This window comes from Streptomyces olivochromogenes (assembly GCF_001514115.1).
In the GTDB taxonomy this organism is placed as follows: Bacteria; Actinomycetota; Actinomycetes; order Streptomycetales; family Streptomycetaceae; genus Streptomyces; species Streptomyces olivochromogenes.
Genome location: NZ_KQ948456.1, coordinates 221,516 through 336,858, shown reverse-complemented (window position 1 = coordinate 336,858; position 115,343 = coordinate 221,516). Strand labels below are relative to the sequence as shown.

91 protein-coding genes and 2 tRNA genes are annotated in these 115,343 nt (G+C 70.2%); 76 read left to right on the top strand and 17 right to left on the bottom strand.

Annotated elements, in window-relative coordinates; translation table 11 throughout:
• The first annotated feature begins 335 nt into the window (after positions 1 to 335).
• The 14 genes from AQJ27_RS52230 (at position 336) to AQJ27_RS19110 (ending at position 20,311) form a co-directional block, all read left to right on the top strand.
• Positions 336 to 896, top strand: coding sequence for a transposase (locus tag AQJ27_RS52230; RefSeq protein ID WP_235613494.1), 561 nt, complete (start codon positions 336 to 338; stop codon positions 894 to 896).
• On the top strand, positions 893 to 3,523 hold the full coding sequence (locus AQJ27_RS19170; RefSeq protein WP_067370108.1) for a valine--tRNA ligase: 2,631 nt from the start codon (positions 893 to 895) through the stop codon (positions 3,521 to 3,523). The genes AQJ27_RS52230 and AQJ27_RS19170 overlap by 4 nt, the downstream gene beginning before the upstream one ends.
• A 298-nt stretch (positions 3,524 to 3,821) precedes the next feature.
• The gene (gene folC, locus AQJ27_RS19165; protein WP_067370106.1) at positions 3,822 to 5,363 is read left to right on the top strand and encodes a bifunctional tetrahydrofolate synthase/dihydrofolate synthase; all 1,542 of its coding nucleotides are present in this window, start codon (positions 3,822 to 3,824) and stop codon (positions 5,361 to 5,363) included.
• Positions 5,364 to 5,368: 5 nt separating this feature from the next.
• Positions 5,369 to 5,722 carry a DUF4233 domain-containing protein gene (locus AQJ27_RS19160; protein ID WP_054231900.1) on the top strand — a complete coding sequence of 118 codons (354 nt, stop codon included), beginning with the start codon at positions 5,369 to 5,371 and terminating at the stop codon, positions 5,720 to 5,722.
• Between the two features lie 272 nt (positions 5,723 to 5,994).
• Complete coding sequence (ndk, locus tag AQJ27_RS19155; RefSeq protein WP_054231901.1) at positions 5,995 to 6,408, top strand: nucleoside-diphosphate kinase; 414 nt, start codon at positions 5,995 to 5,997, stop codon at positions 6,406 to 6,408.
• A 461-nt stretch (positions 6,409 to 6,869) separates the two neighbouring features.
• Positions 6,870 to 7,889 carry a rod shape-determining protein gene (locus AQJ27_RS19150; RefSeq protein ID WP_037747701.1) on the top strand — a complete coding sequence of 340 codons (1,020 nt, stop codon included), beginning with the start codon at positions 6,870 to 6,872 and terminating at the stop codon, positions 7,887 to 7,889.
• A 154-nt stretch (positions 7,890 to 8,043) separates the two neighbouring features.
• On the top strand, positions 8,044 to 8,982 hold the full coding sequence (gene mreC, locus AQJ27_RS19145) for a rod shape-determining protein MreC (protein ID WP_067370104.1): 939 nt from the start codon (positions 8,044 to 8,046) through the stop codon (positions 8,980 to 8,982).
• Between the two features lie 13 nt (positions 8,983 to 8,995).
• The gene (gene mreD, locus AQJ27_RS19140; RefSeq protein ID WP_067370102.1) at positions 8,996 to 9,661 is read left to right on the top strand and encodes a rod shape-determining protein MreD; all 666 of its coding nucleotides are present in this window, start codon (positions 8,996 to 8,998) and stop codon (positions 9,659 to 9,661) included.
• A gap of 152 nt (positions 9,662 to 9,813) precedes the next feature.
• A complete protein-coding gene (gene mrdA, locus AQJ27_RS19135) occupies positions 9,814 to 12,075 on the top strand; it encodes a penicillin-binding protein 2 (RefSeq protein ID WP_067370100.1) in 2,262 nt (753 codons plus the stop codon).
• Positions 12,072 to 13,268, top strand: coding sequence for a rod shape-determining protein RodA (rodA, locus tag AQJ27_RS19130; protein ID WP_067370098.1), 1,197 nt, complete (start codon positions 12,072 to 12,074; stop codon positions 13,266 to 13,268). Before mrdA ends, rodA begins: the two co-directional genes overlap by 4 nt.
• Positions 13,269 to 14,450: 1,182 nt before the next feature.
• Positions 14,451 to 16,097: a CYTH and CHAD domain-containing protein gene (locus tag AQJ27_RS19125; protein ID WP_067370097.1), complete on the top strand. Its 1,647-nt coding sequence runs from the start codon at positions 14,451 to 14,453 to the stop codon at positions 16,095 to 16,097.
• Positions 16,098 to 16,178: 81 nt separating this feature from the next.
• Complete coding sequence (locus AQJ27_RS19120; protein ID WP_067370093.1) at positions 16,179 to 18,149, top strand: TIGR03960 family B12-binding radical SAM protein; 1,971 nt, start codon at positions 16,179 to 16,181, stop codon at positions 18,147 to 18,149.
• Between the two features lie 390 nt (positions 18,150 to 18,539).
• Positions 18,540 to 19,280 carry a hypothetical protein gene (locus AQJ27_RS19115; RefSeq protein ID WP_159064368.1) on the top strand — a complete coding sequence of 247 codons (741 nt, stop codon included), beginning with the start codon at positions 18,540 to 18,542 and terminating at the stop codon, positions 19,278 to 19,280.
• 488 nt (positions 19,281 to 19,768) lie between these two features.
• On the top strand, positions 19,769 to 20,311 hold the full coding sequence (locus AQJ27_RS19110; RefSeq protein WP_067370089.1) for a DUF1707 SHOCT-like domain-containing protein: 543 nt from the start codon (positions 19,769 to 19,771) through the stop codon (positions 20,309 to 20,311).
• A 390-nt stretch (positions 20,312 to 20,701) separates the two neighbouring features.
• Here the strand turns inward: AQJ27_RS19110 and AQJ27_RS19105 are convergent, their stop codons facing one another.
• A complete protein-coding gene (locus AQJ27_RS19105) occupies positions 20,702 to 21,172 on the bottom strand; it encodes a VOC family protein (protein ID WP_201264273.1) in 471 nt (156 codons plus the stop codon).
• Between the two features lie 342 nt (positions 21,173 to 21,514).
• Here AQJ27_RS19105 and AQJ27_RS19100 point away from each other — a divergent pair, with 342 nt between their 5' ends.
• Positions 21,515 to 22,156, top strand: coding sequence for an SIMPL domain-containing protein (locus AQJ27_RS19100; RefSeq protein WP_067370088.1), 642 nt, complete (start codon positions 21,515 to 21,517; stop codon positions 22,154 to 22,156).
• Between the two features lie 248 nt (positions 22,157 to 22,404).
• Here AQJ27_RS19100 and arsM read toward each other — a convergent pair whose 3' ends face one another.
• On the bottom strand, positions 22,405 to 23,223 hold the full coding sequence (gene arsM / locus AQJ27_RS19095; RefSeq protein WP_079065077.1) for an arsenite methyltransferase: 819 nt from the start codon (positions 23,221 to 23,223) through the stop codon (positions 22,405 to 22,407).
• Between the two features lie 104 nt (positions 23,224 to 23,327).
• On the opposite strand from arsM, the gene AQJ27_RS19090 reads away from it, so the two are divergent.
• The 5 genes from AQJ27_RS19090 to AQJ27_RS19070 all read left to right on the top strand — a co-directional run bounded on the left by AQJ27_RS19090 (position 23,328) and on the right by AQJ27_RS19070 (position 29,133).
• A complete protein-coding gene (locus AQJ27_RS19090; protein WP_067370084.1) occupies positions 23,328 to 23,705 on the top strand; it encodes an ArsR/SmtB family transcription factor in 378 nt (125 codons plus the stop codon).
• Positions 23,702 to 24,442, top strand: coding sequence for an aquaporin (locus AQJ27_RS57905; RefSeq protein WP_067370081.1), 741 nt, complete (start codon positions 23,702 to 23,704; stop codon positions 24,440 to 24,442). The genes AQJ27_RS19090 and AQJ27_RS57905 overlap by 4 nt, the downstream gene beginning before the upstream one ends.
• A 57-nt stretch (positions 24,443 to 24,499) precedes the next feature.
• A complete protein-coding gene (locus tag AQJ27_RS57900) occupies positions 24,500 to 24,910 on the top strand; it encodes an arsenate reductase ArsC (protein WP_067370079.1) in 411 nt (136 codons plus the stop codon).
• 442 nt (positions 24,911 to 25,352) lie between these two features.
• Positions 25,353 to 27,899, top strand: a complete 2,547-nt coding sequence (locus tag AQJ27_RS58700; protein WP_067370077.1) for an amino acid permease — start codon at positions 25,353 to 25,355, stop codon at positions 27,897 to 27,899.
• Positions 27,900 to 28,029: 130 nt separating this feature from the next.
• Positions 28,030 to 29,133, top strand: coding sequence for a hypothetical protein (locus AQJ27_RS19070; RefSeq protein ID WP_067370608.1), 1,104 nt, complete (start codon positions 28,030 to 28,032; stop codon positions 29,131 to 29,133).
• Positions 29,134 to 29,205: 72 nt separating this feature from the next.
• Here AQJ27_RS19070 and AQJ27_RS19065 read toward each other — a convergent pair whose 3' ends face one another.
• The gene (locus tag AQJ27_RS19065; protein WP_067370074.1) at positions 29,206 to 29,790 is read right to left on the bottom strand and encodes a TerD family protein; all 585 of its coding nucleotides are present in this window, start codon (positions 29,788 to 29,790) and stop codon (positions 29,206 to 29,208) included.
• Between the two features lie 437 nt (positions 29,791 to 30,227).
• Between AQJ27_RS19065 and AQJ27_RS19060 the strand changes: the two genes are divergently transcribed.
• The 11 genes from AQJ27_RS19060 (at position 30,228) to AQJ27_RS19010 (ending at position 47,540) form a co-directional block, all read left to right on the top strand.
• On the top strand, positions 30,228 to 31,424 hold the full coding sequence (locus AQJ27_RS19060; protein WP_067370067.1) for a hypothetical protein: 1,197 nt from the start codon (positions 30,228 to 30,230) through the stop codon (positions 31,422 to 31,424).
• A gap of 48 nt (positions 31,425 to 31,472) precedes the next feature.
• Positions 31,473 to 32,249 carry a TIGR03936 family radical SAM-associated protein gene (locus AQJ27_RS19055; protein WP_067370057.1) on the top strand — a complete coding sequence of 259 codons (777 nt, stop codon included), beginning with the start codon at positions 31,473 to 31,475 and terminating at the stop codon, positions 32,247 to 32,249.
• Positions 32,250 to 32,510: 261 nt separating this feature from the next.
• A complete protein-coding gene (locus AQJ27_RS19050) occupies positions 32,511 to 36,614 on the top strand; it encodes an Rne/Rng family ribonuclease (RefSeq protein ID WP_067370053.1) in 4,104 nt (1,367 codons plus the stop codon).
• 260 nt (positions 36,615 to 36,874) lie between these two features.
• Positions 36,875 to 37,195, top strand: coding sequence for a 50S ribosomal protein L21 (rplU, locus tag AQJ27_RS19045; RefSeq protein ID WP_006374708.1), 321 nt, complete (start codon positions 36,875 to 36,877; stop codon positions 37,193 to 37,195).
• Between the two features lie 14 nt (positions 37,196 to 37,209).
• Positions 37,210 to 37,464: a 50S ribosomal protein L27 gene (gene rpmA / locus AQJ27_RS19040; RefSeq protein ID WP_028802588.1), complete on the top strand. Its 255-nt coding sequence runs from the start codon at positions 37,210 to 37,212 to the stop codon at positions 37,462 to 37,464.
• A gap of 132 nt (positions 37,465 to 37,596) precedes the next feature.
• Positions 37,597 to 39,033, top strand: a complete 1,437-nt coding sequence (gene obgE / locus AQJ27_RS19035) for a GTPase ObgE (protein ID WP_067370051.1) — start codon at positions 37,597 to 37,599, stop codon at positions 39,031 to 39,033.
• A gap of 263 nt (positions 39,034 to 39,296) precedes the next feature.
• Positions 39,297 to 40,847, top strand: a complete 1,551-nt coding sequence (locus AQJ27_RS19030) for an alkaline phosphatase D family protein (protein ID WP_067370048.1) — start codon at positions 39,297 to 39,299, stop codon at positions 40,845 to 40,847.
• Between the two features lie 80 nt (positions 40,848 to 40,927).
• On the top strand, positions 40,928 to 42,163 hold the full coding sequence (locus tag AQJ27_RS19025; RefSeq protein ID WP_067370045.1) for a hypothetical protein: 1,236 nt from the start codon (positions 40,928 to 40,930) through the stop codon (positions 42,161 to 42,163).
• 193 nt (positions 42,164 to 42,356) lie between these two features.
• Positions 42,357 to 43,856 carry a bifunctional cytidylyltransferase/SDR family oxidoreductase gene (locus tag AQJ27_RS19020; protein ID WP_067370042.1) on the top strand — a complete coding sequence of 500 codons (1,500 nt, stop codon included), beginning with the start codon at positions 42,357 to 42,359 and terminating at the stop codon, positions 43,854 to 43,856.
• Between the two features lie 172 nt (positions 43,857 to 44,028).
• Positions 44,029 to 46,131, top strand: coding sequence for a CDP-glycerol glycerophosphotransferase family protein (locus tag AQJ27_RS19015; protein ID WP_235613476.1), 2,103 nt, complete (start codon positions 44,029 to 44,031; stop codon positions 46,129 to 46,131).
• A 203-nt stretch (positions 46,132 to 46,334) separates the two neighbouring features.
• Positions 46,335 to 47,540, top strand: coding sequence for a glycosyltransferase family 2 protein (locus AQJ27_RS19010; protein WP_067370036.1), 1,206 nt, complete (start codon positions 46,335 to 46,337; stop codon positions 47,538 to 47,540).
• A 116-nt stretch (positions 47,541 to 47,656) separates the two neighbouring features.
• Here the strand turns inward: AQJ27_RS19010 and AQJ27_RS19005 are convergent, their stop codons facing one another.
• Complete coding sequence (locus AQJ27_RS19005; protein WP_067370033.1) at positions 47,657 to 49,054, bottom strand: polysaccharide pyruvyl transferase family protein; 1,398 nt, start codon at positions 49,052 to 49,054, stop codon at positions 47,657 to 47,659.
• Between the two features lie 247 nt (positions 49,055 to 49,301).
• Between AQJ27_RS19005 and proB the strand changes: the two genes are divergently transcribed.
• From proB to AQJ27_RS18980, 5 genes are all read left to right on the top strand, one after another.
• A complete protein-coding gene (proB, locus tag AQJ27_RS19000) occupies positions 49,302 to 50,441 on the top strand; it encodes a glutamate 5-kinase (protein ID WP_067370030.1) in 1,140 nt (379 codons plus the stop codon).
• 214 nt (positions 50,442 to 50,655) lie between these two features.
• Complete coding sequence (locus tag AQJ27_RS18995; RefSeq protein WP_067370027.1) at positions 50,656 to 51,135, top strand: hypothetical protein; 480 nt, start codon at positions 50,656 to 50,658, stop codon at positions 51,133 to 51,135.
• Positions 51,136 to 51,196: 61 nt separating this feature from the next.
• Complete coding sequence (locus AQJ27_RS18990) at positions 51,197 to 52,483, top strand: glutamate-5-semialdehyde dehydrogenase (protein ID WP_067370024.1); 1,287 nt, start codon at positions 51,197 to 51,199, stop codon at positions 52,481 to 52,483.
• A gap of 89 nt (positions 52,484 to 52,572) precedes the next feature.
• A complete protein-coding gene (locus AQJ27_RS18985; protein ID WP_439959848.1) occupies positions 52,573 to 53,196 on the top strand; it encodes an SCO2584 family spore wall biosynthesis protein in 624 nt (207 codons plus the stop codon).
• A 144-nt stretch (positions 53,197 to 53,340) separates the two neighbouring features.
• Positions 53,341 to 54,408, top strand: coding sequence for an SCO2583 family membrane protein (locus AQJ27_RS18980; protein WP_067370018.1), 1,068 nt, complete (start codon positions 53,341 to 53,343; stop codon positions 54,406 to 54,408).
• A 71-nt stretch (positions 54,409 to 54,479) separates the two neighbouring features.
• Here AQJ27_RS18980 and AQJ27_RS18975 read toward each other — a convergent pair whose 3' ends face one another.
• Positions 54,480 to 55,649 (bottom strand): M48 family metallopeptidase, encoded by a 1,170-nt coding sequence (locus AQJ27_RS18975; RefSeq protein WP_235613475.1) that lies wholly within the window; start codon positions 55,647 to 55,649, stop codon positions 54,480 to 54,482.
• Positions 55,650 to 55,752: 103 nt separating this feature from the next.
• Between AQJ27_RS18975 and AQJ27_RS57350 the strand changes: the two genes are divergently transcribed.
• The 7 genes from AQJ27_RS57350 (at position 55,753) to AQJ27_RS18950 (ending at position 60,470) form a co-directional block, all read left to right on the top strand.
• Entirely contained in the window at positions 55,753 to 55,911 is a 159-nt protein-coding gene (locus tag AQJ27_RS57350) for a hypothetical protein (RefSeq protein ID WP_095854716.1), read from the top strand.
• A gap of 192 nt (positions 55,912 to 56,103) precedes the next feature.
• Entirely contained in the window at positions 56,104 to 56,265 is a 162-nt protein-coding gene (locus AQJ27_RS57345; RefSeq protein WP_095854717.1) for a hypothetical protein, read from the top strand.
• A gap of 247 nt (positions 56,266 to 56,512) precedes the next feature.
• Positions 56,513 to 57,079 carry a nicotinate-nucleotide adenylyltransferase gene (gene nadD / locus AQJ27_RS18970; RefSeq protein WP_248297702.1) on the top strand — a complete coding sequence of 189 codons (567 nt, stop codon included), beginning with the start codon at positions 56,513 to 56,515 and terminating at the stop codon, positions 57,077 to 57,079.
• 25 nt (positions 57,080 to 57,104) lie between these two features.
• Positions 57,105 to 58,928, top strand: a complete 1,824-nt coding sequence (locus tag AQJ27_RS18965; protein WP_067370013.1) for an LCP family protein — start codon at positions 57,105 to 57,107, stop codon at positions 58,926 to 58,928.
• Positions 58,929 to 59,100: 172 nt separating this feature from the next.
• Positions 59,101 to 59,544, top strand: coding sequence for a ribosome silencing factor (rsfS, locus tag AQJ27_RS18960; RefSeq protein ID WP_054231941.1), 444 nt, complete (start codon positions 59,101 to 59,103; stop codon positions 59,542 to 59,544).
• A gap of 62 nt (positions 59,545 to 59,606) precedes the next feature.
• A complete protein-coding gene (locus tag AQJ27_RS18955; RefSeq protein WP_067370605.1) occupies positions 59,607 to 60,290 on the top strand; it encodes a histidine phosphatase family protein in 684 nt (227 codons plus the stop codon).
• Between the two features lie 107 nt (positions 60,291 to 60,397).
• Positions 60,398 to 60,470: transfer RNA gene (locus AQJ27_RS18950), tRNA-Ala, on the top strand.
• Positions 60,471 to 60,551: 81 nt separating this feature from the next.
• Here the strand turns inward: AQJ27_RS18950 and AQJ27_RS18945 are convergent.
• Entirely contained in the window at positions 60,552 to 61,469 is a 918-nt protein-coding gene (locus AQJ27_RS18945) for a helix-turn-helix transcriptional regulator (RefSeq protein ID WP_079065103.1), read from the bottom strand.
• 119 nt (positions 61,470 to 61,588) lie between these two features.
• Here AQJ27_RS18945 and AQJ27_RS18940 point away from each other — a divergent pair, with 119 nt between their 5' ends.
• The 3 genes from AQJ27_RS18940 to AQJ27_RS18935 all read left to right on the top strand — a co-directional run bounded on the left by AQJ27_RS18940 (position 61,589) and on the right by AQJ27_RS18935 (position 63,538).
• The gene (locus AQJ27_RS18940) at positions 61,589 to 63,058 is read left to right on the top strand and encodes an MFS transporter (protein WP_201264272.1); all 1,470 of its coding nucleotides are present in this window, start codon (positions 61,589 to 61,591) and stop codon (positions 63,056 to 63,058) included.
• A 69-nt stretch (positions 63,059 to 63,127) separates the two neighbouring features.
• On the top strand, positions 63,128 to 63,301 hold the full coding sequence (locus tag AQJ27_RS55630) for a hypothetical protein (RefSeq protein WP_101405208.1): 174 nt from the start codon (positions 63,128 to 63,130) through the stop codon (positions 63,299 to 63,301).
• Between the two features lie 3 nt (positions 63,302 to 63,304).
• Positions 63,305 to 63,538, top strand: a complete 234-nt coding sequence (locus AQJ27_RS18935; protein ID WP_054231942.1) for a hypothetical protein — start codon at positions 63,305 to 63,307, stop codon at positions 63,536 to 63,538.
• Here the strand turns inward: AQJ27_RS18935 and AQJ27_RS18930 are convergent.
• Positions 63,507 to 64,763 (bottom strand): glycosyltransferase 87 family protein, encoded by a 1,257-nt coding sequence (locus tag AQJ27_RS18930; RefSeq protein ID WP_067370600.1) that lies wholly within the window; start codon positions 64,761 to 64,763, stop codon positions 63,507 to 63,509. The genes AQJ27_RS18935 and AQJ27_RS18930 overlap by 32 nt on opposite strands.
• Positions 64,764 to 64,910: 147 nt before the next feature.
• On the opposite strand from AQJ27_RS18930, the gene AQJ27_RS18925 reads away from it, so the two are divergent.
• Positions 64,911 to 64,983: transfer RNA gene (locus tag AQJ27_RS18925), tRNA-Ala, on the top strand.
• A gap of 50 nt (positions 64,984 to 65,033) precedes the next feature.
• Here the strand turns inward: AQJ27_RS18925 and AQJ27_RS18920 are convergent.
• Entirely contained in the window at positions 65,034 to 66,653 is a 1,620-nt protein-coding gene (locus AQJ27_RS18920; protein ID WP_067370006.1) for an NADH-quinone oxidoreductase subunit NuoF family protein, read from the bottom strand.
• Complete coding sequence (locus AQJ27_RS18915; RefSeq protein WP_235613473.1) at positions 66,650 to 67,969, bottom strand: ferric reductase-like transmembrane domain-containing protein; 1,320 nt, start codon at positions 67,967 to 67,969, stop codon at positions 66,650 to 66,652. The genes AQJ27_RS18920 and AQJ27_RS18915 overlap by 4 nt, the downstream gene beginning before the upstream one ends.
• A gap of 417 nt (positions 67,970 to 68,386) precedes the next feature.
• On the opposite strand from AQJ27_RS18915, the gene leuS reads away from it, so the two are divergent.
• Positions 68,387 to 71,275, top strand: a complete 2,889-nt coding sequence (gene leuS, locus AQJ27_RS18910) for a leucine--tRNA ligase (RefSeq protein ID WP_067370000.1) — start codon at positions 68,387 to 68,389, stop codon at positions 71,273 to 71,275.
• Positions 71,276 to 71,311: 36 nt separating this feature from the next.
• Here leuS and AQJ27_RS60825 read toward each other — a convergent pair whose 3' ends face one another.
• Positions 71,312 to 71,539 carry a hypothetical protein gene (locus tag AQJ27_RS60825; RefSeq protein ID WP_425275213.1) on the bottom strand — a complete coding sequence of 76 codons (228 nt, stop codon included), beginning with the start codon at positions 71,537 to 71,539 and terminating at the stop codon, positions 71,312 to 71,314.
• On the opposite strand from AQJ27_RS60825, the gene AQJ27_RS18905 reads away from it, so the two are divergent.
• The 7 genes from AQJ27_RS18905 (at position 71,430) to holA (ending at position 79,668) form a co-directional block, all read left to right on the top strand.
• Complete coding sequence (locus AQJ27_RS18905) at positions 71,430 to 72,161, top strand: hypothetical protein (protein ID WP_201264281.1); 732 nt, start codon at positions 71,430 to 71,432, stop codon at positions 72,159 to 72,161. The genes AQJ27_RS60825 and AQJ27_RS18905 overlap by 110 nt on opposite strands.
• Before the next feature lie 69 nt (positions 72,162 to 72,230).
• Positions 72,231 to 73,076 (top strand): DegV family protein, encoded by an 846-nt coding sequence (locus AQJ27_RS18900; RefSeq protein ID WP_067369997.1) that lies wholly within the window; start codon positions 72,231 to 72,233, stop codon positions 73,074 to 73,076.
• Positions 73,077 to 73,813: 737 nt separating this feature from the next.
• Complete coding sequence (locus AQJ27_RS60820; RefSeq protein ID WP_425275212.1) at positions 73,814 to 74,491, top strand: ComEA family DNA-binding protein; 678 nt, start codon at positions 73,814 to 73,816, stop codon at positions 74,489 to 74,491.
• Positions 74,492 to 74,727: 236 nt separating this feature from the next.
• Entirely contained in the window at positions 74,728 to 77,241 is a 2,514-nt protein-coding gene (locus AQJ27_RS18885) for a ComEC/Rec2 family competence protein (RefSeq protein ID WP_067369988.1), read from the top strand.
• Positions 77,242 to 77,245: 4 nt separating this feature from the next.
• Positions 77,246 to 78,073 (top strand): arylamine N-acetyltransferase family protein, encoded by an 828-nt coding sequence (locus tag AQJ27_RS18880; RefSeq protein ID WP_067369985.1) that lies wholly within the window; start codon positions 77,246 to 77,248, stop codon positions 78,071 to 78,073.
• A gap of 289 nt (positions 78,074 to 78,362) precedes the next feature.
• On the top strand, positions 78,363 to 78,608 hold the full coding sequence (locus tag AQJ27_RS18875; RefSeq protein ID WP_067369977.1) for a hypothetical protein: 246 nt from the start codon (positions 78,363 to 78,365) through the stop codon (positions 78,606 to 78,608).
• A 73-nt stretch (positions 78,609 to 78,681) separates the two neighbouring features.
• Entirely contained in the window at positions 78,682 to 79,668 is a 987-nt protein-coding gene (gene holA, locus AQJ27_RS18870; RefSeq protein WP_201264271.1) for a DNA polymerase III subunit delta, read from the top strand.
• 445 nt (positions 79,669 to 80,113) lie between these two features.
• Here the strand turns inward: holA and rpsT are convergent, their stop codons facing one another.
• Complete coding sequence (gene rpsT, locus AQJ27_RS18865) at positions 80,114 to 80,380, bottom strand: 30S ribosomal protein S20 (protein WP_054231951.1); 267 nt, start codon at positions 80,378 to 80,380, stop codon at positions 80,114 to 80,116.
• Between the two features lie 224 nt (positions 80,381 to 80,604).
• Between rpsT and lepA the strand changes: the two genes are divergently transcribed.
• Together lepA and AQJ27_RS18855 are read left to right on the top strand one after the other, a co-directional pair.
• Positions 80,605 to 82,473: a translation elongation factor 4 gene (lepA, locus tag AQJ27_RS18860; RefSeq protein ID WP_067369974.1), complete on the top strand. Its 1,869-nt coding sequence runs from the start codon at positions 80,605 to 80,607 to the stop codon at positions 82,471 to 82,473.
• Positions 82,474 to 82,734: 261 nt separating this feature from the next.
• Complete coding sequence (locus AQJ27_RS18855) at positions 82,735 to 84,609, top strand: AMP-dependent synthetase/ligase (RefSeq protein ID WP_067369971.1); 1,875 nt, start codon at positions 82,735 to 82,737, stop codon at positions 84,607 to 84,609.
• Between the two features lie 79 nt (positions 84,610 to 84,688).
• Here AQJ27_RS18855 and AQJ27_RS18850 read toward each other — a convergent pair whose 3' ends face one another.
• Both AQJ27_RS18850 and AQJ27_RS18845 read right to left on the bottom strand, forming a co-directional pair.
• On the bottom strand, positions 84,689 to 85,273 hold the full coding sequence (locus AQJ27_RS18850; RefSeq protein ID WP_067369969.1) for a response regulator: 585 nt from the start codon (positions 85,271 to 85,273) through the stop codon (positions 84,689 to 84,691).
• Positions 85,274 to 85,284: 11 nt separating this feature from the next.
• Positions 85,285 to 89,361, bottom strand: coding sequence for a HAMP domain-containing protein (locus AQJ27_RS18845; protein WP_067370591.1), 4,077 nt, complete (start codon positions 89,359 to 89,361; stop codon positions 85,285 to 85,287).
• A 247-nt stretch (positions 89,362 to 89,608) separates the two neighbouring features.
• Here AQJ27_RS18845 and AQJ27_RS18840 point away from each other — a divergent pair, with 247 nt between their 5' ends.
• On the top strand, positions 89,609 to 91,864 hold the full coding sequence (locus tag AQJ27_RS18840; RefSeq protein WP_235613472.1) for an ATP-binding SpoIIE family protein phosphatase: 2,256 nt from the start codon (positions 89,609 to 89,611) through the stop codon (positions 91,862 to 91,864).
• A 133-nt stretch (positions 91,865 to 91,997) separates the two neighbouring features.
• The gene (gene hemW, locus AQJ27_RS18835) at positions 91,998 to 93,230 is read left to right on the top strand and encodes a radical SAM family heme chaperone HemW (RefSeq protein WP_067370588.1); all 1,233 of its coding nucleotides are present in this window, start codon (positions 91,998 to 92,000) and stop codon (positions 93,228 to 93,230) included.
• A 174-nt stretch (positions 93,231 to 93,404) separates the two neighbouring features.
• Here hemW and AQJ27_RS18830 read toward each other — a convergent pair whose 3' ends face one another.
• Entirely contained in the window at positions 93,405 to 94,214 is an 810-nt protein-coding gene (locus AQJ27_RS18830) for a DUF3097 domain-containing protein (RefSeq protein ID WP_067369963.1), read from the bottom strand.
• Positions 94,215 to 94,245: 31 nt separating this feature from the next.
• Positions 94,246 to 95,031 carry an MBL fold metallo-hydrolase gene (locus tag AQJ27_RS18825; protein ID WP_067369960.1) on the bottom strand — a complete coding sequence of 262 codons (786 nt, stop codon included), beginning with the start codon at positions 95,029 to 95,031 and terminating at the stop codon, positions 94,246 to 94,248.
• Between the two features lie 226 nt (positions 95,032 to 95,257).
• Here AQJ27_RS18825 and hrcA point away from each other — a divergent pair, with 226 nt between their 5' ends.
• The 10 genes from hrcA (at position 95,258) to AQJ27_RS18775 (ending at position 106,239) form a co-directional block, all read left to right on the top strand.
• Positions 95,258 to 96,280 (top strand): heat-inducible transcriptional repressor HrcA, encoded by a 1,023-nt coding sequence (gene hrcA, locus AQJ27_RS18820; RefSeq protein ID WP_067369957.1) that lies wholly within the window; start codon positions 95,258 to 95,260, stop codon positions 96,278 to 96,280.
• Position 96,281: 1 nt separating this feature from the next.
• Positions 96,282 to 97,418 (top strand): molecular chaperone DnaJ, encoded by a 1,137-nt coding sequence (dnaJ, locus tag AQJ27_RS18815; protein ID WP_067369954.1) that lies wholly within the window; start codon positions 96,282 to 96,284, stop codon positions 97,416 to 97,418.
• A gap of 178 nt (positions 97,419 to 97,596) precedes the next feature.
• A complete protein-coding gene (locus tag AQJ27_RS18810; protein ID WP_067369950.1) occupies positions 97,597 to 98,685 on the top strand; it encodes a nitronate monooxygenase in 1,089 nt (362 codons plus the stop codon).
• Entirely contained in the window at positions 98,682 to 99,431 is a 750-nt protein-coding gene (locus AQJ27_RS18805) for a 16S rRNA (uracil(1498)-N(3))-methyltransferase (RefSeq protein ID WP_067369947.1), read from the top strand. Before AQJ27_RS18810 ends, AQJ27_RS18805 begins: the two co-directional genes overlap by 4 nt.
• Positions 99,432 to 99,456: 25 nt before the next feature.
• Positions 99,457 to 99,849, top strand: a complete 393-nt coding sequence (locus tag AQJ27_RS18800; RefSeq protein WP_067369943.1) for a VOC family protein — start codon at positions 99,457 to 99,459, stop codon at positions 99,847 to 99,849.
• A gap of 111 nt (positions 99,850 to 99,960) precedes the next feature.
• Positions 99,961 to 100,542: a hypothetical protein gene (locus AQJ27_RS18795; protein ID WP_235613471.1), complete on the top strand. Its 582-nt coding sequence runs from the start codon at positions 99,961 to 99,963 to the stop codon at positions 100,540 to 100,542.
• Between the two features lie 45 nt (positions 100,543 to 100,587).
• On the top strand, positions 100,588 to 103,854 hold the full coding sequence (locus tag AQJ27_RS18790) for a S41 family peptidase (RefSeq protein WP_067369937.1): 3,267 nt from the start codon (positions 100,588 to 100,590) through the stop codon (positions 103,852 to 103,854).
• 77 nt (positions 103,855 to 103,931) lie between these two features.
• A complete protein-coding gene (locus AQJ27_RS18785; protein WP_067369934.1) occupies positions 103,932 to 104,285 on the top strand; it encodes a histidine triad nucleotide-binding protein in 354 nt (117 codons plus the stop codon).
• 6 nt (positions 104,286 to 104,291) lie between these two features.
• Positions 104,292 to 105,200, top strand: a complete 909-nt coding sequence (locus tag AQJ27_RS18780; RefSeq protein WP_067369931.1) for a ribonuclease Z — start codon at positions 104,292 to 104,294, stop codon at positions 105,198 to 105,200.
• 46 nt (positions 105,201 to 105,246) lie between these two features.
• A complete protein-coding gene (locus AQJ27_RS18775) occupies positions 105,247 to 106,239 on the top strand; it encodes an adenosine deaminase (RefSeq protein WP_067369928.1) in 993 nt (330 codons plus the stop codon).
• 12 nt (positions 106,240 to 106,251) lie between these two features.
• On the opposite strand, the gene AQJ27_RS18770 is transcribed toward AQJ27_RS18775, so the two are convergent.
• A complete protein-coding gene (locus AQJ27_RS18770) occupies positions 106,252 to 107,568 on the bottom strand; it encodes an MFS transporter (protein ID WP_067369926.1) in 1,317 nt (438 codons plus the stop codon).
• Between the two features lie 277 nt (positions 107,569 to 107,845).
• Between AQJ27_RS18770 and AQJ27_RS18765 the strand changes: the two genes are divergently transcribed.
• The 5 genes from AQJ27_RS18765 (at position 107,846) to AQJ27_RS18745 (ending at position 112,442) form a co-directional block, all read left to right on the top strand.
• On the top strand, positions 107,846 to 108,955 hold the full coding sequence (locus tag AQJ27_RS18765) for a carbohydrate kinase family protein (RefSeq protein ID WP_201264269.1): 1,110 nt from the start codon (positions 107,846 to 107,848) through the stop codon (positions 108,953 to 108,955).
• A 183-nt stretch (positions 108,956 to 109,138) separates the two neighbouring features.
• The gene (locus AQJ27_RS18760; protein ID WP_067369923.1) at positions 109,139 to 110,206 is read left to right on the top strand and encodes a PhoH family protein; all 1,068 of its coding nucleotides are present in this window, start codon (positions 109,139 to 109,141) and stop codon (positions 110,204 to 110,206) included.
• A gap of 13 nt (positions 110,207 to 110,219) precedes the next feature.
• Positions 110,220 to 110,717 carry an rRNA maturation RNase YbeY gene (gene ybeY, locus AQJ27_RS18755; RefSeq protein WP_067369920.1) on the top strand — a complete coding sequence of 166 codons (498 nt, stop codon included), beginning with the start codon at positions 110,220 to 110,222 and terminating at the stop codon, positions 110,715 to 110,717.
• Positions 110,714 to 112,027, top strand: coding sequence for a hemolysin family protein (locus AQJ27_RS18750; RefSeq protein WP_067369917.1), 1,314 nt, complete (start codon positions 110,714 to 110,716; stop codon positions 112,025 to 112,027). The genes ybeY and AQJ27_RS18750 overlap by 4 nt, the downstream gene beginning before the upstream one ends.
• A 55-nt stretch (positions 112,028 to 112,082) precedes the next feature.
• Positions 112,083 to 112,442, top strand: a complete 360-nt coding sequence (locus tag AQJ27_RS18745; RefSeq protein WP_067369914.1) for an MmcQ/YjbR family DNA-binding protein — start codon at positions 112,083 to 112,085, stop codon at positions 112,440 to 112,442.
• Here AQJ27_RS18745 and AQJ27_RS18740 read toward each other — a convergent pair.
• Positions 112,404 to 113,888 (bottom strand): MFS transporter, encoded by a 1,485-nt coding sequence (locus AQJ27_RS18740; RefSeq protein ID WP_067369911.1) that lies wholly within the window; start codon positions 113,886 to 113,888, stop codon positions 112,404 to 112,406. The genes AQJ27_RS18745 and AQJ27_RS18740 overlap by 39 nt on opposite strands.
• Before the next feature lie 144 nt (positions 113,889 to 114,032).
• Here AQJ27_RS18740 and AQJ27_RS18735 point away from each other — a divergent pair, with 144 nt between their 5' ends.
• On the top strand, positions 114,033 to 114,854 hold the full coding sequence (locus AQJ27_RS18735; RefSeq protein WP_096239776.1) for a helix-turn-helix transcriptional regulator: 822 nt from the start codon (positions 114,033 to 114,035) through the stop codon (positions 114,852 to 114,854).
• Positions 114,855 to 114,927: 73 nt separating this feature from the next.
• The gene (locus AQJ27_RS18730) at positions 114,928 to 115,281 is read left to right on the top strand and encodes a cytidine deaminase (protein ID WP_067369905.1); all 354 of its coding nucleotides are present in this window, start codon (positions 114,928 to 114,930) and stop codon (positions 115,279 to 115,281) included.
• The last annotated feature ends 62 nt before the right edge of the window (positions 115,282 to 115,343 follow it).

The window sequence follows — 115,343 nt, the reverse complement described above, 5'->3', positions numbered from 1 at the left end:
GGCCGTGCGCGTGACGAGGCTGAACCGCAAGTGGGCCTGCGTTCGCATCCCCAAGCTCGGGGACGTCAAGTTCCGGTTGACGCGCCCGCTCGGTGGTCGGATCAAGAACGCATCGATCCGTACAGACAGCTCGGGCCGGTGGTACGTCAGCTTCGGCGTGCACATCGGAAGGACGGCAACGCCACCGAATGGGCATCCGCCGGTTGGAGTGGACTTCGGGGTGAAGCAAGCGGCGTGTCGGACGAGACGGAGCCACGGCTCATGCCCCAGACGCTGACCGAGGGCGAGAAGCAGAGCACGGCCTGGTCGCCATCGAAGATCTTCGTGTGAAGCAGATGACGCGGAGTGCGAGTGGTACGCGCGCCGCACCCGGCGTGCACGTTTCTCAGAAAGCCGCTCTGAACCGGGCCGTCCTCGACAATCTGCCGGGGGAGCGGCGCCGCCAGCTCGTCTACAAATGCCCGGCCTACGGATCCGACCTCTCTCTGGTGCACCCTGCGAGGACCTCGCAGACATGCGGTGTCTGCCACCTTTGGGACCCTGCGTCGCGCGTCAGCCGCGACAGGTTCATCTGCACTGGGTGCGGGCACACCGACGACGCGGATCACAATGCCTCGGTCGTCATTCTCCGTCGTGCCCTTCGTGGTCCGGCGGGCACCACCAGTGCCGCAGGACATTGCGGTGAACAGCACGCACCCGCAGGCCATGCCCGGCCTGCGATGCCCCGCACCCGTGCCGGGCGCACGCGTGAACCCCTGAACCCCTCATCCGGGACGGCCCGCCTTCCAGTGGATATCGAGGGCTACAAGGAATCCCAGCAGGTCACTGCAGGGAGGATGTCAAGAAAGAATCGCGTTTCGGGACACGGGCGCGGCACCTCTAAACTGACCCCGTGACCGAGAACTCTCAGCAGCCGCAATCAGAGCCCACTCCCGAACTGCCGACCCAGTACGCGCCGGCCGAGGTAGAGGGGAAGCTGTACGAGCGCTGGGTAGAACGGGGTTACTTCGCGGCCGACGCGAAGAGCGACAAGCCCGCGTACACCATTGTCATCCCGCCGCCGAACGTCACCGGGTCGCTGCACCTGGGTCATGCCTTCCAGCACACGCTCATGGACGCCCTGACGCGCCGCAAGCGCATGCAGGGGTACGAGTCGCTGTGGCTGCCGGGCATGGACCACGCCGGTATCGCGACCCAAAACGTCGTCGAGCGCGAGCTCGGCAAGGAGGGCAAGTCCCGCCACGATTTGGGCCGTGAGGCGTTCGTCGAGCGCGTGTGGCAGTGGAAGGAAGAGTACGGCGGCAAGATCCTCGGCCAGATGCGCCGGCTCGGGGACGGCGTGGACTGGTCCCGCGAGCGGTTCACCATGGACGAAGGGCTCTCGCAGGCCGTCCAGACCATCTTCAAGAAGCTCTACGACGACGAGCTGATCTACCGCGCCGAGCGCATCATTAACTGGTGCCCGCGCTGCCTCACGGCCATCTCGGACATCGAGGTCGAGTACCAGGACGACGACGGCGAGCTGGTCTCCATGAAGTACGGGGAGGGGGATGACACGATCGTCGTCGCCACCACCCGTGCCGAGACGATGCTCGGTGACACGGCCGTCGCCGTCCACCCCGACGACGACCGCTACCGGCACCTGGTCGGCCGACGGATCAAGCTGCCGCTGACCGACCGCACCATCCCCGTTGTCGCGGACACCCACGTCGACCCCGAGTTCGGCACCGGCGCCGTCAAGGTGACCCCGGCCCACGACCCGAACGACTTCGCCATCGGGCAGCGCCACGACCTGGAGTCGCTGACCGTCATGGACGAGCGCGGCGTCATCACGGTGCACGGCCCGTTCCAGGGCCTCGACCGCTTCGAGGCCCGCTCCGCGATCGTCGCCGCGCTGCGCGCGGAGGGCCGCATCGTCGCCGAGAAGCGCCCGTACGTCCACTCGGTGGGCCACTGCTCGCGCTGCAAGACGACGCTGGAGCCGCGTCTGTCCATGCAGTGGTGGGTCAAGGTCGGCCCGCTGGCCCAGGCCGCCGGTGACGCCGTCCGGGACGGCCGGGTCACCATCCACCCCGCCGACATGTCGAAGCGCTACTTCGACTGGGTCGACAACATGCACGACTGGTGCATTTCGCGCCAGCTGTGGTGGGGCCACCGGATCCCCGTCTGGTACGGCCCCGAGGGCGAGGTCGTCTGCGTCGGCCCCGACGAGGAGCCCCCGGGCACCGAAGCCGAGGGCTGGAAGCAGGACCCCGACGTCCTGGACACCTGGTTCTCCTCGGGCCTGTGGCCCTTCTCGACCCTCGGCTGGCCCGAACGGACCCCGGACCTCGAGAAGTTCTACTCGACCGACGTCCTCCTCACGGGCCACGACATCATCTTCTTCTGGGTCGCCCGGATGATGATGTTCGGCCTGTATGCGATGGACGGCGAGGTGCCCTTCAAGACCATCGCCCTCACCGGCCTCGTCCGTGACCAGTTCGGCAAGAAGATGTCGAAGTCTTCGGGCACGGCCGTCGACCCGCTCGACTGGATGAACGCCTACGGCTCCGACGCCGTCCGCTTCACCCTCGCCCGCGGCGCCAACCCCGGTACGGACGTGCCGATCGGTGAGGACTGGGTCCAGGCGTCCCGGAACTTCGCCAACAAGATCTGGAACGCCACCCGCTTCGCGCTGATGAACGGCGCGACGGTCGAGGGCCCGCTGCCGGACCCGTCCGAGATGACGGCGACGGACCGCTGGATCCTCTCCCGCCTGAACAAGACGGTGGCCGAAGTCGACGCGTTCTACGACGACTTCCAGTTCGCCAAGCTGTCCGACGCCCTTTACCACTTCGCGTGGGACGAGGTCTTCGACTGGTACGTCGAGCTGTCCAAGACGACGTTCATGGCGGGCGGCGAGCCGGCGAAGGTCTCCGGGCGTGTCCTGGGCGAGGTCCTCGACGTCACCCTGCGCCTCCTCCACCCGATCGTCCCCTTCGTCACCGAGACGCTGTGGACGACGCTGACCGGCGGCGAGTCGGTCGTCATCGCCGAGTGGCCGACCGACTCCGGTTTCCGTGACGCGGGCGCCGAACGTGAGATCGAGACGCTTCAGCAGGTCATCACCGAGGTCCGCCGTTTCCGCGCCGACCAGGGCCTCCAGCCCGGCCAGCGTGTCCCGGCCCGCCTCACGCTGGACGGCACCGCCCTCGCCCCGCACGAGGCGGCCATCCGCCAGCTGCTGCGGCTGCAGCCGGAGGGCGAGGCCTTCGCGGCCACGGCGACGCTTCCCGTCGCCGGGGCCACGGTGGCGCTCGACCTCTCCGGCACGATCGATGTCGCGGCCGAGCGCAAGCGGCTCGCCAAGGACCTCGCCGCCGCGGAGAAGGAGAAGGCCCAGGCGAACGCCAAGCTCGGCAACGAGGCGTTCCTCGCCAAGGCGCCGGACCAGGTCGTGGACAAGATCCGTACGCGGCTCGCCAAGGCGGACGAGGACATCGCCCGCATCCAGGCCCAACTGGAACGCCTCCCAGAGGCGTAAGGGCTCTGCCGTAGCTGAACGAAGGCCCCCGGGACCTCACTGGTCCCGGGGGCCTTCGACGTCTGTGGTCTGCGGGTGGGTGGGGGCTGGTCGCGCAGTTCCCCGCGCCCCTGGGGCACGGGGCTGCGCCTCCAGCGCCCCAGCTTTTAGGGGCGCGGGGAACTGCGCGCCAAGCCCCCACCCGCCCGCAGCCGAAGAACCCACCCGGGGGTCTGGGGGCGGAGCCCCCGGGGATGGGACGGGTAGGGGCGGCGGGGGCGAGAGACCCGGGGCGGGTTCGGCTCCGTAGACTGGCAGCGTGAGTGAGCTCCCCCCGCACGACAGCAGCGAGCCGGACGAGCCGGACCCCAGCGACCCGCACGGTCTCTTCGACGAGATCATCGCGGCCGAGACCGACCGCGACCCCGACCTCGCGGTGATCGAGGCCGGCAGCCGCACCCTGCGCGCCCAGGGCGCCGACGCGGGCCGGCAGGCCGACGTGCCCGCGCGCCCGGCCGACCCCGAGGTCGACAAGGCGCTGCGCGAGGTGGAGGCCGAGCTCGCCGGCCGCTGGGGCGAGACCAAGCTGGAGCCCTCCGTCAGCCGGATCGCCGCGCTGATGGACGTCCTGGGCGAGCCCCAGCGCGCGTACCCCTCGATCCACATCACGGGCACGAACGGCAAGACCTCCACCGCGCGCATGATCGAGGCCCTCCTCGGCGCCTTCGACCTGCGCACCGGCCGCTACACCAGCCCCCACGTCCAGTCGATCACCGAGCGGATCAGCCTCGACGGTGCCCCGATCTCCGCCGAGCGGTTCATCGAGACGTACAACGACATCAAGCCGTACATCGAGATGGTCGACGGCCGGCAGGAGTACCGGCTGTCGTTCTTCGAGGTGCTCACCGGCATGGCGTACGCCGCCTTCGCGGACAGCCCCGTCGACGTCGCCGTCGTCGAGGTCGGCATGGGCGGCAGCTGGGACGCTACCAACGTGATCGACGGGGACGTCGCCGTCGTCACCCCCATCGACCTCGACCACACCGACCGGCTCGGTGAGACGCCCGGCGAGATCGCCACCGAGAAGGCCGGCATCATCAAGCAGGACGCGACGGTGATCCTGGCGCAGCAGCCGGTGGACGCCGCCCAGGTGCTGCTGAAGAAGGCCGTGGACGTCGACGCGACCGTGGCCCGGGAGGGCCTGGAGTTCGGGGTCGTCGCCCGGCAGGTCGCCGTCGGCGGGCAGCTCGTCACACTGCGCGGGCTCGGCGGGGAGTACGAGGAGATCTTCCTGCCGCTGCACGGCCCCTACCAGGCGCACAACGCCGTCGTGGCGCTCGCCGCGGTCGAGGCGTTCTTCGGGGTCGGCGCGGCGCACACCCAGCGCCTCGACATCGACACCGTGCGGAAGGCCTTCGCCTCCGTCACCTCACCGGGCCGCCTCGAGGTCGTACGGCGCTCGCCGACCGTCGTCCTGGACGCCGCGCACAACCCGGCGGGCGCCCGTGCCACCGCCGAGGCCGTGGGCGAGGCCTTCGACTTCAGCCGGCTGATCGGGGTCGTCGGCGCGAGCGGCGACAAGAACGTACAGGGGCTGCTCGAGGCCTTCGAGCCGATCTTCGCCGAGGTCGTGATCACCCAGAACTCCAGCCATCGCGCGATGGACGCCGATGAGCTCGCCGGGATCGCCGTCGAGATCTTCGGCGACGAGCGGGTGCAGGTGGAGCCGCGGCTCGACGACGCGATCGAGGCGGCGATCACGCTGGCCGAGGAGGAGGGCGAGTACGCGGGCGGCGGCGTTCTCGTGACCGGCTCCGTCATCACCGTCGGCGAGGCCCGACTGCTCCTGAGGAGGGGCTGACCGCTGTGCGTACGCTCTGTGCTTCCACCCTGATCGGCGAGTTCTTCGTCATCGGCTTCGCCGGGCTCGTCGCCATGAAGGATCCCGATCTGTCCATGGCCACGGTGTGGACGGTCAGCGGGATCTTCATGGCGGTGAGTGTGCTGCTCTGCGGGATGATCACCCGGCCCGGGGGTGTCCAGCTCGGCTGGGCCCTGCAGATCGCGCTGATCGCGAGCGGGTTCGTCGTGGGGTCGATGTTCTTCCTGGGGGCGATCTTCGCCGCACTGTGGTGGGCCTCGGTGCACTACGGGCGGAAGATCGACGAGGCCAAGGCGAGGTTCGCCGCACAGGCGGAGGCGGGCGGGAACCCGGCATAGGGTTCTCCGCCCCTGAAAAGGGGCCCGCGGATCTGCTGAAAAGGGGCCCGTCTACTGAAAAGGGGCCCGCGGATCTGCGCGCGGCCGGCCCCACCCGCCCGCAGTCGAACAGCCCTGGACAGCCCTGGACAGCCCTGGACGGCCCTGGACGGCCTTGGACAGCCCCGAACAGCCCCGAACGCCCCCGCCCACCTGACTCTGCGTAACACCCACCCAGACACGCCCTGTAGCCTCGGTCACCCGCACACTTGTGACCTGAAGGAGCCACCACCGTGAGCCAGCGCACCCTCGTCCTCCTCAAGCCCGACGCCGTCCGTCGCGGCCTGACCGGCGAGATCATCAGCCGTATCGAGCGCAAGGCCGGCTGGCAGATCACCGCGCTGGAGCTGCGCACGCTGGACCAGGACACGCTGGAACAGCACTACGGCGAGCACAAGGGCAAGCCGTTCTACGAGCCGCTGGTGGAGTTCATGGCGTCCGGCCCCGTCGTGGCGCTGGTCGTCGAGGGCGAGCGGGTCATCGAGGGCGTGCGCGCGCTCGCCGGCCCCACCGACCCCATCGCCGCCGCCCCCGGTTCCATCCGCGGCGACTACGGTGTGATCGTCCGCGAGAACCTGATCCACGCCTCCGACTCCGAGGAGTCCGCCGAGCGCGAGCTGAAGATCTTCTTCCCCGGCCGCGTCTGACCCCTCCTCGTGGTCGCGTCCGAGCTGCGCCCGAGTCGCGGCCGAGTCGCTTTCGAGTCGCCTCCGATCCAGGTCCCAGTCAGTTCCAGGTCAGGTCGAAGTCGCGTCCAAGTCGCGGCAGACCCGCACAGACATCACGATTCCAAGATGTTCTGGTAACGGCTTGCAAAGGCTTGTAAAGGACTTGCGTCCCCAGCCTGATGTCCGACCGGGGACGGCCGTGGAAATTCCGGCCGTCCCGCGGCATATGCGTGCCGATCGAGGGAACGCGTGCCCCCGTTGGGTCGTCTCCACAAGCGGGGCGGCGCCACGCATGCTGACAATGGCGAAGACCCTCGCGCAGTGTTCGTGCGGGCGCGTCTACGATGGAGACGTTCACGTCACTGCACCCACCTCGCCGTTCCTAAAAAGCCGTCAAAGCTCCACTTGGGAAGGCCAGACGAATCCTGATGGGGAACTCAATGTCGTTCATCGGCCGTGACATGGCTGTCGACCTCGGGACCGCCAACACGCTGGTGTACGTCAGGGGTCGCGGGATCGTACTCAACGAGCCGTCCGTCGTCGCGATCAACACCAACACCGGTGGCATCCTCGCGGTCGGCGCGGAGGCGAAGAAGATGATCGGGCGGACTCCCGGCAACATCGTTGCCGTGCGCCCGCTGAAGGACGGTGTCATCGCCGACTTCGAGATCACCGAGCGCATGCTCCGCTACTTCATCCTGAAGATCCACAAGCGGCGCTACCTCGCCCGTCCCCGTGTCGTCGTCTGCGTGCCCTCGGGCATCACGGGTGTCGAGCGCCGTGCCGTCATCGAGGCGTCGTCCCAGGCCGGCGCCCGCCAGGTGCACATCATCGAGGAGCCCATGGCCGCGGCCATCGGCTCCGGCCTGCCGGTCCACGAGGCCACGGGCAACATGGTCGTGGACATCGGCGGCGGCACCACGGAGGTCGCGGTCATCTCGCTCGGCGGCATCGTCACCGCCCAGTCCATCCGCGTCGCGGGCGACGAGTTGGACAACGCGATCATCCAGCACATCAAGAAGGAGTACAGCCTCCTCCTCGGTGAGCGCACCGCCGAGCAGATCAAGATCACGATCGGTTCGGCGTACGACCTGGACAACGACGAGCACACCGAAATCCGCGGCCGGGATCTCGTCTCCGGGCTGCCCAAGACCGTTGTCATCTCCGCGGCCGAGGTCCGCAAGGCGATCGAGGAACCGGTCAACGCGATCGTCGACGCAGTGAAGACGACACTCGACAAGTGCCCGCCGGAGCTGTCGGGTGACGTGATGGACCGTGGAATCGTTCTGACCGGTGGCGGGGCGCTGCTGCGCGGGCTCGACGAGCGCCTGCGCCGCGAGACCGGTATGCCGATTCACATCGCCGAGGATCCGCTGGACAGCGTGGCGCTCGGCTCCGGCAAGTGCGTCGAGGAATTCGAGGCGCTCCAGCAGGTTCTGGACGCCCAGCCGCGCAGATGAGGTAACTCTTCGATTCCGCCGTACGGGATGATCGCCTCTCGTACGGCGGATCGTTGATATCGAGGCATAAGCTCCCCCATAACACCCTTGGGCGTCAGCACTCGCTCGGGGTGCATTCCTGTTGACACCGACGAGGAAGGCACGGCCGCCGCACGTGAGGGACACACGAGAGAGCCGGCTGCTCCTGGTGCTGCTGATCGCCATCGCGTTCGCTTTGATCACGGTGGACATCCGTGGTGGACAGGATTCACCGGTCCAAGGTGCCCGCCAAGCCGCCGCGACGGTCTTCGGCCCGATCGAGAACGGGGTGTCCTCCGCGGTCGACCCCGTCGGCAACGCGATCGCCGCGGTCCGTGACTCGGACAGCCGACACGATCGCATCGCCCAACTCGAGCACGACAACACGGCGCTGAAGGCCAAGCTCGGCAGTGACGACCGCAATCGCAGCCGTCTGAACCAGCTCGACAAGATGCTGAAGACGGCCGGCGCCGGGCAGTACGGCATCAAGGGCGCCGAGGTCATCGCCATAGGAGCCGCCCAGGGCTTCTCCTGGACCGTGACCATCGACGTCGGCAGCAACGACGGCATCCAGCGCGACATGACGGTCCTGAACGGCGACGGGCTCGTCGGCCGCGTGACCACCGTCGGTCCGGACACCGCCACGGTGCTGCTCGCCAACGACCCCGATTTCACCGTCGGTACGCGGATGGAGGCCAGCGACGAGCTCGGCTTCGCCTCCGGTCAGGGCGACCGTCCGCTGCGGGTGGAGATGCTCAACGGCAAGGCGAAGATCAAGAAGGGGGACCGGCTGGTCACCTTCGGTTCGCAGGCCGACAAGCCCTTCGTGCCCGGCGTCCCGGTCGGCGTGGTCTCCCGTGTCGACCCGTCAGGCGGCGACCTGACCCGCACGATCTACGTCACGCCGTACGTCGCGTTCTCGAAGCTCGACATCGTCGGCGTCGTCGTAGAGGCCCCCCGCAAGGACCCACGTGACACGGTGCTGCCGGCCAAGCCCAAACCGACGCCCACGCCGACCGTGACCGTGACGGTCACGCCCTCGGCGTCCGAGCCCGTCACCGGCCAGACGCCGTAGGAGCTGAATCCCCATGCGTTTCAATCGGATGCTGCTCTCCGCCACCCTGGTGGTGGTCGCCCTGGTGATCCAGGTGAGCGTCCTCGCCCGTCTGCACCTTCCGGGAGCCGTCCCGGACCTCGTCCTGCTCACCGTGCTTGCCCTCGCCATGGTCTACGGCCACGTCGGCGGCGCCCTCATCGGCTTCGCCGCCGGCCTGCTCGCCGACCTCGCCCCGCCCGCCGACCACGCCGCCGGGCGCTACGCCCTCGTGCTGTGCGTCATCGGCTATCTCGCGGGGCTGGCGAAGCCGGACAACGGTCAGCTCAAGTCGGCGACCGGTCCGATGGCCGTGGTCGTCGCCGCCGCCGTCGGCTCCACCCTGCTGTACGCCGGTGTCGGCGCCCTCGTCGGTGACACCGCCGCCCGCCATGTGGGCCTGGGCAGCCTGCTGTTCACGGCCGCCCTGTACGACCTGCTGCTCGCGCCGTTCGTGGTCCCGGGGCTGATGGCCCTGGCCCGGCGCTCCGAGAACAATCTGCTCGGCGATTCCAACAGCGCCAAGGCCGCCGACGTCTCCTCGGGCTGGCTGGCCTCCGGCACCGGCCTGCGTATCGGCAGCCAGCGCGGCCACCGGGTCAAGGCCGCCCGGGCGCGCGTCGCCCGCGCGGGGCGCATCAAGGGGGTCAAGCGTCTGTGAGCGCACGTCAGTTGACCGACCCCGGGGTCAAGGCCCCCAGGTTCGCCGTGTACTCGTATGACTTGTATGACTCGTACGCATGTGGCGCCCCGTACGCACACGGCTCGCGCGCCCATCTCCCGTACCCACTCTGAGAGGGGGAGGCAGCACCAGTGACCAACATTCCCGAGACCGGCAGGACCCCACGGGTTCAGATCCGACTCGTCGTCATCCAGATCCTCGTCCTCTCCCTCCTCGGCACCCTCGGCGGCCGCCTCTGGTACCTCCAGATCCGCAACGGCCAGGAGTACGCCAAGGAAGCCTCCGGCAACCACGTCCAGCAGGTCGTCCAGCCCGCCGTACGCGGCTCGATCCTCGACGCGCGCGGGGTGCCGATCGCCGACAACGAGACCCGGCTCGTGGTCTCCGCCTCGCGCACCGACCTGCTGAAGATGAAGGACGACGGCAAGGCGGTCCTCACGAAGCTGGCCGACGTGCTGGACATGAAGCCCGAGGACGTCATCCAGAAGGTCCGGCTGTGTGACGCGAAGACGCCGCAGCCCTGCTGGAACGGCTCCCCGTACCAGCCCATCCCCATCACCGACGAGGCCACCGCCAAGCAGGCCCTGCAGATCCGTGAGCGCTCCGAGGACTTCCCCGGCATCAGCGCCGAGCCCGAGGCCGTACGCCGCTACGCCGCCCCCGGCAAGGCCAACACCGCTCAGGTCCTCGGCTATCTCTCGCCCGTCACGGACGCCGAGATCACCCAGGCCAAGGACAGCAGTTCGCCCTACCTCCGCTCCGACCAGGTCGGCCGCTCCGGCCTCGAGCGCCAGTACGACAAGGAGCTGCGCGGCAAGGCCGGCGTCACCCGTTACGAGGTCGACAACCTCGGCCGCGTGATCGGCAAGGCCAAGAGCGACGCGGCCCAGTCCGGCTCCAACCTCGTCACCAGCATCGACTCGCGCGTCCAGCGGGTCGCCGAGTACGAGCTGGACACGGCGATGAAGACCGCCCGCCAGCAGTTCGACAAGATCACCGGCGAGAACTACAAGGCCGACTCGGGCGCCGTCGTGGTGATGGAGGCCAAGACCGGCCGGATCGTCTCCATGGCGTCCGCCCCGACGTACGACCCGAACGCCTGGGTCGGCGGCATCTCCGCCAAGGACTACAAGGCCCTCACCGGAAAGAACTCCGACTACCCGCTGCTGAACAGGGCCATACAGGGTCAGTCCGCGCCCGGTTCGACCTTCAAGGTGGTCTCCACGGCCGCCGCGGTCGAGGCCGGCTACGAGTGGGACGGCGGCTACCCCTGCACCAGCTCGTACTCCGTCGGCGGTCAGGTCTTCAAGAACTTCGAGGGCGAGAACTTCGGCCCCATCTCACTCGGCCGGGCCCTCGAGGTCTCCTGCGACACCGTCTTCTACGGCCTCGCGGACAACGAGTGGAAGAAGGACGGCGGCATCAACCCCAAGAAGGGGGAGCCGAAGGACTACTTCTTCAAGGCCGCCCACCAGTTCGGCCTCGGCAAGGAGACCGGCGTCGACCTGCCCAACGAGGTCACCGGCCGCGTCCCGGACCGCCAGTGGAAGCAGAGCTACTGGAAGGCCAACAAGGACGTCTGGTGCAAGACCGGCAAGAAGGACGGCGACTACGTCCAGAAGATCGCGTACGAGAACTGCCTCGAGGGCAACAAGATGCGCGAGGGTGACGAGATCAACTACTCCATCGGTCAGGGCGACACCCTCGTCACCCCGATTCAGGAGGCCATGATCTACGGGGCCATCGCCAACGGCGGCACCATCCACACGCCGACCATCGGCAAGGCGATCGTCAGCGCCGACGGCAAGACCGTCCAGGAGATCAAGCCCAAGGTCAAGGGCAAGCTGCCGATCAGCAAGGACACGCTCAAGGGCATGAACTCGGCCCTCGAAGGCGTCGTCACCCGCGGTACCGCCGCCTGGAAGTTCGGCGGCTGGCCGCAGGACAAGATCACGCTGCACGCCAAGACCGGTACCGCCGAGGTCTACGGCAAGCAGACCACGTCCTGGTTCGCCACGTACACCAAGGACTACACGGTCGTCATGACCATCGCCCAGGCCGGTACGGGTTCCGGCGCCTCCGGTGAGGCCGTGCGCAACATCTACAACGCGCTGTACGGCGTCCAGGCCGACGGTTCCATCGACAAGTCGAAGGCCCTCCTGCCCACCCCCCAGAAGGGTCTCCCGAAGATCCAGACGGACGGTTCGATCGACACCCCGGAGATCGCCAAGGACCCGGTCAAGGACCTCCAGGCCAGCGAGTCGCCCTCGCCCGGGGCCACCGACCAGCAACTGCCCGCGGGCACCACGCCGTCCCCGACGGCCAGTAACCGCAACACCCGAAGGCGTACGGACCGTCCGAAGAAGCGGCGGGGGACGAGGATCCTGACATGACCGGAGCGAACAACTTCTCCGTCTCCGGCTACGGCCCCGCCCGCGGCGGGATGTCACGGCTCCTCGCCCGTGACTCCCTGGCCCGCCGCCTCGACTGGCCGATACTGCTCTCGGCCCTCGCGCTCTCGCTGATCGGCTCGGCCCTCGTCTACTCGGCGACCCGCAACCGCACCGAGATCAACCAGGGCGACCCGTACTACTTCCTCATCCGCCACCTCATGAACACCGGCATCGGCTTCGGCCTGATGGTCGGCACGATCTGGCTGGGCCACCGCACCCTGCGCACGGCGGTCCCGATCCTCTACGGCCTCTCGGTCTTCATGATCCTGCTGGTGCTGACCCCGCTCGGCGCGACGATCAACGGCCAGCGCAACTGGCTCGTCGCGGGCGGACTGTCGCTCCAGCCCGCCGAGTTCACCAAGATCACGATCATCCTGGGCATGGCGATGCTGCTCGCCACCCGGGTGGACGCGGGCGACAAGCAGTACCCCGACCACCGCACGGTGCTGCAGGCGCTGGGCCTCGCGGCCGTCCCGATGATGATCGTGATGCTCATGCCCGACCTGGGCACGATCATGGTCGCGGTCATCATCGTGCTCGGCGTGCTGCTCGCCTCCGGCGCCTCCAACCGCTGGGTGTTCGGTCTGCTCGGTGCCGGTGCGCTGGGCGCGGTGGCGATCTGGCAGCTCAAGATCCTCGACGAGTACCAGATCAACCGCTTCGCCGCCTTCGCCAACCCCGACCTCGACCCGGCAGGCGTCGGCTACAACACCAACCAGGCCCGTATCGCCATCGGCTCCGGCGGCCTCTTCGGCACGGGCCTGGGCCACGGCTCCCAGACCACGGGCCAGTTCGTCCCGGAACAACAGACGGACTTCGTCTTCACGGTCGCGGGTGAGGAACTGGGCTTCGTGGGCGCCGGCCTGATCCTGCTCCTGCTGGGCGTCGTCCTGTGGCGGGCCTGCCGCATCGCCCGCGAGACCACCGAGCTGTACGGCACGATCGTCGCCGCCGGCATCATCGCCTGGTTCGCCTTCCAGGCCTTCGAGAACATCGGCATGACCCTGGGCATCATGCCGGTCGCGGGCCTACCCCTGCCCTTCGTCTCCTACGGCGGTTCGTCGATGTTCGCGGTGTGGGTGGCGGTGGGGTTGTTGCAGTCGATCAGAGTCCAGCGCCCCATGTCGGCGTAGGCCTCCGGCGGTTGGGCGGGAGGGGGTGCGTTTTCGGGTGCGGTCCGGTGGGGGCCGGCCGCCCAGTTCCTCGTGCCCCTGAGCCGGGGCTTCGCCCCCGGCCCTGGTTGGTTCTTCGGGTGTGGGGTGAGTGGGGGCCGGCCGCGCAGTTCCTCGCGCCCCTGAGCCGGGGCTTTGCCCCCGGCCCTGGTTGGTTGTTCGGGTGTGGGGTGGGTGGGGGTTGGTCGGGCGGTTGGTCGGCCCCTGAGCCGGGGCTTCGCCCCTGGCCCCGGTTGGTTGTTCGGGTGCGGCCGGGTGGGGGCTGGTCGCGCAGTTCCTCGCGCCCCTAAAGGCCTTGGGCGTCCGGTGTTCGTGGTGTGAGCCCGATCCAGCCCCGCCCTCAGCGCACCTCGCGCGTCCGGCGCTTGAGGACGAGGCCGAGCCGACCACGCCACTCACCCCGGCCCGCATCCTTCAGCGCCTCCGGTGCTTGAGGACTAGGCGGCCGTCTCCCCACCCGCAAGGGCGTGCCCCCCACGTCCTGCTCGCTCACCCCGGTGCGCATCTTTCAGCCCGTCCGGCGTTTGAGGACGGGGCCGTTCAGGCCGTGCCATACCCACTCCGCCCCGCCCCGCCCATACCACCCGCCCGGGCAGGGGTCTGGGGCGCAGCCCGGGCGGGGGCGGGGCCGCAGTCCCGCCGGGGGTCCAAGGGCGGAGCCCTGTGGGGGTGCAGGGGGCAGCGGCCCCGATGGAGTGCAGGGGCAGAGCCCTGCGGGGCGGCAACCCCCGGTGGGGCGCGAGGGCAGAGCCCTGCGGGAATTCAGGGGGCAGCAGCCCCCGATGGGGTGCAGGGGCGGAGACCTGTGGGGTCCAGGGGGCGCAGCCCATGGCGGGGTGCAGGGGCGGCAGCCCCGCGGGGGTTCGGGGGCGGAGCCCCAGGTGGGGTTGAAGAGGACAGCGGCTCCCGGTGGGGGTGCAAGGGCGGAGCCCTGCGGGGGTGCAGGGGGCGGTGGCCCCCGATGGGGTGCAGGGGCGGAGCCCCGCAGGGGGGTTCGGGGGCGGAGCCCCCGTTGGGGTTGAAGGGGCGGAGCCCCTGGGGATGGGACGGGTAGGGGCGGCGGGGGCGAGATCCGGTCGTTCCCGGAGGTCCTGGAAGGGGCTGCTACTGCCATCCCGGCGCCACAGCCACTAGATTCAGTTCATGGCGGACACCAAGCGCGAAATCGAGCGAAAGTACGAGGGTCCCCCGGCCGGCGGCGACGCGCCACTCCCGGACCTGACCGACGTCCCAGGAGTCTCGGGCGTCATCGACAAGGGCGTGGCCGAACTGGACGCCACCTACTACGACACGGCCGACCAGCGGCTCGCCACCGCCTCCCTCACCCTCCGCCGCCGCACCGGCGGCGACGACGCGGGCTGGCACCTCAAACTCCCCGTCTCTGAGGGCGTCCGCGACGAAATCCGCGCCCCGCTCTCCGACACCGTCCCCGAAGACCTGACCGCCCTCGTCCGCTCCCGCATCCGCGAGGCCGAACTGGTCCCCGTCGTACGTCTTCTGTCGGCCCGCGACATCCGCCACCTCGTCGACGCCTCCGGCAACCTCCTCGCCGAGGTCAGCGTCGACCGCGTCCGCGCGGAGCGCCTCAGCGGCGGCGCGGGCAGCGCGGAATGGACCGAGATCGAGGTGGAACTCGCCGACGACGGCGATCCGGCCTTCCTCGACAAGGTCGAGAAGAAGCTCCGCAAGGCGGGCATCAAACGCTCCGCCTCCGCGTCCAAACTGGCCAAGGCACTCGAAGACACGGCCCCCCGTAAGCCGGAGAAGGCAGGCAAGCCGGAGAAGGCAGGCAAGGCGGGGACGACCGACAAGGCGGGGACGACCGACAAGGCAGGCAAGGCGGGGAAGGCCGACAAGGTCGCTGCCGCGTCGAAAGCAACGGCGACGGCCGCTAAGCCCGAACCCCCCGATTCGCCCCCGCACACCGCCGGCGCCCACATCCTCACCTACGTCCGCGACCAGCGCGACGCGATCGTCGAGCTGGACCCCGCCGTCCGCCGCGACGTGCCCGACTCCGTGCACCGTATGCGCGTCGCCACCCGCCGCCTCCGCAGCACCTTCCGCTCGTACGGCAAGATCCTCGACCGCACCGTCACCGACCCGATCGGCGTCGAGCTGAAGTGGCTCGCCGCCGAGCTGGGCGTCGACCGCGACCAGGAGGTCCTCACCGAGCACCTGACGGCGGCGCTCGACGACCTCCCGTCCGACCTCGTCACGGGCCCCGTACAGGCCCGTCTGAGCACCTGGTCGGGGGCCCGCCGCTCCGGCTCCCGGCAGCGCCTGATCGCCGTACTGGACGGCAAGCGCTATCTGGACCTGCTGACGACGCTGGACACCCTGGTGGCAGGACCGCCCCTGCGGGAGGCGGCCTCGAAGAAGCCCGAGAAGGTGATCGCCAAGGCCGTACGGAAGGACTTCGAGAAGGTCGCCGACCTGGTCGGCGAGGCCCTGGAACTGCCGCCCGGCTCCGAGCGCGACCTCGCGATGCACGACGCCCGCAAGAAGGCCAAGCGCACGCGCTACGCGGCCGAGGCGGCCACCCCCGCCCTCGGTGAACCCGCCGCCGACCTGGTCAAGTCGATGAAGTCCCTGCAGACGCTGCTGGGCGACCACCAGGACAGCGTGATGGTCCGCGGGGCCCTGCGGGAGCTGGCGACCGAGGCGCACGAGGAGGGCGAGAACGCGTTCACGTACGGGGTGCTGTACGGCCGCGCGGAGCAGCGCGCGGCGGCGGTGGAGGCGGCGCTGCCGGGGGAGTGGGAGGCGATCGAGGGCCAGGGTGCCGTCTGAGGCGTACGGGGGCCGGCCACGGCCGCGTTAGGCTGGATGGTCAACCCTGTCAGTTCCTCCCAGCTCACGAAGGTTCGCGAGATGCCTGCCGAAGCCGCTGTATCGGTGTTTCCACAGCTCGAAGCTCTGCTCCCGCATGTGCAGAAGCCGATCCAGTACGTCGGCGGAGAGCTCAACTCCACGGTCAAGGCCTGGGACGCCTGTGACGTCCGCTGGGCGCTGATGTACCCGGACGCGTACGAGGTCGGGCTGCCCAACCAGGGCGTCATGATCCTTTACGAGGTGCTGAACGAGCGCGAGGGCGTCCTCGCCGAGCGCACGTACAGCGTCTGGCCGGACCTCGAGGAACTGATGCGAGAGCACCAGGTCCCCCAGTTCACGGTGGACAGTCACCGCCCGGTGAAGGCCTTCGACGTCTTCGGTCTGTCCTTCTCCACGGAGCTGGGCTACACGAACATGCTGACGGCGCTGGACCTGGCCGGGATCCCGCTGGAGTCCAAGGACCGCACCCTCGACGACCCGATCGTCCTGGCGGGCGGCCACGCGGCGTTCAACCCCGAGCCGATCGCCGACTTCATCGACGCGGCGATCATCGGTGACGGCGAGCAGGCCGTGCTCGACATGACGGAGATCATCCGGGCCTGGAAGGCGGAGGGCCGCCCGGGCGGCCGCGAGGAGGTCCTCTTCCGCCTGGCGAAGACGGGCAACGTCTACATCCCGGCGTTCTACGACGTCGAGTACCTCTCCGACGGCCGTATCGCCCGCGTCGTGCCCAACAAGTCGGGTGTCCCGTGGCGTGTGTCCAAGCACACGGTCATGGACCTCGACGAGTGGCCGTACCCCAAGCAGCCGCTGGTCCCGCTGGCCGAGACGGTCCACGAGCGGATGTCGGTGGAGATCTTCCGCGGCTGTACGCGCGGCTGCCGCTTCTGCCAGGCGGGCATGATCACCCGCCCGGTGCGCGAGCGCTCGATCACGGGCATCGGCGAGATGGTGGAGAAGGGCCTGAAGGCGACGGGCTTCGAGGAGGTCGGCCTGCTGTCCCTCTCCTCCGCCGACCACTCGGAGATCGGCGACATCGCCAAGGGCCTGGCCGACCGTTACGAGGAAGACAAGATCGGCCTCTCCCTCCCCTCCACTCGCGTGGACGCCTTCAACGTCGACCTGGCGAACGAGCTGACGAGGAACGGCCGCCGCTCGGGCCTGACCTTCGCGCCCGAGGGCGGCTCGGAACGCATGCGCAAGGTCATCAACAAGATGGTCTCGGAAGAGGACCTGATCAGGACCGTCTCGACGGCGTACGGCAACGGCTGGCGGCAGGTGAAGCTGTACTTCATGTGCGGCCTGCCGACGGAGACCGACGAGGACGTCCTGCAGATCGCCGACATGGCGATGAACGTGATCGCCGAGGGCCGCAAGGTCTCCGGCCAGAACGACATCCGCTGCACGGTGTCGATCGGCGGCTTCGTCCCCAAGCCGCACACCCCCTTCCAGTGGGCGCCCCAGCTCTCCGCCGAGGAGACGGACGCCCGCCTGGAGAAGCTCCGCGACAAGATCCGCGGCGACAAGAAGTACGGCCGCTCCATCGGCTTCCGGTACCACGACGGCAAGCCCGGCATCGTCGAGGGCCTGCTCTCCCGCGGTGACCGCCGCATCGGGGCCGTCATCCGCGCGGTCTACGAGGACGGCGGCCGCTTCGACGGCTGGCGCGAGCACTTCTCGTACGACCGCTGGATGGCCTGCGCCGAGAAGACCCTCCCCGCCTTCGGCCTGGACGTCGACTGGTACACGACCCGCGAGAAGACCTACGAGGAGGTCCTTCCCTGGGACCACCTCGACTCCGGCCTCGACAAGGACTGGCTCTGGGAGGACTGGCAGGACGCCCTCGACGAGACGGAGGTCGAGGACTGCCGCTGGACCCCGTGCTTCGACTGCGGCGTCTGCCCGCAGATGGATACGAGCATCCAAATCGGCCCGACGGGCAAGAAGCTGCTGCCGCTGACGGTCAAGAACGCAGGTCCGACGCCCGCCGCGAGTGGTCACGCACACTGACGTGAGCGAGGCACTCGATCGGGTGATTGAGGCGTTGGCGGGGGTGAGCGAGGACGAGGTGGCGGCTGCACTGTCCGCGGCCGGCGCCTCGGCCCCTCGCCCGTCGGCGCCGTCAGTGCCACTTCGGACGCCGCTCCCGGGCCCTGAGGCATCGCTGCACATCGCCTCTGAGGTGGAGTGGGTATGAGGTCCGTATCGGCTTGTGCGTGACTGTGTGTCGTGAGCCCCCTTTCTCACCGGGAAGGGGGCTCGTTGACGTCTGGCGGCACGTGAGTTCGTGGGCCTGACGCTGCGGAGTGCCCCGCCGGGGTGGCTGGCCCGCCGAGACGGCGATCCGATGAGGTGACAGTCGGATGGGTGGGTAAAATCCCAGGGCTTACGCTCCCGGGCATGACCAAGTTCTGCGCCACTGTGTGTCTGCTGCCGACCGCGCCCCGGAAGGTTCCGCAGGCGGTAGCTGCCACCATGGCGCCCTATAACGCCAACCTCACCGAGGAATGGAATCCGGTCGGCCACTGGGACTGGTGGGCCATCCACTCCAGCCCGGGCAATGCCTACCTCGTGTTGCCTCCGCACGACGGCGACCGCAGGCTCGTCACGGCCTCAACCGTGCCGCGCAGGAAGGCCAAGCTCGATCGCCTCGGGCCGCTGGAATGCTACGGCGAGCCTAGGGGTCTGCTGGACTTCGACGGTATGCGGGAACGAGCGGCGCGCACGCATGACGCCCTGCTCACCGCTTGGACGGAGCTGACGGCGATACACCCGCCGGCCCGCCCGCTCGCCGACTTCCTCGCTCGCCACGAGGCCGACTCTGAGAGGTACTCCGCGGCAGACGCCAGGAAGGAGCATCTGGCCCAGCCGCTGGTGCAGGACGTGGCCCAGAGGGCCGTCGCGGGAGACCCGCACTTTGATACGTCGTTCCTGCTCAACGACCCAGTCGCGTACTTCGCGCAGGAACATGAGGAAGCCCGGCTGTGGTCGGTCCGGTGCGCCGTGCCCGGCTTCGCCTTGGTCACCCTTGACGGCTCGTGGATGGACGCGGACACAGACGGCTACTGGGAACAAGCCAACCGTTACCTCGACGGCCTCGACGCCGAGGCCATCGTCCTCGACCTGCTCTGTCACTCTTGAGTCGTCAGACGGGCCACCCCGCGGCTGCGTGGCGAGAGCCCATGATCGCCCGGACAGGATCTAGGTGCGCCGACTCAGGGGGACTCGGCGACAACAAGGCAGCACGAGCGTGCACTTGCTGCGGCGCACCGCTCCGCGGCTCATTCCACCCACCGCCCAACCTCGTTTCCTAAAGCGGTAGTCGGCGGTTCGACACGAGTATGGGTGGCTCCCTGCCCGCAGATGGATACGAGCATCCAGATCGGCCCGACGGGCAAGAAGCTGCTGCCGCTGACGGTCAACAAGTCCGGGACCAGCGGACACGCTCACTGACGTGAGTGAGGCGCTGCGGCGCATCGTGGAGGCCCTGGGCTTGCGGTTTGCGAGGCTCCCTCACCGGGTTGGGCGATCAAGGCTACGGTGATGAGCGGTCTGCCTGCCGATCGGATGCCTTGCCCGCTACGGACCGAGGCGCGTTCGCATCGCCCGCACGGCACTAGAGTGAGAAGGTGACCTCTCTGCCGGAAGACCCGTCACCACCGTTAGGCGAAGACGACCGGGACACGGCCGTGCAGCGCCTGCAGGAGGCGTACACCGTAGGGCACATTTCGCACGAGGAGTTGGACGAACGCCTCCAGCAGGTACTCACCGCCAAGACGCACAGCGAGACCGTGTCGGCTCTGGCCTCGCTCCCGGAGCAGAATGCGGGCACCACGTCCACGATCGCCGCCGCCGGCGGACGGATTCAGCGGCGCGGCGTATGGCGGGTACCTCGGATCCTCAAGGTCGAGTCCGCCTTCGGGAGGGTGCACCTGGACCTGTCCCGGGCGGTCATCGAACATCCGGTAGTCGACATCGAGTTACAACTCGGCACTGGCAGAGCCAAGATCACGGTGCCTCGCGACGCGATCGTCGACGTCGAGGATCTGCGCACCGGGTGGAAGGCCACGCTCTACAAGACCCGGCGGCGCTCCCGCCCCGGCGGGCCGAAGATCCGGATCTCTGGGAACATGGGGTTCGGACGATTGAAGATCCGCCACGCGCGGCGTTGAGGCCCATTCGGCTCAAGACCACCTGTCCCGCACTTCTTCGTCCCCGCTCGACTGCCAGTGGTATGAGCGGCTGCTGACGGTCAAGAACGCGGCGCCGGCCCCCGCAGGGACCGGTCACACGCACTGAGGCGAGCGAGGCACTCGATCGGGTGATGGGTGCGCTTGCGGGGGCGAGTGAGGACGAGGTGGCGGCCGTGCTTGCTGCGGTGGGCGCTTCGCCCCCTCGCCCGTCGGCGTCGCCGGCGTCCTCTCGGGCGCCCCTGCCGGGTCCTGGCAGTGCCTTGCACATGGGAGTGGAGACTGTGGCCTTTGAGCCCCTCCCCGTCTGGGAGGGGCTCTCTGCGTGGTGGTCGGCCGCACGACGACGGCGCATGTGCGGAACGCGATGGGTCAGGCCGGGGTGTCGGCGTCCTGCATGGAGGCCGCGAACGCCTCGGGGCCCTGCTCCGCCGCCGCCGGGTCCATCCACATGACCTGCCAGCCGTGGCCGTCGAGGTCGAAGAAGCTGCGTGAGTACATGAAGCCGTAGTCCTCGGCGTCATCTGCCTTGGAGCCGCCCGCCGCGAGCGCAGCGGCGCTGACCGTATCGACCTCATCGCGGGACGACACGCTGAAGCAGTACAACGCCAGCGTGTGCGTGGTGGGATCGGCCATCGGCAGTTTCGCGAACTCCGCGAACTTCTCGCGGCTGAGCAGCATGACGAAGGCGTGCTCGCCGACCAGCATGCAGGCGGCGGTCTCGTCGGTGAACTTCGGATTGAAGCTGAACCCGAGCTTGGCGAAGAACGCCTTGCTGCGCTCGAGGTCCGCTACGGGGATGTTCACGAACAGCATGCGGCCGGGGTGTGCGGGATTGGCCATGGTGGGTCTCCAGTCGGTGGCTCTATGGCGTACGTCCTGGTAGACCGGCGCAGCCGGCGGAACTCATCGGTGGATCGCGGCCAGGTCGCGGTCGCAGCGTTGATCAAGTCCACACGCCGCAGCTCAGAGACCCGGCCCTTCATTTCTTCGGCTCCCGGCGGAGGTGGCCCGCCCCTCTGCTCGTCCGCGCAACCGACACCGGGCAGTACCCGCTCGCCGTCTGAAGGCTTTGACCAGGGTCTGGGCGTGAGCGTGGGTGACCAGACGCTGACGGTCCCTGACTCGCGCCTCGACGGTTTCAAGCTTATTGCGACGGCGGGACGTTACTGATTCGATCTTCCAATGGCAGAGATCAAGGAGCCCTGGGGGCTCAGCGTGCTCGGTGCGGGGCATGTGTCGGCAGAGCCCCGACTCGTCCAGGCAAAGCTTGCGGTTGACCTCCTGGCACCAACACCCAAGGAAGCCTTTGAACAGGCTGGAGCGGCAGTTGTCAGGCTACGGACTGTGCTGCGAGAGCATGAAATACCCGACTCCGACGTATCCGGGTCACGCCTCGCCCTCCAGTCGGAATTCAAGGGCTACGGCGCGGACCGGACGTTCCTCGGCTATCGCTGCGAGGCGACGTACACCTTGCAGACCGAAGCCCTTGATCGGCTTGAACTTCTGATAGAGGACGCCGTAAGAGCGGGCGCGAACCGAGTCGACGAGGTGCACTTCGACGTGCTCGACAAGCCCGCGCTCCGGGACGAGGCCCGGCGCAGGGCAGTCGGGGCTGCACGACGCAAGGCTGAGGTCTACGCAGACGCCTGCGGTGTGCGGCTCGGCCCTGTGGTGCACATTCAGGACGTCGACCCGGAATCGCTCGGGCTACGCAGTCATGGGAGTCGCATGGGAGGCGATCCCGAATCCGACGGTGTCTTCGCCCCCGGGACGGTGCGCGTCGAGGCTGCCGTGTTGCTGGGCTTCAGTCTGCTGCCTGACTAGGGCCTTCCGAACCGGTGGTCCTGGCCGACGAGAAAAGTCCCGCTCGTCCAAGACCGCGTGTGGCGACTGACATCAGCGGCTCACACCAACAAGCCCGAAGCGGCTCACACCGACAAGCCCGAATAGCAGCAATCGAGGCCGGACCGCAGTTGACGATCGAGTGACGCGCAGGGCTGTTTCGCGGCATCCCCTCGGTGGTCGAGCTCTGAGGCCCCTCTCGATCGGGAGGGGCCTCAATGCCGTCCGGGTCAGTTCTGGCAGTCGCAGTCGCAGTCGCAGTCGCAGTCGCAGTCGCAGCCGCAGCCGGTCTGCGTCTCGGGCTGGGGCTTGGTGGCGCGGATGATGGCGGAGTGCATGCCGTCGGCCACGGGGTGGGTGGGGGTGATCTCGACGTTCACGAACCCTGCCGCCTCAAGGCCTTCGCGGTACTCGGTGAACGACAGGGCGCCCGCGATGCAGCCGACGTAGTCGCCGCGCTCGGCGCGCTGGGCGGGGGAGAGGGCGTCGTCGGCGACCACGTCCGAGACGCCGATGCGGCCGCCCGGGGTCAGGACGCGGAACGTCTCGGCGAAAACCGCCGCCTTGTCGGTCGACAGGTTGATCACACAGTTGGAGATCACCACGTCGACGGTGCCCGCGGGGAGCGGGATCGCCTCGATGGTGCCCTTGAGGAACTCGACGTTCGTCGCACCGGCCTTCTTCGCGTTGGTGAGGGCCAGGGCGAGCATCTCGTCGGTCATGTCGAGGCCGTACGCCCTGCCCGTGGGGCCGACGCGGCGGGCGGAGAGCAGGACGTCGATGCCGCCGCCGGAGCCGAGGTCGAGGACGCGTTCGCCCTCGTGGAGATCGGCCACGGCGGTCGGGTTGCCGCAGCCGAGGGAGGCGGCGACGGCTTCGGCGGGCAGGGCGTCACGCTCGTCGGCGGCGTAGCGGGTGGAGCCGAAGTTCTCGTCGACCTCGACCGGCTGCGGTCCGCAACACGCGGTGCCACCCTCGGTCACCTTCACGGCCGCGGCGGCGTACCGCCGGCGGACGGTCTCGCGCAGTTCGGTGGACTGCTCGCTCATGACTCACTCCTGGATGACGGGGCATGGCAGGCCCCGGAACGGCTTGTATTGACGTTCATTGATGCAACCTTGCGTCTTGTATCGAAGAACGTCAACATAGAGGCATGTCGAAACAAGAGCTCGAGGTGATCGGCCAGGACGCGGACGGCGCCTGCTGTCGGGGACTGGCCTCCGCCCCGCTGGCCGAGGATCAGGCCGTCGAACTGGCGAAGGCGTTCAAGGCGCTGGGCGACCCGGTCCGGCTGCGGCTGCTCTCGATGATCGCTTCGCGGGAGGGCGGCGAGGTGTGCGTGTGCGAGCTGACGCCCGCGTTCGAGCTGTCGCAACCGACGATCTCCCACCATCTCAAGCTGCTCCGGCAGGCCGGACTCATCGACTGCGAGCGTCGGGGGACCTGGGTCTACTACTGGGTGCTACCGGGTGTGCTGGACCGGCTGGGCGCGTTTCTGACCACTCCTGAGCCCGTTGGGGTGACCACGTGAGTGCTTCGCTCGGGCGGCGTGCATGGGCCGAACTGGTCGGTACGGCCGCGCTGGTCGCGGTGGTGGTCGGCTCGGGGATCCAGGCGACGGAGCTGTCACGGGACGTCGGCGTGCAGTTGCTCGCGAATTCGCTCGCCACCGTCTTCGGCCTGGCCGTGCTGATCACGCTGTTCGGGCCGGTGTCGGGGGCCCACTTCAACCCGGCCGTCACCCTGGCCGCCTGGTTCACGGGGCGCAAAACCGGCGACGGAATGACCGCACGCGAAGTAGCCGTGTACGTCCCCGCCCAGACCCTGGGCGCGATCGGCGGCGCGGTGCTGGCCGACGCGATGTTCGCCGAACCGTTGGTGAAGTGGTCCACGCACGACCGCTCCGCCGGCCATCTGTGGCTGGGCGAGATCGTGGCCACGGCCGGGCTCGTCCTGCTGGTCTTCGCCCTGACCCGGACCGATCGCGCCCACCTCGCGTCAGCTGCCGTGGCGTCCTACATCGGGGCCGCGTACTGGTTCACGTCCTCCACGTCGTTCGCGAACCCGGCGGTGACGGTCGGCCGGGCCTTCACCGACACGTTCGCGGGGATCGCCCCGGCTTCCGTCGCCCCGTTCATCGCCGCGCAACTGGTCGGTGCCGCCGTCGGCCTGGGCCTGCTGGCGGCGGTGTTCGGCCGCCCGGCGCCCGCCGACACGCGCATCGTCGTCCCTCACGGCGACACCGAACTCGCCCCGTCCGCTCCCTGAGCCCGACTCCTCCCCCTCGCCCTTCCCCTCCTCCCCGTTCCCGGAAAGACACCTGCCGTGAGCACCGCCACCCCGCGTCCGTCCGTACTGTTCGTCTGCGTCCACAACGCCGGGCGGTCCCAGATGGCCGCCGCCTTCCTCACCCACCTCGCGGGCGACCGCGTCGAAGTCCGCTCGGCGGGCTCCACTCCCGCCGACACGGTCAACCCGGCGGTCGTCGACGCGATGAAGGAAGTCGGCATCGACATCTCCGCCGAGACTCCGAAGGTGCTGACCGTGGAAGCGGTGCAGGCAACCGACGTCGTGATCACCATGGGGTGCGGCGACACCTGCCCGGTCTTCCCCGGCAAGCGGTATCTCGACTGGCAGCTCGACGACCCCGCCGGGCAGGGCGTCGTCGCGGTTCGGCCGATCCGCGACGAGATCGAACAGCGCATCCGTGGCTTGCTGGCGGACCTGGCGGGTTGATCCACTCGCCGCACAGTCCGGTGCGGCCCGTGTCCCCAGACGGACACCAGTCCCATGTCTCCAGACGGACACCAGTAATGGACAGCAGTATCCGAGGGACTCGATCAGCCGATCGAGTCCCTAGCGGCGCCCAGAGGTGCCTGGGACATCCGCCCAGAGGTGCCTGGGACATCCGTTCAGCGGTGCCTGGACATCCGCCCAGTGGTGCCTGGGACATCCGTTCAGCGGTGCCTCGGACATCCGCTCAGCGGTGGACTTCCACTCACTGGTGGAGTGGGTCCGAGTCCGGTTCGGGCCTTTCTGCTGCCCCTGCGCTGTTGCGGAGGGGAGTGGCCCGGCGTTGGAATCAAGTGTGAGGCACTTTGGCGGCGCCGAGTCTGCCGGCCGCCCTGCTCCCGGGACGGGGTCCGGCCGGAAAGGGCTCAAGAACGACGCCCTGGGCATGTTCTCCTCGGTGGCCATGGGCCTGGCCTCGACCGGCCCGGCGTTCAGCCTGGCCGCCACGCTGGGCCTCATCGTGGCCGGGGTCGGACTGCAGGCCCCGATCGTCACCATGCTGGCGTTCATTCCGATGCTGCTGGTCGCGTACGCCTACCGGGAGCTGAACGCGAGCAACGCCGACTGCGGGACCACCTTCACCTGGGCCACCCGCGCCTTCGGACCGCGCACCGGATGGATGGGCGGCTGGGGCCTCATCGTCGCCAACATCATCGTCATGGCGAGCCTCGCCGAGATCGCCGCCGCCTACGGCTTCCGGCTGGTGGGCCTGGACGGACTGGCGGAGAACCGGCTGTGGACCACCGTGGCGGGCATCGCCTGGATCGCCGTGCTCACCGCGATCTGCTACGTCGGCATCGAGCTCTCGGCGGCCGTCCAGCGCTGGCTGCTGTACCTGGAGGTGATGATGCTGATCCTGTTCGCCGTCGCGGCGCTGGTCAGGGTCTACACCGACCCTCCCCCGACGGCGATCCCCGTTTCCGCCTCCTGGTTCAACCCGTTCGCGGTGCCCTCGGCAACGGCGCTGACCTCGGGCATCCTCGCGGGGGTCTTCATCTACTGGGGCTGGGACACCTCGTTCGCGGTCAACGAGGAAACCGTCGACAGCAGGTGCGTCCCCGGGCGCGCCGCGGTCATGTCCACCGTGCTGCTCGTGATCATGTACGGGCTGGTGTCCACTTCGGCGCAGGCGTTCGCGGGAGTCGGCACCTCGGGCATCGGGCTCGGCAACACGCACAACGCGAACGACGTGTTCTCCGGACTGGGCATGGCCGTGTTCGGGAGCGACGACACGGGGCTGCTCCTGTCGAGACTGCTGATCCTGATGGTGCTGACTTCGGCGCTGGCCTCCGCGGAGACCACCATCCTGCCCCTGGCCAGGACCGTCTTCTCCATGGCGGTCCACAAGGCCGTCCCCGCCCGGTTCGCCCGGGTCCACCGCAGGTTCCTCACCCCGACCTGGGGAACCGTCGGCATGGGCGTGGTGTCGATCGCCGTGCTGATCCTGCTGGTGTCGTTCAGCCATAACGTCCTGGCCGACTCGATCGACGCGGTCGGTCTCGCGATCGCGTTCCAGTACGGACTGACCGGCTTCGCCTGCGTCTGGTATCACCGCAAGGTCCTCACCCGCAGCCCCAGAGACCTGGTCTTCAAGGGTGTGTTGCCCGGGCTCGGCGGGCTGATCATGCTCCTGTTGTTCCTCTACGCCGCCTTCGTCGTCTACGCGGACCCCGGATACGGCATGACCAGCGTCGACCTGCCGCTGATCGGGAGGACGGGCGGGGTCACCGTCCTGGGCCTGGGCGCCCTGCTGCTCGGTCTCCTGCTGATGCCGCTGGTCACCCGTGGCCATGCCGTGGCCCTCAAACTCCAGCGGAGCCTGTTGCCGGGCCGCCTGCCGCCGCACGCCGCCGTTGACGCGGCGAGCCGCTACCTGCCGGCCGACAGCGGGTCCGGGGTGGGCGGCGACTGGTACGACGTCATCCCCCTGTCGGGCACCCGGGTCGGCCTGGTCGTCGGGGACGTGCTCGGTCACGGCCTGCGCGCCGCGGCCACCATGGGCCGCTTGCGCACGGGTGTGCGCGTGCTGGCCCGACTGGACCTGAGCCCGGACGAGCTCCTGTCCCGCCTGGACGACCTGGTCGAGCAGACCGCGCACGAGCGCGGAGCCGGCCAAGGCCCGGGCCACCTGAGGCCGAAGGCCGACGAGGCCCTGGGCGTGACCTGCCTGTACGCGGTGTACGACCCCGGCTCGGGGAAGTGCAGTCTGGCGCGGGCCGGGGAGTCGGTACTGGTGGTCGTCGAGCCGCACACGGGTGTCGTCGACCATCCGGAGCTGCCCCCCGGACCGCCGCTGGGCATCGGCGGCCTGCCGTACCAGAGCACGGAACTGGAGCTCCCGCCGGGCAGTCTCGTCGCCCTCTTCACGGGCGGGCTCCTCCAGGCGGCCGACAGCCGTGCCGCCGGACTCGCGCAGCTGTCCCAGATCCTCGCCGACTGCCGAGCGTCCCTGGAAGAGCTGTGCGACCGGGCGGTGGCCACCTTGCTGCCCGGGGCCGTGGACGAGGACGCCACGCTGCTCGTCGTCCGCACCCGCCTGCTCGACCGGAACCAGTTCACCCAGTGGGAGCTGCCCCCGGACCCGGCGGCGGTGGCCACCATCCGCACCGCCGTCGGCAAGCAGCTCCGCGACTGGGGGCTGGACGACCTGACGTTCGCCAGCGAGCTCATCGTCAGCGAACTGGTCACCAACGTCATCCGCTACGTCGGCGGCCCGATCCAGGTACGCCTGATCCGCGACCGGACCCTGATCTGCGAAGTCTCCGACACCGGCCACACCACGCCCAATCTGCGGCACGCCGCGAACGACGACGAGGGAGGCCGGGGTCTGTTCATCATCGCCCAGATGACCCACCACTGGGGCACGCGCTACACACCCACCGGCAAGACGATCTGGACCGAGCAGGACCTGCCGCCGACGGACGGCCAGTAGCACCCTCCGAGGTCCGAACCGGCTGAACCGGTGCCTGTCGGTCCCAGAGGCTGCCACGCCGATCCGAGTCGGCCGTAACGGAAAGGGCAAGATCGCGCGTGGCGTGATCGACTTGCCTACGCTGCCTGGCATGGGCGGGATCGATGTGGCCAACGGAGTCGTGGGCGCCGTACTCGGGATGCTGTGTGCGGTGCTGTTCCAGCAGCCGTTGCAGGACGGCTGGTTCCGGCTGCGTACTCGCTCCACCCGCGCGGTGCGCGGCCTGAGGCAGCGGGAGGAGTCCGGTCCCGCGTGGAGGAGCTTCTCCCTGGGCCCTCTGCATACGTCCGCCCTGATCGTCGAAGGGGACGGCGAGTCGTCCATACCCGCCGAAGCGGTCCACGTCCGCGTGCTCGACGCGGAGATCGAGCTGCCCTCGGACATGGACGGCTGGCGGGCCGAGATCGAGGGGGAGAGCGAGCGTCTGCGGGCGGAGGGGCGGACTCCGTTGTGGAACGGTCCTCGTTACGCGGTCGAGTCGTTCGACGTCTCGCGCACCGCTCTCGAAGAGCGACCCGTGGTCCACCTGAGGCTTCGCCCGACGGACTACTACACCTTTCTCGCCGCTCAGCAGCTCGACCGCCGACTGGCCGACGGGACAACCCCTCGTTCCCGGTATCTCACGCCGGACGATCCGCTGCGGGCACCCGCGTTTCTGCAGTGCAGCTTCGCCGTGAATGTGGCGGTGGTGACCACCGACGACCTGCTGGTCGTCAGTCAGCGCAGTGACCGGGTCCGTATGGCCCCGGGTGTCTGGAACTCCTCCGTCAACGAAGGCATGTCACGGCACATCGACTCGTCCGGCAGGAACGCCCCCGACGTGCATGCGGTGGCCCGGCGCGGCATGCGGGAGGAGCTGTCCCTCGAACCCCACGAGTACGCGATCGAGTTGCTCGCCTTTGTGCTGGACGTCGACAAGCGCCACTGGAGCGCTCACTTCTATGCCAGGTTGAAGGACTTGACCCGAGAAGGCCTGCAAGCGCGTATGAGCCGAGGGGTCGCGGACCGATGGGAGCATCAGACCATCGATTACGTACCTTTCCGCCCTGCGGCAGTGGTCACGTACATGCTGCGCGCTGATCGGATCCACCGCTGGGCCCCTCTTGCGCCCGCCCTGTTCCATCTCGCCCTGGTCCATGTCTACGGCCGCACGCCCGTCGAGAGGGCGGAGGCGCAGGCCGTTCGGCGTATGTAGTTCCCAGGGTCCTACGGGGACCCCGGGAACCTCGTCCCACGTACCGACGGCGGACTACGTGGTGATGGCGGACTACTTGCTGACGGCGAAGCGCATCAGGGCGTGCTCGTCACCCTGCTTGATCTTCCCCGTCACATTGATGACCTCGAGCTTCCAGCTGCCGTCGACCCGAACGGCCTTGGCCACGGCGCACCCGTTGTCCTGCGTGAGCAGGCTCGGCCAGATATCGGCGACCTGCTGAGTGGTGCCGCCGGTCGCGTCGTACACCTTGAAGCTGATGTTGCGGGCCTTCTGGAAGGAGCTGCCCTTCTTGAAGGCGGCGGCGATGAACACGATCGCCGTGATGTTGGGCGGTATGCGGGCGAACTCGACCGTCAACGTCTCGTCGTCGCCCTCCCCACGCCCGGTCTGGTTGTCACCGCTGTGGACCAGGGAGCCGTTGCCCATGGGGTCGAGCGAGTCGAGGCCCGCCAGCCGCACCGGGTCCGTTCCCTGCATGGCGATGGCTATCAGGTCCAGGTCGGTGCCGGTTTTGCGGCGGAGTACGCCCATCACTCCACCGCTGCTGCCCGCGGTGGGATCCCAGGACACTCCGATGGACAGATGGGTGACTCCGTCCAGATCCGCCGGGCCGTCTTCTTTGGTGAGCGTAATCATGCGTGGATCATCCTCTTGGAGGCGGGACTGCGACAGGCAAAGTGTGCATGGAGCTTTCGGTGTTCCCTCGGCAGGGGTCCCTTCATAAGCGGACAAGGAGACACATGAGGCACTGACCGCCGACCGGAGCGCCTTCCAGCGGGAGTTGGGCGCGCGGCCGACGGGAGCAGCGGGCCGCCATGCTCACCCGTTCCCCGCGGGTCGAGCCCTCCGCTCCGGGGCCGCCGGCGCATCCGACGCCCATGCCTGATCCGAACCACCACCAGGCCCAGGGCGGTCGAAGACCGTCGGCCGCATCCGGGAACCGCGCGCGAGCAACGGCGGGGCACACGCACGGTGGACCGGGCGCGACGGCGCGACCGCCAGGAGTTTCGACGGAAGCGCAACCGGCCTCAGGGGCGTGCATCCAGATGGTGTCCTGATGCGTCTACGTCGGTATGGATCTGGAAAAGTCGCCTGCTGAGCGACCCGCAGTACCGGCCGAGGGGTGCCTCACGGTCGCGATCCGCCTGCCCGTGCGGATCGTCGTCCTCGTGCTCGTCGTGCCGGTGCGCATGCTGTGGGACGCCCTGGTGGTCGGCGGAAGGTTTCTGCGGGACACCGTGCTGCGCCCCGTGGGGCGGGTGTTCCAGTGGGTGGCGTGGGCGGTGTTCGTCTGGCCGTGGGTGACGCTGTGGCGGTACGCCGTGGTGCCGGTCGGAAAGGCGCTGGCGTGGCTCGGGTACGTGCTGCTCGTCGTGCCCGCCGTGTGGATGTACGAGACGGTGCTCACGCCGGTCGGGCACGCGATCGCCTGGGTGGCGCGGGGCATCGGCGCCGGGCTCATGTGGGCCCTCCGCGGTCTCGGCGCCGGGTTCGCCTGGGTGCTCCGTGGCATCGGTGCCGGGTTCGCCTGGGTGTACGCCCGGGTGCTGACCCCCGTCGGGCGGGCCGTCGCCTGGCTGCTCAGGGGCCTGGGGATCGGGGTCGGGGCGGTCGCGCTCGGGGTGTACCGGGTCGTGGCCTGGCTGGTCCGCCATCTGATCGTCGTACCGACGCTGTGGTTGTACGAGTGGATCCTCACCCCTGTCGGACACGCGATCGCGTGGGCGGCGCGCGGACTCGGGTGGCTCGTACGGATGATCTTCACCGGGATCGGTGCCGCGCTCTACTGGACCCTGCGCGTCCTGCTCGTGCTGCCCGCGCTCGCCCTGTGGCGCTGGGTGCTCGTGCCGGTCGGACGGGTCCTCGCCGTCGTCGCGCGGGAGGTCGGGGACGCGCTCGGACACGCCTGGCGGGTGGCCGGACACCTGTCGCTCGCCGTCGGCCGGTTCCTCGGACGACTCTTCCGGTGGATCTTCGTGGAGCCCGTGCGCTGGGTGTACCGCAGCGTGCTGACGCCGGTCGGACACGTCGTCCGGGACACGGTCCTGCGGCCCGCCGCCGAGGCCGCGCGCGCCGTGGGCCGTGTGACACGGCAGGCCCTGGCCACCGCCCGCGAGTCGGCACGGCAGACCCGCGCGGACATCCGCCGCATGCTCTTCGGTGCGCCCCCGGAGCCCGAGCGGGTGCCCCTGGCGAAGCACCAACGGGAACCGGGAGCCGTCGGTACACGTACTCTAGGTAGCAGTACGACCGCTCTCACGAAGGACTGAACGACACTGGGCAAGCGACAGCCCGAAGGCCCGCCGCCCGCACCCGCGGTGCAGCGCATCCGACTGCGCTACACCAAGCGCGGCCGCCTCCGGTTCACCAGCCACCGTGACTTCCAGCGCGCCTTCGAGCGTGCGCTGCGCCGTGCCGAGGTGCCGATGGCGTACTCGGCGGGGTTCACACCGCACCCGAAGGTGTCGTACGCCAATGCCGCACCCACCGGCACAGGCAGCGAGGCGGAGTACCTGGAGATCGCGCTCACCCAGACGCGTGACCCTCAGAAGCTGCGTGAGCTCCTCGACGAGTCGATGCCCGTGGGGCTCGACATCATCGAGGCGGTCGAGGCCCGCACCTCGGGTCTCGCCGACCGGCTCACCGCGTCCGTGTGGGAGCTGCGCCTCGACGGCGTGGCGCCCGAGGACGCGGAGCGCGCGGTCGACGCCTTCAAGTCGGCCGACACGGTGGAAGTCCAGCGCAGGACCAAGAACGGGATGCGCACCTTCGACGCCCGCGGTGCCGTGGCGAGCCTCGAGGCGCACAGTCCGCAGGCTGATAGGCCGACCGACCAGCCCTGTGCGATACTGCGCCTGGTTGTTCGGCACGTGACGCCTGCCGTACGACCCGACGACGTCCTGTCCGGTCTTCGCGCCGTGGCCGACCTGGCGCCGCCGGTCGCCGCAGCGGTGACCAGGCTGGCGCAGGGGCTGTTCGATGAAGAGACCGGCACGGTGACCGACCCGCTCGCGCCCGACCGCGAGGCAGTCACGGCCGCCCCAGCCGATCGCACAGGGGCCGCCGAAACTGCCGCCGCGAAGGCGTCGGCGTAAGGAAGGTCCCGCGTAAGGACGGACGTCGTAGCGCCGCCCTCGGATCCGGGAGCCACCTGGGTCGGGCAGCGCACCGACCAGAAGACTTTCGCCAGGCCGTACGCACACATGGCGTACGGAACCGGCGAGACAGGACACAGAGAGCTCCCGTGCGGCGCCCGCGCCCCGGACGGCGGCACCGCGCATCGCGCGAGCCGCGGACGTCACCGGCACTGCCGGACCAGGCGCGGCGCCCGGGAGCCTGACGGGAGATCCACCCGCATGCTCGAGCCGACCGAACCCACTGAGGGTTCCGACAACAACAACACTCCGAGCGACACCCTGCCGCCGCGGCGCCGCCGCCGTGCGGCGTCGCGTCCGGCCGGCCCGCCCACGGGCGCGGCCGAGTCCCAGTCCGTGGCCGAGACCACGGCTCCGGCCATACCGCCGGTGGCATCCGCCGAGGCCCCCGAGGCTCTTGAGACCGAAGAGACGGTGGAGGAGGCGGTGGCTCAGGCCGCTGCCGCCGAGCCGGTCGAGTCGGTCGAACCCGCCGAGGACGCCGCTCCGCGCCGTACGCGTCGCCGCGCCACCCGCCGGGTGTCCGCGCCCGCCGGTGCGCCGGTGACGGCCGAGGCGGCCCGGGCCGCGCAGGCCGTGGTGCCCGCGCCCGCCGAGACCGGGGCCGAGGCCCAGGTCGAAGAGGCCCCCGCTGCCGAAGCGGCCCCCGCCGTCGAGGAAGAGGCGGCGCCCGCCGCCCGTCCGCGTCGTCGTGCGACCCGTCGTGCCTCCGCACCGACCGGTGCGCCCAAGGCGGCCGAGGCCGCTCGGACCACCGAGACGCCTCAGACTCCTGAGGTCTCTGAGGCCCCTGAGGTCACTGAGACCCCCGAGGTCGTCAGGGAGCCCGTCGTGGCGCAGGCCGAAGAGGCCCCCGCCGCCGAGGACGCCGCACCCCGCCGCACCACCCGTCGTCGCGCCACCCGGCGCGTCTCCGCGCCCGCCGGTGCGCCCGAGGGCGACGCCGCCGACGAGCGTGTGGAGGCGCCCGTGACCAGCGAGACCAGCCCCAGCGAGAGCAAGCCCACGGCCGAGGCCGAGATCAAGCCCGCCGCGGAGGCCGAGAGCAAGCCCGCGGCCGAGGCCGAGACCGCCGAGGACGGCGCCCCGCGCCGGACCCGCCGCCGTGCCACGCGCAAGGCCGCTGTCGGTTTCTCCGCCCCCGCGCCGAAGGAGGCCGAGTCCGCGCGACGGCCCGCGCGTCCGGCCGTCGCCGTGTTCCAGGCGCCCGTGTTCACCGAGCCGATGTTCCAGACGCCGGAGCGGGCCGCAGCCGCGGCTGCCGCCGAGGCGGCGGAAGTGGCCGCCGAGACCGCCGAGGCCCCCCGGGCCGAAGAGGTCGTCGAGGCACCCGTGGCTGTCGAGGAGGAGACCGGCGGACGCCGTCGCCGTCGCCGCCGGCCCGTCGAGGAGGCACCCGCGGCCCCGGCCGCGGAGCCCGTCGACGAGGTGGAGGAGCCCGAGGAGTCCGCCGAGGACGTCGAGGACGGCGCCGAGGACGACGAGTCCGAGGAGGAGTCCGCGGGCTCGCGCCGCCGTCGCCGTCGTGGTGGCCGTCGCCGTCGCCGCGGCGAGTCCGCCGAGGCGGACGGTGAGGCCGGTGACGACGAGTACGCCGCCGAGCAGGCCGCGCAGGACGCCGAGGACACCGCCGAGCAGGCCGAGGAGGACGCCGAGGAGGCGGACGAGCGCGACGAGCCGGGCGGTTCCGGCTCCAGCAGCAGCCGTCGCCGCCGTCGGCGTCGTCGTCGCGCCGGTGACTCCGGCCCCGAGGCCGAGCCCGGCGAGAACGACCCCGAGCGCACGGTCGTCAAGGTCCGCGAGCCGCGCGGCAAGAAGGACGAGCACCCGTCCGACGAGGTGCAGTCCATCAAGGGCTCGACCCGCCTGGAGGCGAAGAAGCAGCGCCGTCGTGAAGGGCGTGAGCAGGGCCGTCGTCGTGTTCCGATCATCACCGAGGCCGAGTTCCTGGCCCGCCGTGAGGCCGTCGAGCGCGTGATGGTCGTCCGCCAGAGCGGCGAGCGCACCCAGATCGGCGTCCTCGAGGACAACGTGCTCGTCGAGCACTACGTCAACAAGGAGCAGTCGACCTCGTACGTCGGCAACGTCTACCTGGGCAAGGTCCAGAACGTGCTGCCGTCGATGGAGGCCGCCTTCATCGACATCGGCAAGGGCCGCAACGCCGTGCTCTACGCCGGTGAGGTCAACTTCGAGGCGCTCGGCATGGCCAACGGGCCGCGCCGCATCGAGAGCGCGCTGAAGTCCGGCCAGTCGGTCCTCGTGCAGGTCACCAAGGACCCGATCGGCCACAAGGGCGCCCGCCTCACCAGCCAGGTCTCCCTGCCGGGCCGCTACCTGGTCTACGTGCCCGAGGGCTCGATGACCGGCATCAGCCGCAAGCTGCCCGACACCGAGCGCGCGCGCCTGAAGACCATCCTCAAGAAGATCGTCCCCGAGGACGCGGGCGTCATCGTGCGCACCGCCGCCGAGGGCGCGAGCGAGGACGAGCTGAGCCGCGACGTCGAACGACTGCAGGCGCAGTGGGAGGACATCCAGAAGAAGGCGAAGAGCGGCGGCAGCTCGAACGCGCCGTCCCTGCTGTACGGCGAGCCGGACATGACCGTCCGCGTCGTCCGCGACATCTTCAACGAGGACTTCACCAAGGTCATCGTCAGCGGCGACGAGGCGTGGGAGACCATCCACGGGTACGTGTCCCACGTCGCGCCCGACCTGGCCGACCGCCTCTCGAAGTGGACCTCCGAGGTCGACGTCTTCGCGACATACCGCATCGACGAGCAGCTGATGAAGGCGCTGGACCGCAAGGTCTGGCTGCCCAGCGGTGGTTCGCTGGTGATCGACAAGACCGAGGCCATGGTCGTGGTCGACGTCAACACCGGCAAGTTCACCGGTCAGGGCGGCAACCTCGAAGAGACCGTGACCAGGAACAACCTGGAGGCGGCCGAGGAGATCGTGCGCCAGCTGCGGCTGCGCGACCTGGGCGGCATCGTCGTCATCGACTTCATCGACATGGTCCTGGAGTCCAACCGGGACCTGGTGCTGCGGCGCCTTCTGGAGTGCCTGGGACGCGACCGTACGAAGCACCAGGTCGCCGAGGTGACCTCGCTGGGCCTGGTGCAGATGACGCGCAAGCGTGTCGGCCAGGGTCTGCTGGAGTCCTTCTCGGAGACCTGCGTCCACTGCAACGGCCGTGGCGTGATCGTGCACATGGAGCAGCCGACCTCCGTCGGAGGCGGCGGCAAGCGCAAGAAGCGCGGCCGTGGTGGTGCCGAGCAGGTCCACGAGCACGACCACGAGCTCGAGCACACGCACGAGATCGCGGAGGAGCCGGAGACGGTCGAGAGCGAGGCCGAGGTGGCCGCCGAGGTCGCCGCGCCCGTCGCTCTGGTCGAGCAGGAGTTCCAGCCGGACGAGGAGCTGTACAGCAGCGCCGCCGAGGCGGAGGCCGCGGCTTCCCGTGGCGGCCGTTCGCGGCGCCGGGCGACCCGGCGCGCGTCGGCTCCCGCGGGTGCGCCGAAGGCCGAGGAGCGTGCTCCCCGGGGCCGCCGTGAGGAGCGGGCCGAGCGGACCGAGCGGGCTCTGACGTCCCACGAGGCCGCCCAGGCCGAGCCGGTCGCGGTCGAGGACCCGGTCGTCGAGGCGCCGGTCACCGAGGCGCCCGAGGTCACGCCGGCCGCTGAGGCCGCTCCGGCCCCCGTGGTCGCCGTACCGGAGGACGAGGCCGCTCCCAAGGGCCGTACGCGTCGTCGCGCCACCCGCAAGGTGTCGGCTCCGGCCGGTTCCCCGAAGGCGGCGGAAGAGGCCGCGGTGACGGTCACGGAGCCGGTCGTGGCGCCCGTGCCGGAGGCCGCCGCCGAGGTCGTCGAGGCGCAGCCCGAGCCGGTCGCCGAGGCGCCCGCCGAGAGCGCCGCGCCGGCTCGCCCGCGTCGCCGCGCCGTCCGCAAGGCCACCGCGCCCACCGCGTCCGAGGAGGCGGCCGTCGTGGTCGTCCCGTCGGCCTCGGCGGAGCCGGCCGAGGCGGTCGAGACGGCGGCTGGGACCCCGGTCGAGACGGACGTCGAGACCGCGGTCGAGACGGACGCCGAAGCTCCGGCCCCGGCCAAGAAGACGGCCGCCCGCAAGACGGCCAAGAAGGCGACGGCCAAGAAGGCCGCCACCAAGAAGACCGCCGCCAAGAAGACGGTCGCCAAGAAGACCACGGCCAAGAAGGCGACCGCGAAGAAGACGGCCGCCAAGACCACCGCGAAGAAGACCGCGGCGGCCGAGCAGCAGGACCGTTCGTCCGTCTCGGCGACCACCGAGGACTGACGCGGAACCGGCGGAGGGCTGACGGAAGTCGGTCCCTCCGCTGCTCCGACCGCATGACGGTGGCCCGGTTTGACCCCTCAAGCCGGGCCCCGTAACCTAGACCGTCGGCGTGTCCCCTGACGCGCCGCACCCCCGTAAACCTCTTCCTCCCGGAATTCTGCGTGTCGTGCGTGTTCGCATGCCGTGCGCTTCGGGAGAGGCCGCTCGCGCAGCGCGTGGCTGGACTGCGGGGTTCCGTTCCGAGCGAGAGAGAGATCCGCGTGTACGCCATCGTGCGCAGCGGTGGTCGCCAGCACAAGGTTGCTGTCGGCGACATCGTTGAGGTTGACAAGATTTCCACTGCCAAGGTTGGCGACACGGTCGAGCTCTCGACCCTGCTCGTTGTCGACGGCGACGCCGTGACCAGCGACCCGTGGGTCCTTGCCGGCATCAAGGTCCAGGCCGAGATCGTGGACCACCACAAGGGCGTCAAGATCGACATCCTTCGCTACAAGAACAAGACCGGTTACCGCCGTCGTCAGGGCCACCGCCAGCAGTACACGGCGATCAAGGTCACTGAGATCCCCGCGGCTGCGAAGTAAGGGACTGAGGAGAGATGGCACACAAGAAGGGCGCATCGTCCACTCGGAACGGTCGCGACTCCAATGCTCAGCGGCTCGGCGTGAAGCGCTTCGGCGGTCAGGTCGTCAACGCCGGTGAGATCCTGGTCCGCCAGCGCGGCACGCACTTCCACCCGGGCAACGGCGTCGGCCGTGGCAAGGACGACACGCTGTTCGCCCTTGACGCCGGTGCGGTGGAGTTCGGTACCCACCGTGGCCGCAAGGTCGTGAACATCGTTCCGGTCGCCTGACCGGTTCTTTCGCGAGGCGGACCTCACTTCCCGTACGGGAAGCGGGTCCGCCTTTCGCGTGTTTTGTAGAGAAGCGGCTCTGTGGCATACAGGGCTGTGCAGGACTTTCGTACGTAACTGGAGGCACATCCCATGACCACCTTCGTGGACCGCGTCGAGCTGCACGTCGCCGCGGGTAGCGGAGGCCACGGCTGTGCCTCCGTACACCGGGAGAAGTTCAAGCCGCTCGGCGGCCCGGACGGCGGCAACGGCGGCCGGGGCGGTGACGTGATGCTGGTCGTCGACCAGTCCGTGACCACGCTGCTCGACTACCACCACAAGCCGCACCGCAGCGCCACCAACGGCAAGCCCGGTGAGGGCGGCAACCGCTCCGGCAAGGACGGGCAGGACCTGATCCTGCCGGTGCCGGACGGCACGGTCGTGCTCGACAAGGCGGGCAACGTCCTCGCGGACCTCGTCGGCCACGGCACGTCGTACGTCGCCGCGCAGGGCGGTCGCGGTGGCCTCGGCAACGCGGCGCTGGCCTCGGCCCGCCGCAAGGCGCCCGGCTTCGCGCTGCTCGGTGTCCCCGGTGACTTCCAGGACATCGTCCTGGAGCTCAAGACCGTCGCGGACGTGGCCCTCGTCGGCTACCCGAGCGCCGGCAAGTCGTCCCTCATCTCCGTCCTGTCGGCTGCCAAGCCGAAGATCGCGGACTACCCCTTCACGACCCTCGTCCCCAACCTGGGCGTGGTGACGGCGGGCGAGACGGTCTACACGATCGCGGACGTGCCCGGCCTCATCCCCGGCGCCAGCCAGGGCAAGGGCCTCGGCCTCGAGTTCCTCCGCCACGTCGAGCGCTGCAGCGTGCTGGTCCATGTGCTGGACACGGCGACCCTGGAGTCCGAGCGCGACCCGGTCACCGACCTCGACATCATCGAGGAAGAGCTGAAGCAGTACGGCGGCCTCGGCAACCGTCCGCGCATCGTCGTCCTCAACAAGATCGACGTGCCCGACGGCAAGGACCTCGCCGAGATGGTCCGCCCCGACCTGGAGGCCCGCGGCTACCGCGTCTTCGAGGTGTCGGCCGTGGCGCACATGGGCCTGAAGGAGCTGTCCTTCGCGCTCGCCGAGATCGTCGGCACGGCGCGCGCCGCCAAGCCCAAGGAGGAGGCGACCCGGATCGTCATCCGTCCGAAGGCGGTCGACGACGCCGGCTTCACCGTGGTCCAGGAGGAGGACGGCCTCTACCGCGTGCGCGGCGAGAAGCCCGAACGCTGGGTCCGCCAGACCGACTTCAACAACGACGAGGCCGTCGGCTACCTCGCCGACCGTCTCAACCGCCTCGGCGTCGAGGCGGAGCTGATGAAGGCGGGTGCCCGCTCGGGCGACGGCGTCGCCATCGGCCCCGAGGAGAACGCGGTCGTCTTCGACTGGGAGCCCACCGTCATGGCCGGTGCGGAGATGCTCGGCCGCCGTGGTGAGGACCACCGCCTCGAAGCTCCGCGGCCCGCCGCGCAGCGCCGCCGCGACAAGCAGGCGGAGCGGGACGACGCGGACAAGGAGTACGACGACTTCGAGCCGTTCTAGGCCGACGTTCCCGGTCCTTCTGCCGCCGTTCGTTCGGCTGCGGGTGGGTTGGGGTTGCTCGCGCAGTTCCCCGCGCCTCTGAAAAGGGGCGCGGGGAACTGCGCGATCTTTTTTGGGGGAGCTGCGCGATGTTTTTGGGGGCGCGACGGGTCACCCCTTCACCTTCTTGTCATGCTCTTGATTAAATCCGTTCAGCGAGCGGGCCACTGCGGCGTGTGAGCCTCCCGGTGTCCAAGGGGCCACCGACGCAGGGGAGTTCACCGATGACCGGAACCGTCTCGCGCGATCGACGCCGCTTTCTCACCGCCGGCGCCGCGGCCCTGGGTGCCGCCGCCACCAGCCAGTTGTGGCTGCCGGGTACCGCCCGCGCCGCCGAACCCCCGCTGCCCGACGGGGTGTTCACCCTCGGCATCGCCTCCGGCGACCCGCTGCCCGACGCCGTCGTGCTGTGGACCAGGCTCGCCCCCGACCCGCTGAACGGCGGCGGCATGCCCGACCGCGCGGTACCGGTGGAGTGGGAGATCGCCGAGGACGCCCGTTTCGGAAGGCCGGTGCGGCGGGGCGTCGCACAGGCGCTGCCCGAGTACGGGCACAGCGTCCACGTCGACGTCCGCGGACTGCGCCCCGACCGCGCGTACTGGTACCGCTTCCGCGCCGACGGCCAGCTCTCGCCGACCGGCCGCACCCGCACCGCCCCGCACCCCCACAGCTCCGGCGGCTCGCTGCGCGTCGCGCTCGCCTCCTGCCAGAACTGGCAGAACGGCTACTTCACCCCGTACGCCGACATGCTCGCCCAGGACCCCGACTTCGTGCTCTTCGTCGGCGACTACATCTACGAGTCCGCGCCGTCGGCGACGGCCGTCCGCAGGCACGAGGGCGGCGGGGAGCCGTACACCCTCGTCCAGTACCGCAACCGCTACGCGCAGTACCGCACCGATCCGAACCTCCTGGCGATGCACGCCGCGGCGCCCTGGGTGGTCACCTTCGACGACCACGAGGTCGACAACGACTTCGCCGGGGAGATCCCGCAGGACCCGGCCAAGCAGTCGCACGACGCGTTCGTGGCCCGGCTGACCGCCGCCTACCAGGCGTACTACGAGCACATGCCGGTCCGGGCGACCGCGGTGCCGAACGGTCCGCACATCCGGATGCACCGGCGGCTCGACTTCGGCCGGCTGGTCCGGCTGAACGTCCTGGACACCCGGCAGTTCCGCAGCGACCAGGCGACCACCCGGGCGGGCGCCGAGGACCCCTCGATGACCATGCTCGGCGCCGAGCAGAAGGCCTGGCTGCTGCGCGGGCTGCGCCACTCACCGACGCGCTGGAACCTGATCGCCTCGCAGATCATGATGGCCGAGACCGATCTGCAGATCGGCCCCGGCAAGCTCTGGTTCTACGACGCCTGGGACGGTTACCAGGCCGAACGCAACGCGCTCATGGGGGAGTTGGCCACCGTGCGCAACCCCGTCGTGCTGACCGGGGACCGTCACCTCACCATGATCAGCGACCTCAAGAAGGACTTCGCCGACCCGGAGTCCGACGTCGTCGGCGCCGAGTTCGTCGGGACCTCCATCTCCAGTGGCGGTGACCAGGACCAGGTGGCCTTCCACGACGAGTGGGACCCACGGATGCCGGACAACCCGCACTGGAAGTTCATCGACGCCCACCGCGGCTACCACCTCTTCGACATCCGGCGCGACGGCATCGACGCCACCGTCCGCGCCCCGGAGACCGTGCTGCGGCCGGACGCCGCGTCCAGCACGCTGGCCCGGCTGCGGGTCGAGGCGGGGAAGCCGGGCGTACGTCTGGTCTGAACAGCGTTGTCCTGGGACTCATGTGAGTCCCAGGGCATTCTCAGGTAAGGCTCAGGTGAGAGATTTAACGTCCCTTGACCATGGAGACCGACTGTACGCATCACGACTCGGCGGCCCCTGAGGCGGAGACCGGCGCAACCGCCCCGGAGAGCGCCCCCACGCCACTGCCCCGCGGCACCCGGCTGCTGCACATCGGCCCGCACAAGACCGGGACCACGTCGATCCAGAGCGCCCTGTTCGCGGCGAAGGACGCGATGGCCGGGCACGGTGTCGACTTCCCGGCCCACAGCAGACATCCGATGGAAGCCGTCCTCGCGGTCTGCGCCCGGCCCGGGATGATGGGCGACGCCAGGCCCACCGAGAGGCACTGGCAGCGGCTCGTCGACGCGGTGCACGCCACCGGCAGGCGCACCTCGGTGGTCAGCAGCGAGTTCTTCGCCGACGCGCCCGACGACGAGGCCATCGCCCGGATCGTCGACGACCTCGGCCGGGGCCAGGGGCGGGGCCAGAGCCGGGTTCATGTCCTGGTCACCCTGCGGCCGCTGGCGAGGATCATGCCCTCGCAGTGGCAGCAGTACGTGCAGAACGGTCTGCGCATGGGCTACGAGGACTGGCTCGAGCACATGCTGCGCAAGGCCCCGTACGAGAAGCCCAATCCGAGCTTCTGGCGTCGCCACCGCCACGACCGGCTCGTCGAGCGCTGGGTGCGGGTCGTCGGCGCCGAGAACGTCACCGTCGTGGTGGTCGACGACCGCGACCGCGACGGTCTGATGCGCACCTTCGAATCCCTCCTCGGCCTGCCCGACGGTCTCCTGGTGCCGGTGCCGGACACGGCCAATCGCTCGCTCACACTCGCCGAGACCGAAATGCTGCGGAAACTCAATAGGGAGTTCCGCGGCAATGGGCTGCCGGACGAGGTGTATTCCAGGATGGTGCGTGGCGGCGCCGTCATGCATATGAAGAACGCCTGCCGCCCGGCCCCGGACGACGCGCGGATCATCACGCCCCGCTGGGCGCTGGAGGCGGCCGCGGGTATCGGCGCGGAGATGGCCGGGCGGATCGCCGCCATGGGCGTACGGGTGCTCGGTGACCCGGCGTTGCTGTCCGTCGTACCCAGCGTCGCGAGCGTCGAGGAGACGGGGCCGCCGCGGATCGATCCCGAGGTGGCGGCCCACGCGCTGTACGGGGCGCTCGCGGTGGCGGCCGCGACTCCCGCGTATCCCCCCGTGTCCGTGCGCTCGGTTCACCAGACCCCGTCCAGGGAACTCGTCCGGGTTCTCGGTCACCGGGTCCTCAAGCGTCTGAAGCGGGCGTGAAGAGCGTACGTAAAACGTGTGCAGTTACTCACAGCAAATCCGGACAATACGGTTCGGGGTCTCGGAAGAGACCTGCCTGCAAGGTGAATAGCCGGTTGCGCGCACATAAGCAGCAGAGGGCGCTCACCTTGCATGGCAGTAACGGAAAGTGGGAGCATCCGAAAGTTCCCTGTCGCCCCAAGGTAGGTCACCTGTGTCTGAGCACTTTGCCAAGCCCCGTACCACCGCAGTGATCCTGGCCGGCGGCACCGGTCAGCGCGTGGGTCTGTCGATTCCGAAGCAGCTGCTGAAGATCGCAGGTAAGGCGGTCATCGAACACACGCTGACCACCTTCGAACAGGCCGAGTCGATCGACGACATCATCGTGCTGATGGCTCCCGGCTATGTGCCGGACGTCGAGAAGATCGTCGCGAAGGCGGGGCTGAAGAAGGTCACCAAGGTGATCGAGGGCGGCTCGACGCGGAACGAGACCACCGAGCGCGCGATCGCCGCGCTCGGCGAGGGTCTGGCCGAGGGTGAGGACGCCAACGTCCTCTTCCACGACGCCGTGCGCCCGCTGCTGTCCGAGCGCGTCATAGACGACTGCGTCACGGCCCTGGAGCGTTACCAGGCCGTCGACGTCGCCATCCCCTCCGCGGACACGATCATCGTGACCCGCACCCACGGCGAGGACGGCGAGTTCATCACCGAGATCCCGGACCGCTCCCGGCTGCGCCGCGGCCAGACGCCCCAGGCGTTCAAGCTGTCCACGATCCGCCGCGCCTACGAGGTCGCGGCCGGCGACCCCAACTTCCAGGCCACCGACGACTGCTCGGTCGTGCTCAAGTACCTGCCGGACGTGCCGATCCACGTCGTCGCGGGCGACGAGTACAACATGAAGGTCACCCAGCCCGTCGACGTCTTCATCGCCGACAAGCTCTTCCAGCTGGCCTCCACCGCCGCCCCCGAGCAGGCCGACGAGGCCGCCTACCGCGAGCTGCTCAGCGGCAAGACCGTGGTGGTCTTCGGCGGTTCGTACGGCATCGGCAAGGACATAGCCGAACTCGCCGAGGGCTACGGCGCGAAGACCTACGCGCTCGGCCGCTCGACCACCGGCACCCACGTCGAGAACCCGGAGGAGGTCGACGACGCGCTGTCCACGGCGTACGCCGAGACCGGGCGCATCGACTACGTCATCAACACCGCCGGGGTGCTGCGCATAGGCAAGCTCGCGGAGACGGACAACGCGACGATCGAGGAAGCGCTGAAGGTCAACTACCTGGCCCCGGTGCAGATCGCCCGCTCCGCGTACAAGTACCTCGCCGAGACCAACGGCCAGCTGCTGCTCTACACCTCCAGCAGCTACACCCGCGGTCGCGCCGAGTACAGCCTCTACTCCTCCACCAAGGCCGCCATGGTGAACCTCACCCAGGCGCTGTCCGACGAGTGGGCCGGCGACGGCATCCGCGTCAACTGCATCAACCCCGAGCGCACCGCGACCCCGATGCGCACCAAGGCCTTCGGCCAGGAGCCCGCGGGCTCGCTGCTCTCCTCCGAGGCGGTCGCGCGCACCTCGCTCGACGTCCTCCTGTCCGAAATGACCGGTCACGTCATCGACGTACGCCAGCAGGACCCGACCGCCGGCGCCGGACTGGCCTCCGGATTCGAGGCGGCGCTGGCCAGCGTGCTGGACCGTCAGGACGGCGTGGCATAATTAACACCCATTAGTTTTCTTGAAATTCAGGCCTCTGAGTCTGCGCGTTTGCCGCGTATTCACAGGGGCCTGAGTCAGTAAAATTCCCGGATTGTCCGCGATCGCCCGCAAGGCCCTTTTCGTTAATCAAGCAGTAACAAAACCGGCACACACCCCAAGAGCAGGTTTCTCCGTGATATCCACCGCTATACGCGTTGCCCGGGTGGGCAGTGCGGCCGAGCTGGCCGCGGCGGCCCTCATGATGCTGGGCTTCCCCTGCCTGATGCTGGCCGCGCTCCTCCCGAGCGTCGGTGCCTTCGCCGCCGCGGCCGCTGTGACGTACCTGGCGGACCACTATCTGCACCGGCGCGGCAGCTATCTGGTCAACCGCCTCAGCAAGGTGCGCGCCGGTCTGTCCATCAGATTCCTGATCCGACAGCTGCTGCTGGTCCTGCTGCTCGCGCGCCTGGACCTGTCCGACAGCATGGTCTTCTACGCGGCGATCGCGTGCTTCCTCGCCTTCTACGGCTTCCAGGCCCCGCACAGCGCGCTGATCACCCTGATCCGGCTGCGCCGCAAGATGCCGGTCGCCACCCGCAACGTCGACCTGGCCTCGCGCATCCGCATCCCGGACGCACCGCCGCGCGCCCTGCTCAACCGGGCCGCCGAGAAGATGCTCCACCTCGACCTGGTGGCCGTCGCCGGTGTCCTGCTCGCCGGGGCCACCGACAGCAACGTGTACGGCTTCGTGGGCATCGGGGTCACGCTGGTGCTGGCGTTCGTCTACGTCGTCGCGCTCGTCCCGTACATCCGCGGCAAGAAGACCCCGCCGAACGCGGACACGGTCCTGGCGGCGGTCGATGAATGGCTGCGCGAGTACCGCCCGGAGACGGTGCTGTACTTCTCGGGCTCCAAGGACTCGGCGTACCAGGTCAACATGTGGCTGGAGACGATGGAGCAGCTGGACACCCGGCCGCTGATCATCCTGCGCGAGCGCGCCATCCTGGAGCGCATGGCGCCCACCACGGTGCCGGTCATCTGCGTGCCCGGAGGGGTGCACCTGATGAACATGGACCTGTCCACGGTGCGCGTCGCGCTGTACGCGGCGAACGTCGGCAAGAACATCCACATGCTGCGCGTCCCGACCATGAAGCACGTCTTCATCGGCCACGGCGACAGCGACAAGCTGGCCAGCGTCAACCCGTTCAGCAAGGCGTACGACGAGGTGTGGACCGCAGGCCGCGCGGGCCGCGACCGCTACGCCATCGCCGACGTCGGTGTCCGCGACGACGACATAGCGGAGGTCGGCCGCCCGCAGCTCGCCCCGATCCAGACCTGGCGGGGCCTGCCCGAGGGACGTGTTCCCACGATCCTGTACGCCCCCACCTGGGAGGGCTGGGACGACAACCCGGGCAACACCTCGATCCTGCTGGCGGGCGCCAACATCGTGCGCGCGCTGCTGAAGGCCGAGCAGCCCGTCCGCGTCCTCTACAAGCCGCACCCGTTCACCGGCACCCGCAGCCCGCAGGCCAAGAGCGCGCACGAGAAGATCGTCGCGCTGGTCGAGAAGGCGGCCGCCGAGCGCACCGCCGACCCGCGCTTCACCGTCGACGCGGCGGCCCAGTCCGCGGCCAAGGCGGAGCTGGCCCGCATCGCGGCCCGCATCGAGAAGCTGACCGGTGTCACCGAGAGCGGTGACGAGGCCGAGGCCACCCGCGACGGCATGGTCGACACGGCCGCGCACGCCGAGGTCGCCCGGCTGCGCACCGAGTGGAACGACGCCTACTGGCGCTCGTTCGGCAGCTGGGAGCACCGGGTCATCACGGGCGCCGAGCCGCGCCTGTACGACTGCTTCAACGTCTCCGACGCGATGGTCTCCGACATCTCGTCCGTGGTCTCCGACTTCATCGCGAGCGGCAAGCCGTACGCGGTCACGGACTCCGCGGAGCTGGGCGTCGAGGAGTTCAAGCGGCAGAACACCGCGGTGCGTGCCGCCGTGATCCTGTCGAACTCGGCGAGCGAGCTGGGCGAGTTGCTCGCCGAGGTCACCGACCCGTCCTCGGACGCGCTCGCCGCCGACCGCCGGGAGCTGAAGGAGTACCTGCTCGGCCCCGACGAGCCGGCGTCGATCGACCAGTTCAACGCCGCGGTGCGCGACCTCGCGAAGAAGTCCCGGGCGCGCAACCTCGGCCAGGAGACCGGTGCGTCGGCCGCCGCCGTGGAGCTCGCGAACGGGGTTCCCGGGCAGCGCAAGGCCTCGGCGGACGAGACGGGCGGCGCGGCCGTCAAGGGCTGATCCACTCGCCGAGCAGTCGGTGACAGGGCCCGGCCCCGAGGAGCATCCTCGGGGCCGGGCCCTGTCCCGTTCCCCGTTCCCCATAAACCTGTGAACCGCATCACATTTGGGGTCCTGTGAGGCAACCTCTTCGTCCTTTCAGCCGTCTTTGAGGTAGCCCTTGAGCTGATACGGGGGAAATGTTCGGATGACAATGGAGAAACGTGACCGTGACGCAGCCTGATGTGAGCGTGATCATCGGGGCGTACGAGGCCATGCCCTACCTGGTCAAGTGCCTGGAGTCGGTCGAGGCCCAGACGCTCGACCCCGCTCGTATCGAGGTCATCGCCGTCGACGACGGGTCGAAGGACGGCACCGGCGAGTATCTCGAGGAGTTCGCGGAGCGTGCGGCCATGGCTGTCACGGTGATCCGGCAGGCCAACTCCGGCGGACCCAGCGGCCCGCGCAACGTCGGCCTCGACAAGGCCCGCGGCCGCTTCGTCTTCTTCCTCGACGCCGACGACTACTTCGGCCCCGAGGCCCTGGAGCGCATGGTCGCCATGGCCGACGAGCACGGCACGGACGTCGTGCTCGGCAAGGTCATCGGCGTCAACCGCAACGCCCCCAAGTCGATGTGGGGCAAGAACCAGCCCCGTACGGACGTCTTCTCCTCGCAGATCAAGTTCACGCTCAGCGCGCAGAAGCTCTTCCGGCGCGAGCTGCTCACCCGGCACGACATGCACTTCGACGAGTCGCTGAAGACCGGCGAGGACGCCCTCTTCACCATGGAGGCCTACCTCCGCGCCGACGGCGTCTCCGTGGTCGCCGACTACGACTGCTACTACCTCGTCGGCCGCGACGACGGAAAGCACGTCACCAAGAGCGGCAGCTACACCCTGCGCTTCGACTCCGCCCGGGCCCTGATGGGCCTGATCGCCGAGCACGTGCCCGCGGGCAAGCGCCGCGACGGCCTGATGGTCCGCCCCTTCCTCGTCACGCTGCTGCCGCAGTTCGGCCCCGTCTTCCTCAGAGACGACGAGGAGGTCAGACAGAACAAGCTCGTGCTGGCCAAGCCGCTGATCGACGCGTACTGGACCGAGGGGGTCGCCGACCGCCTCAAGGTCAACGAGCGGCTCCGGGTGAACCTCGCTGGTCAGGGCCGGGGCGACCTGCTGGTGGACGTCCTGGACTTCATCAAGAAGAAGAAGGCGCCCACCCTCCACGTGGACCCGCGCAGCCGCAAGGCCTACCTCGCCTACCCGCACTTCCGGGACAAGGCGGCGCCGCTCCCGGACGGCTGGTTCGTCCCGACCTCCCGCGAGACGGTCACCATCGAGAGCTTCAAGTTCCCCCCCGCCGCCCACTTCCCGGGCATGCGCACCGCCCGCAAGATGGCACGCAAGATCCTCGGACCGCGCCGCGCGGCCTGACGAAGCGGCCTCACGAAGCGGCCTCACGAAGAGGCCCGTTCCGCGGCCCGGAGGGCTACGGAACGGGCGTTCGGTGAAGGCTACGGGCGCCCCGGCTGCGGAGCGCCCGGTGAGGGCTACTGGCGACCCGCCTGCAGAGCCTTCCGCAGCGGGCGCCCCACCGCTCGCCGGGCGATCCGGTAGACGGAGCGCTGCGGCGCCGCAGCGGCCGCCGGCTTCGCGGCGGTCTTGCGGGCCTTGTCGAGTTCGCGCTTGAGCTTCGCGTTGTCCGTGGACAGTTCGCCGATACGGGTCTGGAGCCAGCCGAACCGGCTGGTCAGCGAGGCGACGTCGGCGTCGTTCCAGGGACGGATGCCGGCCGGGAAGGCGAGCGAGCGCAGCCGCTTCTCGTGGGCCGCGCCCCCGTCGCCGTGCGTGAACGTGTTCTCCAGGCCGTTGCGCTCCAGGAAGCCCATGAAGCGGTCGAAGCGCTCCTGGTGGCCGCCCGTGAGCTCGCCGAAGTCCGCCTCCGCGTACAGCTCGGCCGGGTCGAGGTCCTGCGGCAGCGCGTTGATCCTGCGGTGCGGGATGCCGAAGTAGCGGCACAGCTCAAGGGTGCGCGAGTCGCCGCACAGCACGGTGGCGGGCGTACCCGCCAGCAGCGCCGCGATATTGCCGTGGATGCGGGAGCCGAACGAGAAGTCGAAGTCCCGCAGGTCGTCGATCCAGGTCACGGGGTCGACGTACACACGGACCTTGTCCTCGCGGTACATCGGGTGATCGGGGTGCGTGGGCATCGCGGTGACGGAACCGTTCGGATCCGACAGGTCGCGCCAGTGCAGCTGGCGGGCGTCGCTGAGGTTCTGTCCGACGAACCGCAGGTGGGGGTAGCGGGCGTGCGCCCGGCGGATGACCCCGTCCAGGCCCTGCGACTTCACCGCACTGTGCGAGCCGTTGATCGCGACCCGGGACTCGGGACCGAGCGCGGGCGCGTTCTTGCGTACGTCGAGCTCCCTGCCGTACATGAACATCGAAGGGCAGCCGATGACCTCGACGTCACGGAAGCCCATGTCCTTCAGGTACCGCTCGGTGAACTCGCCGCGCACCCCGATGGACGCGCTGCGCTCGAGCACGGCGGTGACGAACTCCCGGACGGCCGGTTCCATGGGCTTCAGCCTGGCCGGGTTGTAGTCCAGACCGGTCTGCGCGCCGATGCCCGGCACGACCAGCGGAATCCTCAACTTGCTGATGAGCTGCGTCAGCCGCCTGAGCTGGGGCTCGAACGAGGGCCGGAACGCGTTGGCCAGCGGAACGACGAAGGCGTCGTACTCCTCGTTGATGCGGCCCGCGGCGGCGACGTTGGTACGGATGCCGTTCGACACGACCTCGGCACGAGGCGTCTCGAGGATCTTGTGCGCGGCGTCGCTGAAGATCAGGTTTCCCGCGTTGGTGGCGATGACGTCCTGGTGGAGGGCCTGCTCCACAGGGACGACGTCGTACGGGCTTTTCCCTGATCTCAGGAGTATGCGCTTCACCGGATGAACATTAGATGCCACATTGGTCAACTTATCTTTGCGCCATCTTTAAGTTCTATGAGGAACCCGCACAACCTTTTTTGCATACGCGGGACGTGAGCGTGTGGCTACGCTTCGGTGATCACGAGGGCCGGGCGCCGTCCGCAGGCTGGACCGACGGGCGCCGCCCCCGCCCTTTCGCGTAGATTGCCGGGCGGGACCGACGCGAGGGGACACACCGCAGGTGGCAGGGCAGGTGACTGGGCACATGGCAGGCCAGGTGGCAGGGGCGAGGCGGGCCGCGGCCGGGGCCCAAAGGATCGTCGTCAAGGTGGGTTCCTCGTCGCTGACCACGGCCGCGGGCGGACTCGACGCCGACCGTGTCGACGCGCTCGTCGACGTCCTCGCCAAGCATCGCAGCGGCGGCGAGAAGGAGATCGTCCTCGTCTCGTCCGGCGCCATCGCGGCCGGCCTCGCCCCGCTCGGGCTGCGCCGCCGCCCCAAGGACCTGGCCCGGCAGCAGGCCGCCGCCAGCGTCGGCCAGGGCCTCCTGGTCGCCCGCTACACCGCCTCCTGCGCCCGCCACGGCGTCCGTGTCGGCCAGGTGCTCCTCACCGCCGACGACACCAGCCGGCGCGCCCACCACCGCAACGCCGCCCGCACCCTCGACAAGCTCCTCGCGATGGGCGCCCTGCCGGTCGTCAACGAGAACGACACCGTCGCCACGGACGAGATCCGCTTCGGCGACAACGACCGGCTCGCCGCGCTCGTCGCCCACCTCGTACGGGCCGACCTGCTGGTCCTGCTCTCCGACGTGGACGGCGTGTACGACGGCGACCCCAGCAAGTCCGGCACCTCGCGGATAGCGGAGGTCCGCGGACCGGGGGACCTCGCGCACGTCGACATCGGCACCGCGGGCAAGGCGGGCGTCGGCACCGGCGGCATGGTCACCAAGGTCGAGGCGGCCCGGATCGCGGCGGCCGCGGGCATCCCCGTGGTGCTCACCTCCGCCGTGCACGCCGCCGAGGCCCTCGCGGGCGGCGACACCGGCACGTACTTCCACCCCACCGGCAAGCGCTCCGCCGACCGGCTGCTGTGGCTGCAGCACGCCTCGACCCCGCAGGGCGCGCTCGTCCTGGACGACGGGGCCGTGCGCGCGGTCGTCGACCGGCGTACCTCGCTGCTGCCGGCGGGTATCGCGGCCGTCGAGGGCGACTTCACCGCGGGCGACCCCGTCGAGCTGCGCGACAGCACGGGGCGGGCGGTCGCACGGGGTCTGGTGAACTTCGACGCCAAGGAGATCCCCCAGCTCATCGGGCGCTCGACCCGCGAACTGGCCCGTGAGCTGGGGCCGGAGTACGAACGCGAGGTCGTACACAGGGACGACCTCGTGCTCCTGCATCCGTAAGACGTCTGTTCCGCGCCACCTCTGAAACAGCTGTCCAGTACACCCGTAAAAGGCCGATTCCGAGGCCCCCGCCGGGGGACGTTGTGTAAAAGCGCCACACGGCGGCTCCCCACCTGCTCAACTTTGTTGCGGGGAGACCCCGATGCAGCCCGATGCAGTACGACCATTGCGGACCATTACGGACCATTGCGAAAAGGAGGCCGTCGTGAGACGAGTGCGCCCTGGGGCGGCGGCGTCCCGCGGCGGTGCCGCCTCCCGGGCGGGTGGTCCGGCGTCCCGCGCGGTGGGCGAGGAACGGGCACTGACGAGCGTCGCGGCCGGTGACACCTATGAGGGCGAGAAGCCGGCCGACCAGCCCCGGCTGTGGCACGTCACGCTGAGCGTCTCGGGCGGCGAGGCCCCGCTGAAGGAGGTCAGGCGTGCCCTCGAACAGCTGGCCCACGACCACCCGTTCCTGCTGACCAGCCGCTACGCCAACGACCACGCGGAGATCCGCTACTGGGAAGAGGCCCGCGACCTGCACGACGCGGCGGCCGTCGCCCTGCGCCTGTGGGGCGAACACCGCCAGACCGCCAAGCTCCCGCCCTGGGAGATCGTCGGCCTGGAGGTCATCGACCGCGAGACGTACCACCAGCGGATCGCCGAGGGGTATGGGCCACTTCCGGCCACTCCGGTCGGAGTCCATCCCTTTTGACCCTGTCTCGGGGTGTGGGACAGCCGCTGGACGGGTCCGTCCGGCGCACTACCCTTCCGATATGACCACGCTCTCGCCGTACGACTCGATGTCCCCGGTCACCCAGGCCGCCTACCGGGCCAAGGCCGCCGCCGCCGATCTCGCCCCCCTGCCGCGGGCCGAGAAGGACGACGCGCTGCTCGCGATCGCGGACGCGCTGGAGGTCCGTACGAGCGAGATCGTCGCGGCCAACGCCAAGGACATCGCGCGCGCCCGCGAGGCCGGCACCAGCGAGACCGTCATCGACCGGCTCACGCTCACGCCCGAGCGCGTGCGCGCCATCGCCTCGGACGTGCGGGACGTCGTCGCACTGCCCGACCCGGTCGGCGAGGTCGTGCGCGGCTCGACCCTCCCGAACGGCATCGACCTGCGCCAGGTCCGCGTCCCGCTCGGTGTCGTCGGCATCATCTACGAGGCCCGCCCGAACGTCACGGTCGACGCCGCCGCCCTCTGCCTGAAGTCCGGCAACGCCGTCCTGCTGCGCGGCTCCTCCTCGGCCTTCGAGTCGAACACCGCCCTCGTCCGCGTGCTGCGCGACGCCGTGGGCGGCGCCGGACTGCCCGCCGACGCCATCCAGCTGGTGCCCGGCGAGGGCCGCGAGTCGGTGCGCGAGCTGATGCGCGCCCGCGGTCTGGTCGACGTGCTGATCCCGCGCGGCGGCGCCTCGCTGATCCGCACGGTCGTCCAGGAATCCACCGTCCCCGTCATCGAGACCGGCACGGGCAACTGCCACGTGTACGTCGACGCCAACGCCGACCTCGACATGGCGATCGACATCCTGATCAACTCCAAGGCGCAGCGGCCCAGCGTCTGCAACTCCGCCGAGACGCTCCTCGTGCACCGGGACATCGCCCCCGAGTTCCTGCCGCGCGCCCTGGACGCCCTCGCGGACGCAGGGGTCACCGTGCACGCCGACGAGCGCGTCCTCGCCTACGCCAAGGACTCCAAGGCCACCGTCGTCGAGGCCACGCCCGAGGACTGGGAGACCGAGTACCTCTCGTACGACATCGCCGCCGCCGTCGTCGACTCGCTCGACCGGGCCGTCGAACACATCCGGCTGTGGACCTCCGGCCACACCGAGGCCATCGTCACCACCTCGCAGCAGGCCGCCCGCCGCTTCACCCAGTTGGTGGACTCCACCACGGTCGCCGTGAACGCCTCGACCCGCTTCACCGACGGCGGCCAGTTCGGGTTCGGCGCCGAGATCGGCATCTCGACGCAGAAGCTGCACGCGCGGGGGCCGATGGGGCTGCCGGAGCTGACGAGCACCAAGTACATCGTCACGGGCGACGGACACATCCGGCGCTGAGCCCGCGCTCCGCGTGAGCCGCGTCTCGTCAGGCGGATGAATTTCCATACCGTCTGCCCAAAATGACCCCCCAGGTCTACTCTGGATCCGTGCCGGAGGACGTGGGGGGCACGCCGTTCCCTGACGGCTGGGAGCCCGACGACGACCGCGACCGCGGGGGTGCGGACGAAGAGTTCGCCTCCGTGGTCTTCGACGAGGACTTCGTACGTGCGGCGGTGATCCATGAGCCGACCGCCGTCGAACGCCTCCTAGCAGCCGCGCAGGCCCGCGCGGAGGCCTCAGAGGCCGAGGCGCGCCGAGCGCACTCCCGGGGTGCCCGCGGCGACGACGAACGCTACGAGGACGGGTTCGGGCCCGACGGCCCTGGCGATTTCGGCCATGACGCGGACCTGGACGACCTCGACGACACCGAGATCCTCGAAGGCCGCTACGGAGCGCCGGGCCCGTACCGCAGATACGGCAGGGCCTACGGAAAGCAGGCCCGCTGGCACCGCCCCGTCGCCTGGGTGCTCGCCCTCGTGATGGGCGTCGGCATGGTCGCCCTGGCCTTCACGGCGGTCTACCGGGGGGCCTCCTCGGGCCGCCAGGACCAGGTCCCGCCGCCTGCCTCCACGGGCCTCGAACAGGGCCAGGACAAGGTCACCGGCACCAGCCCCTCGGCTTCGGCCGAGTACTCCCATTCGGCCGTGTCCGCGGTTCCCCGAACGCCCTGACGCCCATGGCGCCCGCGCCACCCCTGACGGCACTTCGAACATGCTGACGATCGCGACGGTCCTTGGCGATCCTGGTGAGAACCTGTCAGAAGTTGTCGTGTACCACGGCGTTTACCTGAGCTCCCGGAGACCTACCCTGAAGGTATGGGCGGGCCTGGAGACCCACCTGAGGGGACACCCGAGGGCGCTCCCGCTGGTGGAGAGGACGAATACCGATCCGTCGTCTTCGACGAGTCGTTCGTCCGTGCTGCCCGCCTCCAGGAGTTCTCCGCGCAGGAGCGGATGGCCGACCACGCCCCGGCCGTACGCCGCCGCCCCACCCTCCAGCGCGGTCTGCCCCGGCAGGCGCTGATCCTGGTCCTGCTGATCGCCGTCGCCTTCGGCACCGCGATCTACATGGGCGTACGCCACCCGTACCAGACCCCGGCCGCCCAGCCCCCCGAACCGCTGCGGATGACCGTCATACCCCTGGCGCCCCAGACCGCCGTGCCGGGGGCCACGAGCGCCGAGGAGCTGTACGCGCACAGCCCCGCCGCCCAGTTCGCCGTCGGCGCCGACGGCATCGCGCTGCCCGCCTACCGGCGCACCGCGCACTTCTCCGACAGCCAGGTCGTGGCCGCCCTGACCACCGCCAAGGACTACCTCGTGAAGTCCTCGCTCGACCCGGAGGTACTCGCGGGCGTCACCAACCGGCCCGTGCGGATCCTGCTCGCCCCCCAGCAGCTCGACCAGTTCGACCAGAGCTTCGACCACCCGGCCGCCGACGGTCGGCACGCGCCCACCGGCTGGCTGGTCCGCTTCGACCCCACCCGCGCCCGGCTCGCCGACTCCAGGATCAGGGTGCAGGGCACGCTTCAGGCCGCCGAGTTCGACTCCAGCACCCTTGAGGTCGTCGCCGACCACACCTTCGTGTACGCCCTGAAGCCGGCCGGCTCGGGCGCCGACGCGAAGGCCTCGCTGTTCACCGTCCGGCGCGAGCTGCAGTTCCGCTTCGACCGCGACGACCTGCGCATGCACCAGGCCGAGGTGGTCGTCTCCTACGTCCAGGCCGGACCGCTCGCCTGCTCCGAGAACTCGGTGACCCATCTGCACCCGCTGCTCGCGGGCCAGACGGCGAAGGCGGGCGGCCCGGCCGGCACCGACCCGTACGCGACGGGCAGCGCGACGGCATTGTGCGGCTCACTGGCGACGAGCTCGCAGCCGAGGGTCTGACGGCCTTACGGTCGAAGGCGTGGCGCCCAAAGTTCTGACCGTGACCGTCGCGTCCGCGGCTCCCGTGTGTGTCAGTCGTCGTCCTCGGGGGTGCTGTCCCGGGGCGGCTGCTCCTTCGGCGAGGTCCGGTCCTCGGGGGCGGTCTGGTCGTTCTGGGCGGTCTGGTCCTTCGGGACGGTCTGGTCCTTGGGGGTGCCGCCGCCGGCGAAGCCTCCGAACCCGCGCCGCACCCGCCCGCCGAGGTCGCCCGCGCCCCCCGCGATGTCACTGACCAGCTTCATCAGCGGGTCCTTGGAGTTCTTGACGTCCGTGGCGTAGCTCGCCGCCGACTGCCGGAAGGAGTCCGAGACCGAGGTCTCCTTGTCCTCGGAGCGCCGCGGATAGTGACCGTCCATGATCCGCTGGTAGTCGCGGGACTCGGCCCACTTCTTCAGCTCGGCGGCGCGCACGGTGGTGAAGGGGTGCGTGCGGGGGAGCGTGTTGAGGATCTTGAGCACGGAGTCGCGCAGATCGCCCCCGGCCTCGTACTCCTCGGCCTGCTCGAGGAACGCGTCCACGTTCATCTCGTGCAGGTGATTTCCTCCCGCGAGCTTCATCAGGCCACGCATCGAGGCCTTCAGGTCCTGCCCGACGAGGAGCCCCGCCCGGTCGGCCGACAGCTCCGACTTGCGGAACCACTCCCGCAGCGCGGTCACGATCGCCATGATCGCGATGTTGCCCAGCGGGATCCAGGCCACCCGGAGCGCCAGATTGGTCAGGAAGAGCAGGATCGTGCGGTAGACGGCGTGGCCGGAGAGTGCGTGGCCGACCTCGTGCCCGACGACGGCCCGCATCTCCTCCTCGTCCAGCAGCTCGACGAGCCCGGTCGTCACGACGATGATCGGCTCGTCCAGGCCGATGCACATCGCGTTCGGCTGCGGGTCCTGGGCGACGTACATCGGCGGGACCTTCTCCAGGTCCAGGATGTGGCAGGCGTCCCGCAGCATCGTGTTGAGGTGCGCGAACTGGGCGTCCGAGACGCGCACCGAGTCGGACAGGAACAGCAGCCGCAGGCTGCGCTCGGGCAGCAGGCCGCTCAGGGCCTTGAAGACCGTGTCGAAGCCGCTGAGCTTGCGCAGGGCCACCAGGGCCGAGCGGTCCGCCGGGTGTTCGTAGGTGCGCGAGGAGATCCCCTCGAAGCGCCTGCGCTGCCTGCTCGGCACGTTCTCGTGCCCGTTCTGCTGGTGGCCGTTGTCGGACATGTGTTCCCCCATGCGCGTCTGAGTGCCCTATGTGCCCCCAAGGCACGGCCCAGCCTAGGCGGAGATACCGTGGACGGGCAGTACAGAGAAGGAGTCCATCGCCATGGAGCACATCCCCGCAGCCGCCTGGCTCACCGAGGCCGCGAACGCGGCAGACAAGCAAGGCCCGGGCAATCTGCTCCGTGTCGTGCTGATCGTGATGATCGTCGGGGTGGGCCTGACCGCCTGGTTCCTGCTGCGCGGGTACAAGCGGGACGACTGACGCGGGTACGGCGGGTATAGCGGGTACAACGGGTATAAGCGGCTACTTGCGGGACGACCGAGGCGTGTGCCGGCCGGCGAGGCCGGAGCAACCGGCGTCCCCAACGGCGGAGTCGGCGTGATCGCGGCCGAAGCCCCCGCATACGATGGGCCGACGTCTTTATCCCGCCCACACCGGATAGGTCCTGCCGAGATGAGCTTCCACAGCACCGCTGCACAGTTGGTCACCGTTGCCGCCGAGGGCGAGCAGGGGGGCAACCACGAGAGCCTCAACCCGTTCCTGACCGGCGGGGGCGCGCTGTTCGTGCTGCTCCTGCTGCTGTGGATCACGACGCGTTTCAACCGCGACCGCTGAGCCTTTTCGGCCGTTCGGAGCCGTCCCGGGGACCCCTGTCGGGCGGAGCCCGTCGACCGGGCCGGTAGGGTCTGCACGCATGGGAGAGCAGGACATGCCTACCGGTCCGGCGAGTGACACGGAGAGCGGCGCCGTCGGCGGCGCCGCGGGTGACGCGCTCGGCGGCCCGGTGAGAGGCGGGGCGAGTCGGTTGACGACCGGCCCCGGGAACGGCCCCTCGAATCCGGGTAAGCGCCGCCTCGGCGTCATGGGCGGAACGTTCGACCCGATCCACCACGGGCACCTCGTGGCGGCCAGCGAGGTCGCCGCGCAGTTCCACCTCGACGAGGTGGTGTTCGTGCCGACCGGGCAGCCGTGGCAGAAGTCCGACCGGAAGGTCTCACCGGCCGAGGACCGCTACCTGATGACGGTCATCGCCACCGCCGAGAACCCGCAGTTCTCGGTGAGCCGCATCGACATCGACCGCGGCGGCCCGACCTACACCACGGACACCCTGCGCGATCTGCGCGCGCTCAACCCCGACACCGATCTGTTCTTCATCACCGGTGCCGACGCGCTCGGTCAGATCCTCACCTGGCGGTACGCGGAAGAGCTGTTCTCCCTCGCGCACTTCATCGGAGTCACCCGGCCCGGTCACACCCTGACCGACCCGGGCCTTCCGGAGGGCGGCGTCTCGCTGGTCGAGGTTCCCGCGCTGGCCATCTCCTCCACAGACTGCCGTGCGAGAGTCGCCAAGGGCGACCCCGTCTGGTACCTGGTGCCGGACGGTGTGGTGCGCTACATCGACAAGCGTGAGCTGTACCGCGGCGAGTGAGGCGAGTGAGCCGAGAGGGGCACCGGTGAACGACCGATACGACGGATACGCGGGCGGCGACCAGTACGAGCTCGTCGGCTACGACGAGTTCGGGCAGCCTGTGTACCGGCAGGTGCCGCCCCAACAGCCCCAACAGGGCTACGACCCGTACGCGCAGCCGCAGCAGCCCCAGCAGCACCAGGGCTACGGCTACGACCCCTACGCGACCGGCGCGGGGGGCTATGACACCGGTCAGCAGCAGCCCGTGTCCTCGTACGACACCGGTCAGCAGACCGCGGTCCCCGGCTACGACCCCTACGACCCGTACGGAGCCGGCACGTCCGGCGCCGCCGGGACGTCGTCGTCGTACGACCCCTACGGGCAGACGGCACAGACGACACAGTCGGCGCACACGGGTCAGGCCGGGCAGGCTGGTCAGGCCGGGCAGACAGGGCGGGCGGCCCAGTCCCGGAGCGGTACCGGTGCCGCGGGCACGAGCACCGGGCAGCAGCCCCGGGTCGCCGAACAGACCGCCTACATCCCGCAGCAGGCGCGCCCCGCGGAGGAGAACGAGCCCCGGGCCGACCGGGACTACCGCACCGAGCAGTTCGCCTTCGTCGAGGAGCAGGAAGCCGAGCCCGAAGACGTCATCGACTGGCTCAACTTCACCGAGAACCGCACCGAGCGCCGCGAGGAGGCCAAGCGCCGCGCCCGCAGCAGGGTCGTCGCCCTGGTCGTGGTGCTCGCCCTGGTCGTGGTCGGCGGTGTCGGCTACCTCTGGTACGCGGGGAAGCTGCCCGGCACCTCCTCCGGCGGCAAGTCCGCCGCGACGACGGCCACGGGTGCCCAGAACCGTGATGTGATCGTCGTCCACCTGCACAACACGAAGGGCGGCGGCACCTCCACGGCGCTGCTCGTCGACAACACCACCATCAAGCAGGGCACCACCGTCCTGCTGCCCAACTCCCTTGCCCTGACCGACGACAGCGGCTCGACGACCACGCTCGCCAAGTCCGTCGGCGACGACGGCTCCTCCGGGACCCGGGACGCGATCGACACGGTGCTCGGGACCAACATCCAGGGCACCTGGCGCCTCGACACCCCCTACCTCAACAACCTCGTCGACCTCGTCGGCAACATCGACCTCACCACCAACGCCGATGTGCCGGACCCCGATGCGAAGAAGAAGGGCGAGGCGCCCCTCGTGAAGAAGGGCGAGAACCAGACCCTCAGCGGCAAGATGGCCGTCGCCTACGCCACCTACCGAGCCTCCGGCGAAGCCCAGAACGCGCAGTTGGAGCGGTTCGGACAGGTCATGCAGGGCGTGCTGCGCAAGCTGTCCTCGGACAAGCAGGCCGCGACCACCACCGTCCAGACCCTGGCGCAGATCCTCGACCCCTCCCTGACCGACCAGGACCTCGGCGCCTTCCTCGCCAAGCTCGCCGACCTCGCCAAGGGCGGCGACTACAAGACGGCACTGCTGCCCGTGCAGCAGGACGGCACTCTGAGCGAGAGCGCCACCAACAGTGTGGTCAAGGACGTCCTTGGCGGCACCGCCAAGAGTCCCGACGCCGGTGCCGCAGTCCGTGTCGGTATCAAGAACGCCACCGGGAACAAGGACGCCACCGAGAAGGCCCGCGTCGTGCTGGTCAACGGCGGCTACACCTTCCTGGACTCCGGCACCGCCGCCACCGCCCAGAGCGTGTCCCAGATCACGTACACCGATGCCGCCAGGAAGAGCGACGCCATCGAGGTCGCGAAGACCCTCGGCCTGCCCACCAGCACCGTGAAGAAGGGCAGTGGCTCGTCCAACGCGGACGTCTCGGTGGTCCTCGGCCAGGACTACAAGGTGACCACCTCCACCGGGTGATCGCGGTGACCACTCCACTGGGTGATCACCAAGAGTGGTCGCGGGTGACCCTGTGGAGCGGTCGGCGCCACGTTCCGGGGTCCCCGGGACGTGGCCACGGAAACGCGTGGGGTGCCGTCGGCGGTCCGTGAGACCCTTGAGTCATTACTGACCGCCGACGGAAAGCCGCGTAGTGACCGCCACGGACCGCTCCATCGAGCTCATCACCACCGCCGCGCAAGCGGCCGCCGACAAGCTCGCGCACGACATCATCGCCTACGACGTCAGCGACGTTCTCTCGATCACCGACGCCTTCCTGCTGGCGTCCGCCCCCAACGACCGCCAGGTCAAGTCGATCGTCGACGAGATCGAGGAGCGGCTGAACAAGGAGCTCGGCGTCAAGCCGGTGCGCCGTGAGGGCGACCGCGAGGCCCGCTGGGTACTGCTCGACTACGTCGACATCGTGGTGCACGTGCAGCACAGCGAGGAGCGTGTCTTCTACGCTCTGGAGCGGCTGTGGAAGGACTGCCCGGAGCTTGACCTGCCCGCCGACGCCAAGGCCACCCGCGGCAAGGCCGCCGAGCACGCCAAGCTGCAGGCCGAGGAGGACTCCGTCGAATTCGGGGAGCTGCGGTGACCGCGGCGGGTGCCGAGGCGGGTGCCGAGGCGGCCAGGACCTCCGCCACGGGTGACGCCCAGGTGCAGCGACAGCCGACCGTCGCGGGCGTCGAGGCCGGGGAGAAGCCGGGCCGCGGTCGCCGCGTCATCCTGTGGCGGCACGGCCAGACCTCCTGGAACGTGGATCGCCGCTTCCAGGGCACCACGGACGTCGAGCTCACCGAGACGGGCATCGGCCAAGCCCGCCGCGCCGCCCGGCTGCTCGCCTCGCTGAAGCCCGACGTGATCGTCGCCTCGGACCTCCAGCGTGCCGCGAACACGGCCGCCGAACTGTCCACGCTCACCGGTATCGACGTCATCCACGACGAGGGCCTGCGCGAGACCTACGCGGGCGTCTGGCAGGGGCTGACGCACGAGGAGATCATCGCCCAGTACGGCGACGAGTACGCCGCCTGGAAGCGTGGTGAGCCGGTGCGCCGCGGCGGCGGTGAACTGGAGACCGAGGTCGCCGACCGCGCCGCCCCCGTGGTGCTGCGTCACGCCGACAAGCTCCCCGAGGACGGCACCCTCGTGGTCGTCAGCCACGGCGGCACCATCCGCACCACCATCGGGCGCCTGCTCGGCCTGGAGTCCCGGCACTGGGAGAGCCTCGGCGGCCTCTCCAACTGCTGCTGGTCCGTCCTCGGAGAGGGCGCGCGGGGCTGGCGGCTGCTCGAGCACAACGCCGGCACACTGCCGGAGCCGGTGCTCGGCGACGACGACTGAGCGGCCCCCTGTCCGGTCCCGGGGGCCAGGCGGGACCGGATTTCACTTTCTGGCAGGTCGCAGGCTAAAGTTCTTCTTGTTCGCCCCGCCGGGCGGGAAGAACACAAGGGGCTATAGCTCAGTTGGTAGAGCGCCTGCATGGCATGCAGGAGGTCAGGAGTTCAATTCTCCTTAGCTCCACAGATCAACTCTTTTGAGTTGTCAAAGATCAGCACAGATCAGTGATGAGAATCCCGTTCCCTTCAAGGGGCGGGATTTTTTTCATGTCCCCAAGGTTGTCGGTGACATGGGCGACATCGGTCTCAGGGACGCCGTGGCGGCCGCGAGTGACGGTGGCCACAACCGCTCCCGCCGCTCCCGCAGAACCGCCAGACCCTTGCGCGCCTTCTCGTCGTCCGGGGTGTAGGCGACGATCCGGCACTCCGGCATCCCGTCGATGGACAGCGACACCGAGGTCATCCGCAGTTCGCCCACCGCCTCATGGCGGAACGTCTTCACACGCGGGCCCGGCGGGAGGACGTCCCCGCCCGCCCACAACTCGGCGAAGCGAGGGCTGGCGGCCGACAGCCCGCGTATGTAGTCCTCCCAGGCGGGCTCGCCGACATGTCTGCCGTACGCGGAGCGCAGCGTCGCCACCATCAACGGCAGTTCGCTGTCCCGGAACACCACGGGGCAGCCGGGCTCGGGCACGGTGAACAGGGTCCACAGCACGTTGGGAACGCCGATGTCGAGCGTCTGCGGCACGAAGAACAGGTCGCGGTAAGGGGGGTTGGCGGCCAGGATGTCGTACCGCGAGTTGTAGACCGCCGCCGGGTGCGGATCGAGGGCGTCGATGATGCCCTGGATCTCCGCGCTCACGGTCTGCGCGGGGAGCTCCGGCTCGGACTCGTAGGGCACTTCGGCCAAGTGGTACAGGTGCTCCCGCTCGGTCTGGTCCAGGCGCAAGGTGCGCGCCACCGCGTCCAGGACCTGAGGAGAGGCGTTGATGGGGCGGCCCTGCTCCAGCCATGTGTACCAGGTCACACCTACCCCGGAGAGCTGCGCGACCTCTTCGCGGCGCAGCCCCGGCGTGCGGCGTCGGAAGCCCGGGGGCATCCCCACGTCGGCGGGTGTCACCCGCGCCCGCCGGCCGCGTAGAAAGCCGGCCAGCTCCGGCCTACGACGCTGTGTCGTGTTCATCGGCTTCACTTCCCCCGTCTTCCATCGTCCGCGCCGAACCCGTCCGCTGCCAGGTGCTGTCAATACCAGCATCGGCGGGCTCTCGGCACCCGTATCCGGCCGCCGCCAGGCTCGGAGCCATGACGACGACAACCCCCGCGGGCCCAGGTCCCGCAGCGGATTCAAGTCCTGCGACCAGTAAAGCCCCCGGCACTGACAATCGCCCCGGACGGCTGCTCGCGGTCGTGCTCACAGCCCAGTTCATGGCACTGCTCGACGTTTTCATCGTGAACGTCGCCGTACCCACGATCGGTTCCGAACTCCACGCGTCCGGCGCCGGAATGCAGTTGGTGGTCGCCGGATACTCCATCTCGTACGCCGTACTGCTGATCACCGGCGCGCGCCTCGGCGACCTGCTCGGCCACCGCCGCGTCCACCTCGCGGGCCTCGCGCTGTTCACCGCGGCCTCGCTGGCGTGCGGACTCGCCCGGGGAACCGGGGAGTTGATCGCCTTCCGGCTGGTGCAGGGCGCCGGTGCGGCCGTGATGATCCCGCAGGTGCTCAGCCTGATCCAGCGCCACTTCACCGGCGAGGGCCGGGCCCGTGCCCTCGGCGCGTACTCCGCCGTCGTCGCGACGGGAGCAGCGGCCGGACAGGTGCTGGGCGGCGTCCTGGTCAGCGCCGACCTGTTCGGTACCGGCTGGCGGCCGGTGTTCCTGGTCAACGTGCCCGTGGGCCTCGTACTCCTGGCCGTCGGCCACCGCGTCCTGCCGCGGGACGCCCCGGGAGCCGTGGAGCGCTCACGCGGCCTCGACCTGTCGGGCCTCGTCCTGCTCGGCGCCGCCGTGTCGTTGCTCACCGTGCCGCTCGTGCTCGGTCAGGAGGAGGGCTGGCCGCTGTGGTCCTGGCTGTCGCTCGGCGCGGCCGCGATCCTCTTCACCCTTTTCTGTCTGTACGAGTCCCGGCTCGCCCGGCGGGGTGGAGCGCCGCTGATCTCACCCCGGGTGCTGCGCCACCCCGGCATGGGCCTCGCGGTCTTCCGCCTGCTCGCGGTGATGGCGGTCAACGCGGGTTTCCTGTTCACTCTGACCCTGCACGTTCAGGGCGGCCTCGGGTACAGCGCGCTGCGCGCCGGACTCACCTTCGCGCCGACCGCGGTGGTCTTCGGTCTGGTCGGTCTGACCTGGCGTGACTGGCCGGCCGCTCTGCAAGGTGTCCTGATCCCGGCCGGCTTCGCCATCGCCGCCGTTTCCGTGGCCGGCGTCGGAGCCGTGCTGAAGGGCGGGGGCGACGGCGGTTTCTGGCTGTACGTGGCGTTCGCGGGTATGGGGACCGGTCTCGCACTGGGCTTCAGCCCCACGCTGACCAGGGCTCTGGCCACAGTGCGGCCCGAGGACGCGGCGGACGCCAGTGGACTGCTCGCGACGGTCACCCAGCTCGGTCAGCTGATCGGTGTCGCGGCCTTCGGCACACTCTTCTTGAACCGACTTGAGTCACTTGGGGCTCCGGGGGCGTATACCTCTGCGGACGCGCTCCTCATGTGCACGTATGCGCTGGCCGCGACGGCCACGTCGGGTGCCGTGTCCGGACTGGTACGAAGGCGTCGCTGACCGTATTGCTCCGGCCGTGGCAGAATCAAACGGCCGGAAGGGGGCGCGGCCCGACGGGAGGGAGAAGCGATGCCTGCGAGCATCCTCGAGGAGGTCGACGATCTCCTCGATGTGGCACAGACACGTAGAAGAGCCACTCTCCTCGACTGTCCTTCCTGCGGATCGGTCCACGTCGCCCAGGTCCTCGGCGACAACGGCGGGATCTCCTACGTGTGCACGGCCTGCGGCCACAGCTGGAGCTGATCGATGGGTGCACACAGGCGGAAGTGCGATTGGTGCGGCAGTGGTACGCCGATCGTCCGCGACATGGAGCCGGTCAACCACGACTACCAGTACTGGTGCGAGGAGTGCGCGCGGGCGCTGATCATAAAAGGCGACCCGATCGAGACGTACCGCGAGCTGGAGGGCGAGCCGATCTACGGCCGGCTCCTCGACGAGCACTGCACGCTCAAACGGTTCTATACGTTCGCCACAGCCTGACCCCGATCAGGGTCAGGAAGACGAGAGCGGCTCCTTCATAGAGGGCCGACAACGTCAACTGGGCGCCCGTCTGATGCAGTTCGAGCCGTCCCGGGCCGTGTGGCACCCACCACAGCGCGTACGAGCAGAAGACCAACGCCGTACCGACGGCGGTCACCAGTGCCGTACTGACGGTGGTCACCAGTGCCGTACTGACGGTGGTCATCTGTGCCGCGCCGACGGCGGCCGCCCTGCCGCGCGTGCCGAGGATCAGCACCATCGGCACGCACCACACCCAGTGGTGCGACCACGACACCGGACTGATCAGCAGCGCCGTGACCGCGCAGGCGGCCACCGCCCAGGCGCGTCGCCCGCGCAGCTCCGCCGCCACGGCGACCCCGAGGCCCAGGGAGCCCGCCACGGCCGCCGTGGCGACCCACCAGAGGCCCGGCTGAGTGGTGTGCAGCAGCCGGGCCAGTACCCCGCGCAGCGACTGGTTCGCGGTGTCCTCCACGAGCCCGACCCGACCCGTCTCGAAGACCATGCGGCTCCAGAAGCGCCATGAGTCGAAGGGCAGGACGGAGGCCGCCAGCAGGGTTGCCCCGGCGAACGCGACGGCCGCCCCGCGCGCGTGTCGCAGCCAGGGGCCTCCGGGGCCCCGCCGCGCGTATGCCACGACACCGGTGACCAGCAGGAACACCGCGAAGAGCGCCGGCGTCAGCTTGATCGCCGCCGCGAGTCCGATGCCCACGCCGGCCCAGCGGTGCCAGGGCCGCCGCGTCAGGTCCCACAGCACCAGCACGCCGAGCAGCAGGTTGATCTGCCCGTACCGCACGGTCGTCCACACCGGCTCGCACCACACGGCCGCCGCGGACGTCCACCAGACGCCCTCCACACGCGTGTGGTCGACGAGCCGTAGCGAGAGGGCCACGAACACCACAAGAAGGGCCAGATTTCCGGCCGTCGCCACAGTCCGCATGGTCGACGTGTCCAGCAGCGTCAGCGGCGTGAACAGCAGCGCGGCGAACGGCGGGTAGGTGGTCGGCAGATGGGCCTCGGTCGTACGCAGCGCGTAGAGGTCGCCGCCCGCGCGGACGGTCTCGCCCTCCGCCCGGTACACCATCAGGTCGATCATCGACACGTGCGCGGCCCGCTGTGCCCACCAGAAGGCGGCGAAGGACAACAGGCACGCCCCCAGGGCGACGGGCGCACGGCGGCGGACACGGGGGAGCGCGATCACGGTCACGAAGGCCGACACTATCCCTCATGTCCGCATTGTCCGCACGGCGCGGAATCGATTTGGTGGTCCACGGGGAGGACCGTGTAATGTTGGCGTCGCCGCCGGGGAAACCGGGCGACACGGTGGATGTGCGGCTTCGCCGCATGGCTACAAGGGGCTATAGCTCAGTTGGTAGAGCGCCTGCATGGCATGCAGGAGGTCAGGAGTTCAATTCTCCTTAGCTCCACACATATTGAAGGCGGGTCACCCGGTCAGGGTGACCCGCCTTCGTCGTGTTCAGCGGCCGCTGCCGAGCGCCCGACGACCACGGCGCTGGGAGAGGACCGGAAGGTTGTTGCGTGCCGGGGCGGAGGAGCGGGTGTCCTCCTCGATGCGCAGGGCGAGCGCCGGGCAGCGGCGTACGGCCCGCAGCGCCTTCGCCTCCGCGTACCGGGGCACCTGGGCCTGCGCGACGGTGGGGAAGCCGTCGGCGCCCAGTTCGAAGACCTCGGGAAGGATGTCCGCGCACAGGCCGTGACCGCGGCACAGTGTCCAGTCGACGTAGATCTTCTGACGGCTGGGGCCGGCCTCCTCGACCGCCTGACCGCCCGGGATGCCGGTGGGCAGCTGACCGCCCTCGAAGAGCGGCAGAACGCCCTCCACGGGCCTTCCGCAGCCATTGCCGAGGACATGGGCGGCCAGGTCGTCCGTGAACGCCTTGATGGTCGACTCGATGAACATCGCCGAGCCGTCGGGATGCGAGCAGGCGCCGCGTCTCTTCACGGCCTTGGCGACCTGCTTCACGGCCTCCAGGGCGGCCGGTCCGCCGCCGTTGAGGATGTCCTCCAGGCCGCGCGCCGCGGCGGGCAGGCCGAGGTAGCAGGGACCGCACTGTCCCGCACTCTCCTCCGCCAGCCACTGGGCCACCCGGAGAGACTCGCCCAGCGGGCACGTCTCCTGGGTGATCGGGAGGATCGCGCCGGCGCCGAGCGCGCCGCCCACCGCGTCCAGGGAGTTGCGCGAGACGATCGCCTCGTTGACCGTCGCCGCGTCCAGCCACTTGCCGTGGTAGCCGCCGGTCAGCACGCCCTGCGGCATCGGCGGGGCGCCGGCCAGCTGGAGCACGTAGCGCAGCGGCACGCCGGTGGGGACCTCGATCACCATGGGGCGGGCGACCGCCCCGGAGATGGTGAGCATGACGGTGCCGGGCTCGTCGTACAGACCGGTGTTGCGGTAGCGGTCGGGGCCGATACGGGCGGCGATGGCCAGCTGCGCGTACGTCTCGGCGTTCGACAGCAGCGTGGGCGCGCCGCCGACGCCGCTCTGCGACGCGCTGATCTTGCGGCCCGGCGGGATGGCCGGGCCGCCGTCGATGGAGCGGATGAGCGAAGCGGCCGCTCCGGTCACCATCCGCACCGGATTGCGCTGCACGCGCGCGCGGAGCGGCGATCCGCGCCGGTCGCTGAGGCCGCGCTCGGCCAGCGCGGCCTCCATGGACCGCTGGGTCGACTCTCGGGTCACCCCGATGACCAGGGTGCGGGCACCCATGGCCTCCGCGGCGAGCAGGGCGCCGTCCAGGATGAGGTGCGGGGCACGGTTGATGAGCACCGTGTCCTTGCGGCAGGCCGGTTCGTCCTCACTTCCGTTGACGACCACGACGGGTCGGATGCCCTTGCTGATGGCCGACTCGGCGACCGAGCGCAGTTTCTTGGCGAAGGGGAAGCCCGCGCCGCCGCGGCCCTTCAGGCCGATCGCCTCGGCGAGGCCCGCGAGCTGTTCACCGCCCATCGGCTCGAGCGGCCCGTGCACCTTGAGGTGCATGGGCAGATCGAGCCGTTCAACCAGGTCGAAGCCCGACGTGAGCTGCGGAAGCCCGACGACGCGGACCTCCGGGACGTCAGGCAGGGCCTCGTTCACTTAAAGCCTCCGGAAGGGGCGTTCCATGGTTCACCGGAGCCAGGAGCGTCGAAGGCGCCCGGCAGTACGTCAGTCGTGGGACCGCTGTCGTACGTGTCGTTGGTGTTGTACGTACCGAAGGCGGGGTTCGTCTCACCGTTGTTGTACACATCACTCGTGCCGTACCCGCCGGTGGCCGAATTGTCATAGACGGGGATGTTGTATCCCGTGTCGGCGAGCGGGTCGTACGCGGAGCGGGGCGCCTCGCCGACCGGCGGCGGCGAGGGGATGGGCCAGCTGCCCGACGTGCTGCCACCGGCGTCGGCGCGGGGGAACGTCTCCGTCGGCTGCATGTTCATGGGCATCTGGACGCGCTCGGTCGGGGCCGCGCCGGCGGGGTTCGCGCCGGGCGTGCCCGAGACGGCCCGGTAGGCGGCCGCGAAACCGGACGTCGCGTCCGCGGCAGCGGCGGGGTCGGCCGGGGTCTGGTACAGCGACTGCTCGGGGGACGGCGTGCGCTGCGGGGGTACGAAGGGGGCGCCCGAGGACTGCTGCGCGGGGCGCGGGGCGAAGCCCGGCAGGGAGTTCTCCGACAGGGCGGCACGGGATGCCGTCAGGTCCTCGCGGGCCATGCGGCCACCGGCGCCGCCACCCTCGCCGAGGATCGCCAGGATCCGGTCGGCGACCTTGCGCTTGAAGGGGTGGGGAGCCGCACGCAGGGCGAGCGCCGCGCCGACCCCGACCAGGCACAGCTCGTACGACACCATGAAGAACGGCTTCGCCGCCCGTCCCGCGAAGAGACCATGGATCAGCGCCGCGCACAGGGCCGGGTACGCCAGCATGTGCATCGCGCGCCAGCGTGCCGCGACCGGTGCCGGGGCCGCGAACTGGTTGCGCAGCGCGCCGGTGATGCCCACGAAGATCATGAGCAGCCCGGCCAGGGAGCCGAGGCCGATGAGTCCGGCGCTGCCCTTGACACCCAGGCTGAAGGGGATCAGCGCGGCGATCAGGACGGTGTGGTCCAGCGCCAGTTTGATGGTGATGTGCACCAAGAGGAACGCGATCGAGCCGACGGCCGTCACCCGGTGGATGCCCTGTGCCACGATCCGCTGACGCGTGTTGAGGATGAGCCGGTCCTGGGCGATGAGGCCCCAGATGACAGAGCACGTGAGGGAGACGAGCGACAGGACGCCCGCACCGAAGTTGAGGAAGTCCTGGACTTGGTTGCCTCCGGCCAGCACGACCACGGGTATGAGCAGCAGGACGGCAGCGCTCGCCATCCCGTAGGCCGAGCGGCCCGGTCGGGGAAGCGTGCTGCCACTGCGACGAGGGTTCATAGGGGGTTACTCCCAACGGTTCGGGGAAGCGGTCCCGAAGCCGAACTCTAAGTCGAGCCATACCGATGGGTACGAGGTTTGAGTTATTGCGTTGTTACCAAAGCGCGGCCAGGTCCTTGTGTTGTCCCGTAGCGTCCCCTTACGCGAAGTAATATTTGAATATTGTTCAGTTTTTTTGGCGTGATTGTGACGAGCGGCACGGCGTGTCCGGCCCCGTCCAAAGCTCGTCGCCGCGCGCGCGGGGGCTGCGGTACCCTGACGCCATGCGTGCCGTACGCCTTCTGCTTAGCGAGCCGCGCTGATCAGCCCCGACCACTGACGACCCGTGGTCGGCATCGGCGCGGCGTCCCCTCCTGTGCGAGGGGATTTTTCATTTCTAAGCCGCCGGCAGAGACGATCGATGGAGCTTTGAGGATCATGAGCGAGACGAACCCCGCTGCCGCCTCCGAGGTGGCAGCGCCGCACCGCTACACGGCCGCGATGGCCGCTGAGATCGAGGCACGCTGGCAGGACTTCTGGGACGCCGAGGGCACGTACGAGGCGCCGAACCCCAGCGGTGACCTGGCGGGCGACCCGGAGCTGGCCGCCAAGCCCAAGAAGTTCATCATGGACATGTTCCCGTACCCCTCGGGAGCGGGTCTGCACGTCGGCCACCCCCTGGGCTACATCGCGACCGATGTATTCGCCCGGTTCCAGCGCATGACGGGCCACAACGTCCTGCACACCCTGGGCTTCGACGCCTTCGGTCTGCCCGCCGAGCAGTACGCCGTGCAGACGGGCACCCACCCGCGCGTGTCCACCGAGGCCAACATCGAGAACATGAAGGTCCAGCTGCGCGCGCTGGGCCTGGGTCACGACAAGCGCCGGTCGTTCGCCACGATCGACCCGGGGTACTACAAGTGGACCCAGTGGATCTTCCTGCAGATCTTCAACTCTTGGTACGACGAAGAGGCGGACAAGGCCCGTCCGATCTCCGTGCTGATCGCCCAGTTCGAGAGCGGCGAGCGCGCCGTACCGAGCGTCGACGGCGGTGCGCGCGCGTGGAACGAGCTGACCGCCACCGAGCGCGCCGACGTCCTGAGCGAGTACCGGCTGGCGTACGCCTCCGACGCCCCCGTCAACTGGTCCCCCGGGCTGGGCACGGTGCTGGCCAACGAGGAGGTCACCGCCGACGGCCGCTCCGAGCGCGGGAACTTCCCCGTCTTCAAGGCCAAGCTGCGCCAGTGGAACATGCGCATCACGGCGTACGCCGACCGGCTGCTGGACGACCTGGAGGCGCTGGACTGGCCCGAGGCGATCAAGCTGCAGCAGCGCAACTGGATCGGCCGCTCCGAGGGTGCCCGCGTCGACTTCCCGATCGACGGCGAAGCCATCACGGTCTTCACCACGCGCCCGGACACCCTGTTCGGGGCCACCTACATGGTGCTGGCGCCCGAGCACCCGCTGGTCGACAAGTTCGTCCCCGAAGCCTGGCCCGAGGGCAGCCACGAGGCGTGGACCGGCGGTCACGCCACGCCCGCCGAGGCCGTCGCCGCGTACCGCGTGCAGGCCGCCTCGAAGTCCGACGTCGAACGGCAGGCCGAGGCCAAGGACAAGACCGGTGTCTTCACCGGCGCCTACGCGACCAACCCGGTCAACGGCGAGCAGGTCCCGGTCTTCATCGCCGACTACGTCCTGATGGGCTACGGCACCGGCGCGATCATGGCCGTCCCGGCGGGCGACCAGCGCGACTTCGAGTTCGCGCGCGCCTTCGAGCTGCCGATTCGCTGCATCGTCGAGCCGACCGACGACCGTGGCACCGACACGTCGACGTGGGAGAACGCCTTCGGGGCGTACGACGCGAAGATCATCAACTCCTCCAACGACGACATCTCGCTGGACGGCCTGGCGGTGGCCGAGGCGAAGGAGCGCATCACCGAGTGGCTGGCACGCAAGGGCATCGGTGAGGGCACCGTCAACTTCCGGCTGCGCGACTGGCTGTTCAGCCGCCAGCGCTACTGGGGCGAGCCCTTCCCGATCGTCTACGACGAGGACGGCGTCGCGCACGCGCTGCCCGAGTCGATGCTGCCCCTGGAGCTGCCGGAGGTCGAGGACTACTCGCCGCGCACCTTCGACCCGGACGACGCGAACACCTCTCCCGAGACGCCGCTGTCCCGCAACGAGGACTGGGTCAACGTCACCCTGGACCTGGGTGACGGCCGCGGCCCGCAGAAGTACCGCCGCGAGACCAACACCATGCCCAACTGGGCCGGTTCCTGCTGGTACGAGCTGCGCTACCTGGACCCGCACAACGACCAGAAGCTGGTCGACCCGGCCATCGAGCAGTACTGGATGGGCCCGCGCGAGGGCCAGCCGCACGGTGGCGTCGACCTGTACGTCGGCGGCGCCGAGCACGCCGTGCTGCACCTGCTGTACGCGCGTTTCTGGTCGAAGGTGCTGTACGACCTGGGGTATGTCTCCTCGGTCGAGCCGTTCCACAAGCTGTTCAACCAGGGCATGATCCAGGCCTTCGTGTACCGCGACAGCCGTGGCATCGCGGTGCCGGCCGCCGAGGTGGAGGAGCGCGACGGCGCGTACTACTACCAGGGCGAGGCGGTCTCCCGACTGCTGGGCAAGATGGGCAAGTCCCTGAAGAACGCGGTCACTCCGGACGAGATCTGCGCCGAGTACGGCGCGGACACCCTGCGCTTGTACGAGATGGCGATGGGTCCCCTGGACGTGTCGCGGCCGTGGGACACGCGCGCGGTGGTGGGCCAGTACCGGCTGCTGCAGCGGCTGTGGCGCAACGTCGTCGACGAGAACACGGGCGAGGTCACGGTCGTCGACACCCCGGCCGACGAGGACACCCTGCGGGCGCTGCACAAGGCGATCGACGGCGTGCGCCAGGACCTGGAGGGCCTGCGCTTCAACACCGCCATCGCCAAGGTCACCGAGCTGAACAACCACCTGACCAAGGCTGGCGGCCCCGTGTCGCGCACGGTCGCCGAGCCCCTGGTGCTGCTGGTCGCGCCGCTGGCCCCGCACATCGCCGAGGAACTGTGGCGCAAGCTGGGCCACACCGACTCGGTCGTCCACCAGGACTTCCCGGTGGCCGACCCGGCGTACGTCGTGGACGAGGCCGTGACCTGCGTCGTGCAGATCAAGGGCAAGGTCAAGGCCCGCCTGGAGGTCTCCCCGTCGATCTCCGACGCGGAGCTGGAGAAGATCGCGCTGGCCGACGAGAAGGTCGTCGCCGCGCTGGACGGCGCGGGCATCCGCAAGGTGATCGTCCGGGCGCCGAAGCTGGTGAACATCGTCACGGCGTAGCCGCTTGCCCCGGTCCGGCACGGATGGGTGGCTTGGCTAGGGGTAGTCCCCTACGGGCAGGTTCGGGGTTCTTCTGGAACTCCGGACCTGCCCGTTGCGTTTACCGTTGAAGAGCGACGCGGCGGCTGCCGCGACCGTCCGGAGGAGGAGCGTGGTGGAAGCCGTGATCACAGTTATCGCCCTGCTCTTCCTGCTGTTCGTGGTGCTGGGCGCATACGCCACGGTGAAGGTGATCGGCGCCGCCAAGCGCGGTGTGGACCGCACGGTCTCCCAGGCCCGCCGCACGGTCGAGGACACCACCCTGCGTGCCAGGACCTTCACTCAGCCGGGCCCGGCGGGGCAGATCGCCCAGCTGAGGCTGACGCTGCGCACCTCGATGCGGGCCACTCAGGACGCGCTGCACTCGGGCGTGGCCGAGGACGAGTCTCTGAAGGAGTCCCTCGGGCTGTTCGAGCGGCTCAGCGTGCATGGGCGCGAGCTGGACGACGAGCTGAAGCGCCTGGAGAGCGAACCGGACAAGAGGACGCTCTCCACGCGGCTGCCCGAGCTGCGCGAGCGCACCGAACGGATCACGCAGTCCGCGGACTCGCTGCGCTGGGCCGCGCGCGACCGGGCCCGCCGGTTCGCCGCCGACGACCTGGATTCGCTGAGTGAGCAGATCGACGTGGAGGCGGGCGCCCTGCGGCACTGGACGACCGAGCCGGGACCCACCGCCTCCTGGCCCGAGGCACCGGCACCGGACATGGCCACTTCCAGCGGCCAGACCTGGCCGGAGCCCCCGCAGTCCCGCCCGGCCGACGAGCCGCCGCGCTCCGCGATCACCCCGCCGGTACAGCGGCCCACCTACCCCTGGCAGAAGAAACCCCGTCCCGAGAGCACGACTTGACCGGACCTAGACCGCAGGTGAAAGGGGCCGGGCTGCCGTCCGCGCTCCCCGGCAGGTAACCTCCAGCTCATGTCCCGCCATGTCGCGATCGTCACCGATTCCACGGCCTACTTGCCGCCCCGGACGATGGAGCGCCACGGCATCACCGCGGTGCCCCTGACCGTCGTTCTCGGCAATGAGGCGCTCGAAGAGGGCACCGAGATCTCGGCCCGCTCCCTGGCACAGGCACTCCAGAAGCGGCGCCCCGTCACCACGTCCCGGCCCAGCCCCGAGGTCTTCGCCGCGGCCTACCGCAGGGTCGCCGAGTCGGGCGCGACCGACATCGTCTCGCTCCACCTGTCCGCCGAGCTCTCCGGCACCTACGACGCCGCCGTCCTCGCGGCCCGTGAGGCCCCGGTCCCCGTGCGGGTGGTGGACACCGGGATGATCGCGATGGCCCTCGGGTTCTGCGCACTGGCCGCGGCCGAGTCCGCGGAGGCGGGGGGCACCGTCGACGATGCGGTCACGGCCGCGGAGAAGCGGGCCGCGGGTACCTACGCGTACTTCTACGTCGACACACTCGACTATCTGCGCCGTGGCGGCCGGATCGGCGCCGCGCAGGCGCTGTTGGGCTCCGCGCTCGCGGTGAAACCGCTGCTCCAGCTCGACGGAGGGCGGATCGAACTCCTGGAGAAGGTACGGACGGCGTCCAAGGCGATCGCCCGGCTCGAGGAGATCGTGGCCGAACGCGCGGGCAGTGCCCAGGTCGACATCGCCGTCCACCATCTCGCCGCCCCCGAGCGGGCGTCCGCTCTCGCGGACCGGTTGCGGGCGCGGGTGCCGGGCGTGGTCGATCTGCATGTGAGCGAGGTCGGCGCGGTGATCGGGGCGCACACGGGCCCCGGGCTGCTGGGGGCGGTCGTCTCGCCTCGATGAGGCTGAGGAATCCGGTGGTGGCGGGGTGGGGGCGCCTGTGTCGGGTGGGATTGCTGCGTTTGCTGGGCCTGCTGGGCCTGGTGTGGCTCGTGTGGGTGACGGAGTTATCCACAACTGGGTAGTTTTCCCCGGGATTTGAGCAAGATCATCGCGAGGGTCGGGAGTTGCCCGATCCTCGACGCATGGCACTTCGATCACGCTCACGCACCGCCACTCCGACCAGCGGCCCGGGCCGCGGCCCCGTCTCCGACGGCCGCACCCGCCATCGCCGCCATCGCTCGCCAAGCCGCGCAGGCGCAGGCGCAGGTGTAGGTACAGGCGCAGGCGCAGGCGCAGGCGCAGGCACAGGTACAGATACAGGCGCTCGCGCCCGACGCCGCGATGCCTCGGCCGAGGCACTCCGCCTGCGTGCACAGGCACTCTTCCCCGAAAGGTCCGGCACACGGGGGGAGTTGGGGGACGGGCTGGGTGTGGACCGGGATGTGGGAGGCCCAAGGGGGAGCACCTCGGCGGGGCTCGGGGTCGCCGTCGTTCGGGGAAGTGGCGGCTCTTCGCCCACCGGGGTCCTGGACCGTGACGAACCGAGCCCGAGCCCAGGTGCGAGTGCGGGCGACCGTGCCGAGCGAGGCGTTCCCACGCCTGGGGCAACGGCGGCCTGGCGAGAGCGGGCCGGGCTTGCCGTGCGGGAGCGGATGCCGCTGTGGCTGCAGTCGAGGTGCGGTCTGGAGCGCAGGAGTGTGACCGCACTCGGTGTGCTGCTCGTTGTCGCCGTGGTCTTCGCCGTTCAGCAGTTCTGGGGTGGCAGGACGCAGTCGGTGCGGGCGCCCGAGGTGGTGCGGGCAGTGGCGCCGTACGGCGGGCAGAGCGGCGCGGTGGAGCGGAAGTCGGCGGAGCCGGGAGGCTCGGCCGGAGCGCCGCCGAGCCCAGCCGGTTCGGCCGGTTCGACTGGTTCGACCGGGACCGCGATCGTGGTGGACGTCAGCGGCAAGGTCCGCAGTCCCGGGCTGCAACGACTGCCTGCCGGGTCGCGGGTCGAGGACGCGCTGCGGGCCGCGGGTGGGGTGCGACCGGGTGCGAACACCGAGGGGCTCAACCGGGCCCGCCTCCTGGTGGACGGTGAACAGGTCCTGGTGGGCGTCCCCGTCGCTGTGGCTGGACCGGTCATGGGTGGCGGCTCCAGTGCCACGGGGATCGGCGGATCCGTTTCAGGAGCGGCTCCTTCGGCTCCCGTCTCCCTCAACACGGCCACCGTGGACCAGCTCGACACCCTGCCGGGCGTCGGTCCCGTTCTCGCCCAGCACATCATCGACTACCGCACCCAGCACGGCGGCTTCCGTTCGGTCGACGAGCTCCGCGAGGTCAATGGAATCGGCGACCGCCGGTTCTCCGATCTGCAGAAACTCGTACGGCCGTGAGCGGGCCCACCGGGCCCTCGGCGGCTTCCGTGACCTCTGTGCCCTCGCCACCTCCGTCACTCCCTTCACCCCCTTCACCCCCTTCATCCTCATCACTCCCTTCACCCCCTTCATCCTCATCACTCCCTTCACTCCCTTCACTCCCTTCATCACTCCCTTCACTCCCTTCGATCCACGCGGCCCCCGCACCGGCGGATGCCACGCGGAGCACCCGGCACTCCCGGAGCCGCCGAGCCGTGCACGCCGCCTCGGGGAAGCGGCTCGGTAGCGCCCACCCCCGGGAGGAAGGGCCGACGGATCTGCGGCTCGTGCCGCCCGCGCTCGCGGTCTGGGTGACGGCGGCGGTGACGGTGGGCGCACCGCCCGGACGGGTCACGGCCGTGGTGGTGGGCTGCCTGGTCCTGGCCGGCGTGTTGTTGGCGTTGGGGCGGACCAAGGCGCGCAGGGGGACGGAGTACGTCGCACGACCGTCCCGCGCGTGGCCGCGGGTCTCCGTCGCCGCCTCGCTGCTCTGTGTCGCGGCGGCCGCCGCCTCCGCGGGGCTGCACGGGGCGGATGTGCGCCGTGGCCCGATCCCGGCCCTGGCACGGCAGTACGCCCATGTGACCGCCGAGGTGGAGATCACCTCCGACCCACGGCTCACCCGGCCTCGGATCAAGGGGGATCACGCGGCTCCCACGGCTGTGCTGTTCGACGCGGAGGTCCGGCGGGTGACGCGGGCGGCCGAAGACGGGGCTGTGGTGGCGACGCGTACGCCGGTGCTGGTGATCGTCGACGCGAGTTCGCCGAGGGGCTCGCCCCGGCGGCCCGGCGGGCGCTCGCCCTGGCTGTCGCTGCTGCCGTCCACACGGTTGCGGGTGGCCGCGCGGCTCGCCCCCGCGCTGTCGGGCGGAGACCGGATCGCGGCCGTGCTGCGCGTGCGGGGGAGCAGGCCGCCGGAGGTGGTGGGGCAGCCGTCCGGGCCGCAGCGGTTCGCCGGCCGGTTGCGCGAGGGCCTGCGGCTGGCGACCGACGGGCTGGAGGCGGACGCGCGGGCGCTGCTGCCGGGGCTGGTCGTGGGGGACACCTCGCGGGTCACGCCGGAGCTGGACGAGGCGTTCAAGGCGACGGATCTCACACACCTGCTGGCGGTCAGCGGCGGCAACTTCACGATCTTGCTCGCCCTGTTCGTCGGACCACCGGGACTCGCCCAGCGGGCCGAGCGGCGTGGCCTCGCACCGCGGCTCGGTATCCCGCTGCGGGCCACCGCCCTGCTCGGCGGCGCGGTCACGCTCGGCTTCGTGATCGTGTGCCGGCCGGACCCGAGCGTGCTGCGGGCCGCGGCCTGCGGATCGATCGCCCTGCTCGCCCTCGCGACCGGCCGCCGCAGATCGCTGATTCCCGCCCTTGCCACGGCCGTACTGCTGCTGGTGCTGTACGACCCGTGGCTGTCACGGAGTTACGGCTTCCTGCTCTCCGTGCTGGCGACCGGCGCCTTGCTCACGCTCGCCCCGCGGTGGAGTGCGGCGCTCCAGAGACGCCGGATGCCGCCGCGCCTGGCCGAGGCGCTGGCCGCCGCGGGCGCCGCACAGGCCCTGTGCGCGCCGGTCGTCGCGGTTCTGTCGGCCCGGGTGAGCCTGGTGGCGGTGCCGTGCAATCTGCTCGCGGAGTTCGCCGTCGCCCCGGCCACGGTGCTGGGGTTCGCGACGCTGGCGACGGCGCCGGTGGTGCTGCCCGTGGCCAAGGGGCTCGCGTGGTGCGCGAGTTGGCCGGCCCGGTGGATCGCCGACATCGCCCGGACCGGCGCCGCGCTGCCCGGCGGGGGCGTGGACTGGCCCGCGAGCTGGCCGGGGGCGCTGCTGCTCGCCCTCGTCACGGCGGCCGTCGTGCTCGTCGGCCGCCGGCTCCTGAAGCACCCTTGGCTGAGCGGTGCCTGTGTCGTGGTGTTCCTGCTGGTCGTGGTGCAGCCGGCGCCGCTCACCAGGGTGATCACGGGATGGCCGCCGCCCGGCTGGCGGTTTGCGATGTGCGACGTGGGACAGGGCGACGCGACGGTGCTCGCGGCGGGCGACGGCACCGCGGTGGTGGTGGACGCGGGCCCTGATCCAGCGCTGGTCGACCGCTGTCTGACCACGCTCGGCATCACCCGGATCCCGCTCGTCGTGCTGACGCACTTCCACGCCGACCATGTGGCGGGGCTGCCGGGGGTGCTGCGCGGGCGTGCGGTGGGGGCGATCGAGACGACGGGCTTCGCGGAGCCGCCCGACCAGGCCGAGTTCGTACGGAGGGAGGCGGCCGCTCGCCGTATCTCGGTGACGTCGGCCGTGGCCGGTGAACGGCGGCGCATCGGCAGTCTCGACTGGCAGGTGCTGTGGCCGCCACCGAGCCCGGCGCCCACGCCGGACGGGCCGAACGACGCCAGCGTCGCCCTCGTCGTACGGTCGGCGGGGCTGCGGCTGCTGTTGCTCGGCGACCTCGAACCGCCGGCGCAGCAGGCGCTGCTGCGATCGCCGGCGGCCGGGGAGCTGACGGCCGTGGACGTGCTCAAGGTCGCCCACCACGGTTCGGCGTACCAGGACCCGGAGCTCATACGGAGGGTGGCCCCGCGGCTGGCTCTGATCTCGTGCGGCAAGGACAACCCGTACGGGCATCCCGCGCCCAGCACGGTCGCGGCGCTGCGTGCCGGGGGTGCCGTGGTGCTCCGGACGGACAAGGACGGGGCGCTGGCCGTCGTCGGTGGGGACGGAGGGCTGAGCGTGGCGGGAGACTGAGGGTATGAATTCCGCACAGGCCGATGCCTACCTCCGCCGGATCGGCGCCCATCACCCCGCGTGGCCCACTTCAGGTGTGCTGCGCGACCTGCACCTGCGCCATCTGAAGGCGGTGCCGTTCGAGAACCTGTCGATCCATCTGGGTGAGGAGATCGTGCTGGAGGAGAAGGAACTGCTGGACAAGGTGGTGGGCGGCCGCAGGGGTGGCTTCTGCTACGAACTGAACGGGGCGTTCGGGGCGTTGCTCGGGGCGCTGGGCTTCGACGTCACGCTGCTCGCGGGACGGGTGTACGGGGAGGAGGGGCGGCTCGGGATCCCGTACGACCATCTCGCGCTGCGGGTGCGGACGGTGGACGGGGGCGATTGGCTGGCGGACGTCGGGTTCGGGGCGCACAGTCACTATCCGCTGGCTTTCGGGGCGCGGACCGAACAGGTGGACCCGGGCGGCACGTTCAGGGTGCTCGAGGCGGGGCCGGACGCGGCGGGGGTGAGGGGCGTCGGCGGGCGTCGGGAGGCCGAGGACCTGGACGTCATCCGGGACGGCGGCCCGCAGTACCGCCTGGAGGTGCGGCCGCGGGTGCTGGGGGACTTCGCCGCCGGGGCCTGGTGGCACAGCACCTCGCCGAAGTCGCATTTCACGCGGTCGCTGGTCTGTTCGCGGGTGACGGAGGACGGAGGGCGGATCACGCTCAGCGGTCGGAACCTGACGGCGACGGCGCCGGACGGGACGAAGGAGGTGTCGGAACTGGCAACGGACGAGGATGTGCTGGCGCTCTACCGGGAGCGCTTCGGGATCGAGCTGGACCGGGTGCCGGAGGTGCGGAAGGGCTGATTCCTGCGGCCTGGTGCGGCGGAGGGCTGATTCCTGCGGTCTGGTGGAGCGGACGGCGTTCCTGCGGTCTGGTGGGGCGGTAGGGCTGGTTCCTGCGGTCTGGTGGGGCGGTCGGGGGCGGAGTGGTCGCGTGGGGTTACTTGTGCGTGGTCCCAGCACATGTGCTGGGTTCCTGTGACGTGGTCGTGAGTTCGTCGATCGGCTTCACCGCGCGGCGCATCGGACTGCGGAGCGTTCAGAAAGGCCGACCCCGGCGTCGGCCGTGTCCGGCGTGGCGGAAAATGTTCTCGTGAGCGATGTGAGACATGTGCTGGTGCTGCCCGACCGCGATGCCGCGGAAGAGGCGGCGGAGGCGATCGGTGACCGGTTCGGGCTCGACGAGGAGCCGCAGCTCGTCAGGGACGCGCTGGCCGGTGAGGACGATGCCGAGGACGCGCAGTGGCTACTGGTCCTGACGGATCCCGGGGAGCGGCTCGATTCGAAGGAGCTGGACGAGTTCGCGGGGGAGTGGGACGGCTGGCGCGAGGAGCCGTAGCGCTTCGCCGGGGCTGGGCGGACGGGTTCCGGTGCGGGGCGCGTTGTCAGTGGCGCGTGGGATGCTTTCGGTGATGGCCAAGAAGACCGCTCAAGACGACCCTCTCGCCCCCGTCACACTTGCCGTGGGCCAGGAGGACCTCCTGCTCGACCGTGCCGTGCAGGAGGTGGTGGCCGCCGCCAGGGCCGCCGACGCCGACACGGACGTACGGGACCTCGCTCCGGACCAGCTGCAGCCCGGCACGCTGGCCGAGCTCACGAGTCCCTCGCTCTTCTCCGAGCGCAAGGTCGTGGTCGTGCGCAATGCGCAGGATCTGTCGGCCGACACGGTCAAGGACGTGAAGGCGTACCTGGACGCGCCGGCCGAGGAGATCACCCTCGTGCTGCTGCACGCCGGTGGGGCCAAGGGCAAGGGGCTCCTCGACGCCGCGCGCAAGGTGGGGGCGCGTGAGGTGGCGTGCCCCAAGATGACGAAGCCCGCGGACCGGCTGGCGTTCGTGCGCGGCGAGTTCCGGGCGCTCGGGAGATCGGCCACGCCCGAGGCGTGCCAGGCGCTGGTCGACTCGATCGGGAGTGATCTGCGGGAGCTGGCGTCCGCGGTGTCGCAGCTGACCGCGGACGTCGAGGGGACGATCGACGAGGCCATTGTGGGGCGGTACTACACCGGGCGGGCCGAGGCGTCGAGCTTCACCGTGGCCGACCGGGCCGTGGAGGGGCGGGCCGCGGAGGCGTTGGAGGCGTTGCGGTGGTCTCTGTCGACCGGGGTCGCGCCCGTCTTGATCACCAGTGCGTTGGCTCAGGGGGTGCGGGCGATCGGGAAGCTGTCCTCCGCGCGGGGGGGCCGGCCGGCCGATCTTGCCCGTGAGCTGGGGATGCCGCCGTGGAAGATCGACCGGGTGCGGCAGCAGATGAGGGGGTGGACGCCGGACGGGGTCGCGGTTGCGCTGCGGGCGGTCGCCGATGCCGATGCCGGGGTCAAGGGTGGGGGAGATGATCCCGAGTACGCGCTGGAGAAGGCGGTCGTGGCGATTGCTCGGGCGGCTCGGTCTCGACGGGGGTAACGCCCGGCTGGGCTGAGCCCGGGTTCTTTCGCCCCCGCCGCCCCTGCCCTCCCCCAAGCTCTCGGCTTCGCTCGAGCAGGGGGGACCCCCATCATCCCAGGGGGCTCCGCCCCCGGACCCCCCAGCCCCGGGTGGGGTTGTCGGGTGCGGGTGGGTGGGGGTTGTTCGCGCAGTTCCCCGCGCCCCTGGGACGGGGCTTCGCCCCGATTTCCCCCTGCCTGCCTGCGTGCCTGCCTGCGCGCACCCCCTTCACGCCAAAGGCCCCGTCCGTCTCCTGGGGAAGGAGGGGAACGGGGCCTTTGGTTCACGATGGTGGATCCACGCCCGCGTGGCGAACGCAGGCCGCGCGTGGGTCCGGGGGTGCCGGTCAGGAGCGGAAGAGAGGGCCCGCTGGGTCCTTTCCGGCGGTCAAGTCAGGGGTTGAGCCCGATAGGGCCCAGCCGACTCAGCCCTTGAGGGAAGAGACCTTCGAAGCAAGCGCCGACTTCTTGTTGGCGGCCTGGTTCTTGTGGATGACGCCCTTCGAGACGGCCTTGTCGAGCTGGCGCGACGCAGCGCGCGTGTACTCGGTGGCCTTCTCGACGTCACCCGCGGCAGCAGCCTCGCGGGCCTTGCGGATCGCGGTCTTCAGGGAGGACTTGACCGACTTGTTGCGCAGCCGAGCCTTCTCGTTGGTCTTGATCCGCTTGATCTGGGACTTGATGTTCGCCACGAATGAGCCTTTACAGGTTCAGGCGCGCGAGACAGTACGTCTCACTCGCCGTTTGATTTCCTTGGGGTGTGTCTCCTGCAGAGAGGGCACGAGACACAGCCACCCAGGCTACCAGTAGCCGCACGACCGGCCCAAACCGGTCGCAGCTCCCCACCCGTGGGACCATGGAGCCTACGTATCGATCCGACCCGAGGCGACAGGCGCCTCAAGAGACAGGACCCTGCGTGCCCGCGACCCCTAACAATGTGCCCGAGCCGAGCCGTACCGCCCCGGCTCAGATCCGCAATTTCTGCATCATCGCGCACATCGACCACGGCAAGTCCACGCTCGCCGACCGCATGCTCCAGCTGACCGGGGTGGTCGAGCAGCGGCAGATGCGTGCCCAGTACCTCGACCGCATGGACATCGAGCGCGAGCGCGGCATCACGATCAAGTCCCAGGCGGTCCGGCTGCCCTGGGCCCCGACGGAGGATCCGGGTAACACCCACATCCTCAACATGATCGACACCCCTGGGCACGTGGACTTCACGTACGAGGTGTCCCGGTCGCTGGCCGCCTGCGAGGGGACCGTCCTCCTCGTCGACGCCGCCCAGGGCATCGAGGCGCAGACCCTCGCCAACCTCTACCTGGCGATGGAGAACGACCTCAAGATCATCCCCGTACTCAACAAGATCGACCTGCCGGCCGCCCAGCCGGAGAAGTTCTCCGAGGAGCTCGCCAATCTCATCGGCTGCGACCCCGAGGACGTACTGAAGGTCTCCGCCAAGACGGGGCTGGGTGTCGAGGCACTGCTCGACAAGGTGGTCGCCGAGATCCCCGCCCCGATCGGCATCGAGGACGCCCCCGCTCGCGCGATGATCTTCGACTCCGTCTACGACTCCTACCGCGGTGTCGTGACGTATGTACGTGTCATCGACGGGCAGCTCAACAAGCGTGAGCGGATCCGGATGATGTCCACCGGAGCGACCCATGAGCTGTTGGAGATCGGCGTCTCGTCCCCCGAGATGACGCCGGCCGACGGGCTGGGTGTCGGTGAGGTGGGCTACCTCATCACCGGCGTGAAGGACGTCCGGCAGTCCAAGGTCGGTGACACCATCACCACCCTGCACAAGGGCGCGACCGAGGCGCTCGGCGGGTACAAGGACCCCAAGCCCATGGTCTTCTCCGGGCTCTATCCGCTGGACGGGTCCGACTACCCCGAGCTGCGCGACGCCCTCGACAAGCTGCAGCTCAACGACGCCGCGCTCGTCTACGAGCCGGAGACCTCCGCCGCGCTCGGCTTCGGTTTCCGCGTCGGTTTCCTCGGGCTGCTGCACCTCGACGTGATCCGTGAGCGGCTCGAGCGCGAGTTCGGGCTCGACCTGATCGCGACCGCGCCGAACGTGGTCTACCGGGTCGTCATGGAGGACCGCAGCGAGCACGTCGTCACCAACCCGAGCGAGTTCCCCGAGGGCAAGATCGACGAGGTGTACGAGCCCGTCGTGCGCGCCACGATCCTCGCGCCCTCCGAGTTCATCGGCTCGATCATGGAGCTGTGCCAGACCCGGCGCGGCACCCTGCTCGGCATGGACTACCTGTCCGAGGACCGGGTCGAGATCCGGTACACGCTGCCGCTCGCCGAGATCGTTTTCGACTTCTTCGACCAGTTGAAGTCGAAGACCCGGGGTTACGCCTCGCTCGACTACGAGCCCACCGGCGAGCAGACCTCCAGCCTGGTCAAGGTCGACATCCTGCTGCACGGCGACAAGGTGGACGCCTTCTCGGCGATCACCCACAAGGACGCGGCGTACGCGTACGGTGTGCGGCTCGTCGCGAAGCTGCGTGAGCTGATCCCGAGGCAGGCCTTCGAGGTGCCCATCCAGGCAGCCATCGGCTCGCGCGTCATCGCGCGTGAGACCATCCGGGCCATCCGCAAGGACGTCCTCGCCAAGTGCTACGGCGGTGACATCTCCCGTAAGCGGAAGCTGCTGGAGAAGCAGAAGGAAGGCAAGAAGCGGATGAAGATGGTGGGCTCTGTGGAGGTTCCGCAAGAGGCCTTCATCGCGGTGCTGTCCAGCGACGACAGCGGCGGTTCGGCGAAGGGCAAGAAGTAGCCACCTGTTACCCCCGGAAACTCGGGCACAATGCGGGCTCGTCGCGCTTCGGCGTGGCGAGCCCGTACGCGTGCGTAGGGTCGCTCTCTGTAGGAAGTGACAGGCCGCCGCCTCTTACGCACTGGCCGGACGCGCCTTACTCTGATCTCTGCTCGATGGTTACTCGCGAGTTAAACAACAGCCGAACCAGCCAGCCGCACAGCAACAGTCAGCAGTCGGTCGAGCCAGACGCACGCACTGTCGCGGGCCCCGGAGGATGTCGTGAGCGACACACAGACCCTGATCGAGAACCGTCCGCCGTCCGTGGCGGCCCTCTTCCTGGAACGCGTGGCCGCCACGCCGAACGCCGAGGCCTACCGCTACCCGGTCCACCCTGCCTCGGGTGAGGGCCCGGACGAGTGGAAGTCGCTGAGCTGGGCGCAGGCCGCCGAGCGGGTCTACGCCATCGCGGCCGGACTGATCGAACTGGGCGTACAGCCGGAGCAGCGCGTCGCGCTCGCCTCCTCCACCCGGGTCGAGTGGATCCTCGCCGACCTCGGCATCCTGTGCGCGGGCGCGGCCACGACGACGATCTACCCGCAGACGAACGCCGAGGAGTCGGCGTTCATCCTCTCCGACTCCGACAGCAAGGTCCTGATCGCGGAGAACGTGGCCCAGCTGGCCAAGGCCCGTGAGAAGCGCGCCGAGCTGCCCGGGCTCAGCCACATCGTCGTCATCGACCCGGCGGGCGTCGAGACCGGCGACGGGGTGCTCACCCTCGCCGAACTGGAGACGCGCGGTGCCGCGTACCTGGAGAAGAACCCCGAGCTGATCAAGGAGCGCGTCGGCGCGATCACCGCCGACCAGCTCGCGACCCTCATCTACACCTCCGGTACCACCGGCCGCCCCAAGGGCGTGCGCCTCCCGCACGACAACTGGTCGTACATGGCGAAGGCCATCGCCTCGACCGGGCTGCTCGGTCCCGACGACGTGCAGTACCTGTGGCTGCCGCTCGCCCACGTCTTCGGCAAGGTGCTCACCTCCGGCCAGATCGAGGTCGGGCACGTCACCGCCGTCGACGGCCGCGTCGACAAGATCATCGAGAATCTGCCGATCGTGCAGCCGACGTACATGGCGGCCGTCCCGCGCATCTTCGAGAAGGTCTACAACGGTGTCGCGGCCAAGGCACGGGCCGGTGGCGGCGCCAAGTACAAGATCTTCCAGTGGGCCGCCGAGGTCTCCCGCGAGTACGCGAAGGCCAGCCAGGACAATTTCCGCCGCACCGGCACCGCCTCCGTGCCCTTCGGGCTGGGCGCCAAGCACAAGGTCGCGGACGCGCTCGTCTTCGCCAAGATCCGCGAGGCCTTCGGCGGCCGGCTGCGCGCCTGCGTCTCCGGCTCCGCCGCGCTCGCCCCCGAGATCGGCTACTTCTTCGCGGGCGCCGGCATCCACATCCTCGAGGGGTACGGCCTGACGGAGTCCTCCGCCGCCTCCTTCGTGAACCCCGGCGAGGCGTACCGCACCGGCACGGTCGGCAAGCCGCTGCCCGGCACGGAGGTGCGCATCGCGGACGACGGCGAGATCCTGCTGCGCAGCCCCGGCATCATGGAGGGCTACCACGGGCTGCCCGAGAAGACCGCCGAGGTCCTCGAATCCGACGGCTGGTTCCACACCGGCGACATCGGCGAGCTGTCGCCCGACGGGTACCTCCGGATCACCGACCGCAAGAAGGACCTCATCAAGACCTCGGGCGGCAAGTACATCGCGCCCGCCGAGGTCGAGGGCCAGTTCAAGGCCGTCTGTCCGTACGTCTCCAACATCCTCGTGCACGGCGCCGACCGGAACTTCTGCACCGCCCTCATCGCCCTGGACGAACCGTCCATCCTGGAGTGGGCGAAGGAGAACGGGCTGGAGGGCAAGTCGTACGCCGAGGTCGTCGCGGCCCCTGCGACGGTCGCCCTCGTCGAGGGGTACGTCAAGGAGCTCAACGAGGGGCTCCAGCGGTGGCAGACCATCAAGAAGTTCCGGTTGCTGCCGCGGGATCTTGATGTGGAGCACGGGGAGATCACGCCGAGTCTGAAGTTGAAGCGGCCGGTTGTGGAGCGGGAGTACAAGGGGCTGATCGAGGAGATGTACGCCGGTTCCAGGGAGGCGTGAGGCTGTCTTTCGGCTTGCGGGTCGGTGGGGGCTGGGCGCGCCCACGCGGCGGAGCCGCATATGTCGCGGCCCCGCGCCCCTAAAGGGCGCGGTTGCCGCTCAGCCCCGCTACCAGGCTCTGCAGTTCTCGGACCTGCCTCCGTAGGTCGGAAAGGTCCGGGGGGTCTTCGGACGACAAGCGCTTCTCCAAGGCCGCGAGCCGTGTGCTGATCTGGGCCGCGTGGGTGTGTTCCTGGGTCAGTAGGCGTTCCAGTTGCTGGTTCTTGCGGTGGAGGTCCAGGAAGACCGTGACCTTGGCGCGCAGGACCCAGGGGTCGAAGGGCTTGGTCAGGTAGTCGGCGGCACCGGTGGCGTAGCCGCGGAAGGCGTAGCCCGCGTCGGCGTCGGTGCCGGTCAGGAAGATGATCGGGACGTCCTTGGTCTGGTCGAGCCGCTTGATGTTGGCGGCTGTCTCGAAGCCGTCCATGCCGGGCATGCGGATGTCGAGGAGGACGACGGCGAAGCGTTGCCTGAGCAGCGCCTTCATCGCCTCCTCGCCCGAACGCGCACGTACGAGCGGCTCGTTGAGGGACCCCAGGACGGCCTCCAGCGCGATCAGGTTGTCCTCCATGTCGTCGACCAGGAGGATGCTGGCGCGCTCGTAGGTCGTTTCCTCAGCGCTCATGGTGACTGTCCTCATTCGGTCGTCGGCGGGGCCGCGGCCTCCTCGGACGATGCGCTCGGCCCCGGAACAACGGATCCTTCGGAGTCGTCCTGCTCCGCGTCGTGCACGCTCTCCGGGTCGAGGAGGGCGCAGACGACCGTGAGCAGCTGATCGACGTCCACCGGCTTGGGCACGTAGTCGTTGGCACCGCGCGCGATGGACTTCTCGCGGTCTCCCGGCATCGCCTTCGCGGTGAGCGCGACGATCGGCAGGCCCGTCCAGCGGGGGGTGCGGCGGATGGCGGAGATCGTCTCGTAGCCGTCCATCTCCGGCATCATGATGTCCATCAGGACGAGTTGCACGTCGGGGTTGCGCTCCAGGGTCTCGATGCCCTCGCGGCCGTTCTCCGCGTACAGGACGGGCATGCCGACGCGGCCCAGGACATGGGTGAGCGCGAAGACGTTGCGGATGTCGTCGTCCACGATCAGCACCCGTCGCCCCGGCAGCACCTGACCCGCCCGGCCGGCCTTCCACTCCTCCAGCTTGGTGGGGGTGGGCCAGGAGTCATCGGTGTCGTGAGAGGTGTACGGCTCGGTGGACAGCTGCTCGGGCACGAGCGGCCGGAGGTCCTCCGGGGCGGCGCCGGTCGCCGTGTGGCCGGGGCTGATGACAGGGACGTACAGCGTGAAGGTGGAGCCCTTGCCGGGGGCGCTCTCCGCGATGATGCGGCCGCCGAGCAGCCCGGCGATCTCCCGGCTGATGGACAGGCCGAGGCCGGTGCCGCCGTACTTGCGGTTGGTGGTGCCGTCGGCCTGCTGGAACGCCTCGAAGATCACCGGGAGTTTCTCCGCGGCGATCCCGATGCCGGTGTCGGAGACGGCGAAGGCGATCACGTCGTCGCTGTTCTCCCGGGTGAAGGCGTGGTCGGGGTCCTTGAGGCGGTTGACGCGCAGTTCGACCCGGCCGGTCGCGGTGAACTTGATCGCGTTGGAGAGCAGGTTGCGCAGGATCTGCTGGAGCCGCTGCTCGTCCGAGTACATCTCCCGCGGTACGTCCTCCCCGACCGTCACCTCGAAGGCGAGACCCCGGTCGAGGGTGAGTGGCCGGAACGTGGCGTGGACGTAGTCGAGGAGTTTGATCAGGGGGAGCTTCTTCGGGCGTACGTCCATACGGCCCGCCTCGATCTTCGACAGGTCGAGGATGTCGTTGATGAGCTGGAGGAGGTCCGATCCCGAGCGGTGGATCGTCGTCGCGAACTGCACCTCCTGGTCGGAGAGATGGCCGTCCGGGTTGTCCGACAGCAGCCGGGCGAGGATCAGCAGCGAGTTCAGCGGGGTGCGCAGCTCGTGCGACATGTTCGCCAGGAACTCCGACTTGTACTGCGAGCTCGTCGCCAGGAGCGCCGCCTTCTCCTCCAGCTCGGCGTTCGAGCGTTGCAGCTCCGCCTGCTGCGACTGGAGTTCGTCCGAGCGGTCCTGGAGCTGGATGGCGAGGCGCTGGGACTCGCCGAGCAGGGACTCCGTGCGGGAGTTGGCGATGATCGTGTTGATGGCCACGCCGATGGTGTTCACGAACTGGTCGAAGAAGGCCAGATGGACGTCGGAGAAGCGGGAGAAGGAGGCGAGCTCGATCACACCGAGGAGTTTGTCCTCGAAGAGGATCGGGATGATGACGACGCTGGCGGGGGCGGCTTCCCCCAGACCGCTGTTGATCTTGATGTAGTCCGGCGGGGCCTCCTCGACGAGGATCCGCTTCTTCTCGCGGGCCGCCTGCCGGACCAGGCCGTGCACCGGCATGCCGCCCGTGTCGACCGTGGCGCCCTGCGCCGAGCCGTATCCGGCGATGAAGGCGAGTCCCTTGGCGGGGACGGCGGTGTGGAGGGAGGCTCCGTCCTCCTCCGGGTCGGCCAGGAAGAAGGCGCCGTACTGCGCGTTCACCAGCGGGGTCAGCTCGCGCAGGATCAGGTCGGCGACCTCCATCAGGTCGCGGTGGCCCTGCATCAGCGCGGCGAGGCGGGCGAGGTTGGACTCCAGCCAGTCCTTCGCGCGGGTGGTCTCACGCAGGTTGGCCACCATCAGGTTGATGTTGTCCTTCAGCTCGGCGACCTCGCCCTGCGTCTCCACGGTGATGGAGCGGGACATGTCGCCCTGTGCCACCGCGGAGGCCACCTCGGCGATCGCGCGGACCTGGGTGGTGAGGTTGGAGGCGAGTTCGTTGACGTTGGTCGTGAGGCGCTTCCAGGTGCCGTACACGCCCTCGACCCGTGCCTGACCGCCGAGTTGGCCCTCCGAACCCACCTCGCGGGCCACCCGGGTCACCTCGGAGGAGAAGGAGGAGAGCGTGTCGACCATCGTGTTGATGGTCGTCTTCAGCTCCAGGATCTCGCCGCGGGCGTCCACGTCGATCTTCTTCGACAGGTCGCCCTGCGCCACGGCCGTCGCGACCTGCGCGATGTTCCGCACCTGCGAAGTGAGGTTGTCGGCCATGTAGTTGACGTTGTCGGTCAGATCCCGCCAGACGCCGGAGACGCCGAGAACCTGGGCTCGTCCGCCGAGCCGCCCGTCGGTGCCGACCTCGCGGGCCACCCGGGTCACCTCGTCGGCGAAGGCCCGAAGCTGCTCCACCATCGTGTTGACGGTGTCCTTCAGCTCCAGGATCTCGCCGCGGGCGTCGACCGTGATCTTCTTCGACAGGTCGCCGTTCGCGACGGCCGTCGTCACCTGGGCGATGTTGCGGACCTGGGAGGTCAGGTTCAGGGCCATGAAGTTGACGTTGTCGGTGAGGTCCTTCCAGACGCCGGAGACGCCTCTGACCTGGGCCTGGCCGCCGAGGTTGCCTTCGGTGCCGACCTCGCGGGCCACGCGTGTGACCTCGTCGGCGAAGGCGGAGAGCTGGTCGACCATGGTGTTGATGGTCGACTTGAGTTCGAGGATCTCGCCCTTCGCCTCGACCGTGATCTTCTTGCCGAGGTCGCCCTGCGCGACGGCCGTGGAGACGAGGGCGATGTTGCGGACCTGCGAAGTCAGGTTGTCCGCCATGAAGTTGACGTTGTCGGTGAGGTCCTTCCAGACGCCGGAGACGCCTCTGACCTGGGCCCGCCCGCCGAGGTTGCCTTCGGTGCCGACCTCGCGGGCCACCCGCGTGACCTCGTCGGCGAAGGCGGAGAGCTGGTCGACCATGGTGTTGATGGTCGACTTCAGTTCGAGGATCTCGCCCTTCGCGTCCACCGTGATCTTCTGGCTGAGGTCGCCGTTGGCCACGGCCGTGGTGACCTGGGCGATGTTGCGGACCTGGGACGTCAGGTTCGAGGCCATGAAGTTGACGTTGTCGGTGAGGTCCTTCCAGACTCCCGAGACGCCTCTGACCTGGGCGCGGCCACCCAGTTGCCCTTCGGTGCCGACCTCGCGGGCCACCCGCGTGACCTCGTCGGCGAACGCGGACAGCTGGTCGACCATCGTGTTCACGGTGAGCTTCAGTTCGAGCAGCTCACCGGTCGCCTCGACCGTCACCGTACGGGTCAGGTCGCCGCGCGCCACCGCCGTGGTCACCAGGGCGATGTCACGGACCTGGGCCGTCAGCCGGGAGGCCATCGTGTTGACCGCCTCGGTCACATCGCGCCAACTGCCCGACAGACCCTGCACCTTGGCGCGCCCGCCGAGTCGGCCCTCGGTGCCGACCTCGCGCGCGACCCGGGTCACCTCGCCCGTGAAGAGGGAGAGCTGATCGACCATCTTGTTGACGGCTCGCCCCAACCTCCTCAGATCGCCTCTGAGTTGACGGTTGCCGTCGTGCAGGTCGACCCGCTGGGTGAGGTCGCCGCCGGCCACCGCGTCCAGGACGCGCGTCGCGTTCGCGGCAGGCGCCACCAGGGCGTCGAGCAACTGGTTCACGTCATTGACGCGGGTCGTCCAACTGCCCTGGCCCGGGCTCGCCGACAGCCGCTCGTCGAGGCGTCCGTGCCGGACCAGCTCCCGTCGTACCCGCTGCACTTCCGTGTTGAAGTGGGTGCTGCGGTCGATGATCTGGTTGAACGCCGCGCTCAGGTCGGCCACCAGGCCGTGCCCCGTCTCCGGCACCTTGGAGAAGTCACCGTCCCGCGCGGCGGTCATCGCGGCGAGCAGCGGACGCAGATCGGACGCCGCGATCCGGCCGTCGTCGAATGCCCGAATCTGTCCGTCTTCGAGCACACGCGTAGCACTGTTCTCACTCATGGCGGCCCACTTCGGTAACTCGGCGCTTATGGGCGTGGCCAGTCTGTCACTCTGTCCGTGTCGCCTGAGGCGTATTCGTCCGAACTGCTCAGGGAGCCGCACAGTGGGGGCCATTCCGACGCAACGGGAGTCGCAACCGGACTCCATGGCGCTTGCCCCTGGTACGCCCGCGTACTACCGCGTGGGTCAGGAAGCCATGGCGCGCGCCGCGCTGCCGGGCACTCCGCTCGCGCCCGGCGCCGCCCGGCGCATGGTGCGCGAGACGCTCGCCGACTGGGGGGAACTGGCCCTGCCCGGCGCCGAGATCGTCCGCGAGCGCCTCGCCGAGGACGCCGTCCTGGTCGTCAGCGAACTCGTCACCAACGCCGTCGTGCACGCGGGCACCGACGTCGAGCTGCTGTGCCGGCTGGAGATCACCGACGGAGGTGCGGTGGGCGCGGTGGTCGTCGAGGTCTCCGACCACCATCCCTCACGGGCGGTACGCGAGGAGTCGGCCGAACGGGCGTACGGCATACCGGAGTACGGGCGGGGGCTGCGGTTGGTCGCCTCCCTGTCGGAGGCGTGGGGGATCACGTATCGGACCGGGGTCAAGACCGTGTGGGCGCGGCTGCCTGTGGACGGGGGGCTGGGTGTCGAGGAGGGGCTGGGTGTTCAGGGTGGGTTGGGTGTCGAGGGTGAGTTGGGTGTTGAAGGCGGGCTGAGTGTTGAAGGCGGGCTGAGTGTTGAAGGTGGGTTGGGTGTTGGTGGCGGGTTGGGCGTTGAGCGTGGGCTGAGTGTGGGTGGTGGGTTCGGTGCCGATGGGGGGATGGGTGTCGGGCCGGGAATGACGGACGCCATGGGACTGTCCTCCGGTTCGGGGTTGGCCGACGGAATCGGACTGCCGGGCGGGACGGGACTGCCGGGCGGAATCGGACTGCCGAGCGGGACGGGACTGGTCGGAGGGACGGGACTGGTCGGGGGGACGGGACCGTTCGGCGAGACGGTCGCTCCTGGACCGCGGCAGAGCCCGCGACAGGACGGCGACTGGCTCAACCGCGGCGCTCTCTCCTTCCTCGCCGAGGCATCCGACCTGCTCGCCGGGCAGCTCGACGAGGACCTCGTCGCCGCGCTCGCCGGACAGCTCCTCGTGCCGCGGCTCGCCGACTGGTGTGCCGTATGGCTGGAGGACGAGGCCACCGACCGGGCGGGTGGACTCGGGCTGGCCCTGGGACCCCGGCTCGCCCGCGTCTGGCACGGCAGTGAGAACCGGATCGAGGAGCTGCGGCGGGCCCTGGAGAAGGATCCGCCACGGTTGCCGGACTCGGTGCGGTCCCGGGCGGTGCCGGTGCCCTGGCCGGGGGAGGCGTTAGGACCGGGGGAGGCGTTAGGCACGGGGCAGGGGCAGGGGCAGGGGCAGGGGCAGGGGCAGGCGGGTGGCGCGGGCGCGGTGAGCGGGGCGGCGCTCGCGTACCGGCTGATCGCCGGCGGCCGGCCGCTCGGCACCCTCGTCATCGGCCGGGCCGGACTGACCGCCTTCCCCGACGAGATCACCGGGCTCGTCGAGGACCTCAGCCGGCGGATCGCCCTCGCCATCGGCGCGGCCCGCCAGTACGCGCGCCAGGCCACCATCAGCCGGGTCCTCCAGCGCGGCCTGCTGCCCGGCGCGGTCGCCGAGATCCCCGGGGTGCGCAGCGCCCTCGTGTACGAGCCGCTCGACAAGGGCGGACCCAGCGGTGACTTCTACGATCTGTTCCCCGCGGGCGACGGGCGCTGGTGCTTCGTCCTCGGCGACGTCCAGGGCAAGGGGCCCGAGGCCGCCGTCGTGATCGGCCTCGCCCGGCCCTGGGTACGGCTGCTGGCCCGTGAGGGCTACCACGTCGCGGACGTCCTCGACCGCCTCAACCAGCTCCTCCTCGACGACGCGACCGAGGCGGCGGACGCGGCGGCCCGTGCGCTGGTGGCGGCGGGCGGGCCAGGTCTCGGCCCCGACGAGGGTCCGCAGACCCGTTTCCTCTCCATGCTGTACGGCGAGCTGGTGCCCTTCGAGGGCGGCGTACGCTGCACCCTCGCCTCCGCCGGGCACCCGCTGCCGCTGATCCTCGGCCCGGACGGCGACGTACGGGAGGTGGCCGAGCCGCAGACCCTCCTCGGGGTCTTCGAGGACGCGACCTATGTCTCCGAGACCTTCGACCTGTACCCCGGTGACACCGTCCTGTGTGTCACCGACGGGGTGACGGAGCGCCGCAGCGGGCCCCGCCAGTTCGATGACGACGAAGGGCTCGCGGAGGCCCTCGCGGGCTGTACGGGGCTGAGCGCCGAGCTCGTCGCGGAACGGATCCGGCGGCTCGTGCACGAGTTCGGCAGCAAGCCGCCGGAGGACGACCTGGCGTTGTTGGTGCTGCAGGCGGAGTGGACGGAGTAAGGCGGAGTCGGGGGAGCGGGGAGAGGAGAGAGGGAGAGTGGGGGGAGCGGGGAGGGTGGGGAGCGGGGGAGAGAGAAACTGCAGGTGAGTGGCTGGAAAGGGGTATGCGGCCGGGTACGGGACAATGGAAGGCATGCCTTCCGCACTTCCCGACGGTGAGCCCGTCCCCGACGACGGGGCGCTGCCCGCGCACGCCCTGGCCGGAGCAGCCGAGCGACCCCTCGGTTTCTACCTCCACGTGCCGTACTGCGCGACCCGCTGCGGCTACTGCGACTTCAACACCTACACGGCGACCGAGCTGCGGGGCACCGGAGGCGTGCTCGCCTCCCGCGACAACTACGCGGACACGCTGATCGACGAGGTCCGGCTCGCCCGCAAGGTCCTCGGCGACGACCCGCGACCCGTCCGTACGGTGTTCGTCGGCGGCGGTACGCCCACGCTGCTGGCCGCCGACGACCTCGTACGGATGCTGGGGGCGATCCGGGACGAGTTCGGGCTCGCGGACGACGCGGAGATCACGACCGAGGCGAACCCGGAGTCGGTTGATCCGCGGTATCTGGAGACGCTCAGGACCGGAGGGTTCAACCGGATCTCCTTCGGCATGCAGAGTGCCCGGCAGCACGTCCTCAAGGTGCTCGACCGTACGCACACCCCCGGTCGGCCCGAGGCGTGTGTCGCGGAGGCGCGAGCGGTCGGGTTCGAGCATGTGAACCTCGACCTGATCTACGGCACGCCCGGTGAGTCCGACGACGACTGGCGGGCCTCGCTCGACGCCGCGCTCGGTGCCGGGCCCGACCATGTCTCCGCGTACGCGTTGATCGTCGAGGAGGGGACGCAGCTCGCCCGTCGTATCCGGCGGGGTGAGGTGCCGATGACGGACGACGATGTGCATGCGGACCGGTATCTGATCGCCGACGAGGTGCTCTCGGGGGCGGGGTTCGACTGGTACGAGGTGTCCAACTGGGCCACTTCCGCCGCCGGGCGGTGCCTTCACAACGAGCTGTACTGGCGGGGTGCCGACTGGTGGGGGGCCGGGCCCGGGGCCCACAGCCATGTGGGCGGGGTGCGGTGGTGGAACGTGAAGCATCCCGGGGCGTATGCGGGGGCGTTGGCCGCGGGGCGGTCTCCGGGGGCGGGGCGTGAGCTGCTCTCGGAGGAGGATCGGCGGGTGGAGCGGATTCTGCTGGAGCTGCGGCTTCGGGAGGGGTGTCCGTTGTCGCTGCTGCGGGTGGAGGGGCTTGCGGCGGCGGGGCGTGCGCTGTCTGAAGGGTTGCTCGAGTCCGGACCGTACGGCGAGGGGCGGGCGGTTCTTACGTTGCGGGGGCGGTTGCTGGCGGACGCGGTGGTCAGGGACCTGGTGGACTGAGGGGGCTGCGCCCCCAGACCCCGGCTGTGTTCTTCTTCCGCGGGCGGGTGGGGGCTGGTCGCGCAGTTCCCCGCGCCCCTGAGGGGGCCGGGGCTCCGCCCCGGGTCCCCCGTCCGCCCGGTGGCACTTCGCTTGCGGGCGGGTGGGGGCTGGTCGCGCGGTTCCCCGCGCCCCTTATGGGGCTGTGACGAAGTCGATGAGTTCTTCTACTCGGCCCAGAAGTTCCGGCTGCAGGTCCTTGTAGGAGTGGACGCGGGACAGGATGTGCTGCCAGGCGGCGCCGGTGTTGTCGGGCCAGCCGAGGGCGCGGCAGACGCCGGTTTTCCAGTCCTGGCCGTGGGGGACCCGGGGCCAGGACGGGATGCCTACGGAGGACGGCTTCACGGCCTCCCAGATGTCGATGTAGGGGTGGCCGAGGACCAGGGCGTGATCGCTCGTGACCGACGCCGCGATACGGGACTCCTTGCTGCCGGGCACCAGATGGTCGACGAGGACGCCGAGCCGGGCGTCCGGGCCGGGCGAGAAGTCCGCCACGATCGCGGGCAGGTCGTCCACGCCCTCCAGGTACTCGACCACGACGCCCTCGATGCGCAGATCGTCGCCCCAGACCCGTTCGACCAGCTCGGCGTCGTGACGGCCCTCCACATAGATCCGGCCGGCACGGGCGACCCGGGCCCGCGCGCCGGGCACGGCCACCGAACCGGAGGCCGTGCGGGTGGGACGGATGGGGGTGGAGGAGGAGGCGGAGGGGCGGGTGAGAGTGACCACCTGGCCCTCCAGGAGGAAGCCGCGCGGTTCCAGGGGAAACACGCGGTGCTTGCCGAAGCGGTCCTCCAGCGTCACCGTGCCCGCCTCGCAGCGGATCACCGCACCACAGAAACCGGTACCGGGCTCCTCGACCACCAGGCCCGGCTCCGCCGGAACCTCCGGCACGGGCTTGGGCTTCTTCCACGGCGGAGTCAGGTCCGGAGAGTACTGGCGCATTCGGATGACGATAGGAGAAGCCCGGCGGCGCTCAACGCGACACGCCGAAATCCGACGCGTCGAAACCCGGCGTGGCGAGGTCCGGCATGCCGAATCCCGACACACCGAAACGCGCGGCCAGCACGTCCCGCTGGGACCGTACGAACCCGGCGTCCACGACCGCCCCGTGACCGGGCACGTACAGCGCGTCCTCCCCGCCGAGTTCGAGCAACCTGTCGAGGGCCCCGGGCCAGCGCGACGGTACGGCGTCGGGGCCCGCCTGGGGTTCGCCGGACTCCTCGACCAGGTCGCCGCAGAACACCACCGTCGGCTCGCCCGGCACCACGACCACGAGGTCGTGGGCGGTGTGGCCCTCGCCCGTCCGCACCAGCAGGACCTCGACACCGCCGGCCAGCTCGAGATGTTGGGTGCCCCACACGTAGTGCCGGGGACGCACCAGGATGTCCGCCGCGTTCTCCGCCGCCCGCGCGTCCAGCCCGCCCCGTACCGCGTCCGTGTACAGCTCCTCGCGCCCGTGCTCGTACACCTCGGCCGAGCCGCCCGCGACGAGGACCTCCGCGCCCGCGAACGCCGCCGCGCCCAGGACATGGTCGAAGTGGGGGTGGGTGAGCGCGAGGAAGGTCACACGGCGGCCGGCGAGCGCCTGCGCCTCCCCGCGCAACCGTGCGCCCTCCGCGAGGCTCGACCCCGGGTCGATGATCAGCGCCCCGCCCTCGCTCACGACCAGCCCGACCGTGCAGTCCCAGACCGGAAGCCGCCGCCGCCCCACCCGCGGTGTCAGCTGCTCCCACCCCGCCTCTTCCCAAGTCACCTTCATACGCCGACGCTATCGGTGAGGGCGTGGACGGTACGACATCACGGGCAGGGACGGTGTGACATCACGGGACACGTCGGTGTACGTCCGTGCACCTTGCACAAGATCGCGGGGCCGCCCTTGCCGGGGCCGTACCCACCGGCCGTACACTGGGCCGGGGAATGCTGGCACTCGCACGCGCTGAGTGCCAAGCGAGGCGCCGAGGGGTCGAGAACTGGAGGTGTGCGCGATGCTCAGTGAACGCAGGCTCGAAGTGCTGCGCGCCATCGTCCAGGACTATGTCGGCACCGACGAGCCGGTCGCGGTCGGTTCCAAGGCGCTGACCGAGCGGCACCGGCTGGGAGTGTCCCCGGCCACCGTCCGCAACGACATGGCGGCCCTGGAGGACGAGGGGTACATCGCCCAGCCGCACACCAGCGCCGGGCGGATCCCCACCGACAAGGGCTACCGGCTGTTCGTCGACAAGCTCGCCGGCGTCAAGCCGATGACCGCGCCCGAGCGGCGGGCCATTCAGAACTTCCTGGACGGTGCCGTTGATCTCGACGATGTCGTCGGGCGGACCGTGCGGCTGCTCGCGCAGCTGACCCGGCAGGTCGCCGTCGTGCAGTATCCGTCGCTGACGAGATCGACCGTGCGGCACGTGGAGCTGCTGTCCCTCGCCCCTGCCCGTGTGATGCTCGTGCTGATCACGGACACCGGGCGGGTCGAGCAGCGCATGATCGACTGCCCGGCCCCGTTCGGAGAAACGTCACTCGCGGATCTGCGGGCCCGGCTCAACAGCAGGGTCGCGGGCCGTCGCTTCGCGGACGTCCCGCAGCTCGTGCAGGACCTCCCGGACGCGTTCGAGGCGGAGGACCGAGGTACGGTCGCGACGGTGCTCTCCACTCTTCTGGAGACGCTCGTCGAGGAGACCGAGGAGCGGCTGATGATCGGCGGAACCGCCAATCTGACGCGCTTCGGACATGACTTCCCTCTCACCATCCGGCCGGTGCTCGAAGCGCTGGAGGAGCAGGTTGTGCTTCTCAAGTTGCTTGGTGAGGCCGGGGATTCGAGCATGACCGTGCGAATCGGTCACGAGAACGCGTATGAGGGACTCAACTCCACGTCCGTGGTCTCGGTCGGCTACGGTTCGGGCGACGAGGCAGTAGCGAAACTCGGCGTGGTCGGACCGACCCGCATGGATTACCCCGGCACGATGGGAGCGGTACGAGCGGTGGCACGGTACGTCGGACAGATCCTGGCGGAGTCTTAAAGTGGCCACGGACTACTACGCCGTACTCGGCGTGCGCCGCGACGCGTCCCAGGACGAGATCAAGAAGGCCTTCCGGCGGCTCGCACGCGAGCTGCACCCGGACGTCAATCCCGATCCGAAGACGCAGGAGCGGTTCAAGGAGATCAACGCCGCGTACGAGGTGTTGTCGGACCCGCAGAAGAAGCAGGTCTACGACCTCGGCGGCGACCCGCTGTCCCAGTCGGGCGGCGGCGGTGCGGGCGGCTTCGGCGCCGGTGGGTTCGGGAACTTCTCGGACATCATGGACGCCTTCTTCGGTACGGCGTCGCAGCGCGGTCCGCGGTCGCGTACGCGGCGTGGCCAGGACGCCATGATCCGGCTCGAGATCGAGCTGGACGAGGCGGCCTTCGGCACGACGAAGGACATCCAGGTCGACACGGCCGTCGTCTGCGCCACCTGCAACGGTGAGGGCGCGGCGCCGGGTACCTCGGCCCAGACCTGTGACATGTGTCGCGGGCGGGGTGAGGTGTCCCAGGTCACGCGGTCCTTCCTCGGGCAGGTCATGACCTCCCGGCCGTGTCCGCAGTGCCAGGGCTTCGGGACCGTCGTCCCGACTCCCTGCCCCGAGTGCGCCGGTGACGGACGGGTCCGGTCGCGTCGCACGCTGACCGTCAAGATCCCCGCCGGTGTCGACAACGGCACGCGGATCCAGCTCGCGGGCGAGGGCGAGGTCGGGCCCGGTGGCGGTCCCGCCGGTGACCTCTACGTCGAGATCCACGAGCTGCCGCACTCCACGTTCCAGCGGCGCGGGGACGATCTGCACTGCACGGTGACCATTCCGATGACCGCGGCCTCGCTCGGCACCAAGGTGCCGCTGGAGACCCTCGACGGTCTCGAGGAGGTCGACATCCGTCCGGGCACGCAGTCCGGGCAGTCGATCCCGCTGCACGGGCGGGGTGTCACGCATCTGCGGGGCGGTGGCCGCGGTGACCTCATCGTGCACGTCGAGGTGACCACGCCCACGAAGCTCGATCCCGAGCAGGAGCGGTTGCTGCGGGAGCTGGCGATACTGCGGGGCGAGGAGCGGCCCACGGGGCAGTTCCAGCCCGGGCAGCAGGGGTTGTTCTCGCGCCTGAAGGACGCGTTCAACGGTCGCTGACGGGTGTTCCTGGGGCTCCGCCCCAGGCCCCCGATGGGTTCTTCGGCCGCGGGTGGGTGGGGGCTGGTCGCGCAGTTCCCCGCGCCCCTCACGGGGTGCCCGACCGTCCGTCCCGGTGGCCTATGCCAGGCGGAAGGCCCGATTCGGACTTGTTCGGAGGACGTGACAACATGCCGTCATGTCCACCGCACTGACCGATCTCTTCCCTCACCCGATCGTGCAGGCCCCCATGGCGGGCGGCGTCTCCGTCCCGGATCTCGCGGCCGCCGTGTCCGAGGCCGGCGGGCTCGGGTTCCTTGCCGCCGGGTACAAGACCGCCGACGGCATGTACCAGGAGATCAAGCAGTTGCGCGGGCTCACGGGCTGCCCCTTCGGGGTCAATCTGTTCATGCCGCAGCCCGAGTACGCGGACCCCGCGGCGGTAGAGGTCTACGCCCACCAGCTCGCGGGCGAGTCCTCCTGGTACGAGACCGAACTCGGTGAACCGGACAGCGGCCGTGACGACGGCTACGACGCCAAGCTCGCCGTCCTCCTCGACAACCCGGTGCCGGTGGTCTCGTTCCACTTCGGCGTCCCGAGCACCGACGTCCTGGACTCCCTGCGCCGCGCCGGCACCCTCACCGTGATCACCGCGACCACGGTCGAGGAGGCCCTCGCCGTCCAGCGGGCCGGCGCCGACGCGGTCATCGTGCAGGGCGTGGAGGCGGGCGGCCACCAGGGCACCCACCGCGACAACCCGGAGACGGACGGCACGGGTATCGGACTGCTGTCGCTGATCGCGCAGGTGCGCGAGGCCGTGGACATCCCGATCATCGCCGCCGGCGGCATCATGCGCGGCAGTCAGATCGCCGCGGTGCTCGCCGCGGGCGCGAACGCGGCGCAGCTCGGCACGGCGTTCCTCGCCACCCCGGAGTCCGGCGCCAACGCCGTGCACAAGCAGGCGCTGACCAACCCGCTGTTCGTACGGACGGAGCTGACGCGCGCGTTCTCCGGTCGGCCGGCGCGTGGCCTGGTGAACCGCTTCATGCGCGAGCACGGCCCGTACGCGCCCGCCGCGTACCCCGAGGTCCACCACCTCACCTCCCCGCTGCGCAAGGCGGCCGCCAAGGCGGGCGACGCGCAGGGCATGGCGCTGTGGGCGGGGCAGGGGCACCGCATGGCGCGCGAGCTGCCCGCCGGACAGCTGGTGGAGGTGCTGAGCGCGGAGCTCGAGGAGGCCAGGACAGCGTTGTCGGCCGCCGGGGAAGCGGGGGGTGAGGTCCGATGACGGCACCGGTGTTCGTGGTCGAGCACTTCGAGGCGGGCAGCGGCGGACGGTACGTGCTCGACGGCCCGGAGGGGCGCCACGCCGTCTCCGTGAAGCGGCTGAACCCTGGTGAGGACGTCGTCCTCACGGACGGGGCCGGGCGGTGGGCCGAGTGCGTGGTCGTCGCCACCGAGGGCAAGGACCGGCTGATCGTCCAGATGGACTCGTACAGCGAGGAGCCCGCGGAGGAGCCCCGCATCACCGTCGTCCAGGCGCTCCCCAAGGGCGACCGGGGCGAGGTGGCCGTGGAGACGATGACCGAGACCGGCGTCGACGCGATCGTCCCCTGGGCCGCCTCCCGCTGCATCACCCAGTGGAAGGGCGACCGGGGTCTGAAGGCGCTCGCCAAGTGGCGGGCCACGGCCCGGGAGGCCGGCAAGCAGTCGCGCCGGGTGCGCTTCCCGGAGGTCGCGGACGCGGCGACGACCAAGCAGGTTGCCGCACTTCTGGCCAGTGCCGACTTCGCGGTGGTGCTGCACGAGGACACGGAGGTCGGCACCGAGCCGTTCGTGACGGCCGCGCTCCCCGCCTCGGGCGAGATCGTGCTGGTGGTCGGCCCGGAGGGCGGGATCTCCCCCGAGGAGATCGAGCTGTTCACCGGGGCGGGCGCGAAGACGTGCCACCTGGGGCGTACCGTGCTGCGTACATCGACCGCAGGGACGGTGGCGACCGCGCTGCTGATGGCGCGCACCGGCCGCTGGTCCTGAACCTCGCGCGCGCACGGGGGACGCCTTGGAACTCGCCCAAGTACGGCTGCTCGTCTCGGACTTCCCGGTCTGCTACCACTTCTACGCGGAGGTCCTCGGCCTCAAGCCCCAGTCGGGCGCGACCGAAGGCCCGTACGAGAAGTTCAGCCCCACCGTCGGTTCGGCGGGCATCGCGCTCCAGGACCGCGCGATGATGGCCCAAATACTCGGTGAACTGGGCGACTCGGCGAGCGGCCACCGCTCCCTGGTGGTCCTGCGCGTGGACGACCTCGACTCCTACTGCGAGGCCATCACCTCGCGCGGCGCCGTCCTCGTGCACGGCCCGGACTTCATGACGGACCGGATGCGGGTCGCCCATCTCAAGGACCCCGAGGGCAACCTGGTGGAACTTCAGGAGTGGCTCCTCCTGCAGACCTGACACAGTTTCACGCATATGCGTTCGACGGGGGCGCCCGCGGGTGTGTAGTGGCCGTATGGGGTCTACCGCGACGCCCGTGACAGTGGCACTCTGCCGTCTATGGGGGCATTGATGCGTATTCGACGACTGGCGAGGCGACTGGTGACGGGCCGTCGGGGACCGATGGTCGCCGGGCTCGCCGTGGTGAGCGCCTTCGGGGTGGCCGCGTGTGAACCGGTCGGCGGGCTGAGCGCCTCCGCGGTGGCGTACACGACCGACCGGGCCGGGACCGCGGAGCTGCAGCGGCAGCACGTCGACGTGCAGTACCTGAGCTGCACCGGGTCCTACCCCGGCGGGAGCAAGGCCTACACCCCGGGGCGCACACCGTCGGCCTCGAGCTCCACGCCCTCCGTGGTGGAGGTGGACTGCCGGGGACAGACCAAGGACCGGCGGGAGATCACCATCACCGGGAAGGTCACCCGCGAGGTCGAGGGCAAGTGCGTCCGCGGGGACCTGACGGCCAAGGTGGGCGGCAAGAAGTGGTTCCACGTGAACGTACTGGGCGACTGCAACGCCCCCAGCACGCCCTCGTACACGCCCCCCACCTACGGCGCGCCCACCTACCGCCGCCCGGGCCCCACCACCACCGTCACCGTGACGAAGACCATGTGGTGCAAGGGCGATCCCACCTGCTGGCCCTCCCAGGGCAAGTGATCCAAACCCCTGTCGGGCCGAGCTGTCCCTGCATAGGGTGATCGGGTGACTCAGTCTGCATCGTCCGCGTCGTCGGTATCGCCCGCGTATCTCCGGTTTCCGCATCTGCACGGCGAACTGGTCGCCTTCACCGCCGAGGACGACGTCTGGGTCGCCCCCCTCGACGGCGGCGGTCGCGCCTGGCGGGTCAGCGCCGACAACATGCCGGTGAACCACCCCCGCATCTCCCCGGACGGTACGACCGTCGCCTGGACGTCGACCCGCGACGGAGCGCCCGAGGTGCACGCCGCGCCCCTGGAGGGCGGACCGTCCACGCGGCTGACGTACTGGGGGAGTTCGAGGACCCAGGTGCGCGGCTGGACCCCGGACGGGCAGGTGCTCGCGCTCAGCACCCAGGGCCAGGCCAGCCTGCGCCGCAGCTGGGCCCGGGCGGTCCCGCTCGACGGGGGCCCCGCGACCACCCTCCCGTACGGGCCGGTCGGCGATGTGGTCCACGGCGATCCGGGTGTGCTGCTGCTGTCCGCTCCGATGGGGCGCGAGGCCGCCTGGTGGAAGCGGTACCGGGGCGGTACGGCGGGCAAGTTGTGGATCGACCGCGAGGGCGATGGCGAGTTCGTACGGCTGCACGAGGACCTGGACGGGAACCTCGAATACCCCCTGTGGGTGGGCGAGCGCGTCGCCTTCCTCTCCGACCACGAGGGTGTCGGAGCGCTCTACTCCTCCCTCGCCGACGGCTCCGATCTGCGCCGGCACACGCCGGGTGGGGGCACCTCCCGCTCGAGCGAAGCCGAGAGTGGGGGAGGTTTCTACGCCCGGCACGCGGCGACCGACGGCGCCCGGGTCGTGTACGCGTCCGCCGGTGAACTGTGGCTCCTGGACGACCTGGACGGCGCCGAGCCGCGCCGGCTCGACCCGCGGCTCGGCGGACAGCGCGTCGACCAGCAGCCGCACCCCGTGAGCGCCTCCCGCTGGTTCTCGGCCGCCGCCCCCGACCACACCGGACGCGGCAGCGCGGTCTCCGTGCGCGGCGCCGTCCACTGGGTCACCCACCGCTCCGGACCGGCCCGCGCGCTCGCCGCCCGGCCCGGTGTGCGCGCCCGGCTGCCCCGCGCCTTCCGGGTGGAGGGCGAGGAGTACGTGGTGTGGGTGACGGACGCGGCGGGCGACGACGCGCTGGAGTTCGCCCCGGCGACCGGTCTCGCGCCCGGAGCGACCCCGCGCCGGCTCGCCGCCGGACAGCTGGGACGGGTCCTCGGGCTCTCCATGGCACCCGACGGCAGCCGCGCCGCCGTCGCCTCGCACGACGGACGGGTGCTGCTCGTCGAGCGGGAGACCGGAGAGGTGCGGGAGGTCGACCGGAGCGAGGACGGCGAGGTCTCCGGGCTCGTCTTCTCGCCGGACTCCGCCTGGCTCGCCTGGTCGCACCCCGGCCCGCGCCCGCTGCGCCAGCTCAAGCTGGCCAACACCGCCGACCTGTCGGTGACCGAGGCGACCCCGCTCCGCTTCCGCGACTACGCACCCGCGTTCACCCTCGACGGCAAGCACCTCGCCTTCCTCTCGGCCCGCTCCTTCGACCCCGTCTACGACGAACACGTCTTCGACCTGGCGTTCGTCGGGGGCTCCCGGCCGCATCTGATCACCCTGGCCGCGACCACCCCGTCCCCCTTCGGACCGCAGCGCCACGGCCGCCCCTTCGAGGCACCCGACAAGGACGAGACACCCGACAGCGAGGGCGCCCCCACCACCCGTATCGACCTCGACGGACTCGCCGACCGGATCGTCCCGTTCCCCGTCGAGGCGGCCCGCTACTCGACCCTGCACGCCGCCAAGGACGGGCTGCTGTGGCTGCGCCACCCGGTCGTCGGAGTCCTCGGCGCCTCCCGCGCCACCCCGGACGACCCGGACCCGAAGACCGAACTGGAGCGGTACGACCTCGCCCAGCAGCGCGTCGAGCACCTCGCCGTGGACGTCGACCACTTCGCCGTCAGCGGCGACGGCAAGCGCGTCCTGCTGTGGACCGACGGCAAGCTCAAGGTCGTCCCCAGCGACCGCCGCGCCTCGAACGACGACGAGAGCGACACGAACATCACCGTCGACCTCTCCCGGGTCCGCCAGAGCGTCGACCCGGCCGCCGAGTGGCGGCAGATGTACGACGAGACCGGCCGCCTCATGCGCGACAACTTCTGGCGGCCCGACCTCGGCGGTGTCGACTGGGAGGGCGTACTGGACCGCTACCGGCCGGTGCTCGAACGGGTCGCCACCCACGACGACCTCGTCGACCTGCTGTGGGAGGTGCAGGGCGAGCTCGGCACCTCGCACGCGTACGTGACCCCGCGCGGCGGCTGGGGCGGCGGCGACCGGGCGCAGGGACTGCTCGGGGCGGACATCTCCCGTCACGAGGACGGCAGTTGGCGCATCGACCGGATCCTCCCCTCGGAGACGTCCGACCCGAACGCGCGGGCGCCGCTCGCCGCGCCCGGCGTCGCGGTGCGCGCGGGGGACGCGATCGTCGCGGTCGCCGGGCAGCCGGTGGACCCGGTGGCCGGACCCGCGCCGCTGCTCGTCGGCACCGCGGGCAAACCGGTCGAGCTGACCATCTCCCCGTCGGGCGGCGGCGATCCGCGGCACGCCGTCGTCGTCCCGCTCGCCGACGAGGAGCCGCTGCGCTACCACGCCTGGGTCGCGGACCGGCGCGCCTACGTCCACGAGAAGTCCGGCGGACGGCTCGGCTATCTCCATGTGCCCGACATGCAGGCGCCCGGCTGGGCGCAGATCCACCGCGACCTGCGGATCGAGGTGGCCAGGGAGGGGCTGGTCGTGGACGTCCGGGAGAACCGCGGCGGCCACACCTCCCAGTTGGTCGTGGAGAAGCTCGCGCGGCGGATCGTGGGCTGGGACCTGCCGCGCGGGATGCGGCCGTACAGCTATCCGGAGGACGCGCCGCGCGGACCGGTCGTCGCCGTCGCCAACGAGTTCTCCGGCTCGGACGGCGACATCGTCAACGCGGCGATCAAGGCGCTGGGCATCGGGCCGGTCGTCGGGACACGGACGTGGGGCGGGGTCGTCGGCATCGACAGCCGGTACCGGCTCGTCGACGGCACCCTCGTCACCCAGCCCAAGTACGCGTTCTGGCTGGAAGGTTACGGGTGGGGCGTGGAGAACCACGGTGTCGACCCGGACGTCGAGGTCGTCCAGACGCCACAGGACTACGCGGCCGGGCGCGACGCGCAGCTCGACGAGGCGATCCGGATCGCGCTGGCCGCGCTCGCGGAGAACCCCGCCAAGGCGGCACCGACGCTCCCGGAGCTCTGATCCGGGCACCCACCCGCACCTACTGGGGCCTATACGATGCACGACGTAATGATCAGACGGCGTGAGGAGGCACACGCATGACGGGAGAACCGCAGGACGACTGTCTGTTCTGCAAGATCGTCGAGGGGCACGTTCCCGCGAACGTCGTCCGGGAGACCGACACGACCGTCGCCTTCCGCGACATAAACCCCCAGGCGCCCACGCACATCCTGGTCATCCCCAAGGTGCACCACCCCGACGCGGCCTCCCTCGCCGCCGCCGAGCCCGCCATCGCCGCGGACGTGCTGCGCGAGGCCGGCGAGGTGGCGTCCGAGGAGAAGCTGGAGAGCTACCGCATCGTGTTCAACACGGGCGGCGGCGCGGGCCAGACCGTCTTCCACGCGCACGCCCACCTCCTGGGCGGCCGTGGCATGCAGTGGCCGCCGGGGTAACCGACCTTGTCCGTACGTGAACTGGTGGTCCTCGGCACCGCCAGCCAGGTCCCCACCCGGCACCGCAACCACAACGGCTATCTGCTGCGCTGGGACGGGGAGGGCCTGCTCTTCGACCCCGGCGAGGGCACCCAGCGGCAGATGCTGCGCGCCGGGGTCGCCGCGCACGACCTGCACCGGATCTGCGTCACCCACTTCCACGGCGACCACTCCCTCGGTCTCGCCGGGGTGATCCAGCGCATCAACCTCGACCGTGTCCCGCACGAGGTGACCGCGCACTACCCGCGCTCCGGGCAGCGCTTCTTCGACCGGCTGCGGTACGCGACGGCCTACCGCGAGACCGTCGAGCTGGCCGAGGCACCGGTCGAGGCGGACGGGGTGCTCGCGACCACCCCCTCGTACACCCTGGAGGCCCGCAGGCTCTCCCACCCCGTGGAGTCCTTCGGCTACCGGCTGGTCGAGCCGGACGGCCGGCGGATGCTGCCCGAACTGCTCGCGGAGCACGGGATCAAGGGGCCGGACGTGGGGCGGATCCAGCGCGAGGGCGCGCTCGGCGGGGTCTCGCTCGACGATGTGAGCGAGGTGCGGCGCGGACAGCGGTTCGCGTTCGTCATGGACACGCGGCTGTGCGAGGGCGTGGACGCCCTCGCCGAGGGCTGCGACCTCCTCGTCATCGAGTCGACGTTCCTGGACGGGGATCACCAGCTCGCCGTCGACCACGGGCACCTGACGGCCGGTCAGGCGGGCCGGGTGGCGCGGGACGCGGGCGTACGGCATCTCGTGCTCACGCACTTCAGCCAGCGGTACTCGGAGCCTGAGGGAGAGTTCGAACGGCAGGCCCGGGCCGCCGGGTTCGAGGGGGAGCTGACCGTGGCGCACGACCTGGTGCGGGTGCCGGTGCCGAAGCGGCGATGAGCCGTCGTTCTACGGGATCGTCGGTACACACCCGTACGATATTTCGATGCCCCTCCCCAAAGCAGAACTGCACCTCCACATCGAAGGCACCCTCGAACCCGAGCTGGCCTTCGAGCTCGCCGCGCGCAACGGTGTCACGCTCCCCTACGCGGACACCGAGGAGCTGCGCAAGGCGTATCTCTTCGACGACCTCCAGTCGTTCCTGAACCTGTACTACGAGCTCATGGCCGTCCTGCGGACCGAGCAGGACTTCGCCGACCTCGCCGACGCCTACCTCGCACGGGCCGCCGCGCAGGGCGTGCGGCACGCGGAGATCTTCTTCGACCCGCAGGCCCACATCGCCCGGGGCGTCGGCATGGGGACGGTCGTCGAGGGGCTGCACCGCGCGCTGTCCCGCAGCGAGGAGACCCACGGCGTCTCCACCCAGCTGATCATGTGCTTCCTGCGCGACGAGTCCGCCGAGTCGGCGCTCGCGACCCTGGAGGCCGCGAAACCCTACCTCGACCGGATCGTCGGCATCGGCCTCGACTCCGCCGAGGTCGGGCACCCGCCGGTCAAGTTCCGCGAGGTCTACGAGGCCGCCGCCGCGCTCGGCCTGCGGCGCGTCGCCCACGCGGGCGAGGAGGGGCCGCCGGCGTACATCACCGAGGCGCTGGACGTGCTCGGCGTCGAGCGCATCGACCACGGGCTGCGCTGCATGGAGGACCCCGAGCTGGTCGAGCGGCTCGTACGGGACCGGGTGCCGCTGACGCTCTGCCCGCTGTCGAACGTACGGCTGCGCGCCGTGGACGTCCTGGAGGACCACCCGCTGCCCGCGATGCTGGACGCCGGGCTGCTGTGCACGGTCAACTCCGACGATCCCGCGTACTTCGGCGGGTACATCGGCGACACCTTCCACGCCGTGCACGAGGCGCTCGGACTGGACCGGGAGCGGATGCGGGAACTGGCGCGCAACTCGTTCGTGGCGTCCTTCCTCGATCACGACGAGGAGCGGCGGGCGCGCTACCTCGCCGAGGTCGAGGCGTACGAGTTCGGATAGACCGCGGCGGGACTACCTGCTTCCGGGCCCCGGTCCGGCCACCGCACCCGCGGTCGCCTGCCGGGGCCCTGCCGTGTCGTACGCCGACCGGGGCGCCGGGACGGCGTCGAGCGGGATCTCGACGACCGGGATCTCGACGACCGGGATCTCCATGACCGGGATCTCCACGACCGGGCTCTCCTGCGGGAGCGGCGCGGCGCGCCGGGTGCGCAGGGCCACGGCCGTCATCGGGCCGGTGATCAGGAGCAGGCCGAGGGCCAGGATCACGCCCATCCCCGGGTATCCGACCCGCGCGGAGAGGAGACTGCCCGCGAGCGGACCGCACGCCGTGCCGAGCGAGGAGGCGGAGCCGACGAGGACCGCCCACCGGCCGCGCTGGTCCAGGGACGCGGCGAGGCCGATGACGTAGGAGAGCACGACCGGGTAGACCGTGTTCCAGGCGATCTCGCCCGTCGCGAACGACGTCAGGTCGGTGGCCGCCGCGCTGAGCGCGATGCATCCGGCGATCAGGGCCGTGCCCGCGCCGATGGGCAGCGCCCGGCCCAGGCGCTGGCCGAGTGCGCCCGCGCCGATCACTCCGAGCAGCCCCGCGCCGAGCGCCACCGCGAAGACCGCGCCGACGGTCACCTCCGTCAACCCCGCCTGCTGCAGCCCGATCCGGCCGCTGACACCCCAGAGTGAATTCTGGGCGAGGGACCAGCAGAGCATCGCGGCGGCGAGGACGAGACCGGCGCGGCGGTGGGGGAGCGGGGTGGTGGCGCGGACGGTGCGGGCGTGGGGGGCCTCGGGGGCCCCGGCGGCGGGGAGGTGGCGGGTCACGAGCAGTACGAGCAGCGCGGTGACGGCGATTGCGGCGAGGGGGTGGCCGTGGCCCGGGCCCAGGTGGGGGATCGTCAGATACAGCGCGCCCGCGAGGGCGGAGACGCCCAGCAGGCCCAGGGTGGTGGCGCGGTGGGGGTCGCGCTGGCCGGCGATCCCGGTGGCGGCGACGCTGGTGATCGTGCCGGAACCGAGGCCGCCGACGATCGCGCCCACGACGACCAGGGGGATGGTCGTCGTGAGGGCGGCGGTGCCGTAGCCGGCGGCGGCCAGGAGCAGGCCGCCGCGGGCGAGCACGCGGGGGCCGAAGCGGTCCACGCGGGACGCGAGCAGGAAGCCCGCCGCCGCCGAACTCAGCAGCAGGGCGCTGCCGATGGAACCGGCCTCGGTGGCGGAGAGGGGGAGGCCCGCGCTCAGCCGGCCGACGGTGGTCGGGAGCAGGTACGGGGCGAGGTACCCGGCCGTGAAAAGGGCGACGAGGGGCCAGGGCGTGGTGGTGCGGGCGGACACGGGCGTTCCCAGGGCATGCGAAAGAGCGGCTCGATAAGGGGGGTTGGGCGGCTGTCGACGGACAGGAACGCGCGGGCAATTTGTATCAAGTGGGTGGGGGTGCGACGTAGGCGGGGAGGTGTGATCCGGGTCACGTTCTGTTTGTGGGGGGAGAGGTGGGGTAGACACGGGGATTTCACCCGGCTGTTCATCGGTCCGCTCCGGCCTCGACCGGCGCCGTGCCGCGTGCCGTTTGGTGCACACTGGCCTGAATCCGCACCACCTCAGGGAGCGCACCGTGATCGAGACCAACGGAGAGCGACCGTACTGTCACGCTCACGTCGACCCGCTCGCCGGTCTGCGCACCCCTCAGGACCCGCCCTGGGACGTCTACCTCACCGGCACCGTCTTCCTCGACATCATCTTCACCGGGCTCGACACCGCCCCGGTGCGCGGCACCGAGTCCTGGGCGCGCGGGATGGGGTCGAGCCCCGGCGGCGTCGCCAACATGGCGACCGCGCTCGCCCGCCTCGGCCTCAAGACCTCCCTGGCGGCGGCCTTCGGGGACGACCATTACGGGGAGTACTGCTGGGACGCCCTGGAACAGGGCGAGGGCATCGACCTCGCGCCGTCGCGCACCGTGCCCGACTGGCACTCGCCGGTCACCGTGTCGATGGCGTACGAGGGCGAGCGGACGATGGTCAGCCACGGGCACGAGCCGCCGCCGGAGGAGCCGGCGCCGGAACACGCCCCCCGCGCGCGTGCCGCCGTCGCCTCGCTGACGCCCGGCACGCGCGCGCACTGGATCGCCGAGTCCGCGCGTGCGGGCACCCGGATCTTCGCGGACGTCGGCTGGGACGACACCGGGCGCTGGGACCTGACCGGGCTCGCGGACCTGGAGCACTGCGAGGCGTTCCTGCCGAACGCGGACGAGGCGATGCGGTACACGGGGGCGGACTGCCCGCGGGCCGCCGCGCACGCGCTGACCGAGTACGTGCCCCTGGCCGTCGTCACCCTCGGTGCCGAGGGCGCGTACGCCGTGGACGGCCGTACCGGAGAGACCGCCGAGGTCCCCGCGATCGCCGTGGAGGCCCTCGATCCCACCGGTGCCGGTGACGTCTTCGTCGCCGGGTTCGTGATGGGCACCCTCGCCGACTGGCCACTCGCCGACCGGCTCGCCTTCGCCGGGCTGACCGCCGCGCTCTCCGTCCAGGAGTTCGGCGGTTCCCTCTCGGCGCCCGGCTGGGCCGAGATCGCGGCGTGGTGGCGCCGGGTCCAGTCCGTCGAGGACCAGGAACCGGCCGCGCTGCGCCGGTACGCCTTCCTGGAGGGTCTCCTCCCGGAGGTGACCCGCCCGTGGCCGCTGCGGCGGGCGGTCCCGACCATCGGCTTCCGCCGGTCGGCCTGACGCTCCCGTCCCGCGCGACCGGTTCCGCGTGTCCCCGGGTGCGGGGCCCCGCCCCGGCCCCCGAACCCGCACCGAAAAGCCCTACGGCACTGTCACCCCACCGTCGTACCCTTGGAACCGCAAGGCTGCCCCCGTGGCAAGCGTGCCGATCAAGGAGGAAAAGCAGGCCTACAGAGCCGGCCCATGACTCAGACACCCACAGCTCACAGCCCCGCTTCGGGGCAGGCACGAGCGCATTTCACCGTCCCGGCCAAGCACCCCATGGTGACCGTGCTGGGTTCCGGAGACGCGCTGCTTCGCGTGATCGAGAAGGCCTTCCCGGCGGCCGACATCCACGTCCGGGGCAATGAGATCAGTGCGGTCGGCGACGCCGGTGAAGTCGCTCTCGTCCAGCGCCTGTTCGACGAGATGATGCTGGTGCTCCGCACGGGGCAGCCGATGACGGAGGACGCAGTGGAACGCTCGATCGCCATGCTCAGGGCGAGCGAGAACGGGGAGGGCGACGGTCAGGAAACCCCTGCCGAAGTACTCACGCAGAACATCCTGTCCTCGCGCGGCCGCACCATCCGACCCAAGACGCTCAACCAGAAGCGGTACGTCGACGCCATCGACAAGCACACCATCGTCTTCGGCATCGGCCCCGCCGGCACCGGCAAGACGTACCTCGCCATGGCGAAGGCCGTGCAGGCGCTGCAGTCCAAGCAGGTCAACCGGATCATCCTCACCCGCCCCGCGGTGGAGGCGGGCGAGCGGCTCGGCTTCCTGCCCGGCACGCTCTACGAGAAGATCGACCCCTACCTGCGGCCCCTCTACGACGCGCTGCACGACATGCTCGACCCCGACTCCATCCCGCGGCTCATGGCGGCGGGCACCATCGAGGTCGCGCCGCTCGCCTACATGCGTGGCCGCACCCTGAACGACGCCTTCATCATCCTGGACGAGGCCCAGAACACGAGCGCCGAGCAGATGAAGATGTTCCTCACCCGTCTCGGCTTCGAGTCGAAGATCGTGGTCACGGGCGACGTGACACAGGTCGACCTCCCGAGCGGGACGAAGTCGGGTCTGCGCCAGGTCCAGGACATCCTGGAGGGCCTCGACGACGTCCACTTCGCGCGGCTCACGTCCCACGATGTCGTACGGCACAAGCTGGTCGGCCGTATCGTCGACGCGTACGAGAAGTACGACAGCGAGAACGGCACCGAGAACGGCTCCCACAAGAGCCGCGGCAAAGCCGGCCACAAGGGGAAGTAGACAAGCGAGCACCATGTCGATCGACGTCAACAACGAGTCCGGAACCGAGGTCGACGAGCAGGCGATCCTCGACATCGCCCGCTACGCACTCGCGCGGATGCGCATCCACCCGCTCTCCGAACTCTCGGTGATCGTCGTGGACGCCGACGCCATGGAGCAGCTCCACATCCAGTGGATGGACCTTCCGGGGCCCACCGACGTGATGTCGTTCCCCATGGACGAGCTGCGGCCGCCGTCCAAGGACGACGACGAGCCCCCGCAGGGACTCCTCGGTGACATCGTCCTGTGCCCGGAGGTCGCCGAGCGGCAGGGCAAGGATGCTCCCACACAGCACTCCATGGACGAGGAACTGCACCTCCTCACCGTCCATGGAGTGCTGCACCTGCTCGGCTACGACCACGAGGAGGCGGACGAGAAGGCCGAGATGTTCGGTCTGCAGGCCGCCATCGTGGACGGCTGGCGCGCGGAGAAGGGCATGACGGGTCCCTCGCCGGCCCCGACCGTTTCATGAGTCCCCAGCTCGTCATCGGCGCCATCGCGCTGGTCGTGGTCGCCTGGCTCGCCGCCTGTGCGGAGGCGGGCCTCGCGCGTGTCTCCAGCTTCCGCGCGGAGGAGGCCGTACGGTCCGGGCGGCGCGGCAGTGCCAAGCTCGCCCAGGTCGCCGCCGACCCGACCCGCTATCTGAACGTGGCACTGCTGGTGCGCGTGGCCTGCGAGATGGCCGCCGCCGCGCTCGTCACGTACGCCTGCCTGAAGGAGTTCGACGAGACCTGGGAGGCTCTCGTCGTCGCCATCGGGGTCATGGTCCTCGTCTCGTACGTCGCCGTGGGCGTCTCGCCGCGCACCATCGGCCGCCAGCACCCGCTGAACACCGCGACGGCGGCCTCGTACGTCCTGCTGCCGCTGGCCAGGATCATGGGACCGATCCCGCCCCTCCTCATCCTCATCGGCAACGCGCTGACGCCCGGCAAGGGCTTCAGGCGCGGTCCGTTCGCCTCCGAGGCCGAGCTGCGCGCGCTGGTCGACCTCGCCGAGAAGGAGTCCCTGATCGAGGACGAGGAGCGCCGCATGGTGCACTCCGTCTTCGAGCTGGGCGACACCCTCGTACGCGAGGTGATGGTGCCGAGGACCGACCTCGTCGTCATCGAGCGGTACAAGACCATCCGTCAGGCCCTCACCCTGGCGTTGAGGTCCGGCTTCTCGCGCATCCCCGTCACGGGGGAGAGCGAGGACGACGTCGTCGGGATCGTGTACCTGAAGGACCTGGCCCGCAAGACGCACATCAGCCGCGAGGCCGAGTCCGAGCTCGTGTCCACGGCCATGCGGCCCGCGACCTTCGTGCCCGACACCAAGAACGCGGGCGACCTGCTGCGCGAGATGCAGCAGGAGCGCAATCACGTCGCCGTCGTCATCGACGAGTACGGCGGCACGGCCGGCATCGTCACCATCGAGGACATCCTCGAGGAGATCGTCGGCGAGATCACCGACGAGTACGACCGTGAGCTGCCGCCCGTGCAGGAGCTCGGCGACGACAGCTACCGGGTGACCGCCCGTCTCGACATCGGCGACCTCGGCGAGCTGTACGGCTTCGAGGCGTACGACGACGAGGACGTGGAGACGGTCGGCGGACTGCTGGCGAAGGCACTCGGGCGGGTTCCGATCGCCGGTGCCTCCTCGGTGGTCGAGCTTCCGGACGGGCGCGAGCTGCGGCTGACGGCGGAGGCCGCGGCCGGACGCCGGAACAAGATCGTCACGGTGCTCGTCGAGCCGGTCGGCCCGGTGGAAGCGGATCCGTCCGAGGAGGAGAACAAGCCCGAGTGATGCCGCCGCAGAAGGAGACGTGGCAGAAGGAGACGTGGGCGAAGGAGACGTGGGAGTGAAACCGCAGCAGCTGCGTGCGTTGTGTCTGTCCTTCAACGCGACCGTCGAGGACTTCCCCTTCGCCCCGGACATCTCCGTCTTCAAGGTGCTCGGCAAGCTCTTCGCGCTGACACGGCTGGACGCGCGCCCGCTCACGGTCAACCTCAAGTGCGACCCGGAGGACGCGGTCCGGCTGCGCGGCGAGCACCCGGGGCTGATCATCCCGGGCTATCACATGAACAAGCGGCACTGGAACACGGTGACGGTCGACGGCGAGCTCCCGGACCGTCTGGTCCGGGAGCTCGTCGAGGACTCCTACGATCTCGTCGTCGCCGGTCTACCGAAGGCCGAGCGCCTCCGCCTCGACCGGGCGTGAGCGGTCGCGGCCCAGCCCGGCCGCGACCAGCACCGCCGCCGCCAGGACGATCACCGCGTCCAGGGCGAGGACCGTGTGGACACCGGCCAGCACGTCGCTCGACGTCGTCGCCAGGACACCCAGCAGCGGGATGCCGATCGTGATGCCGACCTGCTGGGTCGAGGTCACCAGGCCCGTGGCCAGCCCCTGCTCCTCGTCGGGAACGCCCGAGGTCACCGTCAGGCCGTACGAGATGATCGCGCCCAGGTGGCACATGCTGGCCAGCGAGACCGCGGCGGTGGCGAGCCAGACCGACCAGGTGTGGGCGTTCAGCAGCACCAGCCCCGCCACGAACAGGCCCTGACCGGCGAGCGAGCCGACCAGCGTACGGCGGGCGCCGAAGCGGCCGATGACCTTAGAGGCGTACACCCCGGCGACGGCGGACATGACGCCCTGGACCCCGAAGACCAGCCCCGTCTCGAACGCGGACAGGCCGAGGGTCTCCTGCAGGTACAGCGTCAGCGCGAAGACGACCGTCGACATCATCGAGAAGGTGACCAGACCGCCCAGGTTGCCCCACGCCACCGTGCGGCGGCGCAGCATGGGGAGGCTGACGAGCGGGGCGTGGGCGCGGGACTCGATGTACACGAAGGCGGCGAGCAGGAGCACACCCGCGGCGAGGGTCACGATGACGTCCGCGCCGCCGAAGCCGCGCTCGGCGGCCGTCGACAGGGCGTAGATCAGGGCCAGCAGGCCGCCGGTGACGGTGATCGCGCCGGGGATGTCCAGGCGCGGACGGTCGGGGATGGGGGTGCCTCCCATGCCCTTGAGGCTGTGGGGGAGGGACTCGGGCAGCAGGCCCGGGGCCAGTGGCAGCACGATCAGTGCGAAGACCGACAGCAGGCCCATCGTCGAGCGCCAGCTCAGTACGTCGGTCAGGACGCCGCCGGCCACCATGCCGACCGTGAAGCCCAGGGAGAGGAGCGTGCCGGAGATGCCGAGCGCACGGTCGCGCGCCGGGCCCTCGGGGAACGTCGTCGTCAGCAGCGACATGCCGGTCGGCACGATCGCCGCCGCGCCGAGGCCCTGCAACGCCCGGCCCGTCAGGAACGACGCCGGGTCCCAGGCGAAGGTCGCCAGCAGCGAGGCCGTACCGAAGAGGGCGAGGCCGGTCAGGAAGAGCCTGCGGCGGCCGTACAGGTCACCGATGCGGCCGAAGAGGAGCAGGAAGCCGCCGGACGGCAGGGCGAAGGCGGTCACCGCCCACTGCAGCGCGGACTGGCTCATGCCCAGGTCCTTGCCGAGCACGGGCAGCGCCACGTTCAGTACGGAGAAGTCGAGCGCGACCATGAACTGCGCGGCGCACAGCACGAAGAGGATGAGTTTGTCGCGGGTCGACAGCCGGGTGCCGAGCGGGGAGTGGGCAGTTGGGGAAGCGGATGTGGTTTCGGTGGTGTCGATCGCCATGGCAAGAGCGTGCGGCCGTCGGAATATCCGTGGGGAGCGGGAACTTATGCTGGTGGTCGCACCACCAGTCACCAACAGGGGGATTCACACGTGACGGAGGATGTGCTCAGGACCCAACGACGGCGTGAGCTGCGGGACTTCCTGATGAGCCGCCGGGCGAGGGTGTCACCGGCCCAGGCCGGTCTGCCGGACGGCGGGGCCCGCCGCCGCACGCCCGGGCTGCGCCGCGAGGAGGTGGCCGTGCTCGCGGGCGTCGGCGCGTCCTGGTACCAGTGGCTGGAGCAGGGGCGGGACATCTCCGTCTCGCCCCAGGTACTCGACGCGGTCGCCCGCGTCCTGCGGCTCAGCAACGCCGAACGACGCCATCTGTACCTGCTCGCCGGGCTGAACCCGCCCGCGCCGGAGGTCGCGCCCGAGGTCCGGGACATGTGCGACGGGCTGCGGCGGCTGATCGACACGTGGATGCCGTATCCGGCGCACATCATGGACCCCTACTACAACTGCGTCATGTACAACGACGCCGCAGGGATGGTCCTCGGGATGCGGCCCGACAACACGCAGAACTGCATCATCGACTTCTTCACCGACCCGCTGTACCGGGGGCAGTCCCGGACCTGGGAGAAGAACGCGCGCACGGTCGTCGCCCAGTTCCGGGCGTCGTGCGCGGCGGCGCCGGACGACGAGGGGTACCAGGAGGTACTGGACCAACTCCGGGACGTCTCACCGGAGTTCGCGACGTTGTGGGAGGAGCGGGACATCGAGGACGCCGGGCAGATCCGCAAGGAGCTCGACCACCCGCTCGTCGGGCTGCTCGCCGTCGAGTCCACCGCGATGAAGGTGCCGGCGCGGCCCGATCTCACGATCGTGCTGCACACGCCGCTGCCGGAGGCGAACACGGCGGCGAAGCTGGAGTGGCTGGCCTCGCCGGAGGGCCGACGGGGCTCGATGTATCCCGTGGCGGGCTAGGCAGGTCTGTGTTGCTGGTCTGTGCGGGTAGGTGTGTGCGTGCGGCTCCCGATCCCTTCGTATGCTCTGACACATGACCGACAGCAGCGCGCTTGACCCCGAGGACCGCAAGATCGTCACCCTGGCCCGTTCCGCGCGGGCGCGCAACGGGGTGCCGGAGGGGGCGGCCGTACGTGATGAGACCGGCCGTACGTATGTCGCGGGGACGGTGGATCTTCCCTCCCTGCGGTTGAGCGCGTTGCGTACCGCGGTGGCGATGGCGGTGGCGTCCGGGGCGAAGTCTCTTGAGGCGGCGGCGGTGGTGTCCGGGGCGGGGGAGGTCTCTTCGGAGGACCGGGCGGCGGTTCGGGACCTTGGTGGGGTGGCGACGCCGGTACTGCTGGCGGGCCCCGACGGCACCGTCCACCTGACGACGCCCGCCGGCTGAGCCCGTTCCTTCGCCCCGAATCCCCGCCCGGCCCTGGTCGTTCGGCTGCGGGCCGGTGGGGG

Excerpts from the sequence above, each read along its gene's own strand:
- AQJ27_RS52230 (WP_235613494.1), top strand. The coding sequence starts at position 336 with ATGACGCGGAGTGCGAGTGGTACGCGCGCCGCACCCGGCGTGCACGTT.
- AQJ27_RS19150 (WP_037747701.1), top strand. The coding sequence starts at position 6,870 with ATGTCGTTCATCGGCCGTGACATGGCTGTCGACCTCGGGACCGCCAAC.
- mreD (WP_067370102.1), top strand. The coding sequence starts at position 8,996 with ATGCGTTTCAATCGGATGCTGCTCTCCGCCACCCTGGTGGTGGTCGCC.
- rodA (WP_067370098.1), top strand. The coding sequence starts at position 12,072 with ATGACCGGAGCGAACAACTTCTCCGTCTCCGGCTACGGCCCCGCCCGC.
- AQJ27_RS19125 (WP_067370097.1), top strand. The coding sequence starts at position 14,451 with ATGGCGGACACCAAGCGCGAAATCGAGCGAAAGTACGAGGGTCCCCCG.
- AQJ27_RS19120 (WP_067370093.1), top strand. The coding sequence starts at position 16,179 with ATGCCTGCCGAAGCCGCTGTATCGGTGTTTCCACAGCTCGAAGCTCTG.
- AQJ27_RS19115 (WP_159064368.1), top strand. The coding sequence starts at position 18,540 with ATGACCAAGTTCTGCGCCACTGTGTGTCTGCTGCCGACCGCGCCCCGG.
- AQJ27_RS19105 (WP_201264273.1), bottom strand. The coding sequence starts at position 21,172 with ATGGCCAATCCCGCACACCCCGGCCGCATGCTGTTCGTGAACATCCCC.
- AQJ27_RS19100 (WP_067370088.1), top strand. The coding sequence starts at position 21,515 with ATGGCAGAGATCAAGGAGCCCTGGGGGCTCAGCGTGCTCGGTGCGGGG.
- arsM (WP_079065077.1), bottom strand. The coding sequence starts at position 23,223 with ATGAGCGAGCAGTCCACCGAACTGCGCGAGACCGTCCGCCGGCGGTAC.
- AQJ27_RS19090 (WP_067370084.1), top strand. The coding sequence starts at position 23,328 with ATGTCGAAACAAGAGCTCGAGGTGATCGGCCAGGACGCGGACGGCGCC.
- AQJ27_RS58700 (WP_067370077.1), top strand. The coding sequence starts at position 25,353 with ATGTTCTCCTCGGTGGCCATGGGCCTGGCCTCGACCGGCCCGGCGTTC.
- AQJ27_RS19070 (WP_067370608.1), top strand. The coding sequence starts at position 28,030 with ATGGGCGGGATCGATGTGGCCAACGGAGTCGTGGGCGCCGTACTCGGG.
- AQJ27_RS19065 (WP_067370074.1), bottom strand. The coding sequence starts at position 29,790 with ATGATTACGCTCACCAAAGAAGACGGCCCGGCGGATCTGGACGGAGTC.
- AQJ27_RS19060 (WP_067370067.1), top strand. The coding sequence starts at position 30,228 with ATGGATCTGGAAAAGTCGCCTGCTGAGCGACCCGCAGTACCGGCCGAG.
- AQJ27_RS19050 (WP_067370053.1), top strand. The coding sequence starts at position 32,511 with ATGCTCGAGCCGACCGAACCCACTGAGGGTTCCGACAACAACAACACT.
- rpmA (WP_028802588.1), top strand. The coding sequence starts at position 37,210 with ATGGCACACAAGAAGGGCGCATCGTCCACTCGGAACGGTCGCGACTCC.
- obgE (WP_067370051.1), top strand. The coding sequence starts at position 37,597 with ATGACCACCTTCGTGGACCGCGTCGAGCTGCACGTCGCCGCGGGTAGC.
- AQJ27_RS19030 (WP_067370048.1), top strand. The coding sequence starts at position 39,297 with ATGACCGGAACCGTCTCGCGCGATCGACGCCGCTTTCTCACCGCCGGC.
- AQJ27_RS19025 (WP_067370045.1), top strand. The coding sequence starts at position 40,928 with ATGGAGACCGACTGTACGCATCACGACTCGGCGGCCCCTGAGGCGGAG.
- proB (WP_067370030.1), top strand. The coding sequence starts at position 49,302 with ATGGCAGGCCAGGTGGCAGGGGCGAGGCGGGCCGCGGCCGGGGCCCAA.
- AQJ27_RS18990 (WP_067370024.1), top strand. The coding sequence starts at position 51,197 with ATGACCACGCTCTCGCCGTACGACTCGATGTCCCCGGTCACCCAGGCC.
- AQJ27_RS18980 (WP_067370018.1), top strand. The coding sequence starts at position 53,341 with ATGGGCGGGCCTGGAGACCCACCTGAGGGGACACCCGAGGGCGCTCCC.
- AQJ27_RS18975 (WP_235613475.1), bottom strand. The coding sequence starts at position 55,649 with ATGTCCGACAACGGCCACCAGCAGAACGGGCACGAGAACGTGCCGAGC.
- AQJ27_RS57350 (WP_095854716.1), top strand. The coding sequence starts at position 55,753 with ATGGAGCACATCCCCGCAGCCGCCTGGCTCACCGAGGCCGCGAACGCG.
- AQJ27_RS57345 (WP_095854717.1), top strand. The coding sequence starts at position 56,104 with ATGAGCTTCCACAGCACCGCTGCACAGTTGGTCACCGTTGCCGCCGAG.
- nadD (WP_248297702.1), top strand. The coding sequence starts at position 56,513 with ATGGGCGGAACGTTCGACCCGATCCACCACGGGCACCTCGTGGCGGCC.
- AQJ27_RS18945 (WP_079065103.1), bottom strand. The coding sequence starts at position 61,469 with ATGAACACGACACAGCGTCGTAGGCCGGAGCTGGCCGGCTTTCTACGC.
- AQJ27_RS18940 (WP_201264272.1), top strand. The coding sequence starts at position 61,589 with ATGACGACGACAACCCCCGCGGGCCCAGGTCCCGCAGCGGATTCAAGT.
- AQJ27_RS55630 (WP_101405208.1), top strand. The coding sequence starts at position 63,128 with ATGCCTGCGAGCATCCTCGAGGAGGTCGACGATCTCCTCGATGTGGCA.
- AQJ27_RS18935 (WP_054231942.1), top strand. The coding sequence starts at position 63,305 with ATGGGTGCACACAGGCGGAAGTGCGATTGGTGCGGCAGTGGTACGCCG.
- AQJ27_RS18915 (WP_235613473.1), bottom strand. The coding sequence starts at position 67,969 with ATGAACCCTCGTCGCAGTGGCAGCACGCTTCCCCGACCGGGCCGCTCG.
- leuS (WP_067370000.1), top strand. The coding sequence starts at position 68,387 with ATGAGCGAGACGAACCCCGCTGCCGCCTCCGAGGTGGCAGCGCCGCAC.
- AQJ27_RS18900 (WP_067369997.1), top strand. The coding sequence starts at position 72,231 with ATGTCCCGCCATGTCGCGATCGTCACCGATTCCACGGCCTACTTGCCG.
- AQJ27_RS18880 (WP_067369985.1), top strand. The coding sequence starts at position 77,246 with ATGAATTCCGCACAGGCCGATGCCTACCTCCGCCGGATCGGCGCCCAT.
- holA (WP_201264271.1), top strand. The coding sequence starts at position 78,682 with ATGGCCAAGAAGACCGCTCAAGACGACCCTCTCGCCCCCGTCACACTT.
- AQJ27_RS18850 (WP_067369969.1), bottom strand. The coding sequence starts at position 85,273 with ATGAGCGCTGAGGAAACGACCTACGAGCGCGCCAGCATCCTCCTGGTC.
- AQJ27_RS18845 (WP_067370591.1), bottom strand. The coding sequence starts at position 89,361 with ATGACCGCCGCGCGGGACGGTGACTTCTCCAAGGTGCCGGAGACGGGG.
- AQJ27_RS18840 (WP_235613472.1), top strand. The coding sequence starts at position 89,609 with ATGGCGCTTGCCCCTGGTACGCCCGCGTACTACCGCGTGGGTCAGGAA.
- hemW (WP_067370588.1), top strand. The coding sequence starts at position 91,998 with ATGCCTTCCGCACTTCCCGACGGTGAGCCCGTCCCCGACGACGGGGCG.
- AQJ27_RS18830 (WP_067369963.1), bottom strand. The coding sequence starts at position 94,214 with ATGCGCCAGTACTCTCCGGACCTGACTCCGCCGTGGAAGAAGCCCAAG.
- AQJ27_RS18825 (WP_067369960.1), bottom strand. The coding sequence starts at position 95,031 with ATGAAGGTGACTTGGGAAGAGGCGGGGTGGGAGCAGCTGACACCGCGG.
- hrcA (WP_067369957.1), top strand. The coding sequence starts at position 95,258 with ATGCTCAGTGAACGCAGGCTCGAAGTGCTGCGCGCCATCGTCCAGGAC.
- AQJ27_RS18810 (WP_067369950.1), top strand. The coding sequence starts at position 97,597 with ATGTCCACCGCACTGACCGATCTCTTCCCTCACCCGATCGTGCAGGCC.
- AQJ27_RS18805 (WP_067369947.1), top strand. The coding sequence starts at position 98,682 with ATGACGGCACCGGTGTTCGTGGTCGAGCACTTCGAGGCGGGCAGCGGC.
- AQJ27_RS18795 (WP_235613471.1), top strand. The coding sequence starts at position 99,961 with ATGCGTATTCGACGACTGGCGAGGCGACTGGTGACGGGCCGTCGGGGA.
- AQJ27_RS18785 (WP_067369934.1), top strand. The coding sequence starts at position 103,932 with ATGACGGGAGAACCGCAGGACGACTGTCTGTTCTGCAAGATCGTCGAG.
- AQJ27_RS18775 (WP_067369928.1), top strand. The coding sequence starts at position 105,247 with ATGCCCCTCCCCAAAGCAGAACTGCACCTCCACATCGAAGGCACCCTC.
- AQJ27_RS18760 (WP_067369923.1), top strand. The coding sequence starts at position 109,139 with ATGACTCAGACACCCACAGCTCACAGCCCCGCTTCGGGGCAGGCACGA.
- ybeY (WP_067369920.1), top strand. The coding sequence starts at position 110,220 with ATGTCGATCGACGTCAACAACGAGTCCGGAACCGAGGTCGACGAGCAG.
- AQJ27_RS18750 (WP_067369917.1), top strand. The coding sequence starts at position 110,714 with ATGAGTCCCCAGCTCGTCATCGGCGCCATCGCGCTGGTCGTGGTCGCC.
- AQJ27_RS18740 (WP_067369911.1), bottom strand. The coding sequence starts at position 113,888 with ATGGCGATCGACACCACCGAAACCACATCCGCTTCCCCAACTGCCCAC.
- AQJ27_RS18735 (WP_096239776.1), top strand. The coding sequence starts at position 114,033 with ATGAGCCGCCGGGCGAGGGTGTCACCGGCCCAGGCCGGTCTGCCGGAC.
- AQJ27_RS18730 (WP_067369905.1), top strand. The coding sequence starts at position 114,928 with ATGACCGACAGCAGCGCGCTTGACCCCGAGGACCGCAAGATCGTCACC.